Genomic DNA, 115,343 nt, shown 5'->3' with positions numbered 1-115,343 from the left:
TCGGAGCGCATCTGGACGCGGAGCCGCGCATCGAGGTTCGAGAGCGGTTCGTCGAGCAGGAGAAGCCGCGGGCGGATCGCGATGGCGCGGGCGAGGGCCACGCGCTGCTGCTGACCGCCCGAGAGCCGCCGCGGCCGGCTGGCCGCGAGATGCGCGAGCCCGACCATCTCGAGGCTCTCGGTCACCCGCTGCGCTCGCTCGGCGCGTCCGAGGCCGCGCAGCTTGAGGCCGTAGCCCACGTTGTCGGCGACGCTGAGGTGCGGGAACAGCGCGTACGACTGGAACACCATGCCCAGCCCGCGCTTCTCGGGGGCGAGCCGGGTGCTGTCGACGCCGTCGATCAGGATCCGGCCGGAGGTCGGCGTGGAGTAGCCCGCGAGCATCCGCAGCGACGTGGTCTTGCCGCATCCGCTGGGCCCGAGGAGGGTGGTCAGCTTCCCGGCCGGGATCGCCAGGTCGATGCCGTCGACCGCGGTGAAGTCACCGAAGACCTGACTGACGTCGACGAATTCCGCTGCTGCGCTCATCGGTTGATGCCTCCGAAGATCTGGGCGAAGCCGACGCTGCGCTCGGCGATGATCGCGATGACGACGGTCGCCGCGAGGATGAGGGTGGACGTGGCCGCGACCATGGGGTCGTAGCTCTGCTGGACGTAGTCGAGCATCGTGACGGGCAGGGTCCTGGCGTCGCGGCTCTGCAGGAGCAGCGACAGCGGGACGTTGTTGAACGAGGTCACGAATCCGAGCAGCGCGGCAGAGAAGACGCCGGGGCGCAGGATCGGGAGCGTCACGGTGAAGAAGGTGCGCAGAGGACCAGCACCTAGTCCTCGCGCGGCCTCCTCGAGCGCGGGGTCGCTGGTGGCGAGCGAGGCGCCGGTCACGCGGACCGCGTAGGGGAGCAGGAGCGCCGTGTGCCCGATCAGCAGCACGGCCGCGTTGTCGACGTCGAGCGTGACGACGAGCTGCTGGAACAGCGCCAGGCCGACCACGAGCTCGGGCACGATCAGCGGCGAGAGGAAGAGACCCTCGATCAGCGAGCGCCCGGGGATGCGGCCCCGGTAGATCGCCAGGGTGGCGGGGATGCCGATCAGCAGGGCGATCGCCGTCGAGAGCACTGCGAGCTGCGCGCTGGTCGCCAGCGACTCCAGGAACGGGTCGTACGAGAGCGCCTCGCCGAACCAGCGGAACGAGAAGCCCTCCGGCGGGAAGCGGAGCGTTGAGCCGGCGGTGAAGGCCGTGGCGACGACGAACAGGATCGGCACGATCATGATCACGTAGCCGGCGACCGCGAGCGACGCGGCGACGGGGCGGCGGGTCCTCATGAGACGGCTCCCTTCCGGGCGACGAGGGAGGAGAGTCCGGAGACCAGGAAGACCAGGACCGTCATGACGATCGCCGTGGCGGAGGCGCCGGCCCAGTCGATCGTGACGCTGGAGTAGGAGAACAGCTGGGTGCTCAGCATCCGCTGGCTCGACCCTCCGAGTAGGTAGGGCGTGGTGTAGGCGGTGACGGAGCCGGCGAAGACCAGCGTCGCGGCGACGACCACGCCGGGCAGCGAGAGCGGGACGACCACGTCCCAGAAGGTGCGGGTGGGGCTCGCTCCGAGCCCGCGGGCGGCGTCGTCGAGGCCGGCGTCGACCTGGGAGACGGCGGAGTAGCAGGAGATGATCGCGAGCGGCAGGAAGAGCTGCGTCAGGCCCAGCACGATCGCGAGCTCCGTGTAGAGCAGCTGCGGCGCCTCGGACACGACCCCCAGGCCCACGAGCAGCTGGCCGATCGCGCCGTTCGAGCCGAGTACCACGAGCCAGCCGAAGGTGCGCACGACGTTGCTGAGCAGCAGCGGGAAGATCGCGAGGGCCAGCAGGACGCCGGACCAGCGCGATGAGGAGCGCGCCAGCAGGTAGGCGATCGGGAAGCCGAGGACGACGCAGATCAGCGTGACCACGAGCCCGATGCCGACCGTGCGGCCGATGATGCGCAGCTCGTAGGGGTCGGTGAGCATCTCGCCGACGCGGGCGATCACCTCGAGGGGACCCGTGCCGGGAGGGGCGAAGAGCATCACCAGCGAGGGGACGACGAAGAAGAGCAGCAGGAAGCCCAGCCCGGGCAGGAGCAGGAGGGGAGCGGTCCTCGACCTCACGAGTACCTCCGATCGGACGCGTCGGGCGGCGTCAGGAAGGCCGCGGATTGGATGTAACCGGTTGCATCGAGAGTAGACCGGCGAAGCTACCCACTTCGATTCGTGTATGTAAACACTGTGTTTCGGGGCCGGGGGCCATCGACAGCACCGGATGTGAGCGGTTGCAGGGATACCCCTATGATCAGGGGAGAGTGAAAGGGGAGCACGTGGCCACGCTCGCCGATGTCGCCGCTCTCGCCGGGGTGTCCAAGGCGACCGCGTCGCGCACCCTGTCGCGACCCGAGGTCGTCTCGCCCGAGACGGCAGCCCGCGTGCTCAGCGCCGCGGCGAAACTGGGATTCATCCCGAACTCGGCGGCCCGCCAACTGGCCCGCGGCCGCACCGGCGTCGTCGCCCTGGTCGTGCCCACGCTCGACAACGCGTTCTTCACCCCGATCATCGGCGGTGCGCAACGCCGCGCCGACGAGGACGGCCTGCAGCTCACGGTGGCTGTGCATCCCCTCGAGGCGGTGCGCGAGCTCGGAGCGTTCGACCGACTCTCGCGGCAGGTCGACGGCTTCATCGTGGTCGCGCCGCGCGGCGGTGACGAGCTGCTGCTCTCAGCGGGATCGCACAAGCCGACGGTACTGGTCGACCGCGAGGTCGACGGGATCGCCTCTGTCGTCGCCGACACCGCCTCGGCGTTCGGCGCGCTCGTCGAGCGCTTCGCGGCCGACGGCCACGAGCGCGTGCTCTACATCGGCGGGCCGGACGGGTCATGGCAGGACCGGCAGCGCGCGGCCGCGGTCCGCGAGGCGGCTCGGCGCGGGGGAGTGGAGCTGACCGTGCTGGGCCCGTTCCCGGCCACGTTCGCAGCGGGAGTGGGCACCGCGGCGGCGGTGCGAGACTCCGGAGCGACAGCCGTCGTGCCCTACGCGACCGCACTCGGCCTCGGCGTGCAGTACGCGCTGCTGTCCTCTGGCGGGATGCCGGAGGGGCTCGTCGTGAGCTCGGAGCGCTCGATCGTCGACGCACTCGGTCTGGTCGGGGTGCCCGCGGTCGATGTCGACGGCGAGCAGCTCGGGCGGGAGGCAGCCGATCTCCTGATCGACCGGCTATCGCGTCGTGACGCAGCGCCCGAGCGGAGGCGACTGGCGGTCCCCGTCGAGTGGCCTGGCAGGGGTTAGTCCTCGTTCCGACGGCCGATCAGGCCGAGACGAAGGCGCATGTCAAGAGAGCCAGTAGCTCTCGGATCGCCAACGACGCAGCTCGGTAGACTGACATAATGTGCATTATCGGCTGTCTGCAGCGAGCGGCCGGGAGCGCATGTTCCGCGACCAGGCTGCTCCAGCGGACGACCCGGGGCACCTGACGCGGGACGCAGCCGCCGACCGCGCCCGCTGACCGTGCGGACCCGCAGCCCTACCAGGTCCGGGCGACTTCCGGAGCGCCTTGTGGGCGCGCCGTCGTCCCGGCACTGTCGTGCCGAGACGGACTGTTCGTCACCGAGAGGGAGTCATGGACGACGAGACCCTGCTGGGCATTCTGCTGCGTGGGCGGCCGGCGACGCTCGAGGACGCGGTGCTCGCGACCCACCTCGAGCCCGCGCAGCTCACGGCGGCCGTGCAGCGGCTCCGCGACCGGGGACTGATCGGCGGCACCGGCGACGTCCTGGCGTATCCCCCGCCCGCGGACTGGGCGAACGAGGCCGTCTCGGTGCACACCCGCCGCGTCCGGGTCGCGGCCGAGGACGCCATGTCCGGCATCGAGAAGATCCTCGAGAACCTGCCCACCGTGCTCCGCGCCTGGTCGACGGGCGAGGCGGCCGCCGACCTGGTGCCCACTGTGCTGCGCCACGGACCCTATGCCGCGGAGGACCTGCTGTGGGAGCTCGTCGGCACCCCGTCGGGCTCCCTCGTCGCGGTGTTCGCCAGCATCGACCGGCTGATGACGGCGCCGATCGACCGGGCCGTCCGCTTCGGTGACGCCCTGCAGGAGAGGGACACGGTGCGCATCATCGTCCCGTCGTCCGCGGCGGCCGACCCCCGGGTGCTCGAGCGGATGGCCGTCTACGGACGGGTCGGTCTGGAGTACCGCTCGCTCGACCGGCCGCCGGGCTGGTTCTGGGTCGACGGCGACCACATCGCGCTCCCCTTCGTCTGGGGCGAGGCGACCCCGACGAGCGTGCTCGGAGTCCGCCACGCGGGCCTCGCGAACATCGTCCGCGCCTACTTCGACGAGCTCTGGCAGCGCGCGGATCCGCTGGGCAGCGACGAGCACTCCTGGCTGCCGCTCCTGCGTCTGATGCAGCAGGGCAACACCCTCGACAGCGCCTCCAACCGCCTCGGCATCAACCCCCGCACCGGCCGCCGCCGCATCTCCGCCGCGATGGAGCACTACGGCGTCGACACGCTCTTCGGCCTGGGTGCGGCGTGGGGCGCGGGACGGGCGGGCAACGCGACGCGGCCCGGGGGGTGACGTACTCCTGCCAGCTCAGGTCTGCGGGCGTCCGTGCCGAGGAGATCCGCCCTGCTGCTGGACCAGCCTGCTCGGAAGCGAGCTCACGAGCGCGAGCGCGCTGACTCCGCACCGCGGGACTCCTCCCGCAGCCGCATCGCGGCCTCGTCGTCGAGCCAGTTCGGCCCGCTGTTGCGGAGGAAGACCGCGTAGACCACCAGGGAGACGGCGATCACGGCGGTCGCGTAGCCGATGAAGGCCGGCACCTGGTCGGCGCCGAGCGCGCCGGCGTAGAGCAGCGGCGCGGTGCCGCCGAAGACCGAGTTGGCGAGCGCGTAGCCGAAGCCGAGCCCGAGGGCGCGGACGTGCGTGGGGAACAGCTGCGCCTTCACGACGGCGTTGATCGAGGTGTAGCCGGTGAGGATCACGAAGCCGCCGACCAGGATCGCGAAGGCGGCGAGCGGGGCGGTCTGCTGCGGGAGGGCGGTGAGGAGGAACCAGGTGTAGAGCACTCCCCCGATCCCGAAGAAGACGAGGAGGGTCTTCCGGCCGATGATGTCCGACAGCCAGCCGCCGAGCGGCTGCAGCAGCATCAGCGTCGTCAGGGCGATGAGGTTGATGACGGTGCCCGTGACGACGTCGTCTCCGGCGAACGCGCTCTTGATGATGCTCGGACCGGTCACCGAGTAGGTGTAGAAGGCGACGGTGCCGCCCATCGTCACCGCGAAGCACAGGAGCAGCGGCCGCCACTGGTGGACGAGGAGCTCGCGCATCGAGCCGCTCCGGCGGGACTCCCCTGCTCTGACGGCGTCGATCCGGGTCGTCGCCAGCGATTCGTCCATGGTGCGGCGGAGCCAGAACACGACGACCGCGGCGACGCCGCCGATGCCGAACGCGACCCGCCAGCCCCAGGCGGAGATCGCCTCGTCGGGCAGGGTCAGCACCATGACGAGCAGCGTCAGCTGAGCGAGGACGTGGCCGCCCACGAGGGTGACGTAGTGGAACGACGAGAGGAAGCCGCGCCGGCCGGGGATCGCCGCCTCCGACATGTAGGTGGCGCTCGTCCCGTACTCCCCGCCGGTGGCGAAGCCCTGCAGCAGTCGTGCGAGCACCAGGAGGACCACCGCTCCCCCGCCGATCGACTCGGCCGTCGGCGCGAACGCGACGAGGAGGGAGCAGGCGGCCATCACCGAGACCGAGACCGTGAGCGCGAGGCGGCGCCCGTGCCGGTCGGCGAAGCGGCCGAAGAACCAGGACCCGATCGGCCGCATGAGGAAGGTGACCGCGAAGATGGCCCAGATGTAGAGGGTCGAGTTCTTCTCGCCGGGAGCGAAGAACTGCGACTCGAAGTAGACCGCGAAGACGGAGTAGACGTAGACGTCGAACCACTCGACGAGATTGCCCGCGGATCCTTTCAGGGTGTTCGACACGGAGCGTCGGAGGCTGGTGGGGGTCGTCGTCGTCGTCGACATGATGGTCCGATCATCAAGGGTTTCCGGGTGGGACGGATCTCGGGGCGGCGAGGGGGCTGCGGCGTCTCCGCCGTCGGCGCCCCGCGTCGCCGCGAGCCCAGGGGCATCTCTACCGCATTCTCGGCGGCCTGTCCGGAAACCTAACGGTCTCCTGACGCGATCGGGGTCGGACCGCGACGAGGTCGCCGCGTCTCGCGCCAGTCGGGCGGAGACACTGACCAGACCCGTATGGTCCCTCGGTGGAGGTGGCACATGAGGATCCGTACTGAGAACTCGCTGAGGTCATCGGCGGCGAGGGCTCTTGCCGTCGTCTCGATCGTCACCATCGCCGCTTCGCTCTCCGGGTGCACAGTGGGAGACGCCGCGCCGCCGAAGCCCACTGTCGCTCCGCTCCCGGCTGCTGAGGTGGAGCGCGCACTGGCCGAGAAGCAGGATGCCGACTGGGGTCTGCTGGCGGCGAAGTATCCGAACGCGGTCCGACCCGAGGTCGACGTGATCCGCACCGTGAATCCCTCGGAGTCGACGTCAGCGATCGCGGACTGCATGGTCTCAGTCGGCTTCCCGGAGACCAAGGCCACTCCGGACGGCGGCCTCGACTACGGTTCCTTCCCCACGGAGCAGACGCAGACTCACGACATCGCCCTGTTCGTGTGCGAAGCGCAGTACCCGATGGATCCGAGATTCGACACGGCAACGAGCGAGGCGCAGTACGAGTTCCTTTACCACTACTACGCGCACGACCTCTCCGAGTGCCTGGAGAGTCACGGCATCGACGTGCCGGAGGCGCCCACCTACGAGACCTTCCGCGACACCATCGATTCGCGAGAGGCGTGGAACCCCTACCTCAGCTTCGAACCCACCGGGGACACGCAGTGGCTCGCCGTGAACAAGGACTGCCCGGAGACGCCTCCGGGCTACTTCGGGGAGTGATGAGCGCCTCACTGCTCCACATGCCTGATCACTGCGACCGCCTTCACCCACGTCACGGATTTCGTGGCAGAAACAGAATGGAGAACATGATGAGGAAAGCACGTCCAGCAGCAGCAGCAGCAGTGGCTCTGGTGGGGGGAATCGCTTTGGCGCTGATAGTCCCGGCTCCGGCCAACGCTGCGTCCTATTCGTGCGGTGGCAACCGCACAGTCGGCATCTCGGCGGTCTACTCGACGTCGAGCGACGGGGACGGGGGGATTCTCCACGGGTACGAGTCGACCAATGGTCGGACCTACGGCAAGGATTTCAGTTCCCCCGCCAAATTGCCGGGTTCACACAGAACATTCTCCCAGTCGGCGTTCCGCGACGTTTCGAGTTGGAGTGTGGGAACGAACGGCACGGCCAGCCTGAACAGCTCGGGCGCGAGTTGCTACCAGTAGGAGAGCTCTCGCCCTCGATCAGCGATCGCTGATCAGGCGTGGTCGGTCGGAGGGCGACAGTCGCCCTCCGACCGATCTCCGTGCGAAAGGCCTCTGCTGGCGAAAGGCCTCTGCTGGTGAAAGGCCTCTGCTGGTGAAAGGACTGTGCTGGTGAAAGACGATCGATCGCCGCGGAGACGTCTTCTCTCCCCCGTCGCGGCTCTCGCCGCCTGCCTGGTGGTGCTGGCCGGCGCGGCGGGTCTGTGGGCCGGCGCGGTGATCTTCACGCCTGCAGAGAGGGTCGTGCCGGTGACCGACTACACGACCGCTGTCGCTCGAGCCGGTGCTGTCAGCGCGTCGGTGAACCTGGTGGCGACCGCCCACTGGACTCAGTCCCCCGCGGGGACCAATTCGGCGCAGGGCACGGTGACGACGGTCGATCATGTGCCCGGCGACGTCGCCGATCAGGGCGAGGAGCTCTACACCGTGGACCTTCGGCCCGTGGTTCTCGCGCGCGGCGTGATCCCCGCGTTCCGGGACATCGACGGGACGAGCGAGGGCGAGGACGTGGGTCAGCTCCAGGAGCTGCTGGGCGACCTCGGGTTCTACCGCGGCGCTGCGGACGGTGCACCGGGACCGCGCACCGCGGCCGCGATCAAGGAGTGGCAGAAGGCTGCGGGATATCCGGTGGACGGCGTCGTCCGTCGGGGCGACCTGGTCTTCGTGCCCGAGGTGCCGACCCGGCTGGTCGTCGACGAGGCCCTCATCGCTCGAGGAGCAGTGGTCTCGGGCGGCGAGGTCGTCGCGAGGACGCTGCCGACGACGCCGACGTTCTCCGTCACGGCGACAGCGGCGCAGGCCGCCCAGATCGGCGTGGGAGTCGCGGCGGAGATCACCGTACCGAACGGGCCCTGGCGGGCGATCACGGCGGTCCAGGAGGTGAAGCCCGAGGTCGGGGTGTCGATAGCGCTCGCCGGCGTGGACGGCGAGATCATCTGCGGCGAATCGTGCGCGGATCTCGATGTGACGCAGGACACCCTCCTCCCCGTCCTCATCACGACGACACCCGAGACGTCCGGTCTGACCGTCCCGACCGCGAGCATCCGGACCGACGTGAACGGGGATCTCGAAGTGACGGACTCGGCCGGCGAGAGACATCCGGTGGAGGTCGTCGCTGCCGCGAAGGGCGTCTCGGTCGTGACCGGTCTCGTGGAGGGCACGGAAGTGCGCGTCCACGGTGACGACGCTGCGCCCCGATGATCACTGCTGAGAGCATCGACTTCCGCTATCGACGAGGTCCCCGGATAGTGACGGACTTCAGTGCCGCAGTGACGCACTCCGAGATGGTCGCGATCACCGGCCCGTCGGGGAGGGGCAAGTCGACCCTGCTCTACATCCTGGGTCTGATGGCGACGCCGGAATCGGGACGAGTCCGGATCGACGGCGTCGATGTGAGTGGCATGAGCGATCGATCGAGGTCGGAGTACCGAGCCGAGAACATCGGGTTCGTCTTCCAGGACGCCGCCCTGGATCCCACGAGAACGGTCCTCGACAACATCGTCGAGACGGCTCTCTATCGCGGGTGCAAAAATTCGGCAGTGGAGCTCACAGCGCGCGGGCTGATGGAGCGCTTCGGGGTCGCCCTTCGCGCCTCGGCGAGACCCCACCAGGTCTCCGGCGGCCAGGCGCAGCGGATCGCACTGTGCCGGGCGCTCATCAACGATCCGACGATCATCCTCGCCGACGAGCCGACGGGGAATCTCGATCCGGACTCCGCGGCGGTGGTCGTCGACGCACTGCGAGAGCGCGCCCGATCGGGATCCTCGGTGATCGTGGTCACTCACGATGAGACGGTCGTCGCCTCCTGCGATCGGAGGATCCGCCTGTGAAGCGGAGATTCGTCCTGCCCGTGCTCCGGGAAGCCCTCGCCTCCTCGCTCGCGCAACCGGTGACCTCCCTCCTCACCCTGGTGATGGTGGTGGCGATGTGCGCCGGGATCGTTCTGACGACCGGGCGGACCGTGGGAGCGGAGCAGAGCGTTCTGGCGACGGTGGACTCGGCGGGAACCCGTTCCCTCCTGGTCCGAGCAGAGGCGCAGGCGGGCCTGACGTCGGACGCACTGGAGAGGATCTCCCGACTCTCCGGAGTGCAGTGGGCGGCCGCGTTCTCGGATGCCAGTGACGTCGGGAACTCCCGGATCGCGGAGGGGAGGAAGGTCGCTCTTCGATCGGTGTGGTCCTCCGACTTCGCCGAGCTGGGCATCGATGCCGCGCGCTCTCCCAGCGGGTCGGCGTGGGCGTCCGAGGACGCGCTCGCGGCTCTGGGCTTCGTCGAGGAGACCGGCTCGGTCTCGACGGGCAGTGGCGCCGGGGTCGACGTCGTCGGGACCTTCACCTCGTCCGAGTACCTGTCCTTCCTCGGCCCGTCCGTCCTGGTCCCGATGCCTCCGTCCTCGACCGGGAGTGTGGGCTATCTGATCGTCATCGCCTCGGAGCCCGAGATGATCCGCCCGCTGACGCGATCGATCGGCTCCCTTCTGGCTCCGACGGACCCGCAGGGCGTCACCGTGACCACGAGCGCTCGGTACGCGGACCTGCGGGCCGTTCTCGAGGGCACTCTCGGTGGCTTCGGCCGAGATCTCGTGGGTCTCATCGCCGCCGCCGGCGCCGTCCTGGTCGGCGCGACCCAGTACGGTCTCGTCCTGTTGCGACGGAAGGACTTCGGACGCCGGAGGGCTCTCGGCGCCACGAGAGGCCTCATCGTCCTGCTCGTCGTCTGTCAGGTCCTTCTCGTCGCGACGGTCGGCGCTCTGCTGGGGACGGCGGGTGCGGCCGTGCTCCTGGTGGCCGGCGGCGACCCGCTCCCCGGCGTCGACTTCCTGGTCGCCACGGGCGCTCTGGCGATCGTGGTCTCCGTCCTCGCCGCTCTGCTCCCCGCGCAGAGAGCGGCGAGCAGGGACCCCCTGCACGAGCTGAGAGTGCCGTGATCCTGTCGGACGCGAGCGTCCGATGGACGCGCTCCTCCGTTCGACAGGCTCCTCCGTTCGACAAGATGTGCTGTTCCGGACCCCGGTGAACAGCAGATCCTGGCGAATGGCGCACGGATTCGCTACGCGGTGACGGCCCGGGCGGCTCGGGTGCGCGTCCGCAGCCGGTAGAGGCTGGTGGTCGCGGCGATGAAGAGGTCGGTGCCGTCGGGCCCGCCGAAGCAGACGTTCGCCACGACCTCCGGCACGGGCACGAACAGGAGCTCGGCGCCGTCCGGGGCGAAGACGTGGACGCCGTCGCCGGCCGAGGACCACACCCGGCCGCGCTCGTCGACGGCGATCCCGTCGGGCAGGCCGTGTTCGATCACCGCGAAGAGGCGGCCGTCGCGGGCGCCGATCCCCCGGTCGACGACGTCGTAGGCGCGGATCCAGTGGCCGGGGCCGTCCTCGAGGCCGCGCGCGCTGTCGGTCACGTAGACCGTCGCGCCGTCCGGGGAGAAGGCGATGCCGTTCGGCTGCACGATGTCGGTGACGACCGGCGCGAGGCCGTCCTCGGCACTCCAGCGGAAGACCCAGCGCGCTCCGTACTCGCGCTCGCCCGGGTGCCCCTCGGCCGGCTGCCGGATGCCGTAGTCCGGATCGGTGAACCAGTAGGAGCCGTCGGGCGCGACCGCGACGTCGTTGGGCGAGTTCAGCCGGCCGCCGTTCCAGCTCGAGACGAGCTCCTCGACCGTGCCGTCCGGCCGCTCGCGCTCCAGTCGGCGCAGCCCGTGCGAGCACTGGACCACGCTCCCGTCCGCGTCCAGCAGCCGGCCGTTGGTGAACTCGACACCCTCGCGGTGCACCGAGGTCTCCCCGGTCGCGCTGTCCCACTGCAGGATCCGGTCGTTCGGGATGTCGCTCCAGCGCAGGCCCCCCTCGGCCGGGATCCACAGCGGCCCCTCGCTCCAGACGGCGCCCGTCCACAGCCGCTCGAGTCCGCCGTCGCCCCGGAGGAGCGCCTCGGCGTCCGTCCGTCTTCCGTCCGTTCGTCCCTCGTCCGCTGTCTCGTCGCTCATCGGCTCCCGCCCCGTCCTGTTCCCCTCATTCTCGCGGAGGTGCTCACGACGGTGCCCAGCAGCCTTCCGGCATCGCCGGAGTCGTCGGTGCGCAGTCGGTGCGCAGTCGGCGCGCAGTCGGCGCCGTGCGATCGAGGACCTGGCGCAGAGGCGAGCCGATCGAGAGCCGTCTTCCGCGACCGCGGCGCCCGCCCTGGCGGAGGACCGCGGTCTCCGGTCGTGGGGTGACGGGTCTCGCTCGTTCGGGGGGTAGGGACGGCGCGAGATGACGGCCAGGACCCGTTGTCGCGGGTCATCGCGAGTGCCAGGGTCGGCACTGGGCGAGTCGTGCAGGCGCCCGGTCGCTCCGTCCGTAGAGGAACCCGCTGATGCGTTTCACTATCCGCCGATCCACTGTCCGCCGATCCACTGTCCCCCGCAGTCTCGCCGTCGCCGTGCTGGCCATCGCGCTCATCGTCTCCGGCGCTCCCGCTCAGGCGGCTCCCGCTCCGGCGCAGGCGGCGGCCGCAGCGGCAGCAGCGGCAGCTCCCGTGGTCGGCCAGATCACCGGGGTCGCGTCGAAGCGCTGCCTCGACGTGCCGAACGGGTCGACCGCGAACCGGACGATCGTGGTCCTCTACGACTGCAACAGCGGCGCCAACCAGAAGTGGACGATCGCCACGACCGGCGAGATCACCGTCTACGGCGGCGCGAAGTGCCTGGAGGTGCGCAACCGCTCGACGACGGCCGGCGCCGACGTGCAGATCTCGGACTGCGTCGGCGGGGACGGACAGCGCTGGCGGGTCGAGAGCGACGGCACCCTCCGCGCTGTCGCCTCGGGCCTCTGCCTGAGCGTCAAGGACCGGAAGACGGCGAACCGCTCATCGGTGCAGATCGCGGCCTGCGCCGGCGGCGACTGGCAGAAGTGGCGGACCAGCGCGGTCGTCGCGGACACCACGGCCCCGTCCGCGCCGGGGAGCCCGCGGGTGACGAACCTCCTCGCCTGCCGCACGGCGACCTTCTCCTGGAACGCGTCCACGGACGCCGTCGGGGTGGCGGGATACGACGTGTATCACGACGGCCAGTTCATGAAGTCCGTCGCCGGGAACGTCCTGTCGACCGGCCTCGATGTGGTGCCGGGCGCGCAGTGGGGCCTCTACGTGAACGCCCGGGACGCCGCCGGCAACGTCTCACAGGCGAGCGCCACCGTCGCGGTCACGGTCCCGCAGTGCAGCACCGACACGCAGGCGCCGACGAGTCCGACCGGGCTCACCGCGAGGGCGTCCGGCACCGCTGTCACCCTCACCTGGACCGCGAGCACCGACGACATCGGGGTGCGCAGCTACACCGTCTTCCGCGGCTCCGCGCAGGTCGGCACGGTCGCCGGCAGCGGCACGACGGCGCCGGTCACGACGTTCACCGAGAGCGGCCTCGCGGCGAACACCGCCTACTCCTACACTGTCGCGGCCGTTGACGCCCAGGGCAACACCTCCGCTCGCAGCGCCGCCGCCGCGGTGACCACGGGCGGCGCCTGCAGCACCGCGTTCTGCACCGTCACCCAGGTCGCCACCGACACCGACATCCCCTGGGGGCTGACCACCGTCCCCGACGGGACCGTGCTCTACTCCCGCCGCGACGCGCAGGACATCGTCCGTCTGAACCCCACGACCGGCGTGAAGACCAGCCTCGGGACCGTGCCGAACGTGCAGAGCACGGACGGCGAGGGCGGTCTGCTGGGCATCGCGGTGTCGCCGACGTTCGCCACCGACCAGTGGCTGTACGTGATGCACACCTCCCCCACCGACAACCGGGTGATCCGCCTCAAGCTCGTCGGCGACCGCCTCGACACGAGCACGGTGCAGGTCCTCGCCTCCGGGATCCTGCGGAACAAGTACCACAACGGCGGACGCCTGCGCTTCGGCCCCGACGGCAAGCTCTACGTCAGCACCGGCGACGGCCAGAACACCGCCACCGCGCAGAACCTGAACTCGCTCAGCGGCAAGATCCTGCGGATCAACCCGGACGGCAGCATCCCCGCCGACAACCCGTTCGGGAACGCCGTCTGGAGCTACGGCCACCGGAACCCCCAGGGGCTCGCCTTCGACTCGCAGGGCCGCCTGTGGGAGCAGGAGTTCGGCAACAGCGTCATGGACGAGACCAACCTCATCGTCCGCGGCGGCAACTACGGCTGGCCGGCCTGCGAGGGCACCAGCGGCAGCTGCGGCACCGCCGGCTTCCTCGCTCCGAAGGCGACGTACCCGACCTCCGCGGGCTCCTGCTCCGGCCTGACCGTTGTCCGCGACGTCGTCTACATCGCCTGCCTCCGCGGCACCCGCCTGTACCGCGCCCCGATCACCGGCGACGCGCTGGCCACCCCGACCTCGGCCTTCGTCGGCACCTACGGCCGCCTGCGCACCGTCGAGCCCGACGGCCGGGGCGGCCTCTGGATGACGACCTCCAACACCGGCGACAAGGACAGCATCCCGAACAACAGCAGCGAGAAGATCCTCCGCGTGACCCTCGGCGGCTGACCCGCGAGATCGGCGGGCAGACCCGCCGTCTGACGCTGCTGGATCTACTTGGAAAGGGATGGTGACCTTTCACGCGGTTCTGGGGGTGAGGGTGACGTCGTAGCCGAGGGTCGCGAGGGTTCGGAGGGCGTTGTCTCGGGTGCGTTCAGGGTGGCGAGGGCGGTAGTAGTCGGATCCGAGTTCGTCGTAGGGAACGCCGTTGCGGAGCATGTTCCAGATGATGGTGAGAAGAGTGTGTTCGATGGCGACCACAGCTTTGAGTCCGCCGGTTCGGTAGCTCACTCGCCGGTATTTCGCGTAGAGGCGTCCGTTCTTGGAGCGGATGATGGTGAAGACGACGATTCCGAGAGCGGCTTTGAGGTAGGCGTCGCCGGGATTGATGTGCGCCGATTTGATGCGGCCTGCTGATTGATGGAGACCTGGTGCGACTCCTGCCCAGGAGGCGAGGTGTCCTGCGGTGGGGAAGACACTCATATCCGCGCCGATCTCGGCGATGATCGTGTCTGCTGCGTTTTCTTTGATGCCCGGGATCGTCATCAGGAGTTCCCGGGTTCCTCGAAAGGGTTCGATCACCCTCTCGATCTGATCAGTGATCGCTGCGATATCTTCGGTGATCGCGTCGATGCGGCGCAAGTGCAATCGCACCATGAAAGCGTGATGATCCCGGAATCTGCCTCGCAGGGATTCGATCAACGCCGGCGTCTTCTTCGCTAAAGATGCGTGCGCGAGCGCGGCCAAGGCCTCCGGGTCCCGTTCCCCGGCGACCAGGGCGTCCAGGATCCGCCGGCCCGTCTGGCTGCCCAGCGTGGAGAGGACGGAGCTGATCTTGATGCCGGAGTCCTCGAGGTTCTTCTCCAGCCGAGCCCACTCGTGGTGCTGCTCCTGCCCGAGGTGGCGGCGGGTGCGGGTCAGATCGCGGAGCTCCCGGATCCGCTCCGGGGGCACGAACGAGCTGGGAAGCATGTTGTGAGCGGCGAGTTCGGCGAGCCATTGCGCATCCAGGACATCCGTTTTCCGGCCCGGCATGTTCTTCACCTGCCGGGCGTTCACGAGTTCCACGTTCAATGTCTCCGCGAGCGTGAAGAAGAACGGCTTCCAGTAATCACCCGTCGCTTCCATCACGACGACCTCGATTTCGGCCGCTTCCAAGTCCTGCCGCAGTCGCTCTATCTCGGAGACCGTGGACCCATACGTCGTCACGGTCTTCGTGAACTGATTCCGCCGCCCTGCCGGGAGCCGCAGACAGACCTTCGCATCTCTTTTAGAGATATCCAAGCCCGCGGCACGTTCGTAAACGACATCCATGACACCCTCCGATCGACTTCATCGGCGCCGGCCGGCATCGACGAGTGTCGCGGGGAGAGCAGGGATCAGAGTGATGAATCTACTTGTCGGGCTCCACCGGCACGAAAGCCGGATAGGCACCAATCCGCGGTTCCCGCGGACGCCCTCCAGGCCACGCTCGATAACAAGCTCGAAGCATCAAGATCCATCGGCCTCGACCGCGACCCCTCCATCGTCCAACCACAACGAGCCAGCCACAAGATCCTTTCCCCGCCCTGCACTAGCGCCGAAGGCGCCCCCTCCGCTCGATACGCCCGCTGCGCGGGCTACTCGATCAGCATGGTTCCCCGATGCGCGGGCTGGTCGATCTGCATGGTTGCCCGCTGCGCGGGCTGCTCGATCGGCATGCATCCGCGCTCGACGGCCGCAGCCGGGCGTGCTCCTTGCATGCTGGTCGAGTAGCCGCCGCAGGCGGCGTATCGAGGCCCACCGTCCTCCGCGGGGCGGTCTGCAGACCCGCCTTCTGACGCGTGTGGATCTCGATACGCCCGCTCCGCGGGCTACTCGATCAGCATGGATCCCCGCCCCGCGGGCTACTCGATCAGCATAAATCCTCGCTCCACGGGCTACTCGATCAGCATGGATCCTCGCGCCGCGGGTCACTCGATCAGCAGGCATCCGCCCTTCCTCATCGGGTGGACCGTGCGCGGCCTTCGGCGGTCGCGATTGACTACGCAGTCAAACCGTGTTGTACTCGTCGGACCGCGCAGTTGACTGCGCTGTCAACCTCGGGTCCGAGGACGAGCGAAGGAGCTGCGACATGGACTCATCGAAGGCTGTGCCGCAGCCGGACGACCGCGGTCGCCGGGTCTCGATGGCCGATGTGGCCCGCGCCGCCGGCGTGAGTCAGAAGACGGTCTCCCGCGTCGTCAACGGGGAGGCGCACGTCTCCTCCGAGATCGGCGAGCGCGTCGCCACGGCGATCCGCACCCTCGGCTTCCGGCCGAACGCCGCGGCCCGAGCCCTGGTCACCCAGCGGAGCCGCCGGATCGGCATGGTGACGATGAGCACCTCGCTCTACGGTCCGTCCGCGATCCTCGACGGCGTCGAGCAGGCCTCTCGTGCCGCCGGCTACTCCCTCAGCGTCGTGCGCACGGCGGAGAACAGCGGCGCGGAGCTGCAGGAAGCGGTCGACGCCCTCGTGGATCAGGGCGTCGACGGCATCATCCTCTCGGAGCCGGTCGACTTCGGGCATCCGCGCCTCACCATCCCCGCCGACGTCACCGTGCTCAGCTTCGACCACCCGAGCGAGGCGCACCGCCCCGAGGAGCTCGTCGTGGGCACCGACGAGGCCGGGGCCGCCCGCAGCGCCACCGAGCACCTCCTCGCCCTCGGCCATGAGACGGTCTGGCACATCGCCGGCGCCGGCACCTGGTCGGCCACCCGTCGTCGCATAGACGGCTGGCGGACCGCTCTCGCCGACGCCGACGCTGCCGAGCCGCCCGTGCTGAGCGGCGACTGGAGCCCGCGCTCGGGGGCGGAGGCGATGGCGTCGATCCTGCACCGCCGCGACGTCACCGCCGTCTTCGCCGCCAACGACCAGATGGCCGTCGGGGCGATCCACGCCGCCGAGGCGGCCGGCCTGCGCATCCCCGAGGACCTCAGCGTCGTCGGCTTCGACGACGACCCGATCTCGGAGTTCCTGCACCGGCCGCTCACCACGGTCAAGCAGGACTTCGCCGAGGTCACGCGCATCGCGATGCACCGGATGATTCGCACCCTCGACGGCCACGCGCCGACCGAGCGGCACCGCTCGGTCCCCGCCCAGCTGATCGTCCGAGCATCCAGCGGGCCCGCGAACCCCGAGCGCGCGGCGCTGGCGCCCGCGTCGCCCGTCCCTGTCCCGTAGCTCCCCTGTCCCGTAGCTCCCCCGTCCCGTAGCTCCCCGTCCCGGCTCTCGGCCCGCGGCTCCCCCCTTCCAGCTCTCCCCGTCCCTTCCCACCGCCGTCCGTGCGGTCAGCACGAACCGCCTCCGCGCGGTCCCTCCGGCGCGCCCGCCGGCCCGTCCCTTCCCCTTCTCCGAAGGAGCTCCTCCATGCACCCACTGTCCCCCGCGCTCTCGCGCCGCGGGCTGCTCCGTCTCGGCGCCGCCGCCGGCGGCTCGGCGGCCCTCGCCTCCCTGCTCGCCTCGTGCGCCGCGACCGGTCCGCAGGCGGCCGTCGAGTCCGGCGCCGTCGACCTCTCGTTCTGGACGCACGACGACGGCTACGTGACGTTCTTCTCGGAGGCGCTCGCCCTCGCCGATGCGCGCACCGACTTCTCTTACTCGCTCGATGTCACCAAGATCGGCGCGACCGACATCGTCACCAAGCTGATCGCGCAGGCGGTCGCCGGGTCCGGCACGCCGGACCTGGTCGGCATCGAGGTCGCGAACTTCGCCCGCACGCTCCGCGGCTCGATCGCGCCCGAGCTGCTCGTCGACCTCACCGAGGCGACCGCCCCCTACCGCGACGACCTGATCGCCGCCCGCGTCGACGCGTTCAGCAAGGACGGCGCCCTCTACGCGCTCGACTCCGACACGCCGCTCGCCGTCTACTACTACCGGGAGGACGAGTTCGCGCGCCTCGGCGTGCCGACCGACCTCGAGACCTGGGAGGAGTTCGCCCGCGTCGGCGGCGAGATCAGCGCGCGGGAGGGCGTGTCCTTCGGCGCGCTCTCCGTCGGAAGCGATCTGCCGCAGGTCGTGCAGGGCTACCAGCTGCTGCTGATGCAGCGCGGCGGACAGCTCTTCGACCGCGACGGGAACCTCGACCTCGCCACCCCGGAGGCCGAGGAGGCGCTGCAGTTCGCGGTCGACGGACTCGCCTCCGGCTTCTTCACGACCGTCGCCGACTACTACGGCCCGAGCATGCAGAGCGGCCTGAAGCAGGGCTCGATCCTCGGCGTCGACATGCCCACCTGGTACTCGAGCTACGGCATCAAGCCGAACGTGCCCGAGCAGGCCGGCCTCTGGCGGGTGAAGACGCTCCCCCGCTTCGAGAACGGCGGCAGCCGCACGGCCGTGGGCGGCGGCACCGGCTTCGCGGCGGTCACCGGCAAGGCCAACAGCGACGCCGCCGTCGAGCTCGTCCTCGCCGCCTACCTCGATCCGGCCCAGCAGGTGAAGCGCTACCGCGACCTCGGCTATCTGCCGACGCTGCGCTCGGTCTACGACGACCCCGAGCTCGCGACGATCACCGACGACTACTTCGGCGGCCAGGCGCTCTTCGACGTCTACGGCGAGATCATCGACGAGGTCCCGTCGCTCTTCCAGAGCCAGGACCAGCAGATCCTCACGACCGTGCTGTCGGGCTACCTCCTCCAGGCCTACAAGGGCACCCTCTCCCCGGCGCAGGCGCTCCGCGCCACGGCCGAGGACTTCCGCGGCCAGGCCCGCAGCTAAGGATCGATGATGTCGACTCTCACCACGGCCGGGGCGCCCGCCTCCGCTCAGGACGGCCGCGGCGGCTCACCGCTCGAGGCCCGGCGCGCCGCGAAGCGGAAGCGCCTGAACACCTCCGGCGGCCGGGCCCCGTACCTCTTCATCGCGCCGTTCTACCTGCTCTACGCGCTGTTCATGATCGTCCCGGTCGGGGCGGCGATCTATCTCAGCCTCACCGAGTGGGTCGGCCTCGGCTCGCCCGAGTTCGTCGGGCTGGCCAACTACGGGAACCTGCTCGGCGACACGAGCTTCGGCGTCGCGCTGGTGAACACGTTGATCTACACGCTGATCGCGGTGTTCGTCATCGTGCCGTGCTCGCTGCTGATCGCGCAGGGCCTCAACGCCCGCGGGCTCAAGGCGCGCGACCTGTTCCGGCTCACCTTCTTCATCCCGATGGTGCTCTCGCCGATCGTCATCGCGCTGATCTACAGCCTGATCTTCGACCGCAGCTACGGACTCCTGAACTCGCTGATCCGCGCGGTCTTCGGGTTCGGCGACATCGACTGGCTCGGCGACCCGACGCTGGCCAAGGTCGCGATCGGTTTCGTCCTGCTCTGGCGCACGGTCGGCTACCTGACGATCTTCTTCCTCGCCGCACTGCAGGCCGTGCCGAAGGAGCTGTACGAGGCGGCCGAGCTCGACGGCGCCGGCGTGCTCGCCAAGTTCCGCACCGTGACGCTCCCCGCGATCCGCCCGGTGACCGCGTTCGTCGTCGTCACCTCCTTCATCAGCGCCGCCCAGCTCTTCGACGAGCCCTACCTGCTCACGCGGGGCGGACCGGGCGAGGCGACCCTCTCCGTCTCGATGTTCATCTACCGCGCCGCGTTCGAACGCCAGCAGTTCGGCTACGCCGCCGCGGCCGGAGTCGTGCTCTTCGTGCTCGTCTTCGCCGTCAGCCAGATCCTCAACCGCGCCCTCGCCATCGGGAGAACCTCATGACCGCCACCACGGGAATCGTCACCGCCGACGCTCCGGAGCGCCGCATTCCGCGGAGGCAGCGCCGGGCGAGCGGCGGCGAGCGCGCCCGCCGCGGACTGCTCTACGTCACCCTCTCGGCCCTGCTGCTCGTCTTCGTGTTCCCGCTGCTGTGGGCGCTGAGCGGCTCGTTCAAGAACCGCGGCGACATCTTCTCCACTCCCCCGTCGCTCGTCCCGAACCCGGCGACCACCGACAACTACGTCAACCTGCTGACCACGCAGCCCTTCTGGGCCTGGTTCGGCATGAGCGTCGGCACCTCGCTGCTGGCGACCGCGGTCTCGGTCTTCGTCTGCGCGATGGCGGGCTACGGCTTCGCGAAGTTCGCCTTCCGCGGCAAGAAGGTGCTCTTCACGATAATGTTCTCGTCGCTGTCGGTGCCGTTCGTCGTGATCCTGGTGCCGCTGTTCATCCTGATCGTGAAGGCGGGGCTCTCGAACCCGTGGTTCGCGCTGATCGTGCCGTGGGTCGCTCCCGCGTTCGGGATCTTCATGATGCAGCAGTTCATCGTCCAGTCGATCCCGGACGAGATCATCGAGGCGGCCCGGATCGACGGCAACAGCGAGTTCGGCACGTTCTGGCGCGTGGTGCTGCCGCTGCTGCGCCCCTCCCTCGGAGCGCTGGGCGTCTGGGGCTTCCTGCAGAGCTACAACAGCTTCCTCTGGCCGCTCGTGCTGCTCTCAGACTCGTCGCAGTACACGATCCCGCTGGGCCTGAACATCCTGTTCGCGTCCGAGAACCGCTCCTACGACCTCGTCCTGGCGGGCGCGGTCCTCGCCTCGGTGCCGACGATCCTGGTGTTCTTCCTGCTGCGGAAGCAGCTGCTCGACGGGCTGACCGCGGGCGCCGTCAAGGGCTGACGCCCCCACCGCCCTCCTCCGCCACTCCTCTCCCGAACGTTCGAAAGGCCCTCCCATGCAGCACCTCACCGACCGCATCCTGTTCGGCGCGGCCTACTACCACGAGTACCAGCCGACCTCTCGCCTAGGCCGCCGCGACCTCGCCGAGGACTTCCGGCTGATGAAGGCCGCGGGCTTCACGGTCGTCCGCGTCGGCGAGTCGGTCTGGTCGACCTGGGAGCCCGAGAACGGGGTCTTCGAGCTCGACTGGCTGCAGCCGGTGCTCGACGCGGCCCACGAGCACGGCATCGCGGTCGTGCTGGGCACGCCGACCTACGCGGCGCCGATGTGGCTCGCGCGGCTGTACCCCAAGATCAACGTCGAGCGCTCGAGCGGTCGGCCGATGGGCTGGGGAGCCCGGCAGGAGATCGACTACTCGCACCCGGCCTTCCTCTTCCACGCCGAGCGGCTCATCCGGAGGATCGTCGAGCGCTACGCCGCGCATCCCGCGGTGATCGGCTTCCAGGTCGACAACGAGCCCGGCAACGAGATCTTCTACAACCGGCAGGTCTTCCAGCGCTTCGTCGACCACCTGTGCGCGCGCTACGGCACCGTCGAGACGCTGAACGACGAGTGGGGGCTGACCTACTGGTCGCACCGCCTGTCGACCTGGGCCGACCTCTGGACCCCGGACGCCAATCAGCAGCCGCAGTACGACCTGGCCTGGCGCCGGTTCCAGGCCTCGCTGACCACGGACTTCATCGGCTGGCAGGCCGACATGGTCCGGGAGATCACCGCGCGGGCCGGCCGCGACGACCAGTTCGTCACCACCTGCATCTCCTACGAGCGCCGGACGGTGCAGGACGAGGAGCTCGTGCGCTCCCTCGACATCGCCGCCGGCAACCCCTACTACCGGATGCAGGACGGGCTCGAGCTGCCGGACGCGCGGGTGTTCGACCAGCACTGGACGACCTCGGGCACCTGGGCGCTCTACGCCACGGCCGACCGGATGTACGCGTCGAAGCAAGCGCCGTTCCTGGTGACCGAGACCGATGCGCAGGCGATCGGGATGCCGTGGTCGAACGAGCCCGGCTACGACGGGCAGTGGCGCCAGGCCGCCTGGGCTCTGGTCTCGCGGGGCGCGACGATGATCGAGTACTGGCACTGGCACACGCTGCACCACGGCGCCGAGACCTACTGGGGCGGGATCCTGCCGCACTCGCAGGAGCCGGGCCGCGTCTACGAGCAGATCGCCGCCCTGGGCGCCGACTTCGCTGCCGCCGGCGACCGGGTGACCGAGCTGACCCCCGACTCCGACGTGGCGATCCTGTTCTCGAACGAGAGCAAGTGGGCGCTCGAGGAGTACCCCTCGTTCAGCGACCCGACGCAGGGCACCGGCGCCGCCCGCGGCGTGCCGGTGGCGTCGACGCGCACCTTCCAGACCGTCTTCGATTCCTTCGCGCGCGGCGCCTTCGACGCGGGGCTGCAGTCGAACACGGTGCACCCCTCGCAGCTGACCGAGACGACCCCTGCCGCCTTCGCCGCTGCGCATCCCGTGCTGATCGCCGCGGCGTTCACCATCGCCGACGACGCGCAGCTGCAGTGGCTGGAGGCGTACGCAGATGCGGGCGGGCATCTGGTCGTGGGCGTGCGCACCGGCTACGAGGACGAGGAGGCGCGGGCCCGGCTGCAGCGCAAGCCGGCGTTCCTCGCCGAGGCCGCCGGTGTCCACTACGACGAGTTCGCGAACCTCGCGGTCCCGCTGCCGGTCGTCGCGGAATCGGGCTTCCCGCTGCCGGCCGGCGCGACGGCCACCCTCTGGGCCGACGGCCTGCAGCCCGACGACGCCGAGGTACTGGTGCGCTACGTCCACCCGCACCACGGCCGATTCGCCGCCGTGACGACGCGCGCGCACGGCGCGGGCCGGGTCACGACCGTCGGGACCGTGCCCGACCTCGAGCTGGCGCGGGCCCTGATGTCCTGGGCCGTCGGCGACGCCGCCTCGGGGTGGCGCCGCGCGACCGCGTCGCAGACGGTCACCAGCGCGACCAACCGCCACGGCGAGCGGATCCGCTTCGTCCACAACTGGTCCTGGGAGCCCTCGGTGTACCCGTTGCCGGCTGCCGCCACCGACGTGCTGACAGGAGCCGAGCTGCCCGCAGGCACCGAGCTCCAGCTCGGCCCGTGGGACGTGCGGGTCCTCGCCACGGACGACTGAGCGACCGGCCCGGATGCGAAGGCGGGTCGGGGCGGGCCGGAGACTCGACTTCTCGCGCGGGTGGATCTCGATACGCCCGCTCCGCGGGCTGCTCGATCAGCATGGGCCGTCGCTCCGCGCTGCTCGATCAGCATGGGCCATCGCTCCGCGCTGCTCGATCAGCAGGGAGCGTCGCTCCGCGCGCTGCTGGATCAGCAGGGATGCGGTGCGGCCGACCCGGGTTCGCCGGCGATCATACCGGTCGAGTAGCCCCGGAGGGGCGTATCGAGACCCGGCCTCCTCCACAGGGCGGTCCGCGGACTCGTCTTCCCTCACCTGGTCGTGCGCGCGGGCGGAGGCACCGCCGCTCTGCCACAGTGGTCACGCGCCGGATCGTGGAACGGCCGACGCGCGGGAAGGGGTGGCCAACGCATGAGCGACACGGCGGCGGGACTCTCCTCGGCGCGAGCCGAGGAGCCCGTGGTGGTGCCCGACGCGCTCTCGGAGCGCAGCGGACCGCGCTCGGTGCGCGCCCTCCGGCTCGGCGTCGGCGGCGCGGGCCTCCTCCTGACGCTGGTCCTGCTCGTCCCGCACGCACCGGCGCTCCCCGGGCTGTGGCTCGCGTTCCTGGTGCTGCTCGCCGCGATGTGGATCACGGCCTCGTTCCGGCTCGAGCTCGCCTCTGGCATCGGCACGGTCACCTTCGGGGTCGGCGTGTCGGTGCTCGCCTTCCTGGCCCAGGACGTGCCGCGCGTCCAGGCGCTGCTGCTGTGGGTGCTCGCGATCGCGCTGTTCCAGCTGATCTCGCGGCGCCCCTGGGCCGCCGTCGTCTACTGGACCGGACTCGCCGCGCTGTCGGGCGGAGCGTTCCTGCTCGTCCTCTCCCTCTTCCCGCAGACGGGCTGGTGGCCGGTCCTCGCAGCGGTGCCGGCGGTGCTGGCCTACGGACTGCTCTCGATCGGGGCGGAGTACCTGCAGGCCTGGCTGACCCTGGCCGAGGTCAGCGACGTGCCGCGGCCGGCGCTCCGGCCCGACCGGGTGCTGCTGGCGCTCGGCCTCAACATCGTGCTGGTGGCCCTCGCCTACGGCGCGCACCTCTCCGCCGGGGTCGAGCGCATCGAGCTCGGCGCCGGCCTCGAGATCCGCTCGGCGAACACGCTCCTGATCGTCGCGCTGGCGGTCGCCGTGGTCAGCCAGTATCTGCGTCGCGCCCGGATCGAGCGCAAGCTGAACGGCCTGATCGAGGCGGCGCTCGCTCTGCCGTGGGGCGACCAGGAGGCGATCTTCGAGACGCTCGAGCGGGCGGCCCGCACGGCCATCCCGTCAGCGAGCACGCGGATCTCCGCCACTCCCGGGCGCGCGTTCGAGCTGTCGGCGCCGATCGCCACGCCCGGCCTGGGACTGCGTCACGTGGTCCTGACGCGGCGCCCCGACTCCGGCGGCTTCACCGCGCTCGAGCACCGCACCCTCCTCGCCCTCGCGCACATCGCGACCCAGGCCCTCTACGATCGCCGCAGCACTCGCGTGCTGCGCGACCAGGCCACGACCGACTCGGTCACCGGTCTCAGCAACCTCCGCGGTCTGTACGAGGAGTTCGCGGCGATCAGCGACCAGGAGGAGCGCGCGGTGCTGTTCATGGATCTCGACGACTTCAAGGCCGTCAACGACACCCACGGCCACTCGACGGGCAACACCGTCCTGCAGGAGGTCGCCCGTCGCATCCGCGAGAGCGTGCGCGGGGACGACGTCGTCGCCCGCATCGGCGGCGACGAGTTCGCCGTCCTCCTGGACTCGATCACCGCCGGAGCCGTCGCGCTCCGGATCGCGCGCGCCGTCGAGCGGCCCCTGGTCGTCGGCGACGCCGAGCTCCACCCCCGCATCAGCATCGGCGCCCCGGTCGCTGTCGACGGCGGCTCATTCGACCGGGTGATGCAGGAGGCGGACGAGCGGATGTACGAGACGAAGAAGGAACGCAAGGGCGAGGATCCGCAGGGGGCCGAGGCGCAGGGTATGGACCTCGTCGCCGAGGTCCGCACCGCCGTCGCCGACGGGACCGTGCGCGTCGCCTTCCAGCCCGTGATCGACGTCGCCGAGCGGCGCATCGTCGGCTTCGAGGCGCTGGCCCGCTACACCCGGACGGACGGCACCGCGCTGAGCCCGATCACCCTCGTCGACATCGCGCGCTCGCTGGGCGTGCTCGACGAGCTGACGGTGCAGATCGTCGACCAGGCGGTGGCCTGCATGATCGAGTTCCGTGCGATCGATCCGTCGGTCACGTTCCTCAGCGTCAACATCGAGGCGGAGCAGCTGATGCACGACGGCGTCACCGACGTGATCGGCGCGCACCGGACCGCCGAGCAGGGCATCCAGCTCTGCCTCGAGCTGACGGAGGGCTCGATCGGGCACGTCGACGAGGCGGTCATCGAGCGGGTGCGCGCCCTCACCGCGGACGGCATCGCGATCGCGCTCGACGACTACGGCCAGGAGCACGCGGCCGCCGCGGCGCTGCTGACGGTGCCGCTGAGCATCGTCAAGATCGACCGCGTCTTCCTCGCCGACGAGGAGAACCCCCGGCACGCGACGATCCTCCGCTCGATCATCAACCTGGTCTCGGACCTCGACATGCACACGATCGTCGAGGGCGTCGAGACGCCGTCCGCACACGAGCTGCTGACGACCCTGCGCGCCGACCGCGCCCAGGGCTACTTCTACGGCCGCCCCCTCTTCCCGGAGCTCGTCAAGGAGCGCCTGCGCGCCACGGGCACAGCGGCGATGCCGGAGCAGCCGCCGGCGTAGCCCGCGGGGCGGCCCCCGCCCGCTGATCGAGCAGCCCGAGCGGCTGCCCCTTCCTGCTGATCGAGCAGCCCGCGCCGCGGGCGTATCGAGATCCATCGTCCGCCGGAGCCCGGGTCTCGATACGCGCTCCGCGCTACTCGACCAGCATGGAGGGGCTGCGATGCACTCGCCCCGCGCAGCGCGCCGTGCATGCCGACCCAGCAGCCCGCGCAGCGGCCCCCGCATGCCGACCCAGCAGCCCGCGGCGTGGGCCCCCTCCATGCTGATCGAGTAGCCCGCGGAGCGGGCGTATCGAGATCCGCCGTCCTGCAGAGCGTGGGTCTCGATGCGCACTGCGCGCTGCTCGACCAGCATGGACGGCGCAGACTCGGCCGTTCTCGGATTCATCGGATTATCGCGGATCCACCTTCGCCCGCTTTCGCAAGAATAGCCGGAACTTTCGCAATAACGTCTTCTTACACTTTCGAAAGAATCACCGCCCCCGTCTTTTCCAGGCATCGCTCGAGAAGTACACGAAACGTTTCGTTTTCTTATTGACACGGGAGTTATCGGCTGCTTAGTCTCGTCCTCGTTCCGAATCACCGGCGATTGGATGCTCTCGACATGACGACCCGACCTGGGGCACGCGACGCCTGCACGGCGACCCGTCCGCCCCTCCTCCCCACACCGGTCGGCACGGCATGGTGATGCCGCTGACCGGCGCCCCCGGGACCACCGTCCCCGGCTCGACCGTGCCCGGCGCCCCCGGCCCGGAGGCGCCCGTCCCCGGCGGCCCGGCGTCGATCCGGGGCCGCTCGAACGCCCGCGGCGTCCGCGCCGCCCGGCGCAGCTTCCGGCGGCACTGGCAGCTCTACCTGCTGATCCTGCCGCCGCTGCTCTACTTCCTCGTCTTCAAGTACGTGCCGATGTCGAACGCGATCATCGCGTTCAAGGACTACAACGTCATCGACGGCGTCTGGGGCAGCCCGTGGGTGGGCTTCAAGCACTTCGAGCGGTTCTTCTCGAACCCGATCTTCTGGACGCTGCTGAAGAACACCTTCCTGCTCTCCGCGTACGTGGTGCTGGCCGGCTTCCCGTTCCCGATCCTGCTCGCGCTGGCCCTGAACGAGGTGCGGCTACGCTTCTTCCAGCGGACCGTGCAGATGGTCACCTACGCGCCCTATTTCATCTCCACGGTCGTCGTGATCTCGATGACCATCCTGTTCCTCTCGCCCAAGCTCGGCCCGGTCAGCGACGTCACGTCGTTCTTCGGACTCGGGGCGATCGACTTCCTCGGCGACCCGGACTTCTTCCGGCACATCTACGTCTTCAGCGACGTCTGGCAGACGACCGGCTATTCCGCCGTCCTCTATCTGGCGGCCCTCTCCTCCATCGACACCTCGCTCTACGAGGCCGCCCGGATGGACGGCGCGAGCCGGCTGCAGAAGATCTGGCACGTCGATATCCCGGGCATCATGCCCACGGCGATCACCATCCTGATCCTCGGCGTCGGCAATGTGATGGCGATCGGATTCGAGAAGGCCTTCCTCCTGCAGAACTCCCTCAATCTCTCGCAGTCCGAGATCATCCCCACCTACGTCTACAAGGTGGGTCTGCTCAACGCCGACTTCAGTCAGGCCGCGGCCATCGGGCTCTTCAACGGAATGATCAATCTGGTCCTGCTCCTGGGCGTCAACTCGCTCGCGAAGCGGATCACGGGACAGGGGCTCTGGTGACCGCACTCGACACGCCATCGACCACCGCTCACGAGGACGGCGAGGCCGCCCGGCCGCCGCGCCGCCGGCAGCGCGCGACCCGGATCAAGGACCCGATGGTCGACCGCGTCTTCATGATCGCCGTCTACGTCCTGCTCACGACGTTCCTGCTCGCAGTCCTCCTGCCGCTGCTCTACATCCTGGCCAGCTCGTTCAGCTCGCCGCTGGCCGTCTCGTCCGGCCGGGTGAGCTTCTGGCCGATCGACTTCACCCTCGAGGGCTACGAGCGCGCCCTCGGCGACTCGACGATCGTCACCGGCTTCGCCAACTCGCTCTTCTACACGGCCGCCGGCACCTTCGTCAGCCTCGCGCTGACCGTCGCGATCGCCTATCCGCTCTCGCGGAAGGACTTCTGGGGCCGCGGCGGGATCACTCTCGGCGTCATCTTCACGATGCTCTTCGCCGGCGGCATCATCCCCACCTACCTGGTGGTGCAGCAGCTCGGCCTGCTCGACACCCGCTGGGCGCTGATCCTCCCCCAGGCCGTCGGCGTCTGGCAGGTGATCATCGCCGTCGTCTTCTTCCGCTCCTCCATCCCGGACGAGCTGTACGAGGCGGCGCAGCTGGACGGCGCGAGCGATCTGCGCTTCCTCTGGACGATCGTGCTCCCGCTCTCGAAGCCGCTGCTCGCGGTGGTCGCGCTGATGTACGCGATCTACCAGTGGAACTCCTACTTCGACGCCCTGCTCTATCTCCGCGATCCGAGCCTCTATCCGCTGCAGCTCGTGCTGCGGAACGTCCTGATCCTCAATCAGGCGACACCGGGCATGGACGCGGCCGCGCAGATCGAGCGCCAGCAGCTCGCGGATCTCCTCAAGTACTCGCTGATCGTCATCTCGACGGTTCCGGTGATGATCCTCTACCCCTTCGTCGCCCGGTACTTCAACAAGGGCATCATGCTCGGCGCCGTCAAGGGCTGAGCACCCCGAGCACGGCCCGCACAGGGCCGACTCCCCCGGTCGCGCGGAACTCCCCCGCGGCTCTCTCACCCATGGAAGGAAACACCTTGTTCTCTCGCACACAGCACGGCAGAGTCGCCGCGCGGAGGAAGCACCTCCTCCTCGGCGCCGTCCTCACCACCGCGATCATCGGGCTCACCGGCTGCACCGGCGAGAGCCCGGAGGCGGACCGCAAGGTCATCCGGATCTTCGGCGAGCAGGGCGCGCAGATCGACCTGAACACCAACTCGTTCACCAAGGTCCTCGAGGACAAGTTCGACGTCGACATCCAGTTCGAGACCACCTCGTACGGTGCGTCCGAGGCGGCCGAGGCGCGGCAGATCTCGCTCGCCGGCGGCGACCTGCCCGAGGCGTACATGCTCGTCCCGTGGGCCTCGCAGTTCAGCCGCGCCGAGCTCCAGCGCTACGGCGACCAGGGCCTGCTCGTGCAGCTCAACGACCTCATCGACGAGAACGGCCCGAACATCAAGGCGGCCCTCGACGCGGAGCCGGGCTTCAAGGAGCTCACCGAGACCCCGGACGGGAAGATCTGGGGCCTCCCGCAGTGGAACGACTGCTACCACTGCTCCTACCCCTACAAGTTCTGGATCAACACCGACTGGCTCGACACCCTCGGCCTCGCCGCTCCCACCACGCCCGACGAGTTCTTCGCGGTGATGCAGGCCTTCAAGACCCAGGACCCGAACGGCAACGGCCAGGCCGACGAGATCCCGCTGACCGGCAGCACCCAGCAGTCGCTGGTGCCGTACATCATGAACGCCTTCATCTACAACGCGTTCAACACCGGTTCCGGCGCGAACGGGCAGCCCGTCTCGCTCGGGCTCGACGGCGACACCGTCCAGCTGCAGACCATGCAGGACGGCTGGCGCGACGGCCTGAAGTTCCTCCGCAAGCTGTGGGACGCCGGCCTGATCGACCCCGCCACCTTCTCGCAGGGCGGCGACCAGATGACCGCGACCGGCAACGCGGCGCAGGGCGTGCTCATCGGCGGCTTCACCGCCATCCACCCCGGCTTCGCCGTGACCATCGGCCAGGAGGACGGGCGCGACACGCAGTACGACCTGCTCCCGCCGCTGACGGGCCCCGGCGGCCAGAACGCCACCTTCCTGCTCCCGAGCGTCCCCGGTGCGACCTTCGTCGTGACCAAGGCGGCCGACGAGGTGGAGCAGAAGGTCATCGTCGAGATGATGGACTACCTGTTCTCGCCGGAGGGCCACGTCCGCGGTGAGTTCGGCCAGGAGGGCATCGGCTGGCGCGCCCCCGAGGAGGGCGAGATCGCGCTCGACCAGAGCCTCGAGCCGTCCCTCGTCGACACGAAGATGGACGAGGCGAACGAGGCCGACTACAACGGCAACTGGGGCCCGATGGCCCAGGTGTTCGACACGGCCGAGTTCCGCGCCAGCCAGGTCCAGCCGCTCGACATCTACACCGAGGCGGGCTTTGAGCGCCGCCTGTTCGAGGCGACCGACCAGTACGCCGGCAAGGAGTCGGACGCGATGTTCCCCTACTGGAACATCTGGGTCCCCTCGGAGGACGCGAGCGAGCTCTCCACCCTCACCGCCAACGTCGAGAGCAGCGTCGCCACGGCGACCGCCGAGTTCGTCACCGGCGTCCGCGACCCCGAGAGCGACGCCGACTGGCAGTCCTACCTCGACGCCCTGACCAGCCTCGGCGCGGACCGCTACGCCGAGATCTGGCAGAGCGCCTACGACCAGTAGCGGCTCACCCGTCCCCTCCCCTCGCCCGCGACCCGGGCGGCGGGAGGGGACTCCGCTGTCACCGCGCAGCACGTCGCACGCTGCACGTCGCGCCCAGCGCCCGGCGCGCGGCACCTCACGCCTTCCACACGACGCACCCCAAGGAGCACCGCATGACCCTCGCCCAGGAGTGGAACGATCCCGACGTGTTCGAGTGGGGCACGGAGCCGGCGCACGCCGTGCTCACCCCCTTCACGACGCTCGACGCCGCACTGGAGGGCGACCGCGCGAGCACGCCGCTCGTGCACAGCCTCGACGGCGACTGGCGCTTCCACTGGGCGCCGAACCCGGCCGCCCGCCTGGACGGCTTCGCGGCCGAGGACTGGGACGACTCGGCCTGGCCGACCGTCCCCGTCCCCGCCAGCTGGCAGCTGCACGGCTACGACTTCCCGATCGGCACCAATCTCGTGCTGCCGTGGACCGGCGCGAACGGGCGGCACGAGCAGCCGGACCCGCGCGGCGACTACCCGAACGCGCCGACCCTCTACAACCCGGTCGGCCAGTACCGCACCGCCTTCGAGCTGCCGGACGGCTGGGCCGAGCGCCGCACGTTCCTCCAGTTCGACGGCGTGGAGTCCGCCTGCTCGGTCTGGCTCAACGGGCAGCGCCTCGGCTATCGGGAGGACAGCTGCACGACCGGCGAGTTCGAGGTCACGGAGCACGTGCGGGCCGGCTCGAACGTCCTCGCCGTCGAGGTGCACCGCTGGTGCACGGGCTCCTACCTCGAGAACCAGGACAACGTCCGCCTCTCCGGGATCTTCCGGAGCGTGCGGCTGCTCTCGCGCGCGGCGGCGATGATCCGCGACGTCACGGTGCGCACGCCGCTCGACGACGCGTTCACCGCCGGGTCCGTCGAGGTGTCGGTGGCGATCGACGCGCGCGCCGGGGCGTCCGCGGCCGGTCTCGAGCTCCGCACGCGGCTGTTCGACGGCACCGCGCCGGGTGCGGCGGAGGTGGGCGAGCAGAGCCGGACGGTCGACCTCGACGCCGACGGCCGCGCGGCGAGCCTGGCGAGCATTCCCGTCTCGTCCCCGCCACTCTGGTCAGCGGAGACCCCCGAGCTCTCCACGCTCGTCGTCGAGCTGAGCGACGCGACCGGCGCCGTCCTCGAGCGCGTCGCCGTCCGGGTCGGCTTCCGCCGCGTCGAGATCGTGGACGGCGTGCTGCTCGTGAACGGCCGGGCGGTCTCGCTCCGCGGCGTCAACCGGCACGAGTGGAGCCCGCGCACCGGCCGCACGCTGAGCCGCGACGACATGATCGCGGACATCCGGCTGATGAAGCAGAGCAACATCACCGCCGTCCGCACCTCGCACTACCCGAACGACCCGCGCTGGTACGACCTGGCCGACGAGTACGGGCTCTACCTCGTCGACGAGGCGAACAACGAGACGCACATCAACCGCATCGACGACGACGGGGCGCCCTTCCTGCCGGGCGACCGCCCCGAGCTGCGCGCGCCCCTGCTCCAGCGGATGCGGAGCATGGTCGAGCGCGACAAGAACCATCCCAGCGTGATCGCCTGGTCGATCGGCAATGAGTCCGGAGTCGGCGCGAACCTGCAGGCGATGTACGAGTGGGCGAAGGAGCACGACCCGACCCGCCCCGTCAGCTACCAGGACCCCGTCGGCTCCGGCACCTGGGTCGTCCCGGCCGGCCTCTCGGACTTCGACGGCGACTTCTACCCGCCGGTCGCGCAGTTCGCCGAGCGCTCGCGCCGGGATCCGCGCCCCTACCTGCTGGTCGAGTACGCCTTCAGCCAGGGCAACACCTCCGGCTACCTCGAGGAGTACTGGGCGGCCGCCCGCGAGGACCCGCGCGCGATGCCCGGCGGCTTCCTCTGGGACTGGGCCGACAAGGGCCTGTACTGGCCGCGCCCCGATCGGCCCGAGGAGGAGTTCCTCGCCTACGGCGGCGACTGGGGCGACGAGCCGAACCAGGAGAGCGCCCACATGAGCGGCCTCGTCCTCGCCGACCGCACCCCGACCCCGAAGCTGGCCGAGGCGGCGCTCGCCTACCAGCCGGTCTCCGTCACCGCGGTCGATCTGCGCGCCGGCGAGCTCCTCGTCGCGAACGAGCACCTGTTCACCGGGCTCGACGGCTACGTCGTGCACTGGACCGTGTCGGCGGACGGCGAGCCGGTGCAGCGGGGCTCGCTGCCCGGCGCGGAGTGGGCCATCGGCCCGCAGGAGGAGGGGCGGGTCACGCTGCCCTACCCGCTGCCGGAGCCCGCTGCGCAGGACGCGGCGCGCGAGTACCGCCTCGGCGTGCAGCTGGCACTCGCCGCTCCCACCGCCTGGGCGGAGGAGGGACACGTCGTCGCGCGCGCCCAGTTCGAGCTGCCCGTCGACGCCTCTGCGGCCCGCCGCCGGGCGCCGCGGGAGCTGCCGCCGGTGACCGCGACCGAGGAGGGCACGGCGATCGTCGTGCGCGGGCCCGCGTTCTCCGCGACCGTCGACCGCTCCACCGGCCGCCTGACCTCGCTCCGCTACGGCGGTCGCGAGCGGCTCGCCGCGCCGCTGCTGCCGAACTTCTGGCGCGCCCCGAACGACCCCGAGCTCTCCATCCCGGACATCCGGCTCGAGCGCCCGGAGCCGTCGCTGCCCTGGCGCGGCGTCGGCGAGGAGTGGGCGATCGATCGGGTGGACGTCGAGGAGACGCCGGGCGCCGTCCGCATCACGGTCGACGGGTCGGTGACGACGGCGGTGCCGTTCCGGCCGAGCGGCCGGGTGACGACCTCTCCGCAGTCGATCGTCTACACGATCCACGGCACGGGTCAGGTCGACGTGCTCTCCACCTTCTCGCCGGTCGAGGGCACGCCGAACCCGCAGGTCGTCGGCACCACGTTCGGGCTCGCGCCGGAGCTCTCGACCCTGCACTGGTACGGCCGCGGCCCGCACGAGTCGTCCGCCGACCGCCGGGCGTCGGCGTTCTTCGGCCGCTGGAGCGGTGCCGTCGCCGACCAGCCGACCCGATACAGCCGCCCGCAGGACAGCGCGAACAAGGCCGACACCCGCTGGGCCGCCCTCGTCGACGGCGGCGGCGCGGGCGTGCTCGTCCTGGCCGGCGACGGCACCTCCGGCGGCAGTGCGTCCGGCGGCAGCACGTCCGGCGGCAGCACGTCGGCCGGGAGCATGTTCTTCAACGCTCAGCCGAACAGCCCGGACGAGCTGGCCGACCGCCGGCACTGGCACGAGGTCCCCTCGTCGACGAGGACGGTCGTCCGGGTCGACGCCGCCCAGGAGGGCCTCCAGGGCGGCAACTGGGACGTGCAGACGCGCCCGGAGAAGTACAGCAACACCCCGGAGAAGGGCCCCTACCGCCAGCACTTCCGCCTCCTCCCCCTGCGCAGCGGCGAGGACCCGGCGTCGGTGGCCGCCGCCGCCGTGCCGACCGAGTCCCCCGTGTCGCAGCCCCAGCGGCTGCCTGCCTGACCACGGCGGGTCTCGACACGCGCTGCGCGCTGCTCGACCAGCCTGTGCGGACGTGCGCCAGCGCACCCTGAGTGCGGTTCGTGCAGCACGTACGGGCTCACACCGACGTCCCGCGCGGTGCATGCTGATCGAGTAGCCCGCGCAGCGGGCGTATCGAGATCCACGGTCGTCAGAACGGTGCGGGTACGTCGTCGAAGCGGGGCTTCGGTGGCGGGTCGGGCGGACGCCCGGGTAGTGCCGGTGGCTGGCTGCTGATCCGCCGGCCCGTCGGGCTCGTCCAGACGATTGTCCCGTCACCGCTTGTGACGTAGGTCCATTGGTCCCCGTGCCGGACGTGGTGGTGCGAAGTGCAGAGCGAGACGAGGTTCTCGAGGGAGGTCTCTCCGCCGTTGCGCCACTCGAGGGTGTGGTCGGCCTCGCTGGTGCTGGCGGGGCGGGTGCAGCCGGCGAAGCGGCAGGTCTGGTCCCGCAGCTGCAGGTGCAGGCGCATCTGCGGCGGTGGGACGCGGTAGGTGCGGCCCACGGAGACGACCGCGCCGGTATCGGAGTCGGTGAGGACGCGGGTGAAGGAGGCTGCGGTGCGGATCAGCTCGCGCTCGATCGGTGCGGGGACCGGTCCGTAGCCGTCGAGGTCCGCGTGCGCATCGTCGAGACCGACCGCGGTCGAGGCGGCGAGGGTGAGGCGCACCTCGGCCCGCACTCCGGGGACGAAGGTCGGGTCGGGTCGGTGCTCGGGGTCCGGGGTGGTGCCGGCGATGTCGCCGTCGCAGAGCAGATCGACCGCGGCGTCCGCGCTGAGCTGCTGCAGGGTGTGGGGGTCGCCGTCATCGCGGAGGGTGCGCGCGATGCGGCGCAGCCGGTCGTACGCGCCCGTCACCGCCGGCGCGGGAGCGTGGACGCAGAGCGTGGCCATGCCGTCGACATCCGGTGTGACCCAGACCGCGCGGTCCAGCGTGGCGCGGGAGTGGCGCTCGGCAAGGGGCTGCTCGTGCAGTTCCTCGCGCCAGCGACTCAGGGCGCGGCGCAGCTGGGTCGTCGTCATCGTGAGCGCGGCGTCGGCCGCGCGCTCGTCGAGGGCCGCGCGGGAGGCCTCGGGAAGGCTGATCGCGGTTCTGCAGATCGCCTCGCCCGCCTCCCAGAGGATCCGCGCGTCCCTGAGCAGGGCGCGAGTGAGCGGCAGGTGCTCCATCAGCATCTGCGCGGTCTCGAGGCGGCGCGAGACGTCTCGCTCGGAGACGCCGAGCGTTACCGCGAGCTCGGCGCGGATGGAGCGCTCGACGAGGACCCGGGTCTCACTGCGGGACGTGCCGCGAGCGAACGATTCCGGGACGGTGAGCGCGACGCGGTAGCCGCGGTGGATGCGTTCCGCGGTTCTCAGGCGCGTCGGGGATGCGGCGCGCTCGGTGGCGGCGGCGTCGGTGAAGCAGTCGCGCACCTCCGCGAGTGCTGCCGCATTCTCATCTTCTGACATACGCGTATTGAAGCAGGAGCCACCGACACCGGGACCGGAACCATGGGCTGATCGGGGACAACGCCGTCGGATCGACGAGTGTGGAGGAGACTCGCTCCCGGATGTCTCGGCGATGTGGGGTCTCGATACGCCTCCGAAGGCGGCTACTCGACCAACGGGTGGGTCTACTGGGAAGAGACGTCCGCAGACATGCTGGTCGAGTAGCCCCGAAGAGGCGTATCGAGACCCGCCCAGCGTGAGGACGGCTGTCTCTTCCCCGCCCTGCGCCGGCACCGAAGGCGCTCCCTCCGCTCGATCTGCCGCTGGAGGCGGCTACTCGACCAGCACGATGGGCTGCCTCGGTGGCTCTTCGTGGCAGCAGGAGTGGCCGCATCGGTGGCTGCTGGACGGGCACGAGCGGCCGCCCTGCGGGCTGACCGGCGACCGCGCGGGGCCCTGTCACCGCACCGTGGCGACCACGGGCCCCGTCCCGACCTCGGTGCGCGCGTGGGTTCGGCGGCGTCGCCGTCAGCGCCGGGTGAGGAGCGCGACATGGATCTCCTCCGCGAGGAGGTCCAGCGCTCGCGCGTGAGCGGCGAGGGAGTCCCGCCCGGCACGCGTGATCGAGAACTGCGCGATGCGCAGCAGCATCGTTCGACGGTGTCCTTCCAGGAGCACCATGCCTCGGTTCGTGAGCTCGCGGAGTCGTGACCGCAACTGCACGAGGCCGATCCGGTGATCCACTCGAACCGCCAGAGCCGACAGCAGGCGCGATTCATCGCAGTTCACGCCTCGCGCGAGCTCGATGAGGATCAGGGCGTCGAGGGACCGGCCGGCGGCGCAGGAGCGGCAGGTGATGGGAACCGCGTCAGGGCGGAAGGCTGCCATCAGGAGCGGAGGCCGAGTGATCGGGGGTGCGGTGAGCGCAAGGTCATCCCTGGGGGAAAGGGGCGGGCGGTGGCGGGCGGGGACGTCGGCGTGCTGATCGAGTGGGCCGCGGAGTGGGTGGGTCGAGATCGACCGTGCTCGGCAGGGTGGGTCTCGATACGCCGCCTGCGGCGGCTACTCGACCAGCATGACGCGCACGCGCCGCCGGGGGGTGGCTACTCGACCAGCATCGAAGGGGCACGACGGCGGCCGCTCGGTCGGCGTGCGCCGGGTCACTCGAAGAGGGAGAGGGTGAGCGTCGAGCTGTAGTCGCCCGCGTCGACGGTGGTCGGGGTCTTCAGGGTCAGGGCCGCGTTCGCGGTCCAGGAGCCCTCCTCCGCGACGCCGGCGCTGTCGTTGGTGATGGCGAGCAGCTCCTGGTCGACGAGGCCGACGCCGTCGGGGCCGCCGTCGATGGCGGTGTCGACGACGTCGCCCTCGGCGACGAGGCCGGAGTCGCCGCCGTCGATCAGGTTCGGCGCCCAGCCGAGGTTCTCCGCGCCGATGATGTCGCCGGTCGACGAGGTGAAGTCGCTCGCGGTTCCGAGGACGTACCAGCCGGCCTCCGCCGGGATGTCGGCCGGGTCGCGGGTGTCGGTCACCGTCACGGTCGGCAGGGTGCCGGTGAACTGGCGGACGACGCTGTTCGAGCCGTTCTCGGTCAGGGCGGTGGAGTCGCTCGCGACGGTCATCGAGAGGGCGCCGCCGCCGGTCAGCGGCGCGATCTGCACGTTCACGTCGACGTCGTCCGCGCCCTGCTGCTCGTCGGCGAAGGCGGTGCCGGCGACGCCGAGTAGGAGCAGGCCTCCGGCGAGACCGGCGGCGCCGCGGAGGAGGAAGGAGCGAGCCGTGGAGGTGTGGTTCTGCATGCGGGTGTTCTCCGTTCTCGAGACGGCAGCTTCGCCGTCCGGTTCAGTGGTGTCGGGTGGTCGGTCGGGTCGTGGAAGGAACAGGGTTCAGCCGCAGCTCGCCGCCGCGTACGGCGCCGTGGCCGTCGCGGTGGCCGGCTTGCCCGCGACGAACGCGGTGGCCGTGGCGGTCGCGGAGCCGGCGGGCAGCGCAGCGGTGCGGGTCGTGAACGAGTGGGTGACGCTCTTGCCGGCGGCCACCTCCGCGAACGTCTTCGAGCCCGAGGTCGAGGTGACGACCATCTTCACCGGGAAGGCGTTCGGGTTCGTCGCGACGACCGAGAGGACGACCTTGCCCTGCACGCAGCGGGTCGACGCCGTGGCCGTCGCCGCGATCGCGGGGGCCGCCGGGGGCGCCGTGGCCGTGATCGTCGCCACGGCGAGGGTCGCCGACGAGTTCTGCAGCCGTCCCGTCACCTGGACGCTGTCGCCGGCCTTCTTCAGCCCTGAGAGGTCGGCCGTGCGCCAGGTCACGCCGACGGTCTCGCTGTGACCGTCCCGGAAGCCGGCCGAGACGGTGGCGGGCAGTGCCACCGTCGTGGCGCCGACCGGGGCGGTGGCGGCGACGGGCTTCACCGAGGTGACCAGGAGGGCCGGGTTCCACTTCGCCGCGAGCGCGTCGCGCTCCTTCGCCGTGATCGACACCACGGAGCCGTGCCGGGGCGAGCTCGGCAGCGAGAACGCGGCGGGGTACGTCCACTGGATGTCGCCCTCGAGCGAGTTCGTCCCGAGCGGGATGTACCCCACTCCCCCGTAGTTGTCGACCCAGAGGAAGTACCGGTAGCCGCTGGTGTCGCCGGGGTTGGCGCGGAAGATCTCGGGACCCTCCACCTCGGGGGTGCCGGCGGTGCGGCCGATGCAGGTGTCGATGAGGCTCCAGGCGCCGGAGGCGGTGGTGGCGCGGAGGTCGCTGGAGCGCTGGCCGATGATGTCCGGCGACGGGCACCCGGAGCTCTGGGTGGCCTTGGTGAAGCGGTAGTACTGATCGCCCTCCCTGAGCACGGTCGCGTCGATCAGGCCGTTGCCCTTGTTCAGCCCGGCGACGTCGGCGGAGGCGAACCACGGCTCGGGTTCGGTGAAGGTGCGGAAGTCGCGGGTGATGGAGGTGACGATCTGCGGCCCGTTGCCGTCGGGCCGGGTGCGCGCGTCGTCGAGGTACATCGAGGAGGTCCAGTAGACGACGTAGGCGTCGATGGCCGGGTCGTAGGTCGCCTCGGGCGCCCAGGTCATCCCGGCGTTCGGGACGTTGACCTCGATGTGGCGCTGCTCGCCCCAGTTCACGAGATCGGTGGACTCCCAGACCTCCAGGTGGCGGCTGCCGTTGCTGGTCGCCTCTCCCCAGCCCGAGCGGCCGACGGAGAGGTCGGTCGCGATGAGGAAGAAGCGATCGCCCTCGGCCGAGCGCAGGATGTACGGGTCTCGGAGCCCCTGGGTCCCCTTGGTCGAGGTGAGGACCGGCTGGGCGTCGTTGAGGGTCTTCCACTGCAGGGCGTTGTCGCCGTCGGACGTCGCGAAGCGCAGCTTCTCGCCCTCGACGCTGTCGCCGGTGAAGTAGACGAACAGGTAGGCGTCCAGGTCGGCGGGGTCGAGAGGCGATGCGGCGAGCACCGTGACCGGCAGCGACACCGTCACCGGGGTCGTCCCGGCGACGCGCACGGTGGCGGTCAGGGTGACGGCGGTGTCGGTGCTCCCGCGGGTGACCGAGCCCTTCCGGACGACGTCCGGCTCCGCGCCCTCATCGACGGCGCTGACGACGGCGGGTGCGGAGGAGGACCACTCGATCACCGCGTCCGCGGCTCCCGCTCGGGAGGCGACCGCGTCGAGGTCGGCTCCCGAGTCGGGCAGCGAGAGACTGCCGCGGACCGGCCCCTGCAGTGCCGGGTCGCTGCGCACGGCGTCGGCGACGGCGCGAGCGAGCTCGGCCTGCACGCTGTCACCGGCGGCGAACGCCTTCACGGTGACGGTGATCGGTGAGCCGATGACGGTCGCCGCCCCGTGGGTGGCGGTCGGGGTCAGCTGCACGACGGCATCGGAGCTGCCGGCGGCCGGCCGGGTGACCGCTCCGGTGCTGGAGACCGTGCGGGGAGCGCTGGAGGACCAGGTGAGAGTCGAGCCGTTCGCGCCGCCGGCGGGGAGGGAGAGATCCGCGGTGACAGCGGACGTGCCGCCGAGCGACACCGCCGCGTCCTTCGTCGCGAGCGCGGAGTGGACACCCGCGGCGCTCTGCTGGATCTGCTCGGCGGACAATGCGGAGGACCACACTCGGACGTCGTCGAGTGCACCGGCCCAGAAGGCGTCGGCGCCGTAGAACGACTTGCCGAGGTAGCCCGAGAAGGTGCTGGAGCCGATCGCGGCCACCGCGGTGGAGGTCGTCACCCCACGCCCGACGAGGCTGCCGTCGAGGTAGGTCGAGACGGAGTCGCCGCCGTCGACGACGACGGCCATGTGGACCCAGCGGGCGGCGGGGACCGGAGCCGGAGCGGACGCGCGCACCTCGGTGCCGTTCGTGAGGGCCCCGTACGCGGACGCGCCGCACTGCGTGGTCGCGAGCAGGTGCGCGGAGACGCCCGACCCGAGGGTGAAGGGCCAGGTGCACTCCGGCGAGCCGCTCCAGAGCAGCCACGCGGACATCGTGACGTCCACCGTGCCGGCCGGGATCAGCCCCGGGGCGATCCGGACGGAGGCGGCGGTCGATCCGCTCGCGCCTCCGGGGAGGGAGAGCGCGCGATCGGAGGCGGAACCGGAGGGCCCGGCGACCGAGCGGGCTCCGGACCCGACGACGGTTCCGGGGTGCGGACTCGAGGCTCCGTCCGCGACGATCGCCCCATCAGGGATCGCCGACCCGACGGCAGACGAGGTCCCGCTCTCGTCGAAGCTGTAGCGCAGGAGCGGCTCCGGCACGGTGGTCGCCGCGCCGGCCGCTCCGAGCGGGGCCATCGCCCCGGTCAGCAGCAGTGCGGCGATCGCCAGGGTCGGCCAGCCGGCCCTGCGTCGTCGGCCGCGGGTCGACTCGGCGGAGGGGCGTCCGGGACGCGGAAGTCGTGACGTCATCAGTGACGCATCCTCTCGGGCTCTGCTTCGAACCATCGGCCGGCCGCGGACGGAGGAGTGTCGTCCCGGTGGCGGCGGCTTCACCGTAGCAACAAAATGTTCACGGTAACAAGTTAAATATCCGTCCCGCCAATAACGGACACTTGTCGGCATTCGGAACTCGTATCGGACGCTCATCGGCCACAAAGCCGAATGGCGCTCGGAATGAAGCTTTGTCCCCCAGTCGGGGCGTCATTCCGGCTTGACAGCAGTCGTCCGACACGCACAAGATCGGACCAGGAGGAGTGTTCACGATAACAATCCGCTCGTCCTCGAAAGACCCGGAGGCCGGCCTCTCCATCGCGTCGAGTCGCGTCTTTCGACCTTCTGAAGAATGCGCCGGAAAGCCGGATCAATGATCTTCTCACCGTATCCGCGGTGGACCGGATCAGTACGTCGACCACCCGATAGGGCGGCCGAAGAACCTGAAAGGCATTGCATGTCCAGGACAGTGAAGTCCACCATCAAGGCACGCCTACTCGGAACGATGACGGCCGCGCTGATCGCGAGCCTGACCACCCTCGGCTTCGCCGCTCCTGCCGAGGCCGCGACTGCGCCCGTCGGGGTCGGCGCTGCCCAGGAGATCCGCAATCAGCACAGCAGCATGTGTCTGGACGATTTCGACTTCGTCACTCAGCCGGGTGCCGAAGTCCGCCAGTGGAGCTGCTCGGAAGCGAGCAATCAGCGCTGGCAGATCCGTGATCTGGGAACCGGGTATGCCGAGATCAAGAACGTCTTCAGCAACCTCTGCTTGGACGACTACAACTTCGGAACCACTCCCGGCGCCGAGGTGCGGCAGTGGACCTGCACCGGAGCCCCCAATCAGCAGTGGCAGATCACGGACGTCGGCGGCGGATCCAGCCAGATCCTCAACCGCCACAGCAATCTCTGCCTCGACGACAGGGACTTCGCTCAGACCGACGGCGCCGCGATCCAGCAGTGGACCTGCACCGGTTCGAAGGTGCAGCGGTGGAGCATCACCGACCCGACCGTGCAGAAGATGACCTACGCCCTCGTCCGCTCAGCGAACCCCTCCGCCGACGAGCTCGACGCCTACGCCCGGATCACCGATGCGATGGATCGGGCGGTCGCGCGCTACAACCGCCTCTCGAACATCGACCGGTTCTACACCGTCTACTACGTGCCCGGTGTGCCCACCGCCGACGCGAACCCGAACGGCACCATTCGCTTCGGCGCCGACCGCGGCTACATGCAGGAGGGGACGGCGCTGCACGAGCTCTCGCACACCGTCGGAGTCGGCTACGACGCCTTCGTCGACCGCTGCCAGAACAACGGCTGGACCTCTGCCCTTCCGCTGCTGCGCACCTGGGACGGCCCCACCGCGACCATCAACTGCGGCGGCGGCCACATGTGGCCCTACGGCCTGAACTACAACCCCGAGTACACCGAGCTCGGCTTCGAGCGCCACGTGAAACTCGTGCAGTCGATGCTGTCCGACGGAATGTAGTCCGAGAGATCCACCTGCGGGCCCCGGCCCGGCGAGCGACCTCAGCACGAGGTCGCCTCGCCGGGCCGGGGCCTTCCGTCTTCTCCTGCCACGTCACGATTCCGGAAGAGTCGAGGCCGCGCCCGCGGCGCATTCCGGAATCACTCGGATGCTCGACATCCTTCACCGCCATTGCCATTTGCCTTGCTATTGCCATCGTCATTGCGTCCCGTCCGAGAATCGACGCGAGATCACGCTCGTCCTCCGATTCTCGGTGTCTCTCCTGCCGCCTCTCGAGAGGGCCTCGCCGACCGACTCGGACAGGAGAGCGGAGAAGCATCACGCGTGTCCCTGCAGCTCCGGTCCGAGTCGTCATTCGCTGCGCGGTGCCACCGGCGCGCGCGGTGTCCGGGAACGCCGAGAGGGGGCCCGCCCACTCGACGTGGACGGACCCCCTCTCGGTCGGCTCAGCTGCAGCGTGCTGCGGGGTAGGTCGCCGTGACCGGAGTGGCGGCCCCGTTCACCGTGGCGGTTCCCCCGAGCGTCCCGGCCGACAGGGAGGCGGCCCGGGTGGTGATCGCCAGCGTGCCCGTCCTCTGTGCACCGATCTGCTGGCTGCGCGCGCCCCAGGGGGTGACCCAGGCGACGTCCGCGGTGCCGGCGCCGGCGTTGCGGGTGGTGATCGTGACGACGGCCCTGCCGGAGATGCAGCGCGTCGTGGCGGTCGCGGTCACGGTGACGGCCGACGCCTGGACGGTGATGGTGGTGCGGACCGTGCGATTCGCGGTGAGCACCTCTTCCGCGGCGCTCATGTCGAGGACCGGTCCCCCGTCGGCGGCCCAGTGGATCCGGCGGAGGTAGGTGTCGCGGTTGCTGCTTCCGTTCGAGCGGGCGTGGAACACCAGGACCTCGTTGCCGTCCTCGTCGACCGTGAAGCTGTTGTGTCCGGGGCCCCACAGGTTCGCGGCCGGGTCGCTCTTCAGGAGCGGAGCGTCGGACTTGGCCCAGACCGTCTGGTCGGTGAGATCGGCGCCGGACGGGGCGGTCAGGAGGCCGACGGCGTACGTGCGGTCGGTTCCCGATCCCGAGTAGGTCAGGTAGACCTTCCCGTCGTGAGTGATGGCCGTCGCTCCTTCCGCGACGTTCGTGAGGTTGGTCTCCCAGCCGTAGGAGGCGGTGACGAGCTTGCGCGGTTCGCTGGTGAGGCGCCACGGGTTCGCGGGATCGATGGTGGCGATCCAGAGCTCGGCGTCGCCGATGACACCGCCGGTGACGTAGCGCTGCGACCAGGACACGTAGGTGCGGCCGCCGTCCTGGAAGACCGTCATGTCGAGGCTGATGCCGGGGTGCTGAGCATCGCGCTGGAGCGCCGTGCCGTCCTGCTTGAGGACGGGGCGAGGCGTCTCCCAGTCAGCGAGACGTGTCGGGTCGCCGCCGGTCTTGAGCTTCTGCACGTAGGACGTCACTCGCTGCCAGTCGATGGCGCCGATGCAGGGCGAGTAGAAGATGTAGAGCTCTCCATTGAGATCGTGCAGCTCGGGCGCCCAGTAGCAGCCGGCGATGCCGGCTGTGCCTTGTGCCACGACCATGCTGTCGGCCGCGGTGCGAAGGCCGTCGATGGTCGGTGAGCTCCGCAGGAACATGCCGGGCTGGTCGTCGCCGCGGTCGTCCGTGGAGATGAAGAGGTACCGGTCCTTCCAGCGGAGGATGTTCGGGTCGGCCTCGGCACGGATGAAGGGTGCCGCGTAGTCGCGCTGTCGCACGGTTCCACTGACCTGGTAGGTCCCCGGCGTGGACGTGTCGACGGCGGCGAGATCGGCGGCAGACCAGTCGACCGGGAGCTTCTTCGTGGAGCCGTCCGAGTAGCCGAGCGTCGCTGCACCGAGCGCGGGCACCGCCGCCCCCTGCGGGACGGTCGCGGCGTCGACGGCCACGGTGGTGTTCCGAATACGGCCCAGTCGCTTCTCGAGAGAAGAGGCGGTGTCGGTGGGGACGACCAGCAGGTTGGACGGCACGGCTCCGGTGATCGAGGTGGAGACGGCGGCATCGGGCAGCGAGATCGCGCCTCGGCGCAGGTCGCCGCGGGTTCCCGCGTCGGCGAGGTCGGTGAAGGACCGCGAGAAGTCCGCTCCCGCCGCGTCCTTCCAGGTCACTCGGTACTGCTTGGCCGCCGAGTCCCAGACGGCGCGCGGCTCGGAGGCCACGGTCACCCCGAGGTCGACGAAGCCACGCGGTTCGTAGGAGACGAGGTCCTGGGTGGTGAAGAAGAGCGGCGTTCCGCGGCGTTCGGAGTCGACGTCGCCGTTGGTGAGCGTGCGGGTGGCGAGGACGCCGTAGCCGCCGGTCGCGAGCTGGAAGACGTAGGGGTCGCGGAGCGTCCGGGTCTGCACGACATCGAGCACGCCGGTGGGCTGAGCGTCGGCGAACAGGACTCCGGTGTTGTCGTTGAGCGCCTCGGTGCTGGTGCGGGTCGTACCGAGGCCGAGGTGCATGCTGTACGCGACGTTGCTGCCGTACTCCTGCGATCCCAGCGCCGTGCGCTCGTAGGCGAGGAGGTAGCGGGCCCGGCCCGTCGGAAGGACGCGGACGGAGAAGGTCCTCGTCGTGGTGGCCGTTCCGGCGCGGAGCTCCCCCGCGATGGTTGCCGAGACGGCCGTCGTGCCGCTCGTGCGCACCGCGCCCGCTGCGATGCTCACGCCCGAGGTGGTGGTGCGCCAGGTGAGCGTCGCGCCGGCGGGAGCGGTGGGGAGCAGCTCGCCGTCGGCGAGCGTCGGGCGGAGGACGATGCTCTCGGCGAGAGCGTCGAGGTCGGCTTGGGCGTTCTGCGCGGCGACGGTGAGCGGGAAGTCGCGAGTGGTCGAGGCGCCGCCGAGGGTGATGGTCGCGGTCAGCGTGACGGCGGCGTCGGCGCTGCCGGAGGGCCGGGTGACCGCTCCCGTGCTGCTGATACGCGCCGGGTCGGAGCTCGTCCACCGGATGCTCGAGCCCTGCGCGCCGGTGGTGGGGAGTGCGAGGTCGGAGCTCACGCGGGAGGGTCCGAGGTCGATGGCCGCCGCGTCGGAGGCGAGGGCCGCGGTGCGGACACCGGCGTCGACGCCCGTCCAGTAGCTGTCCGCCACTTGCTGGGCGGAGAGAGCGCTGGTGCGGATCTGGAAGTCCCGCACGCCTCCCTTGTAGTAGGGGTCGGGGTAGGACGAGCGGCCGATGTAGCCGACGAGGTCGGTGCCCAGATCGCTGACCGATCGGTTCGTCACGGTCTCGGCGATGAGGCGGCCGTTGTAGTAGCCGGTCAGCTTCCCGGGCTGCAGGACGGTGGTGTAGAGGCCCCAGGAGGCGTCGGTGCCGGGTCCGGTCGGTCCGCTCGCGGGGATGCCCGCTTCGGTCGTCCAGGGCGCCTGCGCGTTGCGGCTCGCGGTGATGACCGATTTGAAGCGCCCGCCGGGGTCGCGGGGGTTGAGCAGCCAGTACTGGGACGGCGGGCTCTCGGCCGTCCCGAAGAACACGGCGGCGTAGTTGCCCGCTCCGGTGTCGTTGCGCAGCCAGGTCTGGATGGTGAGGGTGTCGCGACCGTCGATGAGGCCGCGCGGCAGTTCGAGGTAGGCCGCGGCGCTGCCGCTCGCGCCTCCCGGAAGGACGAGCTCGCTCCCCGAGACCTGTGCTCCGGAGCCGCGGAGGATCGCGGTGCGCCCGCCGCCGGAGGAATCGGGGACCGTCGTGCCGGAGAGCTGGGAGAAGTCGTAGCGGACGAGGAGATCGTCGGCGGCGGTCGCCGGGACGGCCGGCAGCGCGACGCCGGCTGCGACGACCACCGAGGCGAGCGCACCGACCAGGGCGGCGCGCCACCGTGTGGTGGGTTTCATGGGAACTCCTTGTCGTTCGGGCGAGGCAGCGCTGCCTGCCCTGATCCGGAAAGGATCGAAATCAGAGGGTGGATGGGTCGCGGGGAGTGGGGCGGGCCCGCGGGCCGGCCCCACTCCCCCGGCGCCCTATCCGCAGCGAGCTGCGGGGTAGGTCGCCGTGACGGGCGTGCTCGTGCCTGCTGCGACGGACGTCCCGGTGAGGGTCCCCGCCGTGATGGCGGCTGCCCGGGTCGTGATCGCGAGAGAGGCGGTCTTCTGCGCACCGACGCTCTGCGAGCGCTCACCCCAGGGCGTCGTCCAGGTGACCACCGCGGCGGCGGTACCGGTGTTCTTCGTGACGACCGTGACGACGGCCTTCCCTGCGACGCACCGCGACGTGGCGGTGGCGGTCACCGTCGGGGTCGTTCCCCGGACGACGACGGTGGCGGTGACGGTCCGGTTCCCCGGCGCCACCTCCTGGTTCTTCGTCAGCGACAGATCGAGGCTGCCGTTTGCCCGGACGTTGACGCCCTTGAACCAGGTGTTGCGGTCGGAGTCGAAGAGGCCACCGGCGTTCACCGGGTCCGTCGCCAGGTGAGGGTCCTGGTACGGGCGGGCGTGGTAGGCGAGGACGAGATTGCCGGACTCGTCCTTCGCGAACGAGTTGTGACCCGTTCCGGCCTGCTGCTTCGTGTAGTAGCTCGTCTCGTCCGCTCCCAGACGACCGGTGAAGGTGTCGTTGGTGTCGAGGACCGGGAACGCGGTCTGCTTCCAGCTCGCGGGATCCTGCAGGTTCGCCGTCGCGGTCGTGCTCAGGAGTCCGAGGCTGTAGTACTTGTCCACCGTGCCGCCTGAGTAGGTGATCGAGATGGTGTCGCCCTGCTGCACCATGAAGGGCGCCTCGACGACTCCCTGGTCGCGTCCTTCGGTCGTGTCGCTGGGAGTGGGCGCGAGCTTGCCGATCTCCCACGGCTGGCTCTCGCCGTACACGCGCGTGAGCTCGCCGTCGACTAGGGGCACTGTCCCCTTCGGGCCGGAGACGGCCTTTCCGATCAGGATCTGGCCGCCGGAGGGCATGATCCAGTAGCCCTGCTGCTTGCCGGCCTCGGTGCGCTCGAAGTAGCTGACGTCGAACGCGGCTCCGTCGAGGACGACGGGCTCGCCCCACTTGGTCTGGTCGAAGAAGCCGCCCGCGGCGATCGATACGTCGGTGCCCGTGTACGGAATGAGGACGGTGTTGTCGCAGAAGCCGCCGACGGGTGCGTAGCCCTTGTTCATCCCGGCGACGATCCACCAGGTGCCGTTGATCTTGTGGAACTCCTGCGCCCAGATGAAGCCGCCCCAGCCGTAGAACGTGTTCGGATACTGCCCCTCCTTGCCGGGCGTGCCCTTGTCCGGGTCGATGACGATCTGCTCCGGCGCGTCCTGCAGCCCCGCGAGCGTCGTGGCCCGCTTGAGGCCGATCTTGCGGTAGCTCGAGCTCTCCTCGATCGGTCCGAGGGAGGACTGGCCGTAGTGCGATCCGGTGAGGTAGTAGTAGCCGTCGTCCGGGTTGAAGAAGACGTGCGGATCGGCGCGGGCGTCGCTCACCATCTCCTCGGGGTCCTGCTGGACGGTGCCCGAGACCTGGTAGCTGCCCGGCTTCGTGGTGTCCACTGCGGAGAGGTCGTCCTGCCAGTCGACGTTGAGGCTCTTCTTCGATCCGTCGTTGTAGTCCAGCGTGGCCTGCTTCGGAAGCGCGGCCGCGACTCCGGCGGCTCCGGCTCCCTGGGCGACCGTGGCGTCGATCCTCTCGACGCCCGTGTTCTGCAGGTCGACGTAGTTCTTGTAGAAGACGTCGAACTCGGCGGCCGTCAGCGCGAGGTCGCTCGCCTGGCTCTGCGCGGCCCAGGACGGGAGTCCTGCGCCCTGGACGCCGAGGACCCGGGTGTCCGCCTTCGACGTGACGCCGAGAGGAGTGCTCGCGGTCAGGTCGGCGAGGACCGTCACCCGTCCCTCACCGGTGAGCAGGTCCGTCCAGAACACCTTGTACTTCTGCGCCGTGGCGTCGAACACGATCCGCGGGTCGGTCACGACCGAGCCGGGAGCGATCCGCACGGCGCGCTGCTGCGAGAACGTGCTGCCCTCGGGCGAGGTCCACACGTAGACGGAATCGGTCGCGTTGTTCTGCGCGGACACCGCGCCGAGCGCCCCGTTCGCGGACCGGAAGAGGCTCGGCGACCCGACCTGGGCGTTCGGCTTCGCGCCCTGATCGCCGTCGTTGGCGACGTACAGGATCGCCTGGGAGCGGTTCAGCGGCTCCCAGCTGCTGCCGCCGGCGGGCAGTGCCGCGGCGTACAGCGCGTCGGCGCGGCGGTCGTCGTTGTAGGCCAGCGGGTCGTCCTTCGTCCCGGCGGTGGTGGTCACCGTCTTGACGTAGGTCGCGATCCGTCCGCCGGGAGCGGCGATGCGGCTGTCCCAGCGGAAGGTCTGGCTGCTGCCCTCGACGGTGGCGGTGAGCGTCACGGCGGCGGTCCCGGTGCCGAGGCCCGACGTGTCGATCGCTCCGTTCGACTGCACGCGGCCCGCTCCGGCGCCGGTGGCGCTCCAGGTGACCTGCTTGCCGAGGACGCGGGACGGGAGGTCGCCGAGCACGGTGGCCGGCACGGCCAGTGCGGCGCCCGCGTCGGAGGTGACCGCCGGGTTCTCCGCGCCCAGCTCCGCGCCGGAGAGCGCCCGGTTGTAGATGCGCAGGTTGTCGATCAGGCCGGAGAAGTACTCTCCCCCGCCCCAGTTCGCCTTGCCCACCTGGAGGACTCCGCCGGACGAGCCGAGGATCTGGCTCAGCGGGACCCCGGAGCCGTTGACGGCGACCGGCTTCCTGTCGACGAAGAGACGCGTCGTCGTCTCCGTGACGACCAGATCGACGTGCTTCCACTCGGCGTTCGTCGCCGTCGTGGCCAGGTTCCCGGCCGTGTTCCGGCCGTTCGTGTTGTCGTACCGCTCGACCGTGATCCCCGAGGTCCGATCGAGGACGCCGAGGTAGTGCTCCTGGGCGTACTCCTGACGCGTGGTGGAGCGGGCGGCGAAGACGGCCCAGCCGGTGTTCGCCGCTGCATCGGGCTTGCTGTCGTAGGAGATGGTCACGTTCTGCCGGCCGGCCAGGAGCGCCTTGCCGTCCGTGGCGGTCAGGTCGAGCCACGAGGCCGACGAGAGGCGCGCGGCTGTGCCCTGGCCCGTGTTCCCGGGGACCAGGTTCGCCGCTCCCTGGACGGCAGCGCGGGTGCTGCGATCGACGAACGCGCCGTTGCTCGGGGCGGCATCGAAGGTGAAGTCCGCGAGCAGGCTCTGCTCGGGAGACGGGACCGCATCGGCTGCCGCAGCGGCTGTCACCGGGACCGCGCAGGACGCGAGCAGCGCGACCGACGCCGCCGCGGCGGTGACGAGTGCGCGCATCGCCCTCGGGTCGGATCGTCTGGAATCCGGTCTTCTCGAATCCGGTCTTCTCGCATCCGGACTCTTCAGGTGGGGGGACGTCGACATTGACGGTTCCTCTCCGGATTCGCCTCTGAATCCGATGTGGGGAAGGCGGAGAGCGCGAGTTGCGCAACACCTGTCGAGCTAGTGGGAGGACGGGGAATCCTCGTCGACACGCTGAACCTAATGCAGATTGTTCACGGTAACAAGACGACCGACTCCGCAGGATCGCGCTCCTCCTGCGCAGGATCACGACACCGCGGCAGCCGCGTCCGACCGAGAGTGGAACCGACCCGTTCTCCCCCAGGAAAGGACCACCGTGTCGAGAGTCGTGATCGTCTCGGGCGCCTCGAGCGGCTTCGGGGTGATGACCGTCCGCGAGCTCGCCCTCGCCGAGACCGTCAGGTCTCGAGACGCCGCTCCGCGGCTGCTCGACCAGCATGAGGACGGCCCGCCCCGCGGCTCGGCGTCAGCCTGCTTCCGCCGTCTCCGCAGAGCGGCCCCCTCATGCTGATCGACCAGCGCCCGAAGTGCGCCCCCTCATGCTGATCGAGTAGCGCCCGCAGGGCGCGTATCGAGATCCACCGCACCCCCACGCGCCGCCGGCTCCGCCCCGTCGTACCGCGCCCGCGCCGCCTGCACCGCCGGCAGCTGCCGGTCGGTCCAGCGCAGCAGCGCGTCGACCAGCTCGTTGAGCGTGTCCCCGATCGGCGAGATGCGGTACTCGACCGCGATCGGCCGGCTCTCGAGGACGACGCGGCTGATCATCCCGTTGCGCTCGAGCCGGCGCAGTGTCGCGGTCAGCGACTTCTGCCCCACCGCCGGGACGGCCCGCCGCAGCTCGTTGAAGCGCAGCGGCCGCTCGCAGAGCTGATCGAGCACCTGCAGCGACCACTTGTCGAGCAGCTCGTCCAGCAGCTCGCGGTGCGGAGCGTCGACCTGCAGCAGCTCGGTCGCGGTGGGGGCGGCGGTGGGGGCGCCGGTCGGGGCGGCGGGCTCGGTGTCGTCCATGCCACCTAGTCTCGTTGAAGTGCCCTTCGTGCACCAGGTAGACAGAGGGAACCGCCTACCCGAGAGAAGGACACGATGACCGTCAGCACCAGCTCCCCCGAGGGGATGCTCCAGCCCGTGAACTACGACCACGTCTCGGTCGCCACCGGCAGCCGTCACGTGCACGTCGCCGGTCAGATCGCGCGCGACGGCGCAGGGAACCGCCTCGCCCCCGACGACCTCGCCGGCCAGGTCGCCCAGGTCCTCCGCAGCACCGCCCGGGGGCTCGCCGGAGCCGGCGCCACCTTCGACGACGTCGTCCGGCTCCGCTTCTTCCTCACCCGCTCCACCCCGGAGATGTTCGCCGAGTGGGTCGCGGGGATCGAGCAGGTGCGGGAGGAGCTCGGCCTGCCGGACCCGCTGCCGCCGCTCTCCGCCATCGGCGTCGACTTCCTCTTCGAGCCCGACGTGCTGGTCGAGCTCGAGGCCTACGCCGTCCTCGACTGACCCGCGGCGCACTCGAGAGGAGTTCTGCTCGAAGGGTGTGACACGACGGTGGATCTCGATACGCCCGCTCCGCGGGCTACTCGATCAGCATGGGGGCGCTGCGCCGGCAGTTCGCCCAGCCCGTCCGGACCCGCGCCTCCTCGCTGGTCGAGTAGCGCCGAAGGCGCGTATCGAGCCCCGCCCGCCGCAGCACTCAGTCCCCCAGCATCCCGATCAGGGTCATCCCCGATGCCGCGCCGCTCACGACCTCCGAGAATCGACTCATGCCTCCAGCCCCGTCCCGCCCGCGCCTCGCGCGCGCCCTCCTCGTCGCCCTGGTCGGCGGCCTGCTCCTGGGCGGGCTCACCAGCCTCCTGCAGGGCTCGCTGCCCGGGCCGGTGAACTCCTTCGCCAACTCCTCGGGTGGCTGGTCGATGCTGGTCTTCGCGCTGGTGCGACTCGGCGGCGCGCGGCCCGTGGCGGCAGCGGCGCTCGGCCTCCTGACCTTCTGGGCCCTCCTCGAGGGCTACGACCTGGTGACCGCCGCCCGCGGCTTCGGCTACTCCCCGCCCTTCTCCGACGTGTTCTGGCTGCTGGCCGTGCCGGCCGGGCCGATCCTCGGCGCCGCCGCCGCACTGACGCTGCACGGCACGACGCCCTGGCGCGTGCTCGCGGTCGCCCCGCTGTCCGGCGTCCTGATCGGCGAGGGCGCCTGGGCCCTGGCGAACGTCGCCGACACCACCAGCCCGGTCTACTGGTGGCTCGAGATCGTCCTCGGCGCGGCGTTCCTCGCTCTCGCGGTAATTAGGAGGCGACCGCGGTGGCCGATCGCCCTCGCCGCCGTCGCGGTCACGGCGGCGGCCGCGCTCGCCTTCGTCGTCGTCTACTCCGTCCTGTGAGCCCCCGCCGTCCCGGATCGCCCGCACGATCCCTCCCCGTCCTCGCCGCCGGCCTCGCGCTCGTGCTCTCCGGCTGCTCGTCCCCGAGCGCGCCCGCCGCCTCGCGTCCGCCGACGCCGCTCCCGTCGATCTCCGCCGCATCGTCTCCGGAACCCGCCCCCGTCGACGTCTCCGCCGAGCTCGCCGCCCTCGAGGCAGAGTTCGACGCGCGGATCGGCGTCAGCGCCGTCGACACCGGCAGCGGCCGGCAGGTCCTGCACCGGCAGGACGAGCGCTTCGGCTACGCGTCGAGCATCAAGGCCCTGGCCGCCGCGGAGTTCCTGCGCAGCGTCCCCGCGGACGAGCGCGACGAGGTCGTCACCTGGACCGCGGCGGACGTCGAGGCCGCCGGCTACTCCCCCGTCACGGGCGAGAGCATCGACGGCGGGCTGCCGCTGGCGCAGCTGGCCGAGGCCGCGGTCCGCCGCAGCGACAACACGGCGCTGAACCTGGTGCTCGACCGCCTCGGCGGGCCTGTCGCCCTCGACCGGGCCCTCGAGCAGCTCGGCGACACGACGACCGACGTCGTCGACGAGGAGCCCGCCCTCAACACGATCGCCCCGGGCAGCACCGCGAACACCACGACTCCGGCGGCGTTCACCGCCGATCTCACCGCCGTCGCACTCGGCGAGGCCCTTCCCGCCGCGGATCGCGCGCTGCTCCTGGACTGGATGAGCGGCAACGCGACCGGCGACGCGCTGATCCGCGCGGGCGCTCCCGAGGGCTGGACCGTCGCGGACAAGTCGGGCGGCGCGGGCGGCCTCCGCAACGACGTCGCCGTCGTCACGCCTCCCGGCCGAGACCCGATCGTGCTGTCCGTCCTGACCTCCCGCGACGACCCGGAGGCGGACTACGACGACGCCCTCGTCGCGCGGGCGGCCGCTGTCGTGCTGGGGGCTCTGCAGTAGCCGGACGAAGGTGAGCGTCTGTCTGCCGCTCCGACCCCCCTCGGGGTGGTGTGTCGCTCGTCGGGGAGTCCCTATCCTGACGAAGCTGGGAGGCTCCCTGAATCCTTCCACAGGCTCGGCACCCGCTCCGGAGGTTCGCCCTCGGAGGTCCGCGAGCACGCGGTTCGTCCTCCCTCGGGAGGGTCGAGAAGCGCCTACCCGACAACCCGATGCACGGCCGCTCCGGCGTCCGCGCCGCGGCGGCGTCACCGCGGCAGTGCCGCACTCCATCAGCCCGGACCGCAGCGACGCGTCCTTCGGCACCGCTCCCCGGCGCGGCACCGATCCGCCGCCCGCTTCGAGGCTCCCTCGTCGACGCGCTCCGGGCGACCTCCGCACCGCACCAGTCCCCTCCCCGCACAGCACGAGTCGATCGGACGACACCACATGCCCCCGACCACCCGCTCCAGAACCGCCCTCCCCCTCCTCCGCCGCCCCAAGGACGCCCTGCGCGTCCTTGCGATCGCCGCCGCCGTGGCGATCGGCGTCACCGGAGTGTCGATCCCGGCCGCGTCGGCCGCGGAGGGCAGCGCCTCCCACGGGCCGGACGGCACGCACTACCCCTCCGACACCCCCGACATCCGCTCCGGTGTCGCGGACTACACCGTCGTCGACGCCGCCGCGTCCGGCTCGGCGATCCGCAAGGCCCTCGACTCGCTCACCCGCACCCAGATCGCGGAGGGAGCCGTCGTCCGGGTCGCCCCCGGTCACATCTCCGACCTGTCCGCGCTCAACGGCTACCGCAACACCGGCAGCGAGAAGGTCCTGGTCACCGCCCGAGACGGCTTCCAGTCGGTCACCGGCGGCAATTGGGCGCTGCGCTCGGTCACCGGCATCACGCTGATGCGCTTCGACATCGACTCGCTCGACGTGAAGGGCGCCACGAACGCCTCGTTCGCCTGGCTGCGGATCAACAAGAACTGGCTCGGACTCGCCGCGTCGGCGGGCGTGCCGGTGCGCGACGTCGAGCTGATCGAGGTCGTGGTGCCGGACTCGACGGTCAAGAGCGCCGACTCGGCGCAGATCAAGGCGTTCTCGCCGGACGTGATGGGCGACGTCCTGGTCGAGGGCAGCTACCTGGCGCCGTCCTACTACGTCGACGCCGTCTACGGCGGGTCGAACCCGGCACGACCGCACACCGACACCCTCCAGATCGAGGGCAGCGGCGTCACCGGCCAGATCACCCTCCGCGACACGGTCGTGTTCACCTCCAACAACAGCGCCGTCATCGTCGGCGGCGTCCGGAACGTGGCGTTCGAGGACTCGTTCATCGTCGGCGGCCCGCTCGCGATGAAGCGCTACCCCTTCCTGCGCGGCGGTGCCGGCTACGCCGGTGCGATCAACGGCGCGGGCAGCGTCAGCGCGATCCAGGGCACCGGAGGCGGCAACATCGACGCCTCCGACTCGATGCTCGCCGGCTCGCTCCAGCCGAAGTGGGACACCGTCACGAACACCGTCACGAACATCGCGGGCAAGACCGCGACCCGCGGCGGCTTCACGCTCGACAGCACGCTGAGCTCGATGAGCGTCGACGAGCTCGACGAGCGGAGCCCCCGCCCGACCACGGCTCGCCTGGTCGACATCTGGGACGACGTCGACATGCCGACCCCCACGCCGACCCCGACCGCGACGCCGACGGCCACTCCGACGCCGACCGCGACGCCGGAGCCGACCGTGACCCCCACGGCGACCCCCACGGCGACGCCGACCGCGACGCCCGAGCCGACCGCGACCCCCGAGCCGACGTCGACCCCGACGCCGACCAAGACCCCGGAGCTCCCCGCGGAGACGCCCGACGGTGAGGACGGCGGAAGCGGCCCCGTCGCCGACACCACCGCCCCGAAGGTCGCGATCACCTCGCCGTCGGCCGGCGCCGTGATCAGCGGCTCGACCACCGCCACCGTCACCGCGACCGACGACACCGCCGTCACCGGCGTGGCGTTCTACCTCGGCAACCTCAAGGTCGGCGACGGCACGAAGACCGGGGGCAGCACCTGGTCGCTGACCACCAGCACCGCCGGCATGCGCGGCACCTTCCCGCTCACCGCCCGGGCGACGGACGCGGCGGGCAACGTCGCCGCGAGCGCTCCCGTGACGGTGACGCTGCGCTAGCTCCCCGCGCTCAGCCCCGAAGGGCCGGCCCCTCGGCAACGAGGCGCCGGCCCTTCGCCGTCCCCGCTGATCGCGCAACCGCGCAGCGCCCCACCCCCCGCCGGTCGAGCAACCGAGCAGCGCCCCCGCGATTCATGCTGGTCGAGTAGTCGCGCAGCGGCCCACCATGCTGGTCGAGTAGCCGCGCAGCGGCGTATCGAGACCCACCGTCCCCAGACCCTCGCCGGCCGCGGCATAGTAGAGCCCGAATCGGCGTCAGCGCCAGTGCCCCACTGACGGGGCACGTCCCGTACATTGGCCGTGGAAGCACGCCACCCCTCCCCTTTCCCTGCCGCGCTGCCTCCACCTCCCCCGTCGACTCCGACGCACCGCCGTCCCCGACCCTCCTCCGCGCACCACCCGCCCTGCTCTCCCCGCACCGACCGCCCGGACCGCACCGCCGCGGGACTCCGAGGCCCCTTGAGGACCCCGGACCGTTCAGCGCCTCGAGGCTTCTGCCGCGCCGTGCTCCGGGCACCCCTTCCCCCGCTGCCCGACCCGATCGGAAGACACCCCATGGCACCAGCCACTCCCCCCAGGTCGTCCCCCTCCCGTCCGCTCCGCCCCGCCGCGCGCCACGCACGCCCCCGAGCGAGGACCGCCCTCGCCCGCCTCCTCGCGATCACCGCCGCCGTCGGGATCGTCATCGGCGCGACAGTGCTCCAGGACGCACCGGCCGCCTCCGCCGCCGTCTCCGTCATCACCTCCGGGCCCGACGGCACGCACTACCCCTCGGACACCCCCGACATCCGCTCCGGGCTCCCCCGCGGCGCCACCGTCGTGGATGTCGCGGCCTCGGGCCCGGCGATCCGCACCGCACTCGACCGGCTCACCGCGAACCAGATCGCGAACGGCGCCGTCGTCCGCGTCGCCCCCGGCCGCGTCGCCGACCTCTCGGCCCTGAACGGCTACACCAACAGCGGTGCATCCAAGGTCCTGATCACCGCGCGCGACGGCTTCCGCTCGGTGACCGGCGGCGACTGGGCGCTGCGCGGGGTCACAGGCATCACGCTGATGCGCTTCGACATCGACTCGCTCGACGTCAAGGGCGCGAAGCACGCCTCCTTCGCCTGGCTCCGCATCGCCGACAACTGGCTCGGTCTCGCGGCGTCGGCGGGCCTGCCCGTGCGGGACGTCGAGCTGATCGAGGTCGTCGAACCCGACTCGACGGTCAAGAACGCCGACTCGGCCCAGATCAAGGCCTACGCTCCCGACCAGCTGAGCGACGTCCTGGTCGAGGGCGGCTACTTCGCGCCCTCCTACTACGTCGACGCGAGGTACGGCGGCAACCGCGAGCCGCGCCCGCACACCGACACCCTGCAGATCGAGGGCTCCGGGATCACCGGCCAGGTCACGCTCCGCGACACCGTGGTGTTCGCCTCGAACAACAGCGCCGTGATCATCGGCGGGGTCCGCAACGTCGCCTTCGACGAGACCCTCGTCGTCGGCGGCAGCACGGCCGCGCAGCGCTACCCGTTCCTCCGGGGCGGTGCCGGCTCCGCGGGAGCGCAGAACGGCCCCGGCAGCCTGAGCGCGATCCAGGGCTCGGGCGGCGGCAACGTCGACGCGTCCGGCTCGACCTTCATCGGCTCGCTGCAGCCCTCCTGGGACTCGGTGACGAACACGCGGACGAACCTGCCCGGCAAGACGGCGCGATCGGGCGGCTTCACGGTCGACCAGAGCCTCGGCTCGCTGACCGCCGCCGACCTCGACGCGCGCAGCCCCCAGCCGACCACGGCCTACCTCAGCGGCATCTGGGACGACGTCGACCTCCGCGCCAGCGGCAGCACCCCGGCGGCGACCGCGACTCCGAGCGCCGCGCCGACGTCGACGCCCACGACCGCTCCGGCGCCCCCCGCTCCGGCACCGACGGCGACCCCGTCCGCGCCCGATGGGCCCGATTCGCCCGCGGAGCCGGAGATGCCCGCCGAGGACACCTCCGCCCCCGAGGTCGAGATCACCGCGCCGGAGCCGGGTGACGTGCTCGGCGGCCCGGCGATCGCGACTGTCTCCGCGACCGACGACGTCGCCGTGACCGGGGTCGTGTTCCTCGTCGAGGGTGTCGAGATCGGCGACGGCGTCCAGACCGACGAGGACACCTGGTCGCTGGCCTCCGACACCGCGGGGCTGCAGGGCACGTTCGCGCTCACCGCCCAAGCGACGGACGCGGCGGGCAACACGACCGAGAGCGCCCCGGTCTCCGTGACGCTCCAGTAGCGTCCGCAGACCGACGAAGGGCCGCTGTGCTGAGCGCACGGCGGCCCTTCGTCCTGCGCCCGAGCGACGCGACGGCCCGCGCCAGTCGCGCCGGCGGCACTGCGCGGCTGGGAGAAGGGTGTGACACTTCCTCAGGTCACCGCTTTGCTCCGCCGAGCCCACACAGGAGTCGCAGATGCACACACGCCCACCGCAATCCCACGGACAGCGCCGACCGAGCAGCAGGCCGCTCGACGTCGCGGCGTCCCTCGTCCTCACCGTCGGTCTGCTCGGTGCGGCCGCCCCCGTCGCTCAAGCGGAGACGATGCCGACGGCCGCGGCAGCCCCGACGCCCGCCGCCACCCCGACACCCGCCGCCACCCCGACACCCGCTCCGCAGCAGAACGGGGGGCTGAAGACGTCGATCACGGCGACCTTCGGCAGCGCACCCGACGACATCCTCAACATCTACTCGAGGGTCCACTTCGTTCTCACCGTGACGAACATCACCGACGGAGTGCTCGGCGTGAACCTCGTCGAGTGGCCCGGCTTCGGAAACACGCTCGACCTCCTTCCCGGCGAGTCGAAGGTCTTCTCCGAGAGCGTGTTCCTCGGCGGTGACTCGCTGCGCAAGGGCACGTGGTCGGACCCGATCAAGCTCGAGACGTGGAACACCCCGTTCGGGGAGAGGACTCCGGTGACGGTCGTTCCCGACATCCCCCTCCCGAGCGCCCAGCTGGAGAAGCGCGTCCCGTCGTTCTGGGATCCGATCGTGCCGGAGCCGACCCCGACGCCCACGCCCACGCCGACGGCCAGCACGCCGGACCCGGCACCCCTCCCGGTGCCGACCGTCGCCACCCAGGAGATCACGGTGACCGTCACGGGGAAGTTCCTGACGGAGCCGGGTGAGCTCGTGAAGGAGGGCACTCGCGTCGAGTTCTCGCAGGACGTGAAGAACACGGGACCGGTCGACATCACGAAGGTCCTCGGTCGCGAGAAGCTCGCGGTCGGCGAGTCGTTCCACCTGACCACGACCGAGGCCGTCGTCACCGCGCAGAACCTGAAGGACGGGTTCGTGACGCCGGAGGCGGAGTCCTCGAACGAGATCCTTCCAGGCGGCACCCGGGTCATCGTGTCGGCGCCGAAGCTGCCCATCCCCGCCAAGGCTCCGGTGTCCACGGAGAAGCCGGATCTCGAGGTGAAGGTCTCCGGCACGTTCCAGGTGAAGGAGGGCGAGCCCGTCGTCGCCGGCACGAAGGTGGAGTGGGTCGCCGCGCTCATGAACACCGGGGACACCGCTCTCCGCGACGTCCAGGTCGCCGACAGCGAGAAGCTCGCCGAGCTGCCCGTCGGCAAGACCGGCGTGGTCTCCTTCGAGAGCACCGTCAGCGAGCGCGACGTGCTCGATCACTCGATCTCCGTCGCCGCTGCGGCCACGGCGATCACGAGGGACGGCTACGACTACTCGAAGCAGACCCTCGGTACCCTCGCCATCCCCGCGACGACTCCTGCCCCGGCCGGTCCCGACGCCCCCGCGCCGGCGGGACCCGCATCCCCCGCTGCAGTCGGCGCCGACGGTCAGCCCGCCGCGACGCCGTCCAGCGCCACGGCAGCCCGGTCGGCCACCGAGATCGCCACCTCGTCGAACCGCGGTGAGGTCGCCACCTCGGCCGCCGCGGGGGCGACTCGGTCGACGGCCGGTCACCTCGCCTCCACCGGTTCCGATGCCGCCGCCGTGCTGCCCGCAGCGGGGGTCCTCGCCCTGCTCGGCGCCGTCGGCGTCTTCCTGGGCCGCCGGCGCAGGAGTCGCACCGTCACCGAGTGACGATCGTGCCGGGCCGGCGACGACACCCTCCTCCACCGACTCGGCTCCCACACTCAGGGAAGGGCCGCCGTGCACCCTGCGCGGCGGCCCTTCTGCGCGCCCGGCGACCCGACGCGCCGCGCCAGTCGATGCGGAGAACAGACGTGACCACGAGAGCGGTGTGAGACTTTCTCGCGTCCACGTTGCTCCGCCGAGCCCCGACAGGAATCGAAGATGCTCACACCCTCACCTCGCCCGCACGGCCCGCGCCGATCGAGCAGCAGACCGCTCGACGTCGCGGCCTCCCTCGTCCTCACCGTCGGTCTGCTCGGCTCCGCCGCGCCCGCTGCCTTCGCGGCCGACGCGGCGCCGGCCGCCCAGCCTCAGGCCGCACCGTCCTCGCCGGCGACGGTCGCCGTGAAGCCCGCCCTCGAGCGGTCGGTCACCGCCGTGTTCGAGCCGTTCGACACCGGGAACCCCGGTCAGAAGGGCGTCCGGGTGAAGTACACGGTGCGCCTCAAGAACACCGGCGACGTCCCGCTGAACGTCTTCCTCAAGGAGATCCCGCAGCCCGGGAACGCACCGATCAAGGTCGCCGTCGGGGAGACCAAGGACGTCACCCGGCCCTCCATGCTCACCGATGACGAGCTGCGCAGCGGCGTCTGGTCCTTCTCCACAGCCGGAGACGCCTACGCCCCCGACGGATTCCGCATCGACGCGAGCGTGAGCGCCACGATCCCCGTCCCCGGTGCGCAGCCGGCCACGCCGACCCCCGCACCCACGCAGCCCGCCACGCCGTCTCCGACGCAGCCCGCCACTCCTGCACCCACCTCGGCGCCGGCGGTCGAGCACCCCGCCCTGGAGCGGACGGTCACCGCCACTTTCATCCTTCAACCCACCACCGATGGAAGCGAGCCTGCCGTCGAGATCGGGTTCACGATCCACCTCAAGAACACCGGCGACGTCCCACTGAACGTGTTCCTCGACCGCTACAGCCGGCCGGGCGTTGGTCCAATCCCACTTGCGGTGGGCGAATCCAAGGACCTCGACCATGACAACGACTTCGTTGGGGTGAGCAAGCTGGCGAGTGGTTCATGGCGCTTCACTACCGGGGGGACGGCTTACACCCCGAAGGGAGCTCGCATCGATGCAGGCATCGACACCTCGATTCCTGTTCCACAAGGGATTTTGCCCGTACCGACGCCCACGCCGACGCAGCCCGCCACGCCGACTCCTGCACCGACGCAGCCCGCTGTGCCGAGCACGCCGACGCCGGGTCCTTCGATGGCGCCGGCCAGCGCCGATCCTGCGGTGACGGTGACGATCACGGGGAAGTTCTTGACGGAGCCGGGTGAGCTGGTGAAGGAGGGCACGCGTGTCGAGTTCACGTACGACGTGAAGAACACCGGCGGAGTGGATCTGAAGGACGTCCTCGGGCACAAGACGTTCAAGGTCGGGGAGTCGTTCCTGCTGAACACGACGGAGGCCGTGGTCAGTGCGCAGAACCTCAAGGACGGCTTCGTCTCGGCGCAGTCGAAGCTGGTCCGGGGAACGCTCCCGGACGGTTCGCGCGTGACGGTCTCGGCGCCGTTCGAGTACAAGCTGCCCATTCCGGAGAAGCCGCCGATCCCGGTGCCGGCGCCGGATCTGGACGTGACGATCGCCGGAACGTTCCAGGTGAAGGAGGGCGAGCCCGTCGTCGCCGGCACGAAGGTGAAGTGGGTCGCCCAGCTCACCAACACCGGCAACGTCGCACTGCGCGACGTGCAGGTCTCGGACAGCGACAAGCTCGCCGAGCTGCCCGTGGGTGAGACCGGCGTGGTCTCCTTCGAGACCACCGTCACCGAGCGCGACGTCTTCAACCACTCGATCTGGGTCGCATCACTCGCCACCGCCACGACGCCCGACGGGACCGCGTTCAGCAAGCAGACCCTCGGCACCCTCGCCATCCCCACGGTGACGCCGACGCCGACGCCCACCCCGACGCCCACCCCGACGCCCAGCCCGACCGCGACCCCCACGGCGGGCCCCACTCCGGTCGGCCCCGACGTCCCGCCGAGCGGCGGCGCCGTCGCGCCTGCCGCCGAAGCGGCGAGCAGGGCGGGCAAGGAGATCGCGGTCCCGACCGCCCCCGCCGCAGCATCGTCGTCGTCGAGACAGTCGACCGCGGGTCGCCTCGCCTCGACCGGATCCGACGCCGCCGCCGTGCTCCCCGCCGCCGGAGTCCTCGGACTCCTCGGCGCGATCGGCGTGCTCCTCGGCCGCCGCCGCCGGCGCAACGGCACCGCCACCGAGTAGTCACCACGACGAGCCGGCGGGTGATGGCGGTCACCCGCCGGCTCCTCACGTACCACCCGGATCGGGGTGGTCCTCCCCCGGACCCACCCCGCGGAGCGGGGGCAGCGAGGACTTGGGAACACAGCCTTCTCGGCCAAACAGCACATTCCGTGCCATTTTCTTCCGGCCCTCAGAGCCGGCGCCATACGTTTCCCCCTGTTGCTCAGCGCACCGCTCGGTTCGACCGAGTGCCGCCGCCCCGCCGATGCTCATCGAGTTCGGACGGGAGCGGCCCGGCCGCTGCTGAGCCGCCCGGAACGCACCGCTGCGTGTCTCCGGGGCTCCTCCCCCGTGCGAGGTCCCCGGTCCGTCGCGCCTCGGAGTCCTCGACCCCCTGCGTCGGCGATCCGTCACTCCGCCCTCCGATCGAAAGACACCGCCATGTCACGCATCACCTCCGCCACCCCGTCCACCCGCCGCACCCGCGCACTCCTCCGCTCCCTCGCGGTCACCGCCGCCGTCGGGATCGCCGCCACCGGTGCCTCGTTCCAGATCGCGCCGGCCGCCTCCGCCGCTCCGGCCGCGGCCGCCGCGAGCGCCTCGACCTTCGGCCCGGACGGCACGCATTACCCCTCCGACACCCCCGACATCCGCTCCGCACTCCCCGCCGGCACGACCGTCGTCGACGTCGCGGCCTCAGGCCCCGCGATCCGCGCCGCGCTCGACGCCCTCACGCCCGGCCAGATCGCCGCCGGCGCCGTGGTCCGCGTCGCCCCGGGACGCATCGACGACCTCTCCGCGCTCGACGGCTACACGAACGACGGCCCGCTCAAGGTGCTGATCACGGCGCGCGACGGCTTCCAGTCGGTGACCGGCGGCAGCTGGATGCTGAAGGGCGTCACCGGCATCACGCTGATGCGCTTCGACATCGGCTCGATCGATGTGAAGGGCGCGACGCACTCCTCGTTCGCCTGGCTGCGGGTCGCGAACAACTGGATCGGCCTCGCCGCCTCGTCGGGGATCCCGGTGCGCGACGTCGAGCTGCTCGAGATCGTCGAGCCGGAGTCGAAGCTCAAGAGCGGCGACTCGGCGCAGATCAAGGCCTACTCCCCGAACACGGTGAGCGACGTGCTGGTCGCGGGCGACTACATCGCCCCCTCCTACTACCTCGACAAGCAGTACGGCGGCGGCTCGAACCCCGCGCGCCCGCACACGGACAGCCTCCAGATCGAGGGCGCCGGCATCGTCGGCCAGGTCACCGTCCGCGACACCGCCGTGTTCAGCTCGAACAACAGCGCCGTCATCGTCGGCGGCGTGAAGAACGTCCTCTTCGACCACGCGCTCATCCTCGGCGGCGACGTCGCGGCGCAGCGCTACCCGTTCCTCCAGGGCGGCGCCGGCTACCCCGGGGCCGTCAACGGCAAGGGCAGCGTCAGCGCGGTCCAGGGCAAGGGCGGCGGCAACGTCGATGCGACCGACTCGATCTTCACCGGCTCGCTGCAGCCCACCTGGAACGCCGTCTCCGGTTCCCGGACCACCCTGACCGGCAAGGTCGCCCGCAGCGGCGGCTTCTCCGTCGACACGGCGCTCAGCGCGCTGACCGCCGCCGGCCTCGACGCGCTGGCTCCGCGGCCGACCACCGCCCTCCTCACCGGCGCGTGGGATCGGGTGACCGTCTCGGGCGGCACGACCGCCGCGTCCGCAAAGGTCGCCACGCGGACGGCGGCTCCGGCGCCCGCAGCCTCGGCCGCGCCGAAGTCGGCAACGCCGGCTCCGAAGTCGACCTCCACTCCGAAGACCAGCGCTCCGCAGGCCGCGACCGCCCCGAAGGCTCCCGCGACGCCCGCGCCCGCTGCCACCCCTGCGTCGGCCGCTGCGAAGCCCGCTCCGAAGAAGGCCGCCGTCGACCGGACCGCGCCGACCGTCGCGATCACCTCGCCGCGCACCGGCACGGTGCTGGGCGGCTCGACGACCGCCACCGTCACCGCGACGGACGACACCGTCGTCAGCCGCGTCACCTTCCTCCTCGGCGGCACCGAGGTCGGCGACGCCGCGCAGAACGCCGACGGCACCTGGTCGCTGACCACCCGCACCGCGGGCAAGCACGGAACCTTCCCGCTCACCGCCCGCGCGACCGACGCCGCCGGCAACAGCACCGTCAGCGCACCGGTCACCGTCACCCTGAAGTAGCCTCCGGGCGCGCGCATCATGCTGATCGAGTAGCCCGCGGAGCGGGCGTATCGAGATCCACCGCCGTCGGAACGCGAGTCTGCAGACCCGCCCTGCTGGTGACGGCGGGTCTCGATACGCCCCTGGCGGGGCTACTCGACCAGCATGACGCGGCGCAGCCGCGTCCCTTTCCCTCACCACCGAGACGCGAAGCGGCTTCGCCGCTCGATACGCCCCTGCGGGGCTACTCGACCAGCATGACGGGGCGAGGCCGCGTCCTCTCCCTCACCACCGAGACGCGAAACGACGATCGCGGCGGTCGCGTGCTCACTGCAGTACGCCCTCCGCGAGGGCCTGGAACTCGTAGACGAAGCCGCCGTCGGTGCCGCTGATCGTCGCGTAGGCCCGCGTCGTGCCGTGCTCGATCGCGATGTTCGTCGCAGAGCTCAGCCCGGTCGACTCGTCCGCCGGCACCGAGACGGTCTGCAGGAGCGCGCCGGAGGTGTCGTAGACGAGGATCTCCGGGCGGCTGTGCAGGCCGACGTAGAGGTTGCCGTCGGCGTCGACCGCGATCGAGTCGACCTGGCCGATGCCGGGTGAGGCGTGGATCGCCGGGAACGCGGTGGCGACCTCGGTGCCGTCCTCCGTCAGAGTGATCCGGTCGATCCGGTTGCCCGTGTTGAGGCTCACCCACAGCTCGTCGTGGCCGGGCGAGAAGGCGATGCCGTTCGGGGACGGCAGCTCGCTCGCCAGCACGGTCGCCGCACCGGTAGCCGGGTCGACGCGGACGACGCGGCCGGACGCCTCCCAGTACGGGTCCTGCGCGCCGGCGGCGTCGGTGACGTAGAGGGCGCCGTCCTCGCCGAACGCGATGTCGTCCGGCTGCATCGGGACGCCGTCGATCGGGCCGGTGACGACGTCCCGGACGTCCTCGCCCTCGGCGGTCATGCTCCGCACGGAACCGCTGAGGAAGTCGGTGACGTAGAGCCGCCCGTCCCCGGGGTGGAACTGCGCGGAGGTGAGCGCGGAGGCGTCGTCGGTCCAGACGGGCTCGACGCTCTCCTCCTCGAGGTCGATCCGGAGCACCTTGCCGGCGCCGGGCGGGGCGGTGACGTCGACGACGGAGAGGCTGCCGTCGGGGCCGAAGGTCGGGCCCTCGAGCAGGGTCATGCCGGTCGTCTCGTGCACCTCCGTCACCTGCAGCACCCGCTCGGCGGTGACGACCGACGGGGTCGCCGACGCGGGTGCGGCCGCGGGATCACCCGCGTCGGTGCAGCCCGCCAGGGCTCCGGCGAGCAGCACCGGGACGGCGATCGCCGGCCGCCTCATCGCGAGGCTCCGACGCCGGCGCCGACGAGCACGTCGCCCATCCCGTCCTCCCGCCAGGCGCGCAGCAAGCGGTGGAACGCGATCGGTCCGGGGCTGTAGCTCGCGCCGCCGATCGAGCGGGTGCCCTCGCCGTTGTAGTAGCCGGGCGTGCACTCGGCCTGGAACGCGCGGGTGTCGGCCGCGGTCTCCTGGATCGTGCGGACCCACGCCTCCTCCGCCTCGGCCGTGGGCTCGAGGTACCTGGCGCCGACCTCGCGGCCGCGGGCGATGACGGCGGCGATGTGCTCGGCCTGCTCGAGCAGGATGTGCGCGAAGTTGACGGAGTTGGCGTTCTGGATGCCGCTGAGGTGGAAGAGGTTCGGGAAGCCGTGCGTCGAGAAGCCGTGCAGGGTGCGCGGGCCGCGGGCCCACGCCTCCAGGAGCGTCCGGCCGTCACGGCCGACGACGGGCAGGGTGCCGGACAGGACGCCGGAGATGCCGACCTCGAAGCCGGTGGCGAAGACGACGCAGTCGACCTCGTAGGCGGTGTCGCCGACGACGACCTCGGTCTCGGTCATCCGGGTGATGCCTCCGGTGTCGGCGGTGTCGACGAGGCGGACGTTCGGGCGATTGAAGGTGGGCAGGTAGGTGTCGCTGAAGCCGGGGCGCTTGCACATGTAGCGGTACCAGGGCTTGAGTGCCGCGGCCGTCGCCGGGTCCTCGACCGTCGCGTCGACGCGGGTGCGGAGGCGGTCCATGGTGTCGAGGTCGGCGAGCTCGTCGCGCCGCTCGCGCTCCTCGGCCGGGAGCGAGGTGTCGACGGCGCCGGAGAGGATCTGGCGCTGCAGCTCGACGGTCTTCGTCCAGCCGTCCTGCACGAGCGATTCGTCGACCGGTTCGCCCGCGAGCACGGCGAGGAAGTTCTCCATCCGCTCGCGCTGCCAGCCCGGACGCAGCGACGCGACCCACGCCGGGTCCGTCGGCCGGTTGTCGCGGACGTCGACGGTGGAGGGTGTGCGCTGGAAGACGATCAGCTCCTGGGCGTCCGCGCCGATGTGCGGGATCACCTGGAGGCCGGTCGCGCCGGTGCCGACGACGGCGACGCGCTTGTCGGCGAGGCCGGTCAGCCCGCCGTCCGGGGTGCCGCCGGTGTAGCCGTAGTCCCAGCGCGAGGTGTGGAAGGTGTGCCCGCGGAAGGTCTCGATGCCCGGGATGCCCGGCAGCTTCGGCTGGGTCAGGGTGCCGGAGGAGGTCACGACGAAGCGGGCGCGGAAGGCGTCGCCGCGGTCGGTCTCGACGAGCCACTCCTCCGCGTCCTGGTCCCAGGTCGGTGCGGTGGCGCGGGTCTGGAAGAGGGTGTCGCGGTAGAGGCCGTAGTGCTCGGCGATCGCGACCGCGTGCCGGCGGATCTCCTCGCCCGGCGCGTAGCGCTCGGACGGGATCGTGCCGACCTCCTCGAGCAGCGGGAGGTAGACGGAGGACTCCACGTCGCAGCGCACGCCCGGGTAGCGGTTCCAGTACCAGGTGCCGCCGACGTCGCCCGCCTCGTCCATCAGGCGCAGCGAGTCGACGCCCGCCTCGCGCAGCCGCGACGCGGTCAGCAGACCGCCGAAGCCGGCGCCGATCACGAGCGCCTCGACCCGGTCGGTCACCGGCTCGCGCTCGACGCGCTCCGTGTAGGGGTCCTTCGCGTAGTAGCCGAACTTCCCCGCGGCACGGCGGTACTGGCTCGCGGCGTCCGGGCGGGCCCGGCGGTCCCGCTCGGCGCGGTACCTCTCGCGGGCGGCCTCGAGGCGGCGCTCGTCGTCGGGGGTGAGGATGCTGTCGGTCGGCGTTCGGTCGGTCATGGCGGCTCGCTCTCGTCACGCGCATCGGCGCGACGGCGGACCCCGTGACGGGGCGACGGCGGGACTCCCCCGCGGGCGCCGACACGACTCCGGATCGGTTTCTTGCTCTCCCAGAAGGTTAGCTTCGAACTAAGTGATAGACCTGGGGATCCGCCCAGTCCTACGGTGGTCCCATGGATCCCCGCGCCCGCGCCCTCTCGGACATCGAGCGCCTCTCGATCGCGATCACGATCCGGTCGATCCCCCGCGTGCTCGCGCCGCTGCTGACCACCGACCTCACCATCCAGCAGCTCAAGGCGCTCTCGGTGATCGTCACGACCGAGGAGGGCGCGACCGGCGCGGGCCTCGCGCAGAGCTTCGGCGTCTCGATGCCCTCGATGTCGAAGCTCATCGACCGCCTCGCCGCGAGCGGCCTGGTCGTCCGCGAGACCGACCGGGCCGATCAGCGCGTCCGCCGCATCCACGCCACCGATCTCGGCCGGGCCGTCGTCCGCGAGCTGATGGCCGCGCGCCCGGAGCTCGGCGAGGACGTGCTCTCTCGCCTCTCGCTCGAGGAGCTCGAAGCCCTCGAGACCGGACTGCGCGCGATCAGCCGGGAGCTGCGCGTCCCGCGCGACGCCGCCGACTGACCGCCCGCGTGCGGGCTGTGCGCGATCTCGTGGAGGACCGTGCTCTCGACGACGGATGGCCGGGAAGCCAGGAGGTCCTCGTACCCCTGTCACTTCATTGACACCGGCGGCAGACCTCATTAGTGTCCCGAGTGCAGAAAAGTGTTACCGAGAACATCTGCATCCCTCGCCGACGACGTGCGCGCGTGCGGGCCCGGCGAAGAAGGGGTCCACCGCGCTCCGCGCCGGTGACCGGAGCTCCGGACCGGCCTCGTCGCCCAATGCGAGGAGCGCGTCCGGGGGCCGGACGGCATCGCTCCCGCAGGGGCCGGGGTGATCCGCCGGCGACGGCTCGACGCAGGGCCCGGCGCCCGCTCGAGCACCGGTGCCCTCCGTTCGGGTCGGAGGGCACCGGCTCGCCCGCGCGCGCTCCGCGAGCAGGTATCGCGGCCTCGCGGCGACAGAAACACCGAAACTACTTTCTTTAACTCCCCGGGCTGGCTACGGTCGATCTCACCACCCGGAGGCCAGCGAAGACGGCTTCATTGGGTGCGATTCACACTGCAAAGGAGCTCTCTGTGAGTAGATTTCGTAAACTTTTCGGTCTGGCCGCGGCGGCTGCGCTCGCCGCGACGCTCGTCGCCCCGACGTTGCCCGCGTCCGCCGCGGGCAACACGCTCGTCGTCGATGCGAGCACGTCGATCGGACCCGTCACGCGCGTCGGCGCGGGCGGCCTGTACGCGCTGGCCACGCCGAACGACCCGGCACCCGGCCTGCTGACGCCGCTGCGCCTCAAGCAGCACACGCAGCCGGCCCCCGGAGTCGGCCAGCTCGGCAACGGAGCGACGACGCCGACCGGCGACGTGCTGAAGGTGGCCGGCACCTTCACCCGGGACGGAGCGCAGTCCTACGCGCGGATGCCCGACGTGTACCCCGACTTCCCGTACCGCTGGATCAGCTGGGCGGACTGGACGCAGAAGATCGACACGATGGTGAAGGCCCGTCTCGACGCCACCGCCACCACGAACATCAACGGCTGGGAGCTGTGGAACGAGCCCGACGGGACCTGGGACACGGCGAAGGCCGGCCCCTACCTCGACGGCTGGACCCGCACCTACCGGCAGGTGAAGCTCCAGGACACGATCACTCCGATCGTGGGCCCCAGCTACAGCCGCTACTACCCCGACCTGATGCGCTCGTTCATGGCCCGCGCGAAGGCCGACGGCACTCTGCCCGACGTCGTCGTCTGGCACGAGCTCGAGGACGGCGTCTACAACGATATCGACGAGCACGTCGCCGACTACCGCTCGATCGAGCGCGATCTCGGCATCTCGCCGCGGCCGATCTCCATCAACGAGTACGGCTCGCCGAGCCAGATCGACACGCCGAGCGTGGCCGCGCACTTCATCGCGCAGTTCGAGCGCACCGGCATCCACGACGCCGAGCGCGCCTACTGGTACGAGTCAGGCACCGTCGGCGGCCTGGTCTGGAACAACCGGCCGACCGGCTCCTACTGGCTCTACAAGTGGTATGGCGAGATGGCCGGGAACATGCTCGCCGTCACGCCGTCAGGCGACCTCGACGGCTTCGCGTCCTACGACTCCAGTCGGAAGATCGTGAACGCGGCCTTCGGCGGCACCTTCGGCGACAACCAGGTGCAGGTGAAGGGCCTCACCGGATTCGGGACCTCGGCCAAGGTCGTCCTGAACTACACGCCCCGGTCCGGGCGCATGACCAACGTCGACGCGCCCACGACGGTGTCGACGCAGACCCTGCCGATCACGAACGGGACCGTCACCGTCCCGGTGACGAGCCAGGACTACCTCGGCGCCTACCAGCTCGTCGTCACCCCGGCGGCGGGTCCGACGACGAGCTACCAGCAGGTCTACGAGGCGGAGAACGCGACCGTCGTGAACGCCTCGCTCCTCTCCGCCGGAACGGCGTCGAACGGCGGCTACGTCGGCCGGATCGACGGCTCGTCGAACGCCCGCAGCGACAGCTTCGTCGACTTCGTCGTCGAGGTGCCGACCGCCGGCAGCTACGGGCTCGGGATCCGCTACGCCAACGGTGGAGCGAGCACCTCGACCCAGGGCCTCGCCGTCAACGGCAGCGCCTTCAGCACCGTCTCCTACCCGTCGACGGGATCATGGGGCGCCTTCGGCTCCTCCGTCTCGCGGCAGGTCGATCTGAAGGCGGGCTTCAACGTGATCCGGCTCGCGAAGGGGTCCCCCTTCTTCGCCGGCGGCTCCGGCTTCGCGGAGCTCGACAGCATCACGCTGACGCGCTGAGCGACACGGCCGTCCGGAGGCGCGTCGACGCTTCCGGACGGCCGCGGCTCCCCGGTCTCGACCCCGACGGGGGGTCCCGCTCGCCGCGGATCCACGGCAGTGTTCACGGTAACAACCAGTGTGGACGAGCCGGCGGGCTGCTGCCCGGCCCTGCCGATCCGGCCCGCTCCGCCCGGCGTCGTCCGGGCACTCCATCGAGGGGACACCATGCGCCGCGCTACTCAGTTCACCGGAGCCCTCTGCGGGCTCCTCCTGGCAGCGGGGCTCGTCGCCGCGCCGCACTCGGCCGTCGCCGCGCCGGCCGGGACGGCGAGCACCTCGACGCCTCCGGCCCGCGACGGCGGCGGAGTCGACTCCGCACCCGCGGCGAGCGACGCCGTCGCAGAACCCGGCTCGCCGTCGCTCCTCCGGGCGGCGGCCGCGCCGGCGGACTTCACCGACGTGGCGATCCCCTCCCGTGCCGACATCGTCGTGCACGAGGTGACCATCGCCCTCGTGGCGCCGCAGGGCACGACTCCGTCGTTCAGCGCCGAGGACGCGCGCCGCTCCCTCGAGCTCGTGGACGACTTCTACAACCGCGAGACCGGCGGAGCCGTGCGCTTCGAGCTCGAGCAGCTGATCGACTGGCGGAGCATCGACGAGCCGATCGGCTGCAGCGACACGGGCGGCCTGCACGACTGGATCGCCCGCACGACGGGCTGGCAGCCCGGACCGGCGCGGCACCTCGTCGCCATGGTGCCCCCGGGCGACCCCTGCCCGAACTGGGCCAACGGAGAGCAGCCGGGCGACCCGGACGACGGCGGGCGGACGTTCCAGGGCGGTCCCGACGCGATCCTGCTCGCCCACGAGCTGGGTCACAACCTCTCGCTCTTCCACGCCGCGAGTGTCCAGTGCGCCTCGTCGTGGGACGTCGCGCCCGGTGCCTCGTGCGCCCGGGAGGAGTACGGGAACCTGACCGACGTCATGGGCGACTCCTGGCTCTTCACTCCCCTCTCGGCACCGACCCTCGCGCAGCTCGGCATCCTCTCGGACACCCGGCAGCCCGTCTGCGGCGCGCCGCGGACGACCGTCATCGACACCCTGGGGGCCGGTCCGGGCACTCCTCGAGCCCTCACCTGGACCGACCCGCAGGACTCGGCGGTGCGGTACTGGGCGCAGTACAACGACAAGGCCGATCCGCGAGCGGACGGCGGCGCCTACAGCAGTCCCTGGCAGACGCCGCGGACGGTCTCGGGCGTGCAGATCCTGCGCAGCACCGGCGGCAGCGCCGAGCTGCTGCAGCGGCCCGGTGACGCGAGCGTCGGGAACGAGTTCGCCCTCGCCGGCGAGACCGTCGCCCTGAACACCGGCATGTCGCTCCGCGTGGAGGCCCTCGATGCGACGGCGCGGACGGCGACCGTCACCGTCACCGTGCCCTGCACCGAGGACGTCGGCGACATCACCCGCCGCGCCGCGGCCTCCGCGTCCTACACCTCGGGCTGGTCGTCTGTCGGCGACGCCGTCGACGGCAGGACCGGAACCGCGTGGAGCAGCTGGCCCCGCGTGGGCGAGCAGTGGCTCGGGCTCACCTGGCCGGCGACGGTGACCGTGGACAGCGCGTCGGTGCGCTTCGCCGCCGACGCGGCCGACAGCGCGCAGCAGGGCGTGATCCCGCCTCGGTCCTGGCGCGTCGACTACCTCGACGCCGCGGGCGCCTGGGTGCCGGTCGCGGGAGCGAGCCCGGCCGGCCGCGCTCGGGACGCGGTGAACACGGTCGCCTTCACCCCGGTGGCCACGACGGCCCTCCGCACGGTGTTCCAGGCCTGGGGAAGCGCCGAGTACGGCGGTTCGACCGGCGTCGCCGAGCTCAGCGCCACCGGCGTGGCCCCGATCGCCTCGCTCGTCACCCGTGGCGCCGCGACGACCGTCGCCACCTCGTCGACGCGCGACGTCGCCGCCGGTGTGGACGTCCTCGACGCGCGCGGCCGGGCGCTCGGGGGCCGCGCGGTCTCCTTCACCCTCACCGGCCCGGCGACCTTCACCGACGGCACGAAGGCGGCGACGGTCCTCTCCGCGGCGACGGGAACGGCCGCGCTCCCCCCTCTCCGGACGGGAGCGACGACCGGCACCGTCTCGATCGACGCCCGCGTCCCCGGGCTGCCGGCGGTGCCCCTGCCCCGCACCACGGTCGCCGCACCGCCCGCGGTGACGGCGACCGCGGCCACGCGCAAGACCCTCGGGACGGTCGTGCTCACGGTGACGGCGAAGAACACCGGCAGGACCGCGACGGAGATCACCATCGTCACCGCGTACGGCACCTCGACGATCGCCGGCGTCGCTCCGGGCGCGACGGTCTCGCGGGCGTTCGCCACCCGGCGATCCACCGTCCCGGCGGGCAGCGCACAGGTCACCGCGCAGACGGACGGCCTGCGCACGACCACCGCGGCGGCCTACCGCGGGCTGTGACCGGCGGGCGGCGACGGTCGGGCAGTGCTCGGCGGGAGGTGAGGGGCGCCGGCCCGGCCGCGACCCGGCGGGCAGCGGCTACGGATCCCCGAGCACCGCGAAGCCCAGTCGCCGGGCGGCGACGAGCACCACCGCATCGGCGGTCACGTCGCTCAGCGCCGTGTGGAAGCTCGGCCGCGGCGGGAAGGCCGGCTCCCGCTCGACGCGGCTGAACAGCGTGGCGATCGGGTTGCCGGTGATCGCCGACAGGTGCCACAGCCCGTCGATGCTGCCGAGGCGCTCCTCGATCGCCCGGGCCCAGGCCTGTGTGGCCCGCTTCGGCCCCATCTGGATGGAGGCAGCCGCACCGTTGCGGACGGGCCACTCACCGGTGAGATCGAGGAGCGTCAGCGGACGGGACGGACGCCAGCCCACGAGCCGCGGAGCGTTCTGCACGCGGTCGACCACCCGTCGACGCTGGTACGTCTCGCCGATCGCCGTGACGGCGTCCGCCGCGGCGTAGAGGACGCCGACGGTCGGGTGGTGCCCCGGAGGAGGCGGGTGCGGGTCGAAGCGCATCCCCGGCACCGGTCCGTGGTGGCGCAGGGCGTCCCACGTGCCCACGTGCGCGCCGGCGCTGCGATACAGGCGCCAGAGCGGTCCGGAGTACTCGCGCAGGTGCGACGGGTCGGTGACGAAGGTCCTCGGCGGGGTGAGCGGGACCTTCACGACTCGTCGAACTCGGCCAGGGCGACGAGGACCTCCCGCGGATCGCCTCCCCCGGAGAGCCAGCGCACCGGGGTGACCGGCGTCTCGCCGATGAGGAGCTCCTCCTGCGGCGTGGTCATGAAACCGAGCACGCTCGCGGGATGCATGTCCTCCGGGAAAGCCTTCACGAGCGCGGGGACGCCCGGCAGCATCGGCCGCTCCCGGTCGTCGGTGAACTGCCAGGCCGGGAACCGCAGCTTCGAGCCGACCTTGAAGGCGTACAGCCCGTCCTTCGCCTTCCGGTGGCGCACGCGGGTCTCGTCGATCCTGAGTCGCGAGGCCACCTCGGCGGTGCCGAACGAGTCGACGATCGCCTGCAGCCGGGTGCGCCGCTCGAGGTCGGCGAGCTCTCCGCGCGCGACCTCCGCCTCGGCCTCGGCGAGCTCCTCGGCGGTCATCGACCCGGACTCGACGAGGACGTCCGCCGCGCCCTGGGCCAGCCCGCCGCCCGGCGACCGGTGTCGCGAGAGGAGTGCGGTCTGCTCCGCGAGGAGCGCGGCGAGCGTCTGCTCATCGCCTCCCCTGTCGCGGACGGCTCGATACAGCCCGTCCAGCCCGTCGGTCAGCTCGGGGTGGGCGACCATGGCGAGCAGCTCGGGAGAGAGCTGGACGAGAACGCCGCGGAGATGCTCGTGCACGACGTCCGGCGCGAGCTCGAGCTGGTCGGCGAGCTGAGACTCCGAGGCGCCCTGGGCGAGCCCGACGATGATCCTCAGCCGAGCCTCGAGGGCGGACTCACTGCCGGGCGCCGTCGCACTCGTGACCGGCGGCGGACTCGTGGCGAGGTCTGTCATGGTCGTCTCCTCCTGCTCTCTGCGCACTGCTGATCCTAGTTCGGAAGCAGCATGCGCGGAGAGGTGGGGACGTCCGGCGGAGGTCGGTGGCGCGCGATGCCCGCCCGTCACCGCCGCGACGTCAGCAGCGTTCGCAGCGGCGGCGCGATCGACTCCCGACGGAGCAGCGCGGTCGCGAGCAGGAGGAGCAGCAGCACCGAGCCGCGGACGAGGCCCTGCCAGTAGAAGGAGACGCCGAGCAGCACCAGCCCGTTGTTGATCAGGCCGAAGATCAGGACGCCGAGCACGGTGCCGAGCACGTTCGGCCGGCCGTGCGCGGAGAGCGTCGCGCCGATGAAGACCGCGCCGATCGCGTCGAGCACGTAGAGCTGGCCGCTCGCCGGCGAGTAGCCGTAGCTGCGCGAGGCGAGCGCGATGCCGGCCAGCGCTCCGATCAGCGCCGCGACGACGAACGCGGAGGCGAGTGAGATCCCGACCCGGCGGCCGGCGATGCGGGTGGCACCGGGCTGCTCCCCCGCCGCGGTGAGCACGCGGCCCCAGCGGGTGCGGTCCAGCAGCAGCCAGACCGCGACGGCGACCGCGATCGCCAGCAGCACCGGGACGCCGACGCCGAGCACGGTGGCGTTGCCCCAGGCGGCGAAGGCGTCGGGCGTCGCCTGGCGGCGCAGGTAGATCGGCGCGCCGCCACCGGTGAGCAGCTGCTGCGCGCTGGTGCCGATGAACCAGACCGAGAGGGTCGCGAGGAAGGCGCGGATCCTCAGCACGATCACCAGCACCGCGTTGACCACGCCCGCCAGCGTCCCGAAGCCCAGGCCGATCAGCACCGCGAACCAGGTCACGTAGCCGTCGGCGATCAGCGCGGTGGCGCCGAGGGCCGCGAGGTCGATCGCGATGCCGATCGAGAGGTCGATGCCGCCGGCCCGGACGACGAGCGTCATCGCGCAGGCCGCGATCAGCAGCAGCGCCCCGGCGCTCGCGACGTTGAGCAGGTTGGTCGGCGCGAAGTAGCCGGGCACGCTCGCGCCGAAGACGGCGAGCAGGAGCACGACCGCGGCGGGGGCGAGCAGGCGGACGGCGAGGGCCCGGCGGGACTCGGACACGGGCAGGGCGACGGCGGTCACGAGCGGACCCCTCTCTCGCGGAGGGCCGCGAGGCCGAGGACGAGCAGGATGAGCAGCCCCTTGATCGCGCCGACCCACTGGCTGTCGACGCCGATCAGGGTGAAGCCGTTGCCGAGCGCCGCCACGAAGACGGCGGCGAGCAGCGTGCCGCCGATGGTGACGACGAAGCGGCGCGAGAACACGACCGAGAGGTAGGCGGTGACGATGATGTCGAGCAGGATCTGGTTGCCGATCCCGGGCACGGCGGCGGCGAGGCGCGCGGCGAGCAGCAGCCCGGCGATGCCGGCGAGGAGCCCGGAGAGCAGGTAGCTGGTGAGCACGTGGCGCCAGACCGAGACACCCGCGACGCTCGCCGCGGTCGGGTTCTGGCCGACGGCGTAGCTGCGGGTGCCCCAGGAGGTCCGGCCGACGGCGAGGGCGGTCGCCACCGTGACGACGGCGAGCACCGCGACCGGCGCCGGGACGCCGAGGACGCTGCCGCCGCGCAGCCAGTCGAAGAGCGGATCCGCGACCGGCACCTTCACGTTGTCGGTGGCCAGGAAGACGACGGAGCCGACGATCCCGGAGACGGCGAGCGTGGCGAGCAGCGGGCGGAGGCCGAGCACGACAGCGGTGCCGCTGATCGCGCCGAAGCCGACCGAGACGAGCAGGGCGAGCAGCACGGCGGGCAGCGCCCCGAACCCCGCGGTCAGGGCGACGGCCGCGACGACGCCGGAGAGGCCGACGATCGGTCCGGAGGCGAGGTCGATCCCGCCGCGGACGACGTCGTCGCCCCCGGTGATCACCACGATCGCGAGGCCGAAGCCGGCGATCGCGGGGACCACGGCCTGGATCAGGATCGTCGAGACGTTGCCGCCGGTGGCGAAGACGGGCGAGGCGGCGCTGAACACCGCGATCTCGAGGAGGACGACGAGGTAGCCGATCAGGGCGAGTGCGCCGATGCCGCGGCGGCGGGCGCGCGGGGCGGCGGGCGTCTCCGCCCGGGACGCCTTCTCGGGGGGCGCGGTGGTGAGGGTCATCGGGCACTCTCCAGTGCTTCGGGGGCGACGGCGCCGGAGGCGATCGCGAGCACCCGGTCGACGCTGAGCTCGCTCCGGGGCAGCTCGGCGCGCACGGCGCCGCGGTGCAGCACGAGGACGCGGTCGGCGAGGCCGACGAGCTCCTCGAGATCGAGCGAGACGAGGAGGATGCCGGCGCCCTCGTCGACGAGCCGGTCGACCAGCGCGTAGACCGCCGCACGGCTGCCGATGTCGACGCCCGCGGTGGGCTGATCGAGGACGAGCACCCGCGAGCCGGCGGCCAGCCACTTCCCCACGGCGACCTTCTGCTGGTTGCCGCCGGAGAGCGTGCCGACCACGGCCTCCGGATCGGCGGGCCGCACGTCGAGCGCGGCGATCTGCTCGAGCGCGAGCGCCCGGTCGCGGCGGCGGCTGGGCAGCAGGCCACCGAGGCTGATCCGCCCGAGCGAGGCGATCGAGAGGTTCTCCCGGACGGTGTGCGCGAGCAGGACGCCGTCGCGGCGCCGATCGCTCGGCACGTAGCCGCCGCCCGCGGCGACGAAGGCCCGGGCGGAGGAGGTGGCGGTGCCGGCCACGCGCACGCGGCCGCTGCGCCGGACGAGGCCGACCACGGCGTCCGCGAGCACGTCGACCCCGGAGCCGACGAGGCCGGTGACGCCGACGACCTCGCCCGGCCGGACCGTCAGGTCGAGGGCGTCGAGCGCGCCGGGCACGGTGAGCGCCTCGAGCTCGAGCAGCGGCGCGGCGTCGGCGGCGACCACCCGGTCGGAGCGGAGCGCGAACTCCTCCACGTCGCGGCCGAGCATCAGCTCGACGATCCGGGCGCCCTGCTCGGCGTCGCCGTCGACCAGGTCGAGCCCGCCGACGTTCGCGCCGTTCCGCAGCACCACCACGCGGCTCGCGACGCGCTGCACCTCCTGGAGGTAGTGCGAGATGTAGATCACGGCGACGCCGCGCGCCTGCAGCCGGCGGATCGAGGCGAAGAGCGCCGCCACCTCCTCGGCGGCCAGCGGCGCGGTCGGCTCGTCGAGCACCAGGATCCGCGGCTCGACCAGCAGCGCCCGGGCGATCTGCAGCTGCTGCTGCTCGGCGACGGTGAGCTCATCGACCAGGGTGCCGCCGCGGACGACGAGGCCGACGAGCTCGGCGAGCACGGCCTCGGCCGAGGTGCCCCGGCGGCGCAGCCGCTCGTGGCCGAGGTAGAGCTGCTCGGCCACGGTCAGGCGGCCGGCGAGGTGCCGGTCCTGGTGCACGACCCGGATGCCCGCCCGCTCGGCGTCGCGCGGGGCGGTGATCGCCACCGGCGCTCCGTCGATCGCGATCGAGCCCGCGTCGGCCGAGTACAGGCCGGTGAGGATCTTGATCAGCGTGGACTTGCCCGCGCCGTTCTCGCCCACCAGGGCGACGACCTCGCCGCGGCCGACCGTGAGAGCGACGTCGCGCAGCACCGGGACGCCGGCGAAGGACTTGGAGATCCCCGCCATCTCGAGGGCGGGCGCCGGAGAGGCCGAGGGCCGGGTGGCCGGGTCCGCAGACGGACTAGCCACCGAGACCGAGCTCCGCGGTCTTCTCGGCGATGTTCGCCTTGTCGATGAGCACCGGGGCGAAGTAGGTGGTCGGCGTGACCGAGTCCGCCTCGCCGCCGAGGAAGCGGGCCACGTTGTCGGCCGAGCCGGCGCCGATGGCGAGGTTCTGCTGCGCGACGGTCGCGGTGTAGGAGGAGTCGGGGTCGGCGATCAGGTCGAGCGCGCCCTGGTCGGCGTCGACGCCGTAGATCTTGATCTCGTCGCGGCCCGCCGCGTCGACGGCCTGCGCGGCGCCGATCTGCGGGGTGTCCCAGCAGGACCAGATCGCCGAGATCTCACCCTTCGGGTAGCGCGAGAGCGCGTCGCCGATCTGCTGCTTCGCGTCCTCGATCGTGCCCTCGTACTTGTCCTGGAGCTCGGGCTGGAGGATCGAGATGCCCGGGTAGTCCTCGAGGACGAGCTTCAGCTCGTTGTAGCGGATGCGGCAGGGCGCGACACCCGGGAAGCCGTTGAAGACCAGGATCTGCCCGGAGCCGCCGATGTCCTCGGCGATGGTGCGGGCGAGGGTCGAGCCGATCTGCCAGTTGTCGCTGGTGACGTTGTTCTCGGAGTACTCGGACACGTTGTCGATGGTGAACAGCGGGATGCCCGCGTCGTGCACCTCCTTCAGCGCCGGCGCGAGGGTCGTCGCGTCGCCGAGGATCACGATGATCGCGTCGGGCTTCTGCGCGACGAGGTTCTCGATGTCCGAGACGTGCTTGTCGTCCTTCGCCTCGGCCTGGGTGGCGACGACGGTGCCGCCGAGCGCCTCCACGCGGTCCTGCACCGACTGGTACACGATGCGCGAGAAGTCGTGGACGATGTCCTTCGCCGCGACGCCGACCGTCTTGCCCTCGAGGCTCGGGACGTCGGCGGTCGAGGCCGCGGCGGTGGTCGCCCCGGCGGCGGCGTTCGCGGCGTTCGCGCCGGAGGACTCCTCCTTGAGCGAGCAGCCGGTGAGGACCAGCGTCGCGGCGGCGAGGAGCGCCACCGCGGAGGTGAGGGAGCGGAATCGCATGGGAGGGCCTGCTTCGGTGTGGGACGTCGGTGCGGGAGAGGGATGCTGCCGGATCCGAGGTGGACCGGGCGGCGCTGCTGGCCATCGTGGCGGCGGCGCGGCGGCGCGTCACGCCCGCGGGTCACGCACCGCAACGCGGCGTCACACGGCGCAACACGGCACCCGTTCGTTACGCCGGATTGCGCCGACGGCGACGCGGTGTCGGCCGTCCCTCCTAGGGTCCGAAGCGCACCAGCCCCGAACCGAACGGAGTCCCATGGCGTCCCGCATCGTCCTCAACGCCTTCGACATGACCTGTGTCGGACACCAGGCGCCCGGCCTCTGGCGGCACCCCGACTCGCAGGCCGACCGCTACAACGATCTCGAGTACTGGATCGACCTCGCGAGGACGCTCGAGCGCGGCACCTTCGACGCGCTCTTCCTCGCCGACGTGCTCGGCGTGTACGACGTCTACCGCGGCTCGGTCGGGCCGGCGCTGATCGACTCGGCGCAGGTCCCGGTCAACGACCCGCTGCTGCAGATCCCCGCGATGGCCGCCGCCACGAAGCACCTCGGCTTCGGCGTCACCATCTCGCCGACCTACGAGCAGCCGTACGCCCTCGCGCGCCGGCTCTCCACGCTCGACCACCTGACCAAGGGGCGGATCGGCTGGAACGTCGTCACCTCCTACCTCGACAGTGCCGCGCAGAACCTCGGCCTCGAGCGGCAGATCCCGCACGACGAGCGCTACGACATCGCCGAGGAGTTCCTCGACGTGAGCTACAAGCTCTGGGAGGGCTCCTGGGAGGAGGGCGCAGTGCTGCGCGACCGCGAGCGCGGCGTCTTCACCGACCCGCGCAAGGTGCACCCGATCGGCCACTCCGGCACCCACTACCGCGTGCCGGGCATCCACCTCTCCGAGCCGTCGCCGCAGCGGACGCCGGTGATCTTCCAGGCGGGAGCGTCGCCGCGCGGCATCGACTTCTCGGCGAAGCACGGCGAGGCCGTCTTCATCAACGCGATCCGGCCGGAGCTGACCCGGCGGACCACCGACGCCATCCGGGACGCCGCGGAGAAGCACGGCCGCGCGCGCACCGACCCCAGGATCCTCATCCTCGCGACCGTGATCGTCGACGAGACGGACGCCGAGGCGCAGGCCAAGTACGCCGACTTCAAGACCTACTCGTCCCGGGAGGGCGCGCTCGCGTTCTACGGCGGCTGGTCGGGACTCGACCTCTCGCAGTTCCCGGCGGACGTGCCGCTGGACTACGTCGACACCGACGCGGTGCGCAGCGCCCTCTCGATCTTCACGAAGGCCGACCCGGATCGCGCCTGGACCCCGGACGACGTCGCGGAGTACCTCGGCATCGGCGGCATCGGCCCGGTGATCGTCGGCTCGCCGAGTACCGTCGCGGACGAGCTGGAGCGCTGGGTCGACGTCGCCGGGATCGACGGTTTCAACCTCGCCTACGTGGTCACCCCCGGCACCTTCGAGGACTTCGTCGACCTCGCCGTGCCCGAGCTGCGCCGGCGCGGCCGGGTCTGGGAGGAGTACGAGGGCGCGACCCTGCGCGAGTACCTCCAGGGCCCCGGCAGTGCCCGCGTGAAGGACTCGCACCCGGCGGCCGCCTACCGCGGCGCGTACACCGGCTCGCCCAGCGCCGCCGACGGACTGCCCGACAGCGTCCTCTCCGTCCTGCCCGCCCTCGACCCGGAGCCCGTCCGATGACCCAGACCGCCACTGCCCCGATCAGCCCCGAGTCCCGAGCCGAGCGTCCGCGCTCGCACTGGGACCGCGTCGCGACCGCCGCCGAGCACCAGCACTGGGACGCCGTCGCGTCCGGCGTCGCCGAGATCCTCGCGGCCGACGTCCTCGAGCGCGACCGCGGCAACCTCGACCCGACCACCGAGCTCGAGCCGCTGCGCTCGTCCGGCCTCGTGAACCTGCTCGACCCGGCCGAGTTCGGCGGCGGCGGCGCGGTCTGGAGCACGGCGTTCCGGGTGATCCGGATCCTCGCCGCCGCGGACGCCTCGCTCGCGCAGATCCTGCTGTACCACTACGTCAACTCGGCCAACATCGCCTTCTCGGCGCCGGAGTCCGAGCGCGAGCGGTTCTACCGCGCGACGATCGAGGGCCGGTGGCTCTGGGGCGACTCGGTGAACCCGGTCGATCCCGATCTCGAGCTGACGCCCCGCGGTGACGGCTTCGAGCTGAACGGGCTCAAGCGCTTCTCGACCGGGGTCTCCTCGGGCGACGCGGTGCTGGTGAACGCGGTGATCGCCGCGGGCGACCGCGCCGGCCAGACGCTGACCTTCGTGCTGCCCCGCGACCGCGCGGGCATCGAGCCGCTCGGCGACTGGGACTACCTCGGCCAGCGGCAGAGCGCCTCCGGGTCCGTCCGCTTCACCGGCGTGCGGGTGGACGCGTCCGAGATCCTCGGCGCGCTCGTCGACGAGCCGTTCGCGACGCTGATCACGCCGTCGATCCAGCTCGGCTTCGGCAACCTCTACCTCGGCATCGCGCAGGGTGCGCTGGCGAAGGGGCGGGGGCTGACCCTCGGCCGGAAGAACTCCTGGTTCCTCTCCGGCGTGGAGACGTACGCGCAGGATCCGTTCGTGCGTCGGCTCTACGGCGAGCTGGTCGCGCACACGGCCGCCGCGGAGGCGCTGGCCGACCGCGTCGGCGCGCTGCACGACGCCGAGGTCGCCCGCGGCGCGGCGGTGACGGCCGAGTCGCGCGCCGCCCAGGCGATCGAGATCGCGAAGGTGAAGATCGTGACGGACGCGCTCGCGCTGGACGTGACGACCCGGATCTACGAGGCGACCGGCTCCTCCTCCGCGAAGAGCTCGATCGGGCTCGACCTCTACTGGCGGAACGTCCGCACCCACTCGCTGCACGACCCCGTCGACTACAAGAAGCTCGAGGTCGGCGCGAACTACCTGACCGGCGACGTCCAGCCGCTCTCCCTCTACACATGAGCGGCACGGGATCCGAGCGCCTGGCGGAGGCGCGAGCCGCGTTCCGCCCGGTCTTCGACGAGATCGCGGCGGGTGCCGTCCCGCGCGAGCTCGACCGCGAGCTGCCCTTCGAGCCGATCGCGCGACTGCGCGCGGCCCGCTTCGGCGGTCTGCGGGTCCCGGTCGAGCACGGCGGCCGCGGGCTCACGCTGCGCGAGACGGCGTCGCTGCTGATCGAGCTGGCGACGGCGGACTCCAACGTCGCGCAGGCGCTGCGCGGCCACTTCGCCTTCGTCGAGGACCAGCTGTCCTTCCCGCCGTCGCCGGAGCGCGACGGCTGGCTGCGCCGGCTCGCGGCGGGCGAGCTGGTCGGCAACGCCTGGAGCGAGATCGGCACGGCCGCGGTCGGCGTCACGCAGACCACGCTCACCCGCCGCGGCGACGAGCTGGTCGTGAACGGCACCAAGTACTACTCCACCGGCACGATCTTCGCCGACTGGACCGACGTCGTCGTGCGCCGCGAGGACGGCACGGACACCGCCGTGGTGGTGCGCGTCGACCAGCCGGGCGTGGTCGCGACCGACGACTGGTCGGGCTTCGGCCAGCGGCTCTCGGGCAGCGGCACCACCGTCTTCACCGATGCGCTCGTCGAGCCGGAGCACGTCTTCGCGTCGGTCCTGCGGGCGCCGCACCAGACGCCGTTCTTCCAGCTCGAGCTGCTCGCGGTGCTGGCCGGCATCGCCGCCGCCGTCGAGCGGGACGCCGTGGCGGCCGTTCGCACCCGCTCGCGGGTCTACAGCCACGGCCTGGCGGATCACGGGAGGGACGACGCGCAGATCCAGGAGGTCGTCGGCGCGATCTCGGCGATCGCCTTCGGCGCCCGCGCCGCGGTGCTCGTCGCGGCGGAGGCAGTCGGCGAGGCGGCGGCGGACCCGTCGCTGGTGCCCGCGGCCGGCGCCGAGGTGTACCGGGCGCAGGTGCTGCTCACCGAGTCGGTGCCGCGCGCGGCGACCCTGCTCTTCGACGCACTCGGCTCGTCCGGGGTCGCGACGGGCGCCGCGCTCGACCGGCACTGGCGCAACGCCCGCACGGTCGGCGCGCACAACCCGATGATCTACAAGCAGCGGATCGTCGGCGAGTGGGCGCTGAACGGCACGCCGCCGCCGCTCGCCTGGTCGATCGGCGTCGGGCGGCCGCAGGGCTGAGCCGCGGCTCGGGCGTGCAGGCTCAGCGCCCCGCCTGCACCGCGTGCAGCGTCGCGTAGCGCCCGCCCGCCGCGAGCAGCTCCTCGTGGCTGCCGGTCTCGACGATCCGCCCGCGCTCGAGCACGACGATCGTGTCGGCCGAGCGGATCGTCGACAGCCGGTGCGCGACGACCAGGGTGGTGCGGCCGCACATCAGCCGCAGCAGCGCCTCCTTGACGGCCGCCTCCGACTCCGGATCGAGCGCGCTGGTCGCCTCGTCGAGCAGGAGCACCCGCGGGTCGCGGACCAGGGCGCGGGCGATGGCGATGCGCTGGCGCTGCCCGCCGGAGAGACGGGCGCCGCGCTCGCCGACGACCGCGTCGAGGCCGTCCGGCAGCTCGCGGACGAACTCGAGCGCGTTCGCGTCGCGGAGGGCGGCGAGGATCCGCTCCTCCCGGACGCCGGTCAGCCCGTAGGCCACGTTGTCGCGGATCGAGCCCTCGAAGAGCACCGAGTCCTGCGGCACGACGGAGACGGAGCGGCGCCAGGTGCGCAGGTCGAGGGTCTCGGCGTCGACGCCGTCCAGCAGGATGCGGCCGCCGGTGGGGCGGAGGAAGCCGAGCACCAGGTTGAGCATCGTCGACTTGCCGGAGCCGGAGGAGCCGACGAAGGCGACGGTCCGGCCGGGCTCGATGTCCAGATCGATGCTCCGGACGCCGACGGTGCTCGCGGCGCCGGCCCCGCTCTCGGCCTCAGTGCTGTCCGCGCCGTACCGGTAGGTCACGTCCTCGAGCCGGATGCGCCCGCGCACCTCGGCCGCGCACGCCTTGCCCTCGTTCTGCTCCAGGTCGGGGTCCTCCAGCAGCTCGCCGATCGAGCGGATCGACTCGGTGCCGCGGGCGATGACGGGCAGCAGCATCAGCAGGTTGGTCATCGCGCCGGTGAGCAGCGCGAAGTAGGAGCTCAGCAGCACGACCTGCCCGGGGGTGATCGGCAGCCAGCCGCTGATCGAGACCCACGCGGCGAGCACCAGGCAGCCGATGCCGAGCAGCTGCAGGCTCACCCAGGAGAGCGAGGCGAAGCGGCCGTTCAGCAGGTCGAGGCTGTAGCCGGCCGAGCGGACGCCCTCGGCGCCCGCCGCGACCCGCGCGACCGCGGTCTGCTCGAGACCGTGCGCGCGAGTGATCGGAATGAGCGTCGCCATCTCGCCGACCCGGGCCGAGAAGTGCTCCACCTCGCGGCGGAACTGCTCGTTGCTCCGGCGGGAGCGGCGGCCCAGGAAGGCGCGCAGCAGAACCGCGAGCGGGATGGCGCAGGCGTAGACCGGGAGGAACGCGGGCACCTCGATCGCGGTCATCACGACCGCGCCGATCGCCACCATCGTCGCGGAGAGCAGCGGGTGGCCGACCTGCTGGTACATCGTCTCGATGTTCTCGACGTCGCGGACGACCTTGGTCTGCACGATCGACGAGCTGGCGCGGGAGTGGAAGCCGATGGAGAGGTTCTGCAGCCGGGCGGCGAGCGCGTTGCGGAGGTCCGTGCCGGTCTGGCGCACGGCGCTCATGTACAGCCGGGTGTACATCACGTGGTTCGGGTAGTTCTGCAGCAGCGCGAGCAGGGCGATGCCCGCCCACAGCCACAGCGTCGACTCCGGACCGCCGGCGACCACGACGTCGACGATCGCCCCGGTGACCACCGGGAGCAGCCAGAGCGGGGTGTCCTTGACCGCGAAGAAGAGCACGGCGACCGTGACGCGCGGGCGGTAGCGGCCGAGCAGGCGGAGGGCGGAGCGGCCGGGATGCCGGCGGTCGAGCAGCAGCGGTGCCTGCGAGGGACGGGCTTCTCTCACGAGACAGTCGACTCCGATCGGGGTGTCCGCAGCGCCTTCGGGAGCGACCGCTCCGACGGGGACGCCCTCGACGCTACCCGGGCGGCGCGGTCGTGGGCAAGCGTTTTCCTGACTAGGGTTCTGCCGACCGTTGCGTGCGGGCGAGCCGGTGCGCCAGACCCCGTGAGGATCCCGATGACCGAGCCGACGCCCCTGCGCGAGGACGCCTTCGCCGCGCCCTACTGCGATCCCGTCTTCGACGGCCCGACCGACCCGGTGCTGGTCGCCGACACCCTCCGCGGCGAGTGGCGGCTGTTCTACACCCAGCGGCGCGCGACCCTCGATCTGCCCGGGCTCGCGTGGGTGCACGGCAGCGCGATCGGCGTCGCCGTGTCCGGCGACGGCGGGGCGACCTGGCGGTACCGCGGCACCGTCCGCGGCCTCGACGACGGGCTGTCGGCCGAGCTGCCGACGCTCTGGGCGCCCGATGTCGTGCGGATCGGGGATCGCTGGCAGATGTTCGTCACCCGGATCGACGGCACCCCCGACGACTGGAGCGGGCGGGCGACGATCGCGCAGTTCGAGAGCGACGACCTCGAGACCTGGCGGCTCCTCGGCGACATCGACCTCGGCTCCGAGCGGGTGATCGACGCCGCCGTCGCGCGCACCGGCGACGGGCGGCACCGGCTCTGGGCGAAGGACGAGCGGCGCGACTCCAGCACAATCGTCGCCGTCAGCGACGATCCCGGCGACCCGGCGTCCTGGCGGCTCGAGGGCGTCGCCGTCGGCGGGCGCCCGCACGAGGGGCCGAAGGTGTTCCCGCTCGCCGGCCGGTACTGGCTGATCACGGACGAGTGGCGCGGGCTGGCCGTGCACCACTCCGCCGACGGCGTCGGCGACTGGCGGCGGCAGTCCGAGCGGGAGGGCCTGATCCTCACCGCTCCGGAGCGGCTGGACGGTGCGCCGATCGTCGCCCGCCACGCGGACGTCGTCCCGCTCGACGAGGACCGCGCCCTGATCGTGTACTTCACCCACCCCGGCTGGGACGGCAGCGACCTCGCGTCGATGCCGCCGGGCGCCGCGATGCGCCGCTCGCACGTCCGCGCGGCCGTGCTCACCGTCGTCGACGGCGCGCTGCTCTGCTCCGTCGACGACCTGCCGGTCGACTAGCCGCCCCGGGCGGCCACCCCAAGCCGGTCGAGCACCCGCCGCAGGCCGCCACCCCATGCTGGTCGAGTAGCCGCCGCAGGCGGCCACCCCATGCTGGTCGAGTAGCCGCCGCAGGCGGCGTATCGAGACCCCGCGTCCTCAGCACGCCGGCTGCCGGACCCTCGCGTCCGGCAGGGCCGGACCCTCGATACGCCCGCTGCGCGGACTGCTCGATCAGCAGGTGATTGCCGGTCGAGCAGGCGCCGCAGGCGGCGGATCGAGACCCGGCCGCGAGCCCGGCTTGACGGGCGAGACCCCGGCACGTATTTTGGGGCAAACGCTTTCCCGAAACGTTTCATTGCAGTTCGGGGCTCGAAACGATGATGTTCTCGAAAGGACGACGATGTTCCGCTCACACAGCATGCGCTACTCGGCGGTGGCCGCCGTGGCCGTGGCCGCCCTCGCTCTGACCGGCTGCTCCGGTGGAGGCTCCGGGGCCTCCGCCACCCTCGACCCGGACGAGGAGATCACCCTCGACTACACGTTCTGGGGCAACGACGACCGCGCCGCCCGCTACGACAAGGCGATCGCCCTGTTCGAGGACGAGCACCCGAACATCACCATCAACTCGACCTTCACGGACTACCCCGGCTACTGGGAGAAGCGCCAGACCGAGGCGGCCGGCGGCGGACTCCCCGACGTGATGCAGTTCGACTACACCTACCTCCGCCAGTACGGCGACAACGGCCTGCTCGGCGACCTGTCCGAGTACTTCGGCGGCGTGGTCGACGAGACCACCATCTCCCCGGAGCTGCTCGCCACCGGCGAGCTCGACGGCGCGACCTACGCGATCCCCACCGGCTACAGCGCCTGGGCCGTCTTCCAGAATCAGGACCTCCTCGCCGCGAACGGCGTCGAGCCCTACGCCGGCGGCGGCAGCTGGGAGGACTACGCGGCCTACGTCGCCGACGTCACCGCGAAGACCGGCGGCGCCGTCTACGGCGGCACCGACTACACCGGCCGCATCCAGAACTTCGAGCTGCAGCTGCGCGCCGAGGGCAAGGAGCTGTTCACCGAGGACGGCGAGCTCGGCTTCACCGAGGACGACCTCGCCGCGTTCTGGGAGCAGGGCGACGAGATGCGCACCAGCACCGGCGTGCCGGCCGCGCGCCTCCAGGAGCTGCTGCCCAAGTCCGGCTTCGGCGCCGGCATCGCGACCAGCGAGATGAGCTGGAGCAACTTCCTCGGCGGCTACATCGGCGACAGCGGCGCCTCCGAGATCGTGATGACCGCTCCCCCGACCGCGGACGAGGGCAGCAAGGACCTCTACCAGAAGGTCGGCCTGATGCAGGCGATCTCCTCGGCGACCGAGCACCCCGAGGCCGCCGCGACCTTCCTCGACTTCCTGATCAACAGCCCCGAGGTCGGCGAGATCTTCGGCGCCACCCTCGGCATCCCCGCCTCCTCCGAGCAGCTCGCCGGCGCGAACCTCGAGGGCCCGGACAAGCAGGTCGCCGACTACCTCGACTCCGTCGAGGACCGCCTCGGCGAGGCCCCGGCCGCCCCGGTCGCCGGCTACGGCGCCATCGAGGCGAACTTCCTCGACCTCGGCACCAGCCTCGGCCTCGGCGCGGTGAGCGTCGACGAGGCGGTCCAGCAGTTCTTCGACGAGACCGACGTCACGCTCCAGAACTGACCCGGCCGCCCCGCACCGCTCCCCACTGATCCCCACTGATCCCCTTCATCCAGGCCAGGAAAGGCATCACATGACGACGACGTCGACCCCCAGCGGCACCGCCGCGGACGGTCGCGTCGCGCCGATCGCCGACCGGACGAGCACTCCTCGTCCGGTCGGCCCTCAGGCGCGGCGACGCCCCAAGCGGGACACCCTGGCCGGCTACGTGTTCCTCTCGCCGTGGCTGATCGGCTTCGTCGGGCTCACGCTCGGCCCGATGCTGATGTCCCTCTACTTCTCCTTCACCGACTACAACCTCTTCCGGGCGCCGGAGTGGATCGGCACCGGGAACTTCGAGCGCCTGTTCGGCGACCCGAAGTTCCTCCAGTCGGTGCAGCTCACCCTCGCCTACGTCTTCATCGGCACGCCGGTGAAGCTGGCCGCCGCTCTCGTCGTGGCGATGCTCCTCAACTACAGCGCGAAGGGCACCGGCTTCTTCCGCTCCGCCTTCTACGCGCCGTCGCTGATCGGCGCGAGCGTCAGCATCGCGATCGTCTGGCGCGCGATGTTCTCGACCGACGGACCCGTCGACTCGGGACTGCAGATCTTCGGCATCCAGATCGGCGGCTGGGTCGGCGTGCCCGCCCTGATCCTGCCGATGATGATCATCCTGGCCGTCTGGCAGTTCGGCGCCCCGATGGTGATCTTCCTGGCCGGCCTCAAGCAGGTCCCGGCCGAGCTCTACGAGGCCGCGATGGTCGACGGAGCGGGCCCGTGGCGGAAGTTCCGCAGCGTCACGCTGCCGATGCTCTCGCCGGTGATCTTCTTCAACCTGCTGCTCGAGATGATCAACGCCTTCCAGGTCTTCGCCTCGGCGTACATCATCGGCAACGGCACCGGCGGCCCGGCCGGCGCCACGAACTTCTACACGGTGTACCTCTACACCCGCGCCTTCACGAACAACCAGATGGGCTACGCCTCGGCGATGGCCTGGGTCCTCCTCCTCTTCGTCGGCGTCCTCGCCTTCGTCCTCTTCAAGACCCAGAAGAGCTGGGTGCACTACTCGGGAGACACACGATGACGACCTTCGACACCACGCTCCCCTCGGCCGACACGCAGGTGCTGACCGAGCCCGCACCCCGCCGGCGCCCGCGCCGCAAGCGCCCGAAGACCGCGACGCTGGTCTGGATCGCGGCGATGATCGTGCTCACCGCGATCGTCCTCTACCCGCTGGTCTGGATGGGCGCCGCGGCGTTCAAGCCGAACAGCGAGTTCGGCGGCCAGACCTCGCTGCTGCCGCAGAACCCGACGCTCGACAACTTCGTCAAGGTGCTCGCCGGCGTCGGCGGAGTCCCGCTCTGGCGGTTCTTCCTCAACTCGACGATCCTCGCGGTCGGCTCGGTCATCGGAGTGGTGATCTCCTCCTCGATGGCGGCCTACGCCTTCGCCCGGCTCGACTTCCGCGGCCGCCCGCTCTACTTCGCGCTGATGATCGGCACGCTCCTGCTGCCGATGCACGTCCTGCTCATCCCGCAGTACACGATCTTCCGCACCCTCGGGATGATGGACACCTACTGGCCGCTGCTGATCGGCAAGTTCCTCGCGACCGAGGCGTTCTTCGTCTTCCTGATGGTGCAGTTCATCCGAAACCTGCCCCGCGAGCTCGACGAGGCGGCGCGGATCGACGGTGCCGGTCACCTGCGCATCTTCGGCTCGATCACGATCCCGCTGATCCGCCCCGCGCTGATCACCTCGTCGATCTTCGCCTTCATCTGGAGCTGGAACGACTTCCTCGGCCCGCTGCTCTACCTGAACACGCCCGATCAGCAGCCGCTGCCGCTCGCGCTCCGCGTCTACAACGACCAGACCTCGGCGTCGGACTACGGCGCGACGATCGCGGTCTCGGTGCTCGCGCTGCTGCCGGTGCTGATCTTCTTCATCGTCTTCCAGCGCTTCCTGGTCGACGGCGTCGCCACCCAGGGCCTCAAGGGATGAGCCGCGCGTCACGGGCGCAGCGCGAGGCCCGTGCGGCCGCCGCCGACGGCACGGCGCTGCGCTGGCCGGGGGCGGCGAACCGCTTCGCGCTGTTCGCCGAGGTCCTCTTCACGGGGCTCCTCGTCACGATCCTCGCCCTGCCGCTCGTGACGCTGCCGCTCGCCCTCGCGGTCGGGGCGCGGCACCTGCGCCGCTTCGTCCTCGACGAGCCGTCCTCGCTGCGCACGGCGCTGGCGGAGGCGCGCGCCGGGGTCCTGCGCTCGCTGCCCGTCGGTCTCGCGCTGCTGGCGCTGTCCGCGGTGCTCGGCCTCGATCTGCTGGTCGCCTCGTCGGGCGCGCTGCCCGGAGCGACCGCGGTCGCGGTGGTCTGCGCGGCACTCCTCGCGGCGGCGCTCGTCGTCGTGCTGACGGCGTCGGCGCTCTGGATGCCCGACTCGCGCTGGGTCCCGCTCCTGGGCGAGGCCGCGACGCTGGCGGTCCGCGACCTGCGCGGCTCCGGGGCGCTGCTGGTGGCGCTGGTGCTCGCCACCGTGGTCACCTGGCAGCTGGCACCCTTGGTGGTGCCGGCGCTCGGCTGCACGGTGTTCGCCGCGCTCGCGGTGCGGCTGTCGCGGACGGCGCCCGCGGCCCGCTGAGCACGACCCCACGACGATCGTCTCCGTGACGATCACCACCACGATTCGACGACCACGACTCGACGACCACGACTCGACGACCACGACCACGGAAGGCCCACGGCTCGGATGATCCACTACGGCGGCGACTACAACCCGGAGCAATGGGACGAGAGCGTCTGGCCGGAGGACGCGCAGCGGATGCGCGAGGCCGGCGTCACGACCGTCAGCCTGGGCATCTTCGCCTGGGCGCGGATCCAGCCCGACGAGGACACCTTCAACTTCGGCTGGCTCGACCGGATCCTCGACCTGCTGCACGAGCACGGCATCGCCGTCGATCTGGCGACCGCGACGGCCTCGCCGCCGCCGTGGGCCACGACCAGCTACCCGGGAATCCTGCCGCAGGACGAGAACGGCGCGACCTACTGGCCGGGCAGCCGCCAGGCCTACCGCCCCACCTCCCCCGACTACCGCCGGCTCGCGGCCCGGCTGGTGACAGCGATCGCCGAGCGGTACCACGACCACCCCGCGGTCGTGCTCTGGCACGTCAACAACGAGTACGCCTGCCACCTGCACCACGACTACTCCGACGACGCGGCCTCCGCCTTCCGGGTCTGGCTGGAGCGCAAGTACGGCTCGATCGACGAGCTCAACCGGCGCTGGGGCACCTTCTTCTGGTCCCAGCGCTACGCGTCCTTCGCCGAGATCGTCCCGCCGCGGAAGGCGCCCTACAGCCACAACCCGGCCGGGCTCCTCGACTTCCGCCGCTTCACCTCGGACGCACTCCTCGAGCTCTACAGGATGGAGCGCGACATCCTCCGCGCCTCGGGCGCGACGCAGCCGATCACGACCAACTTCATGGGCGCCTTCCCGCCGCTCGACTACTGGAAGTGGGCGGCCGAGGTCGACGTCGTCAGCGACGACAACTACGTCGATCCGGCCGACCCGGAGTCGTTCCGCACCGCCGCCTTCACCCGCGACCTGATGCGCTCGCTCAAGCCGGGCGTGCCGTGGCTGCTGATGGAGCAGGCGACCGGCGCCGTCAGCTGGCGGCCCTCCAACGCCGTGAAGGCGCCCGGGCAGATGGCCGCGCTGTCGATGCAGGCGGTCGGGCGCGGCGCGGACGGCGTGCTCTTCTTCCAGTGGCGGCAGTCGCGCCGGGGCAGCGAGAAGTTCCACTCCGCGATGCTGCCGCAGGCGGGCGTCGAGACGCGCACCTGGCGCGAGGTCGTCGAGCTCGGCCGGGTGCTCGGCGCGCTGCCGGAGCTGACGGCGGAGTCGTCGAGCGTTCCGACCGGCGGATCGGTCGGCGGATCGGCCGCCGGCCCGACCGGCTCCGGTGCCCGCATCGCGCTCGTCCTCGACTGGGAGAACTGGTGGGCGATCGGCAACCCGGACCACCCGGTCGTGCTCGACCTCCTGGAGCTCGTGCAGCGCTGGTACTCCGCGCTGCACCGGCAGAACCTCGCGGTCGACCTGGTGCTGCCCACGGCGGACCTGGCCGCGTACGACCTCGTGCTGCTCGCCCACTCCTACCTGCTCACCGACGCGGCCGCGGAGAACCTCACGGCGTTCGTCGAGCGGGGCGGCCGGCTGCTGGTCACCGCGTTCAGCGACGTGGTCGACGAGGACGACGCCTTCCGCGAGGGCGGCTTCCAGGTCGGGCTCCGCGAGGTGCTCGGTGTGTCGGTCCTCGAGTTCGCCGGGCTCGGGGCGGCCGGCGCGGAGGTCGCCGGTGCTCCCTTCGGCGTCCTGCGCGGCGAGCTGCTGGCGGAGGAGCTCGGCGTGCTCGTCGACCCGTCCGGCGAGCGGCCGGTCGAGGTCCTCGGCCGCTACTCCTCCGGACCCGCGGCGGGCACCCCGGCACTGACCGCGCGGCGCACCGGCACGGGCACGGCGCACTACCTCGCGACGATCCCGGACGACGCGGGCATGCTCGCGCTGACCGCCTGGCTCGCCGAGCAGTCCGGCATCGCCCCCGTGCTGCAGACCGGGAGCCCCTGGGTCGAGGCGGCCCGCCGCGGCGACGTTCTCACGGTGATCAACCACGGCCAGGACCCCGTCGACGTCGCCGTCTCCGGCACCGACCTCGTCACCGGCCACCCCGTCGACACGCTCCACCTCGCCCCCTACGCCTGGACCCTCCTCCGCCCCTGACGCCCGTCCCCTCTCCCCCTCCGCGAGATGCCACTTGTGCCCGCTTCTACCGGCGTGTCGCGCTCACAAGTGGCATCTCGCGGGGGGCGGACTGGGCGGCGGCGATGTCGGCGGCGACGGCGTGCAGGGCCGAGCGGACGAGGCGGGCGGCGGGGTCGAGCTCGCCGGACCAGGCGACCCGGATGCACGGGCGTCGGCGAGGAGACGCTGTCGTCGTCGTCGCCGACGCGCCGGCCACCGCGATCGAGCGGGAGGCGACGGTGAACTCCGCGTCCGAGCGGGTCGCTCGTTCGGTGATCATCGCAGCAGGCGGCGGCGTCGAGGTAGGCGCGACGCCGCCGGCCAGCGGCGCTCACCCGGCGAGACGTCCCGCCGGCGTCGAGGCGTCCTATCCCACCTGGACGCCTCGACCGCACCGGGACGCCTCGCCGTTCCGGACGGAGGGTGACTCGGAGTCAGGCGCCTCCCCGCCGCGTGCGACCTCGCAGCGCCAGCACGGCGGCGGCGCTGAGCATCGCGCAGCCCGCCGCGGCGACGGTCGCCGCGACGACGGTCTCCGTCCACGGGGTCGTGTCGAAGGACTGGTAGCCGGTGATCGCGGGCGCGACGACGAAGGTCGCGATCAGCAGTCCCGGCAGGGTGCTGCCGAGCAGGCAGGCGTACGCCAGCGCTGCCCCTACCGACCTCCGGTGCGCCTTCGCGGCGAGGGCTCCGAGGCCGACGACGGGCACCAGCCCCAGCATCATCTGCAGGAAGGGGAGCTGGAGCGGAGTGGGCGCGCCGATCAGCCCCGACAGCACTCCGTGCAGCCCGTTCAGCCCGAGGACGCCGGCGACCAGGAGCGCCGTCAGGCGGAGGAGACCGCCCCCGCCGATCGCCCGCGCCGACACCGGCAGGGCGATCGCGACGAGCAGCAGGCCGACGCCGTGCACCTGCGCCGCCGTGCCGAGGGGCTCCCACGGATCCGCGGGGATCATGTAGTCGAAGAGATGGTCCTCGACCGACCGGTCCGTCCGCGTCCAGCCCTCGCTCGCGGTGACCCAGCGCTGCAGCGAGGCCTGCAGCTGCAGCAGCGCCGCCCCGAGCAGAAGTGCGGCGGCGAGCAGCACCCCGCGCGGCGATCCCTGTCCACTCCGCGCGTCCGCCGCGGACGTGCGCACCGTCTCTCGCTCCGCCATGGGCGGCAGGCTAGCGCCGCCCGGCCAACGGAGGGAGAACGAGCGGTGCACGGCCCGGGAGGGATCCACCTGCCTCCTGTGCGTGGGCCTCCTCGGAAGCGTGCCGAGGAGCGGTGACCGCCGAGCTCCGGCTCGCCGAATCTGCTCCGGCTCTCCGGAGCACGCCCGTTCCACGAGCCGAGGCGGTTCCGACGAGCCGGAAGTCCCCGGCCGGTCAGCGCCCGTCGCCCGCGGCGAGCAGCTCCCGGACCGTGCGCGGCTCGCGTCCCAGCAGGCTCGCGAGCGTCGGGTCCGTCCCCGCGAAGAAGCCGGCCGCCGCCGCCTGATGCATCCCGAGCAGGAACCGCGCCTGCGGCTCCGGCTGCCCGGCGGCGACGCGGCGCGCGAGCCACTCGTCGTCGCCGAGGATCCGGAACTCGATCGGCCGCCCCGCGACGTCCGCGGCGAGCTCCGCGACCTCCGCGAAGGTCGGCGCCTCGAGGGCGGTGAGGGTGACCGGTCCGTCGTGCGCCTCGTCCGCGAGCAGGAGGAGAGCGGCGGCCTCCGCCGCGTCCTCCCGCGCCGTCCACGAGACGGGGCCGTCGGACGGCACCTCGATGACGCCGGTCGAGCGCCAGTCGCCGAGGAAGAACGCGAGGCTGTGGGCGTAGAAGCCGTTCCGCAGCGAGGTCCAGGCGACTCCCGACTCCGCCAGCAGCTGCTCGGTCGCGGCGTGATCGCGGCCGGGGCCGAACGGGGTGTCGGGCGAGGCGCCCTGGTGGCAGGTGTAGAGGATGCGGCCGACCCCGGCCTGGACGGCGGCCTCGACCGCGGCGCGGTGCAGGGCCGGCGCGTCGGCCCCCGGGTCGTTCGAGGAGACGAGCAGCAGCTGGTCGGCGCCCGCGAACGCGCCGGGCAGGGACGCGGGATCGGCGTAGTCACCGCGCCGCACCACGACACCCCGGTCGGCGAAGCGCGCCGCCTTCGCGGCGTCGCGCGCGACGACGACGATCTCGGTGGCGGGCAGGGCGTCGAGAAGGTGGTCGACGGTGGCGCCGTTGAGCGCCCCGGTGGCGCCGGTGACGATGATCATGGAGGGCCTTTCGATGGGGGACCACCGGGGTATCGGTGATACTGCTCGAACGATAACCCTGGAATACCGGCGATAGCAAGAGTGCGATATCGTCGATCCATGACCGCGCCCCCCACGGACACAAGAGCACGCATCGTCGACGCGGCGGCCCGCCTCCTGCGCGAGGCCGGCCCAGCGGCCGTCACCACCCGCGGCGTCGCGGAGGCGGCCGGCCTGCAGGCTCCGGCGATCTACCGCCTCTTCGGCGACAAGGACGGCCTGCTCGAGGCGGTCGCCGAGCACGTGCTGAGCAGCTGGGTCGCCGAGAAGTCGGCCGTCGTCGAGGAGGCCGCGGCCGGCGACGTCGACCCGATCGAGGATCTCCGCGCCGGCTGGACGGCGCAGATCGAGTTCGGCCTCGCGAATCCCGCGCTCTTCCGCCTGCTCAGCGACCCGGCCCGCGCGGCGGCCTCGCCGGCGGCGACGTCGGGGAGGCGGGTTCTCGCGGCGCGGGTCCACCGGGTCGCGGCCGCCGGCCGCCTCCGCGTCCCCGAGGAGCGCGCCGTCGGGCTGATCCAGACCGCGGGGACCGGCGTCGTGACGACCCTGCTCTCCTCCCCCGCGGCCGAGCGCGACGCGGGTCTCGCCGACGCCGCGTTCGAGGCGGTGCTCGCCGGGATCCTCACCGAGCAGCCGCCCGCCGCGGACGACGCGCCACTCGCCGCCGTCGTCGCCGTCCGCGCCCTCGCCCCGCGGCTCGCCGATCTCCGGCCCGCCGAGCGGGAGCTGCTGCGCGACTGGCTCGACCGCGTGCTCGACGGCGGCGTGCGGCGGCGGACCGCGGAGGACTGACAGGATCGCCGGGTGTCCTCCTCCGCCGACCGATCCCGCCGCGTGCTGCCGGTGGTCGCGCTGCTCGCTCTCGCGACGTCCGGCTGCACGGGCACCGTTCCGATGGAGGCCGCGCCGACCGCGGCGGCCGTCGGCTGCGCGGAGATCGCGGCGCGGCTCCCCTCCGACGTCGTCGGGCTCACGCAGCGTGAGACGGACGCGCAGGGTACGGGGGCCTGGGGCGAGCCGGCCCTGGTCCTGCTGCGCTGCGGAGTCCCGGACCCCGGCCCCTCGGCCGCGTGCATCACGGAGCGCGACGTCGACTGGACGATCGACGACAGCGACGCGGCCGTCGTCGTCGCGACGAGCTACGGCCGGAACCCCGTGGTCGAGGTCATGCTCGGCGCCGGCCTGTCCGGTGGTCGCGAGATCCTCGCCGCCCTCGCCCCGGCGGTCTCCTCGGTGCCGGCGACACGGAGGTGCTCGTGAGCGGCGCACGACCCGGAGGCTCGGCCGACCGCGCACCCGGAGCCCGCGGGCGCGAGCACGCCGTCCGCGCCGTGCTGGGCGCGATGCTGGCGCTCGTGCCGCTCGCGATCGGGGCGCTCGTCGACAGCGCGAACGGGACGGCGGCCACTCCCCTGTCGGCCGACCCGTCCTTCGTCATCCTCGCCCTCGGCGGGCTCGCCGTCTGCGCGGCGGTGGCGAGTCTGCCGGTCGGCGCGGTGACGTACCTGCTGGACCGCTTGATCGAGCGCGCCTGGACCAGCAGCGGAGGGCGCCTGGCCGCGCAGGTCGTGGCGAACGCCCTCGTCGGCGGCGGAGCCGGGCTGCTGCTCGGCGGACTCGTCGCGCCGTTCTGGCGTCCGATCGAGCGCGCACTCGTCTTCACCGGTCCGTGGGCGCTGGCCGCCGCCGCCCTGGTCCTCCTCTCGGCCGTCCTGCGGAGTCGCCGCCGCTGAGGCGCCTCCGGCGACTGCTCCGACCGGAGCGGGACTTCATGCTGATCGAGTAGCCCGCGCAGCGGGCGTATCGAGATCCGCCAGTGCCGGCACGAGAGCCTGCACCCCCGACGCCTCTGCGGTGCGCGGGTCTCGATACGCCCCCGCGGGGCTACTCGACCACCATGCACTTGCTGATCGAGTAGCCCGCGCAGCGGGCGGATCGAGATCCACCCTTGTCGGTGCCGACTGCGTCGGTGTCGACTGCTCCCGAGGGACTGAGGCTCCGGTGCGGCTGCCCGGGCGGAGACACCGCCGCCGAGTCCCTTGCTACCGATCGTCCCCCGCGGCGAGCGCCGCCTGCAGCGTGCGGATGAACGCGCCGAGCGCGCCGGAGGCCAGCAGTCCCGGCCCGAGCGGACCGGACGGGTCCTCGCCGAGCAGCGGCAGGCGCGCCAGGGCCGTCCGCACCGGGGCGCTCATCCCCGCCAGCTGCCGGTCGATCTCGGCCGCGCCGCCGTGCCCCGGGTCGGCCAGCTCGGCCGCCTTCGCCGCGAACGCCGCGGCGCCGAGGGCGTGCGCGCCCAGGTGCGCGACTCCGGAGGCCTGCCCCGCCGACCAGGCCGCCGCCTTCGCCGCGGGCGACGTCGCCGACTGCGACGCCCGGCCCGCCTCGAAGCGGCGCCGGATCTCCCCGGCCGCGCTCAGCTCGCCGCGGGCGAAGGCACGTGCCCGGGCGATCCCGTCCCGGACCCGGTCGTCGTCGGGGGCCTCCGCCTCGAAGAGCGGCAGGACCCGCTCGGCGCAGTCAGCGGCCCAGGCGGCGACGAGCCGGCGGTCCTCCTCGGTCAGGGTCTGCGGAGAGGGCATGCCAGCACTCTGGCAGACGCCCGGCGGTCGCTCCGGGCGCGGATGCTCCCCGGCCTCTTGTCGCGCCGCGCACTTCTGGGCAGTGTTGCCCGCATGAGCCTCTACCTCTCCTGCCCCGTCGCGAGTGTCGAGCGCGCCACCGCTTTCTACACGGCCCTCGGCTGGAGCCGCAACGAGGCGATGTCGAACGAGAACGTCGCCTGCTTCGCGATCGCGCCGGATCAGTACCTGATGCTCAGCAGCCGCGAGATGTACGCGAGCGTCGGCGGCACCGAGGAGCTGATCGGCGGTCCGGACACCCCGTCCAAGATGACGGTCTCCTTCGACCTCGGCAGCCGTGAGGCCGTCGACGAGCTGACCGAGCGCGCCGGCGCCGCGGGCGGCCGCATCGGCGACACCGACGAGTACCCCTTCATGTACCAGCGCCAGTTCGACGACCCCGACGGCTACCACTACTCCCCGTTCTGGATGAACCCCGACGCCTGACGCCCCGACAGCACCGCCGGCCGAGGCGTCCTCGAACCGTCGAGACGTCCACCTGCACCGGGACGCCTCGACCGTTCGGGGACGCCTCGACGCCGCGGCCGGGCATAGTGGGCACATGACTGCCGCAGCCGACGTCCTCCTCCGCGGGCCCCGGGGGCGCCGCCTCTGCTGGGAGTACGCGACGGCGGCGGATCCCGCGCTGCACACTGCGGCGTTCCTGCTCGCGCAGGCCTCGGGCGGCGGCGGGGAGTCGGTCCTGCTCTACGCCTCCGAGGACGGCGCGGACGCTCGTGATCTGCCGGTCCCCACTCCCGAGAGCCTCGCCGCGATGATCGCGGCACTCCCCCCGGGCCCCGCGGAGGACGACGCCATCCGCGCCGCGTTCCGCAGGAGCGTCGACGTCGCGTACTCCTGGCAGGAGCCCGATGCCGGGGACGTCCTCGCCGCGCTGCCCGAGCTCCGCGCAGCGCTGCTCCCGGTCGCTGAGCGCGTGCTCGCCTCCCCGGCCGCGGCGACGTGGACGAGCCCCGCCCCCCGGGAGCAGTGGGCCGTCGACTGGCGCGCCGACACCGCCCGCGCGCTCCCCACCGCCGCCGCCGCGCTCCTCGACGAGTGGGCCGCCGCCCGCCGCGCCGACGAGGAGCGGTCCGCCCGGGATCGCCCGGCCGACCCGCGCGCGAGCTTCTCCGGCTCGTGGTGGTCGCTCCCCCTCCGGCTGCTGCGCACGCAGTCTCGGATCGAGGACCTGCTGGGGCTGGTCGAGGACGCCGCCGGTCTCGACACCGCGACCGTGATCCCGGTGACCGGCGCCGGCCGCACGCTCGAGATCGGCAGCGCCGAGAGCTGGGCCGCGCTCTGCCGCGCCTTCCCGGCCGAGGTCACCGCCTCCCGCCGGCACGACTGGTACCGGGTGACCGGCGGGGAGGGCCGCTGGCTGATCCCGGACTGGCAGCGCGTCGCCGCCGAGTGGGACGCCGTGCACCTCACCGTGCTCGGCTACCTCTCGAGCGCGACCCGGCTCATCCCGGTCGACGACGGCTACGCCTCCGTGATCGCCGGCTGGGCTCCGGACAGCACCCTGTGGCTCACGGACACCACGCGGGAGTCGGACGGCCCCCGCCAGCAGTGGCGCCGAAGCGGCCGCGACCACTGGGAGCGCACCGGCTGACCGCACGGGTGACGCACTCGGCGGCCGCGACATCGACGAAACCGGCGACGCCGCGCTGTCCTCGGCGGTCTCCCGGACGAGGAGACCGGCGAGCTCGCCGGCGTGAGCGCCCGGCGCACCCCCGGGGAGCACCACCTGGACGGCAGCACGGCGCTCGCCTGTGCTCGCCACGGGCGGCAGACCCGGCCGGCCCGGCGGACGCGCCGCGGAGAGCCGCCGAGGCGCGGAGAGTCGACGAGCGCGATGTCGCAGGATCCCGGTAGCGTCGACCGTGATGGTCAGTCCTGACCGGAGAACGGGAGAACACCGTGAACACCGTGAACGCCGTGAAAGCCGTGATCCATCGCCTCCGATCCCTCGCCGCAGCGCTGCGGAGCGCCCTCTCGAGGACTCCGGCCGAGCTGCCGGTCGACCCGTTCGGCGAGCCGCCGCGGGCGCCGCACGATCCGCACGCCTACCGGTCGGAGGCGTGGAAGGCGCCGTCGCCGTCCACGCTCAACTTCCACTGACTGTCGGAGCTCGATCGTGCGAGGGACGTGCGGCGCACTGGCTGTCGCCTCCGCGGTCGCGCTGCTGCTCACCGGGTGCTCCTCGGAGCCGGAGCCGCTGCTCGTCTGAGCCACGGGCGACCTGCACGTGAGCTCCGACGGCGGCATGCTGTTCTGCGAATCGGTCCTCGACACCGGCTTCGGCACGGACTGCCGCGACGGCGTCCCGACGGCGGGGATCGACCGGGCGTCTCTCGCGGGCACGCCCGGCGAGACGGTCGTCGTCTCCCCCCCCCCAGGTGAGCGGTCGACCTCCCCCGGCGGCCTCGTGCGCACCCTCGAGGACGGCACTCGGGTGTACTCGCTCTTCCTCGTCGGCACGAGGGACTCCGACGTCTTCACCGTCTCCTCGATCGGGACCGCGGACTTCACCCTCCCCGACGAGTACCGGGAGCCGGACGCCGACGTCCCCGGCGGCTTCCTCGTCCCGGTGGTCCCGAAGGGCTGACCGTCCGGACCGACCGCGCGCGGCGACCTCGAGCCGCGCGCCATCACGGCCCTGCACCATGACGGCACTGCGCCATGATCGAGTCATGGTCGCGTCGGTCGAGGTCGTCACCCGCTCCCAGCGGTCGGTCGACGACCTCTTCGACCGTGCGCGGAGCATCGACCTGCACACGGAGTCGCAGGCCGCGGCCGGTGAGCGCGCGGTCGCCGGGGTGGTCAGCGGCCGGATCGGCCTCGGCGAGGAGGTGACCTGGCGGGCCCGTCACTTCGGCGTCCGCCTGCGGCTGACCAGCCGGATCACCGCCCTCGACGCGCCGCACTCCTTCACGGACGAGCAGACCCGCGGCCCGTTCCGCTCCTTCCGGCACGAGCACCGCTTCGAGCCGGACGGCAGCGGCTCGGTGATGACCGACCGGCTCACCTTCCGCGCCCCCTTCGGCGTCCTCGGCCGGGTGGCCGAGCGGCTCGTCCTCATGCCCCACCTGCGCCGGCTGCTCGAGGAGCGCGGCGCGTTCCTCGCGGCCTCGCCGGCTGCGGGAGACGACCGGCGGGAGTGACGGCCGCCCGATACTCCTGCCGTTGGAGTATCGTGTCGCCCGTGCCCGAGGAGATGCGAGAGACGACCTTCTGGATCCTGACCGCCCTCGCTCTCGGGCGCCGCCACGGCTACGCGCTGCTGCAGGAGATCGAGGAGCAGTCGGAGGGCCGCGTGCGGCTGCGGGTGACCACGCTCTACGCGGCGCTCGAGCGACTGGGGTCGGCGGGCCTGATCGCACCCGACGGCGACGAGCGGATCACCGGCCGTGTGCGCCGCTACTTCCGGCTGACGGACAGCGGCCGATCCGCGCTGGGCGCAGAGGTCGCCCGGATGGAGGCGAGCGCCGTGCGGGCGCGGATCAACCTCGGGCTCTCGCCGTCCGCCGCGCTCTGACCCGACCACTCGATGAAGGAGAACGGCATGACGACGAACGAGGACGCGCGGCGCACCGACCGTTTCCGCCGCGCGCTGCGCTGGTACCCGGCCGCCTGGCGCGACGAGCACGGCGAGGTCCTGCTGGGCATCCTGCTCGACGAGGCCGACGACCGCGGGCACCGCGGCCCGGGCATCGGGCAGCGGATCACCCTCGCGGTCGGCGGTCTGCGCCACCGCCTCCGATCCGCTCCCGGGCGCTCCCCGTCGACGATCGTGCCCCTCGCCATCGCCACGGCGTTCTTCGTCTTCTACGCCGTCGTCAACTGGTCCCCCGGTGTCCGCTACCCCGGTGCGATCGGACCGTTCACCAACCCCTCCTTCCTCGCCGGGGCGCTCTTCGCGACCGCCCTCGGCCTCGCCCTCGCCGCCCGGACCGGTGCCGCCCGGGTCACGGCCCTGCTCGCCTCCGGCACGGAGCTGAGCATCGCGCTCGTCGCCGCGGCGGCCGGCTGGCTCGGTCCCGATCTGTCGACGGCGGGTCCGGTCGCGGCGCTCGGCGTGCTCGCCGTCGTGCCCTGGCGCGGTCGGGCGGCGGCCGCGATGTCGGTCCTCCTGCTGGTCGGTCTGTCGGCGCTGCTGACCGCCGTCGACGCCCTCGGCGCGACGGTGCTCGCGGACGTCCCGGCCGCCCGGGTGGTCCTGCCGCTCGCCGTCATCGCCGCCGTGCTGCTCGCACTCGCCCTGGCCGATCGCCGGGCCACCCTCCTGGAGCGGAGTCTCCCCCGCGGCGTCGGGGCGTGACGCGCGAGGCGTCCCCGAGCGGTCGAGGCAGCCCGTTCCAGCGGGACGTCTCGACCGTGCAGGGACGCCTCGTGGAGGCGTGACGCGGACGGCCGGCCGAGCCGCGGCAGGGGTGCCCCGGCAGGGAGTCCCAGCGGGCGCCCGGCGCTTCTAGCCTGGGCGGACCCGAGGAGAGGACGACGACATGGACACGGACCCGGACATGGACCTGGACCTGGACGATCTGCTCGCCGCGTTCGACGCGCAGCAGACCATCGAGGGCGGCTCCCCGCTGCACGCCGTTCTGCACGCGGCGAGCCAGGAGGCGCTCCGCATCACCGGCGAGCTGAACAGCGGCTACCACCCGCCGGAGCGCGTGCGCGAGCTGCTCGCGGAGCTGACCGGCCGGCCGATCGACGAGTCGGTGACCCTCTTCCCGCCGCTGCGCGCCGACTTCGGCCGCAACCTCCGGATCGGCGCCCGGGTCTTCATCAACTCCGGCTGCGCCTTCCAGGACCAGGGCGGCATCACGATCGGCGACGACTGCCTCATCGGGCACGACGTCGTCTTCGCGACCCTGAACCACGACCTGGATCCGGCGCGCCGCGGCGACCTGCACCCCGCTCCGATCGTCGTCGGCTCGAACGTCTGGATCGGCGCGAAGGCCGTCCTGCTCGCCGGCGTCACGGTCGGCGACGACGCGGTGATCGCCGCCGCCGCGGTCGTCACGAAGGACGTCCCGGCGGGAGCGGTCGTCGTCGGCGCCCCCGCCCGCGTCGTCAGGACCGTGCGGGAGGCCGGCGCGGACGCGACGGCCTGACGGCCCGCTCGCGGCCGGTTCCGCGCGTCACTCCGACGGGACGGCGCAGGTCTCCTCGGCGGCGGTCTGCCCGGGGGCGTCCAGCGGCTCCGGAGCGGGCTGGGCGGCGGCGGGCTCGCTCGGCGCAGGAGCGGAGGTGCCCGCCTCGACCGGCGGAGCGGGCTGCTCCTCCGCGGGCGTCGACGCGAGCACGACCGGCTCGTCGTTCAGCACCCGCGCCATCAGCTCGCGCCCGAGCACGGTGTCCGGCACGACCTTGCCCGGCCGGTCCGGGTCGTCCAGCGCCGGGTACTGCACGAACACCATCTGCGCGAGGTCGACGTCCTTCAGGGCCAGCGCGAGCGAGATCATCGTCGACGGGTTCGTCAGCGTGGTGGAGAGGTGCACGTTCGAGGACACCGCCTGCGCGAGTCCGTAGAGGGCGGGGACGTTCGACAGCGTGTCCGCCGAGCGGACCGTGCGCATCAGCGAGGCGAGGTACTGCTGCTGCGAGGAGATCCGGCTGAGGTCGCTCTCGTCGCCGACGCCGTGCCGGGTGCGCAGGAACGCGAGCGCGGTCGCTCCCGAGACGGTGCTCGTGCCGGCGGGGAGGTCGAGCCCGGAGTCGGTGTCGCGGATCGGCCCGGTGAGGCAGATCGGCACTCCCCCGACGGCGTTGCTCATCTCGATCACGCCGTTGAAGGAGACCCAGCCCGCATACGGCACGGTCAGGCCGGTGAACTGCTGCACCGTGTCGTTGACGCAGGAGAGCCCGCCGGCCTCGAACGCGGAGTTCAGCGGGACGTCGGCGGTCGCCTCCGTGACCTCGCCGGTCTCCGGATCGGTGCAGACCGGTCGGTCCAGGACGAGGTCGCGCGGGAAGCTGATCACCGTGGCGCTGCGGTGATCGGCGGAGACGTGCAGCAGGATCGTGACGTCGTTGAGCGTGCCGTCGCGGACCCCGAAGGCGTCGCCCTGCACCGCGTCGTTGTCGGTGCCCACGATGAGCACGTTGAAGCCGCCCTCGATCGCACCGAGCTGCACGGCCCGCGGCTCCGCGGACGGCGCGATCCCGAGTTCGACCGCGTTGCCGGCGACGTTGCTCGTGATGCTCGCCGTCGCGATCCCGACCAGGCAGGCGCCGCTCACCGCGAGGACCGCGACGGCGGCGGCAGCGCCGCGGAGCAGGGTCCGAACGCCCGAGCGCGGCCTGAGCCGTCCGTGCCGTGCGCCACCCGTCGTCGCCATCGGTCCCCGCCACCCCCGCAGCTCGTCGATCCGCCCCGCAGCGAAGCAGCCGCGGTCGCCCGCCAGTGTACGGAAGCGTTGCCACGCCGCCCGGCATCGGCGGGGAACGGTGGCCGCACGGCACAGCCGGCGCCGGTTCGGCCCGGTACGCTCGTCAGCGGATTCGAGAGGGAGGCGACCGGTGCTGGAGACGATCCTGGAGGCTCTCTCCCTCATCACGCTCCCGCTGGGGCTGCTGTTCCTGTTCGCGGCGTTCGTGGGGCTGCTGATCGACGGGCGGTGGTCGACGACGACCGCCTATCTCGAGGACGGTCCGCCGCGCGCTCTGCACTGGGTCACCCGCGCGGGCGAGGTGCGCTCGCGGCCGCTCGCCGCCGACGACCCGCTGACGCCGGTCGGCTCGGACCAGCGGGAGGTCTACTACCGCGAGGAGGACCCGGAGCGGATCCGGCTGCACCGGCGCGCGGATCAGGTGCGGGCGCTGCGGCTGACCGGCCTGATCCTGGTCGGCACCGGCGCCGTCTGCGGGATCCTGTCGACGGTGCTCGCGATCCTCGGGAGCTGAGGCCGCGGCGGTGCGCCGGGCTCGGGTGCGCCGGGCTCGGGTGCGCCGGGCTCAGGCCTCCGGACGCCGCTCGTCCTCGATCGCGCGGCGGTGCGCCTCGTCCTCGCGATCGAGGGCGGCGGCGCTCGCCGGAGTGATGACTCCGGCCCGCCGCAGCGCGCTCGTCACCGCCGCCCGGACGACGAAGTAGACCGCGACGAGGACGAGCGCGAACCAGAAGAGGTTGATCACGAGACCGGTGAGCAGGGCTCCGAAGCTGGGTTCCATGCCCTCCACGCTAACCGCCGAGTCCGTCCTGAGCCGAGTCCGCCCCTCCCCGAAGCCGCGGCGATCCGCCGATCGACCCGTCACGAACGGCTCCCTCAGCGCGTCGGCGAGAGCCGTCCGCGACGAATCGACCGCCCGCGGGGCGCGCTTCGAAGCCTCAGCGCCAGTGCGAGAGCGTGGCCTCCATCAGCAGGCGGGCTCGGGAGAGCTGCCCGCGGACGACGGTCGCGCTGACGCCGAGCTCGGCGCCGATGTCGTCGTAGCTGCGCTGCTGCAGCTGGCGGAGCTCCCAGCAGCGGCGCTGCAGCTCGGGCATCCGGCCGAGCACGGCGCGCGCCTCAGCGACGAGCGCCGCGCGCTCCGACACCGCGGTCGGGCAGCGGTCGAGCGACTCGGGCAGGTCCTGCTCCAGCTCGGCGCGGTTCTGGTGGTCGCTCGAGCGCAGCCGGTCGTAGCAGCGCCGGCGCACCGTGGTCAGCAGCCAGCCGACGATCGTCTCGCCGTCGATCACGCTGTCCATGTGCGTCCAGGCGGCGAGGAACGTCTCCTGCACCACGTCGTCCGCCTCGCTCGAGGCACGCAGGAGGCGCAGCGCCGTCGCGCGCAGCAGAGAGGTGTGCCGTCGGACGATCTCGGCGAACGCGCGGTCGTCGCCCGACGCCGATCGGATGACGAGCATCCGGTCGGAGTCGGGCGGGAGCAGCGGCAGGGCGGGCGAGAGGACGGTCCGCGAGCGGCGGGCGGCGGTAGTGGTGGCGGTGGCGGTGGCGAGCATGCGGGCTCCGGTCGTGAGGTTGATGTGTACGCATGATTCGGAGCAGACCTGGGAGAGGATGGCCCGAGGGGCCGCTCTGGCGCGACACGACGGCCCGAACGTCGCCCCAGCAACGATTCTGAGCACCTGCGCAGCCGCTGCCGGTCGGTCACCCGTTCTTGCTGGTCGAGCAGCCCCGCAGGGGCGTATCGAGACCCACCGCCGTCAGGAGGCCGGGCGGCAGCCTCGCCTTCTGACCCCGGTGGAGCAGCCCGCGAACCTCGATCGACGCGCACCGCCCTCTGTGCTGGTCGAGTAGCCCACCGGGCGTCTCGGGGCCGATCACCGTCGGGCCGTGACCCGAAGCCGTCCGTCCGGTCTGGCGCACATCCGCCTCCTCGGAGGCACCTAGGCCTCCTCGTGCGGGACCAGACCCGAGGCCTCCCCGCCTGCATGCCCGCGCCCCGACAGTGCCGTTCACACGCCGGCTGACCATGGCGTCCTGGCGCGAGATACCCGACGTACAGCGAACGCGTTTGATTCCCACGAGACGCAGGTGCACTATTCCCTTGCAAGAACCACACCGAGGTGGTTCTCGAGGACTCTCCTCAGAGTTGAAATCGAAAGGAATATCTGTGCCCCATGTAAAGAAGCTAGGGACTGCAGTAGCCGTTGCAATTCTGGTATCAGCCAGCGGCAGTGCACTTCTCGACGCCTCCACCGTCGAAGCGAAAGAGGCGCCGAGCACATCCACCGCTATCATCGCGGCTGTTGCGCCGGACGTCATCGAGCTGGCCGAGCCTTCGCGCGTGACAGCCATGCCTGATGGCGCCGTGTTGTCCCTGCCGTCGGGTTCGGTCAGAACACCCCAGGACGCGAAGGACGGAGTGACCATCACCGTGGGTGACATCACTGCGAGTGTCGCACTGCCCGCAGCCGATTCGGCCGTCCAGTCCGGGACGTCCGGCGCGGGTATCACCTATCGGAATGGAGACGAGTCCACCACGGTCGTCCTCGCGAATTCCGACGATTCAGTCACCTTCGTTTCAATCCTTGACAGTCCACGGGCGCCATCGCGCTACAGCTACGGCTACAGCGACGTCGGTACCCTGAAGCAGGCCGACGACGGCGGAGTGACGATATGGCGGGGCCAGGACATGGTGGGGTACTTTCTAGAACCCTGGGCGATCGATGCCGCAGGAACCTCGGTGCCCACTCATTACGAGGTCTCCGGCAGCACGTTGACGCAGGTTGTGGATCACACGACCGACTCGTTCGAGTACCCGATCGTCGCAGACCCGACGCAAGACTTCGGTGGCAACTCCCTCTACTCGAATGTCATACTGAACATCGATATGGCAACTGCGAAGAATGTCGTGTCCGTGACCCCGGCTCCGAATATCAACTGGGGGAGAATGCCGCGAAGCACAGGGCTGCCTGCATACGACGCTCTCGTGCCTTCGAGCTATGAGGGCGCGAAGTTCCACGACCAGCTCGTCTGCCACTGGGCTAACGCCGTGTACTTCAAGACCCCGTGGAACCTCGATTCATGGCGGCCGGACGTCGGTTACGCTGCGACCGCTGCAGCACTGTGCAACCCGACATGACACCGGTCGACTTATGAGAGTGCTAGCGGGCATCGCGCTCGTCGTCGTAGGGACCTTGCTCGCCGCTCTCGCCGTTCAGCACTTACTGGAGGCCGGAGTTTCTGCGGATCGGGAGCAGATCGGCGGGTCCCTTGAGCCGCTCACGCTGATCCTGGTGCTGGCGGGGGTCGTCACGGCTCTCGCTGGACTGTTCCAGCTCTTCCGATGCTGGGAGCGGTGGCGGGACTCCCGGTGACCACGGGTCCGCCTGCCCGACTCTGAGAACCGGCGCCGCGCAGCGCACGGTTCGCTGACAGACCGCGCGGATCGACCTGCGGCAGGGTGAGAGTGACGTGATGACCACGACATCGACCACACCGACTCCCCCGTCCGGCACCGCCCGCACCGCCCTCGTCGTCGGAGCCTCCCGCGGGCTGGGTCACGCGCTCGCCGCGGAGTTCCTCGACCTGGGCTGGGACGTGATCGGCACCGTCCGCGATCCCGGCCGGCGTACCCCTCTGCACCAGCTCCAGGACGAGGTCGGCGCGGACCGCCTGGCGATCGAGCGGCTCGACATCACCGACGAGGAGGAGACGCGGGCGCTCCGGGAGCGCCTGGCGGGGCGCGTGCTCGACCTGCTCTTCGTGAACGCCGGCACCACGACGAGCGAGGACACCCCCATCGGCCAGGTGTCGACGGAGGACTTCGTCGAGGTCTTCGTCACCAACGCGCTCAGTCCGTTGCGCGTGATCGAGACGCTGCAGGACCTCGTCGCTGGCGACGGTCTGATCGGCGCGATGTCGTCGGGGCAGGGCAGCATCGCGAACAACACCGGCGGCGGGCGGGAGGTCTACCGCGGCAGCAAGGCGGCGCTCAACCAGTTCCTGAAGAGCTTCGCGGTGCGGCAGTCCGGGACGGGCCGGGCGATCGTGCTGATCGCGCCGGGCTGGATCCGGACGGCGCTCGGCGGCGACGACGCGCCGTTCACGATCGAGGAGAACGTGCCGAAGGTGGTCGACGTGCTGGTCGGCCGCCTCGGCACGCCCGGGATCGCCTACCGCGACTTCCGCGGCGAGGTGGTGCCCTGGTGACGGCGGTGCAGCGCCGGTCCTGCGACTCAGGTCCTGCGGCGCCGGTCCTGCGGCGCCGGTCCTGCGATGGCGCTCCTCCGGAGCCGGTCCTCCGGTGACGGTGGTCTTCCGTACGCTCGGGGGGTGCCCTCTCCTCGACCCTTCCAGCAGCGACTCCTCCGGCAGCTCGTCGGCACGCTGAGCGGCCAGCGCCCCGCCGCGCCGGTGAGCCGGCGCTCGCAGCGCGCGGTCCTCGCCGAGCAGACCGTGCGCGGCGTGCTCGAGCTGGCGGTGCGGCTCGGCGAGACCCTGCTCTCGCTGGGGTCCGCGGCGGCGGAGGTCACCGAGACCATCGAGCGGGTCTGCCGTGCTTACGGCATCGTGGTGCAGGTCGACCTCACCTTCACCTCGATCCTGGTCGTGCACGACGGCAGCGAGGACTCGCCCAGCGTCAGCGTGCTGCGCGTCGTCGCCTCCCGCAGCGCCGACTACGAGCGGCTCGCCCGCGTGACGACGCTGGTCACCGCGATCACCGACGGCTCCCCCGAGGTCCGGGTCGCCGACACCGTCGACTCCTCGACCGCGCGCGAGGAGGCCCGGCAGCAGTTCGAGGACGCGCACGAGCGGCTCGACGCGATCCTCGTCCAGCCTCACCGCTACCGGCGGAGCGTCGTGACGCTCACCCTCGCGGTGATGGCCGCGGGCGTCGCGATCCTGCTCGGCGGCGGGCCGCTCATCGTCCTCCTCGCCGCGCTCACGACCGCCGCGATCGACGGCGTCAACCAGCTGCTCGGCCGCTGGAGGCTGCCCGCCTTCTTCCAGCAGATCGCCGGAGCCGCGCTCGCGACCGGCGTCGCGGTGCTGCTGCTCGCGGTCGTGCCGCAGCTGCCGGTCGAGTTCGCCGTGCTGCCCCCGGCACTGGTGGTCGCCTCCGGAGTCGTCGTGCTGCTCGCCGGCCTCTCCTTCGTGGGAGCGGCGGACGACGCCATCAACGGCTTCCCGATCACGGCCGGCGGCCGGCTGCTCGAGGTCGGGCTGCTGACCCTCGGCATCGTCGTCGGCATCGCCGCCGTGCTCGACGGCGCACGCACCCTCGGGGTCGAGCTGGTGCTGGTCGACTCCTACGCCCGCCCGTGGCCGGCCAGCGTGCAGGTGATCGGCGCGGGCATCGCCGCGGGAGCCTGGGCGCTCTCGTCGCACACTCCCCCGCGGCCGGCGCTCGTCGCCGCGCTCACCGGTGCTGGAGCCTGGGTCGCCTCCGACGCGCTGAGCGGGCTGGGCGCCGCGCCGCTGCTCGCCAGCGCCGTGCCCGCGATCGTGATCGGCCTGCTCGGCGAGACCCTGGCCGAGCGCTGGCGGGTGCCCGCCGTGGTGACCACGGCCTGCGGCATCGTGCCGCTGCTCCCCGGCCTCACCCTCTACCGCGGCGTGCTCGACCTCACCTCCGGCCGCGGCCCTGAGGGCGGGATCGAGCTGCTGCTCCAGGCGGGCATGATCGCGATCGGACTCGCGGGTGGCGTCACCCTCGGCCGCATCGCGTACCGGCGGCTGCGCACTCCGGTCGTCCGCGCGGTGGCGCCGGTCCGGGCGCGCCGCTCCCCGCAACCGGAGCCGGCGCCGACCGCCGAGGAGCCGCTCGCGCGGACGGGCACGATGCCGATCATCAGCACGATCGGGGTGACCGAGCCGACGGAGGACGACCTCGCCGGAGGGGCCGCGGCGGCGAAGGACTGACGCCCGGCGGCAGTGCGCGTCGTCACCTGCTGTCGATGCGGCCGATCTCGCGCCCGTCCTCGCGGAACGCCGCGCGCGCGGCGGTCCAGCTGCTCGCGTCGATGCCGAGCGCGGTGCGGAGGTAGGCCGTGGTCAGCTGCTGGATCGCGGTCAGGCGCGCGGGATCCGCATCCGTCGTCTCGGCGACCTCCTCGCCGACGATGCCGCCGAGCGAGTGCTCGCCGCCGTGCAGGGTGAGCAGGTCGGTCGCGCCCGGGCTCTGCGTGAAGGCGTCGGTGAACCAGTCCGGCCCGCGCCGGGAGAGCCGCGACTGATCGCGGTCGCCCGCGACGACGAGGGTCGGCGTGCCCAGCTGCGCGAAGGAGGGGCGGAGGAAGGGGAAGGCCGCCTGCGCGAACGGCTCGAGGTCGTCGCCGGCGACGCCCGTCGCGGCGAGGAGGACGCCGGCGCGCACCCGGCGGTCGGAGCGGTCCGGGCTGAGCGAGCCGTCCTCTCCGACGATGCGGGCGCCGAGCAGCGTCTGCGCCGTCTGCGCACCCCAGGAGTGCCCGGCGACGGCGACTCGGCTCGAGTCGACCCGGCCGGCCAGACCGGGCACAGCCGCCTCGAGGACGTCGAGCCGGTCGAGCACGCGGGTGAGATCGGCGATCCGCTGCTCCCAGATCGTCGGGAAGACGGGGTGGTCGAAGCCGAAGCCGTGGCGCCTCGAGTCGAGGTGCGTCGGCTGGATCACGGCGAAGCCCTGCGAGGCCCAGAACGCGGTGAGCGGTGCGTAGCCGTCGTGGTTCCAGCCGTTGCCGTGCGAGAAGAGCACGACGGGGAGGTCCGTGCCGGTCACCGGGGCGGAGATCCGCACGGTGAGCGGGACGGGACGGCCGGGAGCGTCGAGCTCGACGGGGGCGACCGAGACGACGGGGAGTGCTTCGGGGAGAGAGGTCGAGGTGGTGCTGGTCGGGGTGGTGCTAGTCGGGGTGGTGCTGGTCATGCTGATGCCTTCCGGTCCGCGCTCTGCGATACTGCTTATCGGAGCGACGTTCCGCAACAATACGGAGCGCTGTTCCGTTAAGCAAGCGGAGCGTTCGGAGAGAGCGTTCGGAGAAGGAGCAGCAGTGACGGATCAGCGCGGCACCGGCCCGGCGGTCCCTCGCGTCGGCCGCCCCCGGCGCGACTCGCAGGCCCTTCTCGACGCAGCCGCCGCGGTCTTCGTCGAGTCCGGCGTCGACGCCCCGGTCCGCGAGATCGCGACGCGCGCCGGCGTGGGCACGGGCACGATCTACCGCCACTTCCCCACCCGCGCCGACCTCGTGGTCGCCGTCTACCGGCACCAGGTCGAGGCCTGCGCCGAGGCCGGGCCGCGACTCCTCGCCGAGAGCGGCTCCCCCGAGGCGGCGCTGCGCGCGTGGCTGGCGCTGTTCGTCGACTTCCTGGTCACCAAGCACGGGCTGCCGGATGCGCTGCAGGGCGACGGCGCCGGCTCGGACGCCCTGCACGTGTTCTTCGTCGATCGGCTGGTGCCGGTCTGCGCGACGCTGCTCGAGGCGGCGATCGCGCCGGACGCCCCGCCCGTCGAGGCGTACGGCCTGCTGCGCGGCATCGGCAATCTCTGCATCGGCGGCGCGGGCGACCCGCGCTACGACACGGACGCCCTCGTGCAGCTGCTCGTCACCGGTGTCCTGGCGCGCGGCGGGTCCTGAGGCGCGCGAGCCGAGGCGCGGCCCCCTCAGTCGCCGAAGCGGGTCTCCCTGTGCGGAGCGCCGGTGCGGTCGTAGGTGGTCCAGACTCCGACCTGGCGCCCGAGGTCGAACGACCCGCTGCGCAACCGGGTGCCGTCCAGGCGGAACCACTCCCAGTACCCGTGCAGCTCGCCCTCGAGCGTGGCGCCGCGAGCGCGGAGGCTGCCGTCGCGGTGCAGCACCTCCTGCGGGTCCGGCTCGGTCATCGGTCTCGTCCGCGTTCGTGCTGTCGCATGCCGCATCGTCGCACGCCGGGCCGTCGGACGCCGAGCCGTCGGACGCCGAGCCGTCGGACGCCGAGCCGCCGCACACCGCGGCGGTGGCGGGTCGGACGGTGCTCTCGGCCGGCTGCGCTTGGATGAACGGATGACCGCGCTCATCGTCGCCGCCCACCCCGATCCGGAGTCGCTCACCCTCGCTCTGGCCCGGCGGCTCGCGGAGGAGCTGCCGCCGGCCGAGCTCGCGGATCTCGCTGCGGAGGGCTTCGACCCGCGCTTCCGTGCGGCCGACCGGCACAGCTACCGCGTCGCGGGCGAGTACCCGGCCGACGTCGCGAGCGAGCAGCGCCGGCTCGACGCCGCCGAGCACCTCGTGCTGGTCTTCCCCGTCTACTGGTGGTCGATGCCGGCGCTGCTGAAGGGCTGGATCGACCGCGTCTTCGTCAACGGCTGGGCCTTCGAGATCGACCCGGCTGACGGGATGCGCCGGAAGCTCGGCGGGCTCACCGTCCACCTCGTGCCGATCGCCGGCGACAGCGCCGGGGTGTACGAGCGGCACGGCTACGAGCAGTCCCTGCGCACCCAGATCGAGCACGGCGTCGTCGACTACTGCGGCGCGGTCCGCGGCACGACGGCCTTCGTCCACGACTCCGAGCAGGAGGACGCCGCCGCCCGCGCGGCGAGCGTCGACCGCGCGGTCGCAGCCGTCGTCGCCGGCGTTCGCGGGCAGGCCCCCGCGCCGGCGGAGTAGCCGCCTCGGGCGCCCTCCTTCTCGCCCTCGCCGCCCTTCCTGCTGGTAGAGCAGCCGCCTCCGGCGCCATTCATGCTGGTCGAGCAGCCGCCTCCGGCGCCGGTCATGCTGGTCGAGCAGGCGCCTCCGGCGTCATTCATGCTGGTCGAGCAGCCGCCTCCGGCGCCATTCATGCTGGTCGAGTAGCCCCGGAGGGGCGTATCGAGACCTGCCCAGCTCAGCACGGTGGATCTCGGTACGCGCGCTCCGCGGGCTACTCGATCAGCAGGGGGTCGCCGTCCGCCGCCGCGATGCGGGTCGTGGGCTTCATGCCGGTCGACTAGCCGCCTCTGGCGACCCCTGCATGCTGGTCGAGTAGCCGCCTCCGGCGGCGTATCGAGACTCACCATCACCGAGAGACCCGGGAGCGAGTCTCCTCCACACTCGCGATCCGACGGCGTTGTCCCCGATCAGCCGATGGTTCCGCCTCCGGTGTCGGTGGCTCCTGCTTCAATACGCGTATGTCAGAAGATGAGAATGCGGCAGCACTCGCGGAGGTGCGCGACTGCTTCACCGACGCCGCGGCCACCGAGCGCGCCGCCTCCCCGACGCGCCTCAGGGCCGCAGAACGCATGCACCGCGGCTACCGCGTCGCGCTCACCGTCCCGGAGGCGTTCGCCCGGGGCTCCTCCCGGAGCGAGACCCGCGACCTCGTCGAGCGCTCCATCCGCGCCGAGCTCGCGGTGACGCTCGGCGTCTCCGAGCGGGACGTCTCCCGACGCCTCGAAACCGCACAGCTGCTGATGGAGCACCTTTGCCTCACCCGCGCCCTGCTGAGGGACGCGCGGATCCTCTGGCAGGCCGGCGAGGCTATCTGCAGAACCGCGAGCAGCCTCCCCGAGGCCTCCCGCGCGGCACTCGACGAGCGCGCGGCAGACGCCGCGATCACGATGACGACCGCGCAGCTGCGCCGCGCCCTGCCCCGCTGGCGCGAGGAGCTGCACGAGCAGCCCCTCACCGAGCGCCACGCCCGCGCTCGCCAGGACCGCGCCGTCTGGGTCACCCCGGACGTCGACGGGATGGCGACCCTCTGCGTCCACGCTCCCGCACCGGCGGTGACGGGCGCCTACGACCGGCTGCGCCGCATCGCCCGCACCCTCCGCGACGACGGCGACCCCCGCACCCTCCAGCAGCTCAGCGCCGACGCGGCCGTCGATCTCCTCTGCGACGGCGACATCGCCGGCACGACACCGGACCCTCATCATCGGCCGGACCCGACCTTCGTCCCCGGAGTGCGAGCCGAGGTCCGGCTGACCCTCGCCGCGTCGACGGCCGTCGGCCTGGACGACGCTCCCGCGGACCTCGACGGCTACGGCCCCGTGCCCGCCGCCGTCGCCCGCGAGCTGATCCGCACGGCCGCCTCCTTCACCCGCGTTCTGACCGATCCGGAGACCGGCGCCGTCGTCTCCGTGGGCCGCACCTACCGTGTCCCGCCGCCGCAGATGCGCCTGCACCTGCAGCTGCGGGACCAGACCTGCCGCTTCGCCGGCTGCACCCGCCCCGCCAGCACAAGCGAGGCCGACCACACCCTCGAGTGGCGCAACGGCGGCGAGACCTCCCTGGAGAACCTCGTCTCCCTCTGCACGTCCCACCACCACATCCGGCACGGGGACCAGTGGACGTACGTCAGACACGACGACGGAACGATCGTCTGGACGAGCCCGACCGGCCGGCGGATCAGCAACCGCCCACCGCCACTCCCCGGCCGACCACCCGACCCGCCACCGGGGCCCCGCTTCGCCGACGTACCCGCACCGTTCTGACGACGGTGGATCCATGAGGAAGAGACGACCGCGCACATGCTGGTCGAGCAGCCCCGGAGGGGCGTATCGAGACCCGCTCAGGCCAGCACGGTGGATCTACTTGGAAGAGACGCCCGCAGAGATGCTGGTCGAGCAGCCCCGCAGGGGCGTATCGAGACCCGTTCAGGCCAGCACGGTGGATCTCGGTGCGCCCGCTCCACGGGCTACTCGATCAGCATGCAGGGGATGCTCGATCGGCACGCGTCCGGGGCGGGGGCTGCGCCGTGATCGGATCGCGACAGGCCTCGATCCGATCAGGACACCGGCCGGTGACCCGCGCCGCGAGGCTGGATCCATGACCGACACCACCACAGTCCCCCTCCCCGTCGACGACCGGCTCGCCGGACGCACCGCCCTCGTCACCGGCTCCTCCAGCGGGCTCGGCGAGGCCATCGCCCACCGGCTCGCCTCGTCCGGCGCGCACGTCCTCGTGCACGGCCGCGACCGCGCGCGCACCGAGGCGGTCGCGGAGGCGATCACCGCGGCCGGCGGCACCGCCTCCGTGCTCGTCGCCGACCTCGGCGGCACGCCCGACGCCACCCGCGCCGTCGCCGCCGAGGCGCTGCGCCTGCTCGGCGGCCGGATCGACGTGCTCGTCAACAACGCCGGCGTCTTCCCTGTCGGCCCGACCGCCGAGCTGAGCGACGCCGACGTCGACGCGCTGCTCGTCACCAACATCCGGGTCCCGCACCAGCTCGTCGGAGCGATCGCGCCGACGATGGCCGAGCGCGGCTCCGGCGTGATCATCAACATCACGTCGTGGATGGGGCGCGTCGGCACCCTCGGCACCGCCCTCTACCCGGCGACCAAGGCGGCGCTCGACCACCTGACCCGCGCCTGGGCGGCCGAGTACGGCGCGGACGGCGTGCGCGTCGTCGCGGTCGCCCCCGGCGCGACGCTCACCCCCGGCAACGAGCACGCCTCGGCGATCCTCGACGCGATGACCGCCCCGACTCCCGCCGGCCGGCCCGGCCGCCCGGACGAGATCGCCCAGGCCGTGCGCTGGCTCGCGACCGACGAGGCGTCCTACGTGCACGGCACGACCCTGCTGGTCGACGGCGGCATCGTCGGCGCGCGGCGCTGACCCGAGCCGGTGTCGGGGAGCAGGTCAGTCGACCTGCACCAGCCGGCCCGGGTGCAGGGCGGCGTCGGCGGCGGGGGTCGTCTCGTAGGCGCGGCGGTAGTCGCGGCCGAAGTGCGACGCGCTGGCGTAGCCCACCGCTGCCGCCGCGCCCGCGGCCGTCTCGCCGCGCACCAGCAGGAGGCGCCGCGCCTCGCCCAGCCGCAGTCGGCGCAGGTAGCCGAGCGGCGACATCCCGGTCAGCTCGCGGAACCGCCGGGTGAGCGTCGGCACGCTCGTGCTCGCCTCGGCGGCCAGCGCGTCGAGCGTCCAGCCGTGCGCGAGAGCGGCGGTCATCGCGTCGACCGCCCGGGTCACCGCGGCCGAGCGGACGGCGGACGACGCCGACAGCAGGCGCGGCGCCTGGTCGCTCTGCAGCAGGCGGAGCACCAGCTCGCGCGACACCGCCGGCCCGAGCACCGGGATCTCCTCCGGTGCGTCCAGGAGCCGGAACAGGCGGTGCAGCGCGTCGGCGAGCTCCGGGGTGATCGTGCCGATCCGCTCCGGGATCGCCGCAGCGGGGCGGTGCGCGACGAGCCCGGCGACCTCGGCGACGAGCACCGGATCGAGGTGCCAATTGGCCGAGACGAAGTCGCCCTGCTCGCCGGTCTCGACGACGGCCGCGATCACCGGCAGGTCGACCGGCGTGATCAGGAAGCGGCCGGCGCCCCACTGCTCGTCCGAGTCGCCGACGATCGAGCGCTTGCGGCCGGAGAGGACGAGGCTCAGTGTCGGCGGGAAGCGCGTGTAGACCAGCGAGGTCGGCGCCGTGACCCGGTGCAGCCGCAGGTCCAGCGCGGCGGCGCGCTCCGGATGCTCCAGGTGCCGGCGGGCGAGATCGGCGGCGGCGGCGAGGTGCTGCCGGGTGCTCCCTGGCGCGGCGGTCACGAGCGGGGCAGCGCCGCGAGGGCGAGCTCGCCGATCTCGGCGACGCGCTCGGCGCTGCCGCCGTCGCGAGCCTGAGTCGACATCCCCGTCAGCACCGCGACGACGAAGGCCGCCGTCCGCGCCGCGTCGGTGCCGGCCGGCACATCCCGCTCCGCGATTCCCCGCTCGATGCGGGCGGCGATGACGTCCTCCATCGAACGGCGGCGCTCAGTGAGGCGCGGTTCGCTCAGCACGAAGCAGCCGGAGGGCGTGCCCGGGTCGGAGTAGCCCGCGGCGCTCGAGCGGACGACGGCGGCCAGCGCATCCCAGGCCGTCGGCGCGTCGAGGAGCCGGGCGAGGGCGGCGTCGGCGGTGTCGGCGTAGCAGCTCGCCGCGGCCCGGAAGAGCTCGTCCTTGTCGCCGAAGGCCGCGTAGAGGCTCGGCGCCGAGATGCCGATCTCGCGAGTGAGCACGGCGACCGTCGTCTCGTCGTAGCCGTCGCTCCAGAAGCGGCGCATCGCCGTATCGAGCGCCTCGTCGCGGTCGAAGCCCCTCGGTCGTCCTGCCATGCTCCGATTCTATAACAGTCGCTACGGAACGTGATAGCGTGCGTCGCACCAGTTCTTTATCGACCATTACAGAAAGGCCCTCCCATGCAGATCCAGGACTCCGTCGTGCTCGTGACCGGCGCCAACCGCGGCATCGGCGCCGAGTTCGTCCGGCAGCTGACGGCCCGCGGCGCCCGCACCGTCTACGCCGCAGCGCGGGACGCCTCGACGA

The 115,343-nt window shown here is 71.9% G+C and carries 91 protein-coding genes (2 of these 91 running past the window's edge); 58 read left to right on the top strand and 33 right to left on the bottom strand.

The features are described 5' to 3' along the window. The 3 genes in view from EDF22_RS08230 to EDF22_RS08220 are tightly spaced (each overlapping or abutting the next) and all read right to left on the bottom strand, a layout consistent with a single transcriptional unit that may run on beyond the window. Positions 1-527, bottom strand: partial view of an ABC transporter ATP-binding protein gene (locus EDF22_RS08230; protein WP_123703879.1) — the 5' portion only. The gene continues 478 nt to the left of window position 1, outside the view; only the first 527 of its 1,005 coding nucleotides appear in the window; the start codon lies at positions 525-527; its stop codon lies beyond the left edge, outside the window. After that, entirely contained in the window at positions 524-1,321 is a 798-nt protein-coding gene (locus EDF22_RS08225; RefSeq protein ID WP_123446479.1) for an ABC transporter permease, read from the bottom strand. Before EDF22_RS08225 ends, EDF22_RS08230 begins: the two co-directional genes overlap by 4 nt. Then, a complete protein-coding gene (locus EDF22_RS08220; RefSeq protein WP_123703877.1) occupies positions 1,318-2,139 on the bottom strand; it encodes an ABC transporter permease in 822 nt (273 codons plus the stop codon). The genes EDF22_RS08225 and EDF22_RS08220 overlap by 4 nt, the downstream gene beginning before the upstream one ends. Positions 2,140-2,345: 206 nt before the next feature. Here EDF22_RS08220 and EDF22_RS08215 point away from each other — a divergent pair, with 206 nt between their 5' ends. Beyond that, positions 2,346-3,305, top strand: a complete 960-nt coding sequence (locus tag EDF22_RS08215) for a LacI family DNA-binding transcriptional regulator (RefSeq protein ID WP_123703875.1) — start codon at positions 2,346-2,348, stop codon at positions 3,303-3,305. A 331-nt stretch (positions 3,306-3,636) separates the two neighbouring features. After that, positions 3,637-4,596 (top strand): hypothetical protein, encoded by a 960-nt coding sequence (locus tag EDF22_RS08210; RefSeq protein WP_123703872.1) that lies wholly within the window; start codon positions 3,637-3,639, stop codon positions 4,594-4,596. A gap of 83 nt (positions 4,597-4,679) precedes the next feature. Here EDF22_RS08210 and EDF22_RS08205 read toward each other — a convergent pair whose 3' ends face one another. Beyond that, entirely contained in the window at positions 4,680-6,047 is a 1,368-nt protein-coding gene (locus EDF22_RS08205; protein WP_123703870.1) for an MFS transporter, read from the bottom strand. Positions 6,048-6,275: 228 nt separating this feature from the next. Here EDF22_RS08205 and EDF22_RS08200 point away from each other — a divergent pair, with 228 nt between their 5' ends. The 4 genes from EDF22_RS08200 to EDF22_RS08185 all read left to right on the top strand — a co-directional run bounded on the left by EDF22_RS08200 (position 6,276) and on the right by EDF22_RS08185 (position 10,382). After that, on the top strand, positions 6,276-6,977 hold the full coding sequence (locus tag EDF22_RS08200; RefSeq protein WP_148059148.1) for a hypothetical protein: 702 nt from the start codon (positions 6,276-6,278) through the stop codon (positions 6,975-6,977). A 590-nt stretch (positions 6,978-7,567) separates the two neighbouring features. Next, positions 7,568-8,656 carry a peptidoglycan-binding protein gene (locus EDF22_RS08195; RefSeq protein ID WP_185038815.1) on the top strand — a complete coding sequence of 363 codons (1,089 nt, stop codon included), beginning with the start codon at positions 7,568-7,570 and terminating at the stop codon, positions 8,654-8,656. Further along, on the top strand, positions 8,653-9,285 hold the full coding sequence (locus tag EDF22_RS08190; protein ID WP_123703864.1) for an ABC transporter ATP-binding protein: 633 nt from the start codon (positions 8,653-8,655) through the stop codon (positions 9,283-9,285). Before EDF22_RS08195 ends, EDF22_RS08190 begins: the two co-directional genes overlap by 4 nt. Beyond that, the gene (locus tag EDF22_RS08185; protein ID WP_123703862.1) at positions 9,282-10,382 is read left to right on the top strand and encodes an ABC transporter permease; all 1,101 of its coding nucleotides are present in this window, start codon (positions 9,282-9,284) and stop codon (positions 10,380-10,382) included. The genes EDF22_RS08190 and EDF22_RS08185 overlap by 4 nt, the downstream gene beginning before the upstream one ends. A 122-nt stretch (positions 10,383-10,504) precedes the next feature. Here EDF22_RS08185 and EDF22_RS08180 read toward each other — a convergent pair whose 3' ends face one another. Next, the gene (locus EDF22_RS08180; RefSeq protein WP_123703860.1) at positions 10,505-11,440 is read right to left on the bottom strand and encodes an SMP-30/gluconolactonase/LRE family protein; all 936 of its coding nucleotides are present in this window, start codon (positions 11,438-11,440) and stop codon (positions 10,505-10,507) included. 368 nt (positions 11,441-11,808) lie between these two features. Here EDF22_RS08180 and EDF22_RS08175 point away from each other — a divergent pair, with 368 nt between their 5' ends. Continuing rightward, the gene (locus EDF22_RS08175; RefSeq protein WP_123703858.1) at positions 11,809-13,950 is read left to right on the top strand and encodes a PQQ-dependent sugar dehydrogenase; all 2,142 of its coding nucleotides are present in this window, start codon (positions 11,809-11,811) and stop codon (positions 13,948-13,950) included. A 69-nt stretch (positions 13,951-14,019) separates the two neighbouring features. Here EDF22_RS08175 and EDF22_RS08170 read toward each other — a convergent pair whose 3' ends face one another. Further along, on the bottom strand, positions 14,020-15,255 hold the full coding sequence (locus EDF22_RS08170; protein ID WP_123703856.1) for an IS110 family transposase: 1,236 nt from the start codon (positions 15,253-15,255) through the stop codon (positions 14,020-14,022). Positions 15,256-16,054: 799 nt separating this feature from the next. On the opposite strand from EDF22_RS08170, the gene EDF22_RS08165 reads away from it, so the two are divergent. From EDF22_RS08165 to EDF22_RS08120, 10 genes are all read left to right on the top strand, one after another. Further along, entirely contained in the window at positions 16,055-17,143 is a 1,089-nt protein-coding gene (locus EDF22_RS08165) for a LacI family DNA-binding transcriptional regulator (protein ID WP_123703854.1), read from the top strand. A gap of 186 nt (positions 17,144-17,329) precedes the next feature. Continuing rightward, on the top strand, positions 17,330-18,676 hold the full coding sequence (locus tag EDF22_RS08160) for an ABC transporter substrate-binding protein (RefSeq protein WP_123703852.1): 1,347 nt from the start codon (positions 17,330-17,332) through the stop codon (positions 18,674-18,676). A gap of 9 nt (positions 18,677-18,685) precedes the next feature. Next, on the top strand, positions 18,686-19,654 hold the full coding sequence (locus EDF22_RS08155; protein WP_123446502.1) for a carbohydrate ABC transporter permease: 969 nt from the start codon (positions 18,686-18,688) through the stop codon (positions 19,652-19,654). Next, entirely contained in the window at positions 19,651-20,550 is a 900-nt protein-coding gene (locus EDF22_RS08150) for a carbohydrate ABC transporter permease (protein ID WP_123703850.1), read from the top strand. The genes EDF22_RS08155 and EDF22_RS08150 overlap by 4 nt, the downstream gene beginning before the upstream one ends. Positions 20,551-20,605: 55 nt before the next feature. Beyond that, positions 20,606-22,747, top strand: coding sequence for a beta-galactosidase (locus tag EDF22_RS08145; protein ID WP_123703848.1), 2,142 nt, complete (start codon positions 20,606-20,608; stop codon positions 22,745-22,747). A 411-nt stretch (positions 22,748-23,158) separates the two neighbouring features. Further along, positions 23,159-25,522: a bifunctional diguanylate cyclase/phosphodiesterase gene (locus EDF22_RS08140; RefSeq protein ID WP_123703846.1), complete on the top strand. Its 2,364-nt coding sequence runs from the start codon at positions 23,159-23,161 to the stop codon at positions 25,520-25,522. A 680-nt stretch (positions 25,523-26,202) separates the two neighbouring features. Then, the gene (locus tag EDF22_RS08135) at positions 26,203-27,237 is read left to right on the top strand and encodes a sugar ABC transporter permease (protein WP_260303349.1); all 1,035 of its coding nucleotides are present in this window, start codon (positions 26,203-26,205) and stop codon (positions 27,235-27,237) included. Next, positions 27,234-28,196: a carbohydrate ABC transporter permease gene (locus tag EDF22_RS08130; RefSeq protein WP_243586899.1), complete on the top strand. Its 963-nt coding sequence runs from the start codon at positions 27,234-27,236 to the stop codon at positions 28,194-28,196. Before EDF22_RS08135 ends, EDF22_RS08130 begins: the two co-directional genes overlap by 4 nt. 86 nt (positions 28,197-28,282) lie before the next feature. Next, positions 28,283-29,953, top strand: a complete 1,671-nt coding sequence (locus EDF22_RS08125) for an extracellular solute-binding protein (RefSeq protein ID WP_185038813.1) — start codon at positions 28,283-28,285, stop codon at positions 29,951-29,953. Positions 29,954-30,105: 152 nt separating this feature from the next. Beyond that, positions 30,106-33,423, top strand: a complete 3,318-nt coding sequence (locus EDF22_RS08120) for a glycoside hydrolase family 2 TIM barrel-domain containing protein (RefSeq protein ID WP_123703842.1) — start codon at positions 30,106-30,108, stop codon at positions 33,421-33,423. 169 nt (positions 33,424-33,592) lie between these two features. Here EDF22_RS08120 and EDF22_RS08115 read toward each other — a convergent pair whose 3' ends face one another. From EDF22_RS08115 to EDF22_RS08100, 4 genes are all read right to left on the bottom strand, one after another. After that, positions 33,593-34,894 carry an HNH endonuclease signature motif containing protein gene (locus tag EDF22_RS08115; protein ID WP_123703840.1) on the bottom strand — a complete coding sequence of 434 codons (1,302 nt, stop codon included), beginning with the start codon at positions 34,892-34,894 and terminating at the stop codon, positions 33,593-33,595. Positions 34,895-35,401: 507 nt separating this feature from the next. Then, a complete protein-coding gene (locus tag EDF22_RS08110; protein WP_123703838.1) occupies positions 35,402-35,761 on the bottom strand; it encodes a hypothetical protein in 360 nt (119 codons plus the stop codon). 272 nt (positions 35,762-36,033) lie between these two features. Beyond that, a complete protein-coding gene (locus EDF22_RS20775) occupies positions 36,034-36,669 on the bottom strand; it encodes a hypothetical protein (protein ID WP_166674081.1) in 636 nt (211 codons plus the stop codon). A gap of 87 nt (positions 36,670-36,756) precedes the next feature. Continuing rightward, the gene (locus EDF22_RS08100; RefSeq protein WP_166674080.1) at positions 36,757-39,759 is read right to left on the bottom strand and encodes a LamG-like jellyroll fold domain-containing protein; all 3,003 of its coding nucleotides are present in this window, start codon (positions 39,757-39,759) and stop codon (positions 36,757-36,759) included. A gap of 478 nt (positions 39,760-40,237) precedes the next feature. Between EDF22_RS08100 and EDF22_RS08095 the strand changes: the two genes are divergently transcribed. Continuing rightward, positions 40,238-41,266, top strand: coding sequence for an RICIN domain-containing protein (locus EDF22_RS08095; RefSeq protein ID WP_166674079.1), 1,029 nt, complete (start codon positions 40,238-40,240; stop codon positions 41,264-41,266). A 446-nt stretch (positions 41,267-41,712) separates the two neighbouring features. Here EDF22_RS08095 and EDF22_RS08090 read toward each other — a convergent pair whose 3' ends face one another. The 3 genes from EDF22_RS08090 to EDF22_RS08075 all read right to left on the bottom strand — a co-directional run bounded on the left by EDF22_RS08090 (position 41,713) and on the right by EDF22_RS08075 (position 49,551). Continuing rightward, the gene (locus EDF22_RS08090) at positions 41,713-45,105 is read right to left on the bottom strand and encodes a family 43 glycosylhydrolase (RefSeq protein ID WP_123703832.1); all 3,393 of its coding nucleotides are present in this window, start codon (positions 45,103-45,105) and stop codon (positions 41,713-41,715) included. A gap of 126 nt (positions 45,106-45,231) precedes the next feature. After that, a complete protein-coding gene (locus EDF22_RS08085; protein WP_185038811.1) occupies positions 45,232-48,519 on the bottom strand; it encodes a LamG-like jellyroll fold domain-containing protein in 3,288 nt (1,095 codons plus the stop codon). A 561-nt stretch (positions 48,520-49,080) separates the two neighbouring features. Further along, positions 49,081-49,551, bottom strand: a complete 471-nt coding sequence (locus EDF22_RS08075) for a helix-turn-helix domain-containing protein (RefSeq protein WP_123703826.1) — start codon at positions 49,549-49,551, stop codon at positions 49,081-49,083. Between the two features lie 75 nt (positions 49,552-49,626). On the opposite strand from EDF22_RS08075, the gene EDF22_RS08070 reads away from it, so the two are divergent. From EDF22_RS08070 to EDF22_RS08030, 8 genes are all read left to right on the top strand, one after another. Beyond that, entirely contained in the window at positions 49,627-50,037 is a 411-nt protein-coding gene (locus tag EDF22_RS08070; protein WP_123703824.1) for a Rid family hydrolase, read from the top strand. A gap of 263 nt (positions 50,038-50,300) precedes the next feature. Then, positions 50,301-50,915, top strand: a complete 615-nt coding sequence (locus tag EDF22_RS08065) for a DUF6518 family protein (RefSeq protein WP_123703822.1) — start codon at positions 50,301-50,303, stop codon at positions 50,913-50,915. Continuing rightward, the gene (gene bla, locus EDF22_RS08060; protein WP_185038809.1) at positions 50,912-51,862 is read left to right on the top strand and encodes a class A beta-lactamase; all 951 of its coding nucleotides are present in this window, start codon (positions 50,912-50,914) and stop codon (positions 51,860-51,862) included. The genes EDF22_RS08065 and bla overlap by 4 nt, the downstream gene beginning before the upstream one ends. Before the next feature lie 426 nt (positions 51,863-52,288). After that, positions 52,289-54,013 carry an Ig-like domain-containing protein gene (locus EDF22_RS08055; RefSeq protein ID WP_123703818.1) on the top strand — a complete coding sequence of 575 codons (1,725 nt, stop codon included), beginning with the start codon at positions 52,289-52,291 and terminating at the stop codon, positions 54,011-54,013. Positions 54,014-54,568: 555 nt separating this feature from the next. Then, complete coding sequence (locus tag EDF22_RS08050; RefSeq protein ID WP_123703816.1) at positions 54,569-56,269, top strand: Ig-like domain-containing protein; 1,701 nt, start codon at positions 54,569-54,571, stop codon at positions 56,267-56,269. A 175-nt stretch (positions 56,270-56,444) separates the two neighbouring features. Continuing rightward, positions 56,445-58,073: an LPXTG cell wall anchor domain-containing protein gene (locus EDF22_RS21245; protein WP_185038807.1), complete on the top strand. Its 1,629-nt coding sequence runs from the start codon at positions 56,445-56,447 to the stop codon at positions 58,071-58,073. 213 nt (positions 58,074-58,286) lie between these two features. Further along, positions 58,287-60,350, top strand: coding sequence for an LPXTG cell wall anchor domain-containing protein (locus EDF22_RS08035; RefSeq protein ID WP_123703809.1), 2,064 nt, complete (start codon positions 58,287-58,289; stop codon positions 60,348-60,350). 420 nt (positions 60,351-60,770) lie between these two features. Then, positions 60,771-62,519, top strand: coding sequence for an Ig-like domain-containing protein (locus EDF22_RS08030; RefSeq protein WP_123703807.1), 1,749 nt, complete (start codon positions 60,771-60,773; stop codon positions 62,517-62,519). A 306-nt stretch (positions 62,520-62,825) separates the two neighbouring features. Here the strand turns inward: EDF22_RS08030 and EDF22_RS08025 are convergent, their stop codons facing one another. Continuing rightward, positions 62,826-63,827 carry an SMP-30/gluconolactonase/LRE family protein gene (locus tag EDF22_RS08025; protein WP_123703805.1) on the bottom strand — a complete coding sequence of 334 codons (1,002 nt, stop codon included), beginning with the start codon at positions 63,825-63,827 and terminating at the stop codon, positions 62,826-62,828. Then, positions 63,824-65,653 (bottom strand): NAD(P)-binding protein, encoded by a 1,830-nt coding sequence (locus tag EDF22_RS08020; protein WP_123703803.1) that lies wholly within the window; start codon positions 65,651-65,653, stop codon positions 63,824-63,826. Before EDF22_RS08020 ends, EDF22_RS08025 begins: the two co-directional genes overlap by 4 nt. A gap of 173 nt (positions 65,654-65,826) precedes the next feature. Here EDF22_RS08020 and EDF22_RS08015 point away from each other — a divergent pair, with 173 nt between their 5' ends. The 3 genes from EDF22_RS08015 to EDF22_RS08005 all read left to right on the top strand — a co-directional run bounded on the left by EDF22_RS08015 (position 65,827) and on the right by EDF22_RS08005 (position 70,994). Next, entirely contained in the window at positions 65,827-66,282 is a 456-nt protein-coding gene (locus tag EDF22_RS08015) for a MarR family transcriptional regulator (RefSeq protein WP_123703801.1), read from the top strand. Positions 66,283-66,839: 557 nt separating this feature from the next. After that, complete coding sequence (locus EDF22_RS08010) at positions 66,840-68,549, top strand: CBM35 domain-containing protein (RefSeq protein ID WP_221180894.1); 1,710 nt, start codon at positions 66,840-66,842, stop codon at positions 68,547-68,549. 207 nt (positions 68,550-68,756) lie between these two features. Continuing rightward, positions 68,757-70,994, top strand: coding sequence for a hypothetical protein (locus tag EDF22_RS08005; protein ID WP_123703799.1), 2,238 nt, complete (start codon positions 68,757-68,759; stop codon positions 70,992-70,994). 78 nt (positions 70,995-71,072) lie between these two features. On the opposite strand, the gene EDF22_RS08000 is transcribed toward EDF22_RS08005, so the two are convergent. The 6 genes from EDF22_RS08000 to EDF22_RS07980 all read right to left on the bottom strand — a co-directional run bounded on the left by EDF22_RS08000 (position 71,073) and on the right by EDF22_RS07980 (position 77,258). Next, on the bottom strand, positions 71,073-71,702 hold the full coding sequence (locus tag EDF22_RS08000) for an RES family NAD+ phosphorylase (RefSeq protein WP_185038805.1): 630 nt from the start codon (positions 71,700-71,702) through the stop codon (positions 71,073-71,075). Then, positions 71,699-72,535, bottom strand: coding sequence for a hypothetical protein (locus EDF22_RS20770; protein WP_185038803.1), 837 nt, complete (start codon positions 72,533-72,535; stop codon positions 71,699-71,701). The genes EDF22_RS08000 and EDF22_RS20770 overlap by 4 nt, the downstream gene beginning before the upstream one ends. A 107-nt stretch (positions 72,536-72,642) precedes the next feature. Further along, positions 72,643-73,656: an ABC transporter permease gene (locus EDF22_RS07995; protein WP_123703795.1), complete on the bottom strand. Its 1,014-nt coding sequence runs from the start codon at positions 73,654-73,656 to the stop codon at positions 72,643-72,645. Continuing rightward, a complete protein-coding gene (locus tag EDF22_RS07990; protein ID WP_123703793.1) occupies positions 73,653-74,675 on the bottom strand; it encodes an ABC transporter permease in 1,023 nt (340 codons plus the stop codon). Before EDF22_RS07990 ends, EDF22_RS07995 begins: the two co-directional genes overlap by 4 nt. Further along, positions 74,672-76,222: a sugar ABC transporter ATP-binding protein gene (locus tag EDF22_RS07985; RefSeq protein WP_148059146.1), complete on the bottom strand. Its 1,551-nt coding sequence runs from the start codon at positions 76,220-76,222 to the stop codon at positions 74,672-74,674. The genes EDF22_RS07990 and EDF22_RS07985 overlap by 4 nt, the downstream gene beginning before the upstream one ends. Then, positions 76,215-77,258 (bottom strand): sugar ABC transporter substrate-binding protein, encoded by a 1,044-nt coding sequence (locus EDF22_RS07980; protein ID WP_123703789.1) that lies wholly within the window; start codon positions 77,256-77,258, stop codon positions 76,215-76,217. The genes EDF22_RS07985 and EDF22_RS07980 overlap by 8 nt, the downstream gene beginning before the upstream one ends. Positions 77,259-77,514: 256 nt before the next feature. Here EDF22_RS07980 and EDF22_RS07975 point away from each other — a divergent pair, with 256 nt between their 5' ends. The 3 genes from EDF22_RS07975 to EDF22_RS07965 are packed head-to-tail and all read left to right on the top strand — an operon-like array spanning position 77,515 to position 81,400. Continuing rightward, on the top strand, positions 77,515-78,966 hold the full coding sequence (locus EDF22_RS07975; RefSeq protein WP_123703787.1) for an LLM class flavin-dependent oxidoreductase: 1,452 nt from the start codon (positions 77,515-77,517) through the stop codon (positions 78,964-78,966). Continuing rightward, positions 78,963-80,216 carry an acyl-CoA dehydrogenase gene (locus EDF22_RS07970; RefSeq protein WP_123703785.1) on the top strand — a complete coding sequence of 418 codons (1,254 nt, stop codon included), beginning with the start codon at positions 78,963-78,965 and terminating at the stop codon, positions 80,214-80,216. Before EDF22_RS07975 ends, EDF22_RS07970 begins: the two co-directional genes overlap by 4 nt. Beyond that, positions 80,213-81,400 (top strand): acyl-CoA dehydrogenase family protein, encoded by a 1,188-nt coding sequence (locus EDF22_RS07965; RefSeq protein WP_123703783.1) that lies wholly within the window; start codon positions 80,213-80,215, stop codon positions 81,398-81,400. Before EDF22_RS07970 ends, EDF22_RS07965 begins: the two co-directional genes overlap by 4 nt. A gap of 22 nt (positions 81,401-81,422) precedes the next feature. Here the strand turns inward: EDF22_RS07965 and EDF22_RS07960 are convergent, their stop codons facing one another. After that, on the bottom strand, positions 81,423-83,228 hold the full coding sequence (locus EDF22_RS07960) for an ABC transporter ATP-binding protein (RefSeq protein ID WP_123703781.1): 1,806 nt from the start codon (positions 83,226-83,228) through the stop codon (positions 81,423-81,425). 174 nt (positions 83,229-83,402) lie between these two features. Here EDF22_RS07960 and EDF22_RS07955 point away from each other — a divergent pair, with 174 nt between their 5' ends. The 6 genes from EDF22_RS07955 (at position 83,403) to EDF22_RS07930 (ending at position 90,797) form a co-directional block, all read left to right on the top strand. Beyond that, complete coding sequence (locus tag EDF22_RS07955) at positions 83,403-84,377, top strand: family 43 glycosylhydrolase (RefSeq protein ID WP_123703779.1); 975 nt, start codon at positions 83,403-83,405, stop codon at positions 84,375-84,377. Positions 84,378-84,759: 382 nt separating this feature from the next. Further along, positions 84,760-86,052 (top strand): ABC transporter substrate-binding protein, encoded by a 1,293-nt coding sequence (locus EDF22_RS07950; RefSeq protein ID WP_243839927.1) that lies wholly within the window; start codon positions 84,760-84,762, stop codon positions 86,050-86,052. A 70-nt stretch (positions 86,053-86,122) separates the two neighbouring features. Then, the gene (locus EDF22_RS07945; protein ID WP_123703775.1) at positions 86,123-87,112 is read left to right on the top strand and encodes a carbohydrate ABC transporter permease; all 990 of its coding nucleotides are present in this window, start codon (positions 86,123-86,125) and stop codon (positions 87,110-87,112) included. After that, positions 87,109-88,026 carry a carbohydrate ABC transporter permease gene (locus EDF22_RS07940; RefSeq protein ID WP_123703773.1) on the top strand — a complete coding sequence of 306 codons (918 nt, stop codon included), beginning with the start codon at positions 87,109-87,111 and terminating at the stop codon, positions 88,024-88,026. The genes EDF22_RS07945 and EDF22_RS07940 overlap by 4 nt, the downstream gene beginning before the upstream one ends. Then, entirely contained in the window at positions 88,023-88,661 is a 639-nt protein-coding gene (locus tag EDF22_RS07935; RefSeq protein WP_123703771.1) for a hypothetical protein, read from the top strand. Before EDF22_RS07940 ends, EDF22_RS07935 begins: the two co-directional genes overlap by 4 nt. Positions 88,662-88,769: 108 nt before the next feature. Then, entirely contained in the window at positions 88,770-90,797 is a 2,028-nt protein-coding gene (locus EDF22_RS07930) for a beta-galactosidase (protein WP_123703769.1), read from the top strand. A 46-nt stretch (positions 90,798-90,843) separates the two neighbouring features. Here EDF22_RS07930 and EDF22_RS07925 read toward each other — a convergent pair whose 3' ends face one another. The 3 genes from EDF22_RS07925 to EDF22_RS07915 all read right to left on the bottom strand — a co-directional run bounded on the left by EDF22_RS07925 (position 90,844) and on the right by EDF22_RS07915 (position 93,047). Further along, entirely contained in the window at positions 90,844-91,098 is a 255-nt protein-coding gene (locus tag EDF22_RS07925; protein ID WP_123703767.1) for a hypothetical protein, read from the bottom strand. A 154-nt stretch (positions 91,099-91,252) separates the two neighbouring features. Beyond that, positions 91,253-91,975 (bottom strand): hypothetical protein, encoded by a 723-nt coding sequence (locus tag EDF22_RS07920; protein ID WP_148059145.1) that lies wholly within the window; start codon positions 91,973-91,975, stop codon positions 91,253-91,255. Positions 91,976-92,189: 214 nt separating this feature from the next. After that, positions 92,190-93,047, bottom strand: a complete 858-nt coding sequence (locus EDF22_RS07915) for an NAD(P)H-binding protein (RefSeq protein ID WP_123703763.1) — start codon at positions 93,045-93,047, stop codon at positions 92,190-92,192. Between the two features lie 99 nt (positions 93,048-93,146). Here EDF22_RS07915 and EDF22_RS07910 point away from each other — a divergent pair, with 99 nt between their 5' ends. The 3 genes from EDF22_RS07910 to EDF22_RS07900 are packed head-to-tail and all read left to right on the top strand — an operon-like array spanning position 93,147 to position 94,819. Further along, positions 93,147-93,878: a TetR/AcrR family transcriptional regulator gene (locus EDF22_RS07910; RefSeq protein WP_123703761.1), complete on the top strand. Its 732-nt coding sequence runs from the start codon at positions 93,147-93,149 to the stop codon at positions 93,876-93,878. Positions 93,879-93,890: 12 nt separating this feature from the next. Next, complete coding sequence (locus EDF22_RS07905; RefSeq protein ID WP_260303347.1) at positions 93,891-94,346, top strand: DUF3515 domain-containing protein; 456 nt, start codon at positions 93,891-93,893, stop codon at positions 94,344-94,346. Continuing rightward, positions 94,343-94,819, top strand: a complete 477-nt coding sequence (locus tag EDF22_RS07900) for a hypothetical protein (RefSeq protein ID WP_123703759.1) — start codon at positions 94,343-94,345, stop codon at positions 94,817-94,819. Before EDF22_RS07905 ends, EDF22_RS07900 begins: the two co-directional genes overlap by 4 nt. A gap of 309 nt (positions 94,820-95,128) precedes the next feature. Here the strand turns inward: EDF22_RS07900 and EDF22_RS07895 are convergent, their stop codons facing one another. Then, complete coding sequence (locus EDF22_RS07895) at positions 95,129-95,668, bottom strand: putative immunity protein (RefSeq protein WP_123703757.1); 540 nt, start codon at positions 95,666-95,668, stop codon at positions 95,129-95,131. A gap of 93 nt (positions 95,669-95,761) precedes the next feature. Between EDF22_RS07895 and EDF22_RS07890 the strand changes: the two genes are divergently transcribed. The 8 genes from EDF22_RS07890 to EDF22_RS07855 all read left to right on the top strand — a co-directional run bounded on the left by EDF22_RS07890 (position 95,762) and on the right by EDF22_RS07855 (position 100,830). After that, the gene (locus EDF22_RS07890; protein ID WP_123703755.1) at positions 95,762-96,154 is read left to right on the top strand and encodes a VOC family protein; all 393 of its coding nucleotides are present in this window, start codon (positions 95,762-95,764) and stop codon (positions 96,152-96,154) included. 115 nt (positions 96,155-96,269) lie between these two features. Next, a complete protein-coding gene (locus EDF22_RS07885) occupies positions 96,270-97,322 on the top strand; it encodes a hypothetical protein (RefSeq protein ID WP_123703753.1) in 1,053 nt (350 codons plus the stop codon). A 308-nt stretch (positions 97,323-97,630) separates the two neighbouring features. Then, complete coding sequence (locus EDF22_RS07880; protein ID WP_123703751.1) at positions 97,631-97,831, top strand: hypothetical protein; 201 nt, start codon at positions 97,631-97,633, stop codon at positions 97,829-97,831. 127 nt (positions 97,832-97,958) lie between these two features. Further along, the gene (locus tag EDF22_RS07875) at positions 97,959-98,318 is read left to right on the top strand and encodes a hypothetical protein (protein ID WP_123703749.1); all 360 of its coding nucleotides are present in this window, start codon (positions 97,959-97,961) and stop codon (positions 98,316-98,318) included. An 85-nt stretch (positions 98,319-98,403) separates the two neighbouring features. Beyond that, entirely contained in the window at positions 98,404-98,874 is a 471-nt protein-coding gene (locus EDF22_RS07870; protein ID WP_123703747.1) for an SRPBCC family protein, read from the top strand. Between the two features lie 41 nt (positions 98,875-98,915). Next, the gene (locus EDF22_RS07865; RefSeq protein ID WP_243732819.1) at positions 98,916-99,248 is read left to right on the top strand and encodes a PadR family transcriptional regulator; all 333 of its coding nucleotides are present in this window, start codon (positions 98,916-98,918) and stop codon (positions 99,246-99,248) included. A 27-nt stretch (positions 99,249-99,275) separates the two neighbouring features. Next, a complete protein-coding gene (locus EDF22_RS07860; protein ID WP_123703745.1) occupies positions 99,276-100,031 on the top strand; it encodes a hypothetical protein in 756 nt (251 codons plus the stop codon). A gap of 184 nt (positions 100,032-100,215) precedes the next feature. After that, entirely contained in the window at positions 100,216-100,830 is a 615-nt protein-coding gene (locus tag EDF22_RS07855) for a DapH/DapD/GlmU-related protein (RefSeq protein WP_260303346.1), read from the top strand. 27 nt (positions 100,831-100,857) lie between these two features. On the opposite strand, the gene EDF22_RS07850 is transcribed toward EDF22_RS07855, so the two are convergent. Beyond that, positions 100,858-102,057: an LCP family protein gene (locus EDF22_RS07850; RefSeq protein WP_185038801.1), complete on the bottom strand. Its 1,200-nt coding sequence runs from the start codon at positions 102,055-102,057 to the stop codon at positions 100,858-100,860. Positions 102,058-102,238: 181 nt separating this feature from the next. Here EDF22_RS07850 and EDF22_RS07845 point away from each other — a divergent pair, with 181 nt between their 5' ends. Continuing rightward, complete coding sequence (locus EDF22_RS07845) at positions 102,239-102,622, top strand: hypothetical protein (RefSeq protein WP_148059143.1); 384 nt, start codon at positions 102,239-102,241, stop codon at positions 102,620-102,622. Between the two features lie 51 nt (positions 102,623-102,673). On the opposite strand, the gene EDF22_RS07840 is transcribed toward EDF22_RS07845, so the two are convergent. Together EDF22_RS07840 and EDF22_RS07835 are read right to left on the bottom strand one after the other, a co-directional pair. Continuing rightward, positions 102,674-102,889: a hypothetical protein gene (locus EDF22_RS07840; protein ID WP_123703738.1), complete on the bottom strand. Its 216-nt coding sequence runs from the start codon at positions 102,887-102,889 to the stop codon at positions 102,674-102,676. 157 nt (positions 102,890-103,046) lie between these two features. Next, complete coding sequence (locus tag EDF22_RS07835) at positions 103,047-103,664, bottom strand: RNA polymerase sigma factor (RefSeq protein ID WP_123703736.1); 618 nt, start codon at positions 103,662-103,664, stop codon at positions 103,047-103,049. Positions 103,665-104,278: 614 nt separating this feature from the next. Here EDF22_RS07835 and EDF22_RS21080 point away from each other — a divergent pair. The 3 genes from EDF22_RS21080 (at position 104,279) to EDF22_RS07810 (ending at position 108,033) form a co-directional block, all read left to right on the top strand. Continuing rightward, positions 104,279-105,250 carry a DUF2599 domain-containing protein gene (locus tag EDF22_RS21080; protein WP_221180893.1) on the top strand — a complete coding sequence of 324 codons (972 nt, stop codon included), beginning with the start codon at positions 104,279-104,281 and terminating at the stop codon, positions 105,248-105,250. Positions 105,251-105,585: 335 nt separating this feature from the next. Further along, on the top strand, positions 105,586-106,320 hold the full coding sequence (locus tag EDF22_RS07815) for an SDR family NAD(P)-dependent oxidoreductase (protein ID WP_123703730.1): 735 nt from the start codon (positions 105,586-105,588) through the stop codon (positions 106,318-106,320). A gap of 123 nt (positions 106,321-106,443) precedes the next feature. Further along, positions 106,444-108,033, top strand: coding sequence for a threonine/serine exporter ThrE family protein (locus EDF22_RS07810; protein ID WP_185038798.1), 1,590 nt, complete (start codon positions 106,444-106,446; stop codon positions 108,031-108,033). Positions 108,034-108,055: 22 nt separating this feature from the next. On the opposite strand, the gene EDF22_RS07805 is transcribed toward EDF22_RS07810, so the two are convergent. After that, complete coding sequence (locus tag EDF22_RS07805; RefSeq protein ID WP_123703725.1) at positions 108,056-109,018, bottom strand: chlorophyllase/cutinase-like alpha/beta fold protein; 963 nt, start codon at positions 109,016-109,018, stop codon at positions 108,056-108,058. 124 nt (positions 109,019-109,142) lie between these two features. Between EDF22_RS07805 and EDF22_RS07800 the strand changes: the two genes are divergently transcribed. After that, entirely contained in the window at positions 109,143-109,727 is a 585-nt protein-coding gene (locus EDF22_RS07800; RefSeq protein WP_260303343.1) for a TetR/AcrR family transcriptional regulator, read from the top strand. Between the two features lie 26 nt (positions 109,728-109,753). Here EDF22_RS07800 and EDF22_RS07795 read toward each other — a convergent pair whose 3' ends face one another. Continuing rightward, positions 109,754-109,972 (bottom strand): toxin-antitoxin system YwqK family antitoxin, encoded by a 219-nt coding sequence (locus EDF22_RS07795; RefSeq protein WP_123703723.1) that lies wholly within the window; start codon positions 109,970-109,972, stop codon positions 109,754-109,756. A gap of 160 nt (positions 109,973-110,132) precedes the next feature. Here EDF22_RS07795 and EDF22_RS07790 point away from each other — a divergent pair, with 160 nt between their 5' ends. The 3 genes from EDF22_RS07790 to EDF22_RS07780 all read left to right on the top strand — a co-directional run bounded on the left by EDF22_RS07790 (position 110,133) and on the right by EDF22_RS07780 (position 113,660). Beyond that, positions 110,133-110,735, top strand: coding sequence for an NAD(P)H-dependent oxidoreductase (locus EDF22_RS07790; protein ID WP_123703721.1), 603 nt, complete (start codon positions 110,133-110,135; stop codon positions 110,733-110,735). A gap of 500 nt (positions 110,736-111,235) precedes the next feature. Further along, a complete protein-coding gene (locus EDF22_RS07785; protein WP_123703719.1) occupies positions 111,236-112,537 on the top strand; it encodes an HNH endonuclease signature motif containing protein in 1,302 nt (433 codons plus the stop codon). A gap of 334 nt (positions 112,538-112,871) precedes the next feature. After that, positions 112,872-113,660, top strand: coding sequence for an SDR family NAD(P)-dependent oxidoreductase (locus EDF22_RS07780; RefSeq protein WP_123703717.1), 789 nt, complete (start codon positions 112,872-112,874; stop codon positions 113,658-113,660). Positions 113,661-113,684: 24 nt separating this feature from the next. Here EDF22_RS07780 and EDF22_RS07775 read toward each other — a convergent pair whose 3' ends face one another. Both EDF22_RS07775 and EDF22_RS07770 read right to left on the bottom strand, forming a co-directional pair. Then, entirely contained in the window at positions 113,685-114,584 is a 900-nt protein-coding gene (locus tag EDF22_RS07775; protein ID WP_123703715.1) for an AraC family transcriptional regulator, read from the bottom strand. Then, positions 114,581-115,132 carry a TetR/AcrR family transcriptional regulator gene (locus EDF22_RS07770; protein ID WP_123703713.1) on the bottom strand — a complete coding sequence of 184 codons (552 nt, stop codon included), beginning with the start codon at positions 115,130-115,132 and terminating at the stop codon, positions 114,581-114,583. Before EDF22_RS07770 ends, EDF22_RS07775 begins: the two co-directional genes overlap by 4 nt. Positions 115,133-115,216: 84 nt before the next feature. Between EDF22_RS07770 and EDF22_RS07765 the strand changes: the two genes are divergently transcribed. Next, positions 115,217-115,343: the beginning of an SDR family oxidoreductase gene (locus EDF22_RS07765; protein WP_123703711.1), read on the top strand. The gene runs 590 nt beyond the window's last position; the window shows 127 of its 717 coding nt (coding positions 1-127); the start codon lies at positions 115,217-115,219; its stop codon lies beyond the right edge, outside the window.

Origin of the sequence: Rathayibacter sp. PhB127, from assembly GCF_003751665.1 — a bacterium.
Classification (GTDB): domain Bacteria; phylum Actinomycetota; class Actinomycetes; order Actinomycetales; family Microbacteriaceae; genus Rathayibacter; species Rathayibacter festucae.
The sequence above is the reverse complement of the archived record's forward strand: the minus strand, read 5'-3'. Positions and strand labels throughout refer to the sequence as shown.

What these genes read in the sequence shown, in the direction of transcription:
- EDF22_RS08225 (WP_123446479.1), bottom strand. Translation starts at nt 1,321, where the DNA reads ATGAGGACCCGCCGCCCCGTCGCCGCGTCGCTCGCGGTCGCCGGCTAC.
- EDF22_RS08210 (WP_123703872.1), top strand. Translation starts at nt 3,637, where the DNA reads ATGGACGACGAGACCCTGCTGGGCATTCTGCTGCGTGGGCGGCCGGCG.
- EDF22_RS08205 (WP_123703870.1), bottom strand. Translation starts at nt 6,047, where the DNA reads ATGTCGACGACGACGACGACCCCCACCAGCCTCCGACGCTCCGTGTCG.
- EDF22_RS08200 (WP_148059148.1), top strand. Translation starts at nt 6,276, where the DNA reads ATGGTCCCTCGGTGGAGGTGGCACATGAGGATCCGTACTGAGAACTCG.
- EDF22_RS08190 (WP_123703864.1), top strand. Translation starts at nt 8,653, where the DNA reads ATGATCACTGCTGAGAGCATCGACTTCCGCTATCGACGAGGTCCCCGG.
- EDF22_RS08180 (WP_123703860.1), bottom strand. Translation starts at nt 11,440, where the DNA reads ATGAGCGACGAGACAGCGGACGAGGGACGAACGGACGGAAGACGGACG.
- EDF22_RS08175 (WP_123703858.1), top strand. Translation starts at nt 11,809, where the DNA reads ATGCGTTTCACTATCCGCCGATCCACTGTCCGCCGATCCACTGTCCCC.
- EDF22_RS08170 (WP_123703856.1), bottom strand. Translation starts at nt 15,255, where the DNA reads ATGGATGTCGTTTACGAACGTGCCGCGGGCTTGGATATCTCTAAAAGA.
- EDF22_RS08165 (WP_123703854.1), top strand. Translation starts at nt 16,055, where the DNA reads ATGGACTCATCGAAGGCTGTGCCGCAGCCGGACGACCGCGGTCGCCGG.
- EDF22_RS08160 (WP_123703852.1), top strand. Translation starts at nt 17,330, where the DNA reads ATGCACCCACTGTCCCCCGCGCTCTCGCGCCGCGGGCTGCTCCGTCTC.
- EDF22_RS08155 (WP_123446502.1), top strand. Translation starts at nt 18,686, where the DNA reads ATGTCGACTCTCACCACGGCCGGGGCGCCCGCCTCCGCTCAGGACGGC.
- EDF22_RS08150 (WP_123703850.1), top strand. Translation starts at nt 19,651, where the DNA reads ATGACCGCCACCACGGGAATCGTCACCGCCGACGCTCCGGAGCGCCGC.
- EDF22_RS08145 (WP_123703848.1), top strand. Translation starts at nt 20,606, where the DNA reads ATGCAGCACCTCACCGACCGCATCCTGTTCGGCGCGGCCTACTACCAC.
- EDF22_RS08140 (WP_123703846.1), top strand. Translation starts at nt 23,159, where the DNA reads ATGAGCGACACGGCGGCGGGACTCTCCTCGGCGCGAGCCGAGGAGCCC.
- EDF22_RS08135 (WP_260303349.1), top strand. Translation starts at nt 26,203, where the DNA reads ATGGTGATGCCGCTGACCGGCGCCCCCGGGACCACCGTCCCCGGCTCG.
- EDF22_RS08120 (WP_123703842.1), top strand. Translation starts at nt 30,106, where the DNA reads ATGACCCTCGCCCAGGAGTGGAACGATCCCGACGTGTTCGAGTGGGGC.
- EDF22_RS08115 (WP_123703840.1), bottom strand. Translation starts at nt 34,894, where the DNA reads ATGTCAGAAGATGAGAATGCGGCAGCACTCGCGGAGGTGCGCGACTGC.
- EDF22_RS08110 (WP_123703838.1), bottom strand. Translation starts at nt 35,761, where the DNA reads ATGGCAGCCTTCCGCCCTGACGCGGTTCCCATCACCTGCCGCTCCTGC.
- EDF22_RS20775 (WP_166674081.1), bottom strand. Translation starts at nt 36,669, where the DNA reads ATGCAGAACCACACCTCCACGGCTCGCTCCTTCCTCCTCCGCGGCGCC.
- EDF22_RS08100 (WP_166674080.1), bottom strand. Translation starts at nt 39,759, where the DNA reads ATGACGTCACGACTTCCGCGTCCCGGACGCCCCTCCGCCGAGTCGACC.
- EDF22_RS08095 (WP_166674079.1), top strand. Translation starts at nt 40,238, where the DNA reads ATGTCCAGGACAGTGAAGTCCACCATCAAGGCACGCCTACTCGGAACG.
- EDF22_RS08090 (WP_123703832.1), bottom strand. Translation starts at nt 45,105, where the DNA reads ATGAAACCCACCACACGGTGGCGCGCCGCCCTGGTCGGTGCGCTCGCC.
- EDF22_RS08085 (WP_185038811.1), bottom strand. Translation starts at nt 48,519, where the DNA reads ATGCGCGCACTCGTCACCGCCGCGGCGGCGTCGGTCGCGCTGCTCGCG.
- EDF22_RS08075 (WP_123703826.1), bottom strand. Translation starts at nt 49,551, where the DNA reads ATGGACGACACCGAGCCCGCCGCCCCGACCGGCGCCCCCACCGCCGCC.
- EDF22_RS08070 (WP_123703824.1), top strand. Translation starts at nt 49,627, where the DNA reads ATGACCGTCAGCACCAGCTCCCCCGAGGGGATGCTCCAGCCCGTGAAC.
- EDF22_RS08065 (WP_123703822.1), top strand. Translation starts at nt 50,301, where the DNA reads ATGCCTCCAGCCCCGTCCCGCCCGCGCCTCGCGCGCGCCCTCCTCGTC.
- EDF22_RS08055 (WP_123703818.1), top strand. Translation starts at nt 52,289, where the DNA reads ATGCCCCCGACCACCCGCTCCAGAACCGCCCTCCCCCTCCTCCGCCGC.
- EDF22_RS08050 (WP_123703816.1), top strand. Translation starts at nt 54,569, where the DNA reads ATGGCACCAGCCACTCCCCCCAGGTCGTCCCCCTCCCGTCCGCTCCGC.
- EDF22_RS21245 (WP_185038807.1), top strand. Translation starts at nt 56,445, where the DNA reads ATGCACACACGCCCACCGCAATCCCACGGACAGCGCCGACCGAGCAGC.
- EDF22_RS08035 (WP_123703809.1), top strand. Translation starts at nt 58,287, where the DNA reads ATGCTCACACCCTCACCTCGCCCGCACGGCCCGCGCCGATCGAGCAGC.
- EDF22_RS08030 (WP_123703807.1), top strand. Translation starts at nt 60,771, where the DNA reads ATGTCACGCATCACCTCCGCCACCCCGTCCACCCGCCGCACCCGCGCA.
- EDF22_RS08025 (WP_123703805.1), bottom strand. Translation starts at nt 63,827, where the DNA reads ATGAGGCGGCCGGCGATCGCCGTCCCGGTGCTGCTCGCCGGAGCCCTG.
- EDF22_RS08020 (WP_123703803.1), bottom strand. Translation starts at nt 65,653, where the DNA reads ATGACCGACCGAACGCCGACCGACAGCATCCTCACCCCCGACGACGAG.
- EDF22_RS08015 (WP_123703801.1), top strand. Translation starts at nt 65,827, where the DNA reads ATGGATCCCCGCGCCCGCGCCCTCTCGGACATCGAGCGCCTCTCGATC.
- EDF22_RS08005 (WP_123703799.1), top strand. Translation starts at nt 68,757, where the DNA reads ATGCGCCGCGCTACTCAGTTCACCGGAGCCCTCTGCGGGCTCCTCCTG.
- EDF22_RS20770 (WP_185038803.1), bottom strand. Translation starts at nt 72,535, where the DNA reads ATGACAGACCTCGCCACGAGTCCGCCGCCGGTCACGAGTGCGACGGCG.
- EDF22_RS07990 (WP_123703793.1), bottom strand. Translation starts at nt 74,675, where the DNA reads ATGACCCTCACCACCGCGCCCCCCGAGAAGGCGTCCCGGGCGGAGACG.
- EDF22_RS07980 (WP_123703789.1), bottom strand. Translation starts at nt 77,258, where the DNA reads ATGCGATTCCGCTCCCTCACCTCCGCGGTGGCGCTCCTCGCCGCCGCG.
- EDF22_RS07975 (WP_123703787.1), top strand. Translation starts at nt 77,515, where the DNA reads ATGGCGTCCCGCATCGTCCTCAACGCCTTCGACATGACCTGTGTCGGA.
- EDF22_RS07970 (WP_123703785.1), top strand. Translation starts at nt 78,963, where the DNA reads ATGACCCAGACCGCCACTGCCCCGATCAGCCCCGAGTCCCGAGCCGAG.
- EDF22_RS07965 (WP_123703783.1), top strand. Translation starts at nt 80,213, where the DNA reads ATGAGCGGCACGGGATCCGAGCGCCTGGCGGAGGCGCGAGCCGCGTTC.
- EDF22_RS07955 (WP_123703779.1), top strand. Translation starts at nt 83,403, where the DNA reads ATGACCGAGCCGACGCCCCTGCGCGAGGACGCCTTCGCCGCGCCCTAC.
- EDF22_RS07950 (WP_243839927.1), top strand. Translation starts at nt 84,760, where the DNA reads ATGTTCCGCTCACACAGCATGCGCTACTCGGCGGTGGCCGCCGTGGCC.
- EDF22_RS07945 (WP_123703775.1), top strand. Translation starts at nt 86,123, where the DNA reads ATGACGACGACGTCGACCCCCAGCGGCACCGCCGCGGACGGTCGCGTC.
- EDF22_RS07940 (WP_123703773.1), top strand. Translation starts at nt 87,109, where the DNA reads ATGACGACCTTCGACACCACGCTCCCCTCGGCCGACACGCAGGTGCTG.
- EDF22_RS07935 (WP_123703771.1), top strand. Translation starts at nt 88,023, where the DNA reads ATGAGCCGCGCGTCACGGGCGCAGCGCGAGGCCCGTGCGGCCGCCGCC.
- EDF22_RS07930 (WP_123703769.1), top strand. Translation starts at nt 88,770, where the DNA reads ATGATCCACTACGGCGGCGACTACAACCCGGAGCAATGGGACGAGAGC.
- EDF22_RS07925 (WP_123703767.1), bottom strand. Translation starts at nt 91,098, where the DNA reads ATGATCACCGAACGAGCGACCCGCTCGGACGCGGAGTTCACCGTCGCC.
- EDF22_RS07920 (WP_148059145.1), bottom strand. Translation starts at nt 91,975, where the DNA reads ATGGCGGAGCGAGAGACGGTGCGCACGTCCGCGGCGGACGCGCGGAGT.
- EDF22_RS07915 (WP_123703763.1), bottom strand. Translation starts at nt 93,047, where the DNA reads ATGATCATCGTCACCGGCGCCACCGGGGCGCTCAACGGCGCCACCGTC.
- EDF22_RS07910 (WP_123703761.1), top strand. Translation starts at nt 93,147, where the DNA reads ATGACCGCGCCCCCCACGGACACAAGAGCACGCATCGTCGACGCGGCG.
- EDF22_RS07895 (WP_123703757.1), bottom strand. Translation starts at nt 95,668, where the DNA reads ATGCCCTCTCCGCAGACCCTGACCGAGGAGGACCGCCGGCTCGTCGCC.
- EDF22_RS07890 (WP_123703755.1), top strand. Translation starts at nt 95,762, where the DNA reads ATGAGCCTCTACCTCTCCTGCCCCGTCGCGAGTGTCGAGCGCGCCACC.
- EDF22_RS07885 (WP_123703753.1), top strand. Translation starts at nt 96,270, where the DNA reads ATGACTGCCGCAGCCGACGTCCTCCTCCGCGGGCCCCGGGGGCGCCGC.
- EDF22_RS07870 (WP_123703747.1), top strand. Translation starts at nt 98,404, where the DNA reads ATGGTCGCGTCGGTCGAGGTCGTCACCCGCTCCCAGCGGTCGGTCGAC.
- EDF22_RS07860 (WP_123703745.1), top strand. Translation starts at nt 99,276, where the DNA reads ATGACGACGAACGAGGACGCGCGGCGCACCGACCGTTTCCGCCGCGCG.
- EDF22_RS07855 (WP_260303346.1), top strand. Translation starts at nt 100,216, where the DNA reads ATGGACACGGACCCGGACATGGACCTGGACCTGGACGATCTGCTCGCC.
- EDF22_RS07850 (WP_185038801.1), bottom strand. Translation starts at nt 102,057, where the DNA reads ATGGCGACGACGGGTGGCGCACGGCACGGACGGCTCAGGCCGCGCTCG.
- EDF22_RS07840 (WP_123703738.1), bottom strand. Translation starts at nt 102,889, where the DNA reads ATGGAACCCAGCTTCGGAGCCCTGCTCACCGGTCTCGTGATCAACCTC.
- EDF22_RS07835 (WP_123703736.1), bottom strand. Translation starts at nt 103,664, where the DNA reads ATGCTCGCCACCGCCACCGCCACCACTACCGCCGCCCGCCGCTCGCGG.
- EDF22_RS07815 (WP_123703730.1), top strand. Translation starts at nt 105,586, where the DNA reads ATGACCACGACATCGACCACACCGACTCCCCCGTCCGGCACCGCCCGC.
- EDF22_RS07805 (WP_123703725.1), bottom strand. Translation starts at nt 109,018, where the DNA reads ATGACCAGCACCACCCCGACTAGCACCACCCCGACCAGCACCACCTCG.
- EDF22_RS07795 (WP_123703723.1), bottom strand. Translation starts at nt 109,972, where the DNA reads ATGACCGAGCCGGACCCGCAGGAGGTGCTGCACCGCGACGGCAGCCTC.
- EDF22_RS07790 (WP_123703721.1), top strand. Translation starts at nt 110,133, where the DNA reads ATGACCGCGCTCATCGTCGCCGCCCACCCCGATCCGGAGTCGCTCACC.
- EDF22_RS07785 (WP_123703719.1), top strand. Translation starts at nt 111,236, where the DNA reads ATGTCAGAAGATGAGAATGCGGCAGCACTCGCGGAGGTGCGCGACTGC.
- EDF22_RS07780 (WP_123703717.1), top strand. Translation starts at nt 112,872, where the DNA reads ATGACCGACACCACCACAGTCCCCCTCCCCGTCGACGACCGGCTCGCC.
- EDF22_RS07770 (WP_123703713.1), bottom strand. Translation starts at nt 115,132, where the DNA reads ATGGCAGGACGACCGAGGGGCTTCGACCGCGACGAGGCGCTCGATACG.